This window comes from Streptomyces sp. NPDC047002, assembly GCF_040704505.1.
In the GTDB taxonomy this organism is placed as follows: domain Bacteria; phylum Actinomycetota; class Actinomycetes; order Streptomycetales; family Streptomycetaceae; genus Streptomyces.
This window is the reverse complement of record NZ_JBEYWC010000009.1, coordinates 57337-171071: the sequence shown is the minus strand read 5'-3', so window position 1 is coordinate 171071 and position 113735 is coordinate 57337. Positions and strand designations below refer to the sequence as shown.

Sequence of the window (113735 nt, the reverse complement as noted above, 5' to 3'; positions counted from 1 at the left end):
GCGCGACAGCTGCGCGCCGACGATCCGCTTGAACTTCCGCTGCTGCGGGCGCGTGCGGTCGAGGACCGCCACTTCGAGCCGCTCGGCGGGGATCTCCCGCTCGCCGCCGTTGGTGTCACGCGAGAGCGCCTGCACCGCGAGTCTCAGGGCCTCCGCGAGCGTCATGCCGTCGCGGTGGCGCTGGTCGAGGTAGGAGCTGATCTGCTCCGAGCTGCCGCCGACCGCGACCGAGCCGTGCTCGTCCACGATCGAGCCGTCGTGCGGGAGCCGGTAGATCTGGTCGCCGTCGGGCGTGGCGCCGACCTCGGCCACCACCAGCTCCACCTCGTACGGCTTCTCGCCTGCGCTGGAGAAGATCGTGCCAAGCGTCTGGGCGTAGACGTTGGCGAGGCCGCGCGCGGTCACGTCGTCGCGGTCGTAGGTGTAGCCGCGCAGGTCCGCGTAGCGCACACCGCCGATCCTGAGGTTCTCGTACTCGTTGTACTTGCCGGCGGCCGCGAAGCCGATCCGGTCGTAGATCTCGCTGAACTTGTGCAGGGCGCGGGACGGGTTCTCGCCGACGAAGACGATGCCGTCGGCGTACTGGAGCACGACCAGGCTGCGGCCGCGGGCGATGCCCTTGCGGGCGTACTCGGCCCGGTCGGCCATGGCCTGCTGGGGTGAGACATAGAACGGCGTCGACACCGGCTATCCGTCCCTTTCTGTCAGTGGCTGATTCACTCGCACGGCGGTGCCGTCACAGAAGCGCGGCGCGCGGCCCGTCGGGCTCGTCGAGCCGGCGCTCGACGACCGAGCGGGCGATGGCGGACGACTCGTCGTCGGTGAGCCTGCGGAAGCCGTCCTCCGTGATCACGGTGACGATCGGGTAGATGCGCCGAGCCATGTCGGGGCCGCCGGTCGCCGAGTCGTCGTCGGCGGCGTCGTACAGCGCCTGGACGACGACCGTGGTGGCCTGCTCCTCGGTCAGGTCGTCGCGGTAGAGCTTCTTCAGGGAGCCGCGCGCGAAGACGGAGCCCGAGCCGGTCGAGGAGTAGCCGGTCTCCTCGGAGCGCCCACCGGTGACGTCGTAGGAGAAGATGCGGCCCTTGCCGCGGTCGACGTCGTACCCCGCGAAGACCGGCACCACCGCGAGGCCCTGCATGGCCATGGCGAGGTTGGACCTGATCATCGTGGAGAGGCGGTTGGCCTTGCCTTCCAGCGACAGCTGGGCGCCCTCGACCTTCTCGAAGTGTTCGAGCTCAAGCTGGAACAGCTTGACCATCTCCACGGCGAGGCCCGCCGTACCGGCGATGCCCACCGCCGAGTACTCGTCCGCGGGGAAGACCTTCTCGATGTCCCGCTGGGCGATCATGTTGCCCATCGTCGCCCTGCGGTCGCCCGCGAGCACCACGCCGCCGGGGAAGGCCACGGCCACGATCGTCGTGCCGTGCGGCGCCTCGATGGCGCCCTGGAGCGGCGGCGTCGACCGGTTGCCCGGCAGCATCTCCGGCGCGTGGCCGGAGAGGAAGTCCATGAAGGAAGAGGATCCGGGTGTCAGGAAGGCAGCAGGTAGTCGCCCGGTGTCACGAGTATTGGCTTCCACGCGTTTCCCTCCAGATATGCGACGGCACAGCGCAAGGGGTCGGGAGCGTGTCCCAACTTGCCGGTGTCCGAATTGCAGTTGAAGCACAGTACGCCACGGACCCTACCCGCAGCGCGGCGGTGATCCACCTGCGCTTGTGGGAAGAGGCCGCCGGGGAAAGGGGCGCCCCCGAGGACGGGAGCACCCCTTCTCCCCCGTTCGGCCGTGTGGCTACTGGCCGCCCTTTTGCACGAAGCTCCGCACGAAGTCCTCGGCGTTCTCCTCGAGCACGTCGTCGATCTCGTCCAGGACGGAGTCCACGTCGTCCGAGAGCTTCTCCTGACGCTCCTTGAGGTCCTCGGAGCCCTGCGCGTCCTGCGCCTGCTCCTCGGTCTCCTCCGTGGTGCGTGCCGCCTTCTGCTGGCCGCCGCCGCTGTCCTTGGTCGCCATATCCCTCACCCCGCTCGGTTCGCCCCGCTCGATGTGGCCTTCGCTGCCGTGGCCTTCGGTGCTGTCAAGATCAGACCCTAACCTCAGGCTCCGACAAAGGCCCCGTTGTGATGCAACGTCGGGGGCCCACCTCCATGATTCCCTGCGGCGGGCCCTTTCAGCCTCTTCACTGCCCCGAGAGCACCCGGACCAGGTCCTCGGCCGTACGGCAGCGGTCGAGGAGCTCCTTCACGTGGTTGCGTGTACCACGCAGCGGTTCCAGGGTCGGCACCCGCTGGAGCGAGTCGCGCCCCGGCAGGTCGAAGATCACCGAGTCCCACGACGCCGCGGCGACGTCCTCCGCGTACTGGTCGAGGCAGCGGCCGCGGAAGTAGGCCCTGGTGTCCTCGGGCGGGTTCGTCCTGGCCCGCTCGACGTCGTCGTCGGTCAGCAGGCGCTTCATCCGGCCGCGGGCCGCCAGCCGGTTGTACAGCCCCTTGTCGGGCCGCACGTCCGCGTACTGGAGGTCCACGAGGTGCAGCCTCGCGGCGTCCCAGTCGAGGTCGTCGCGGCGCCGGTAGCCTTCGAGCAGCTCCCGCTTGGCCACCCAGTCCAGCTCGCCCGCGAGGCTCATCGGGTCGCGCTCCAGGCGGTTGAGCGTGTCCTCCCAGCGGCCCAGCACGTCCCTGGTCTGCTCGTCCGCGTCGTCGCCGTACTTCTCCTCGACGTACTTGCGCGCGAGCTCGAAGTACTCCATCTGGAGCTGCACCGCGGTGAGTGTGCGGCCGCTGCGCAGCGTGACCAGGTGCCCCAGCGTCGGGTCGTGGGAGACCTGGTGCAGGGTGCGCACGGGCTGGTCCACGGCGAGGTCGACGTTGATGAAGCCGTCCTCGATCATGGCGAGCACCAGCGACGTCGTGCCGAGCTTCAGGTACGTCGAGATCTCGGAGAGGTTCGCGTCGCCGATGATCACGTGGAGGCGGCGGTACTTCTCCGCGTCCGAGTGCGGCTCGTCGCGCGTGTTGATGATGGGCCGCTTGAGCGTGGTCTCCAGGCCCACCTCGACCTCGAAGTAGTCCGCGCGCTGGCTCAGCTGGAAGCCGTGGTCGCGGCCGTCCTGGCCGATGCCGACGCGGCCCGCGCCCGTGACGACCTGGCGGGAGACGAAGAACGGCGTCAGGTGGCGCACGATGTCCGAGAACGCCGTGGAGCGCCGCATCAGGTAGTTCTCGTGGGTGCCGTAGGAGGCGCCCTTGTTGTCGGTGTTGTTCTTGTACAGGTGGATGGGCTGCGCGCCGGGCAGCTGGGCCGCGCGCTCGGCGGCCTCGGCCATGATGCGCTCGCCCGCCTTGTCCCACAGCACGGCGTCGCGCGGATTGGTGATCTCCGGCGAGCTGTACTCCGGGTGCGCGTGGTCGACGTAGAGGCGGGCGCCGTTGGTCAGGATGACGTTGGCGAGGCCGATGTCCTCGTCCGTGAGCTGCGTGGAGTCCGCGGTCTCCCGTGCGAGGTCGAAGCCGCGGGCGTCCCGCAGCGGATTCTCCTCCTCGAAGTCCCACCGCGCGCGCCGCGCCCTGTGCATCGCCGCCGCGTAGGCGTTGACGATCTGGGACGAGGTGAGCATGGCATTGGCGTTCGGGTGACCGGGCACGGAGATCCCGTACTCCGTCTCGATGCCCATTACTCGCCGTACGGTCATGCGGCCCTCCTTGCCCGGCGGCGCCCTCGGGGACGCGGCGCGCTCCCTCTTCGAGCCTAGAACGCCGTGGCGCCCGCGGGGAGATCATTCAACACGTCGGCCTGCTGTGATGGTACGTCTGGGTAAAGCAACCGGCTGCGGACACCCCGGTGGGGGCGCCCGCAGCCGGTCCGCGGCTTACAGGTACTGACCGGTGTTCGCCACCGTGTCGATGGACCGCCCGGTGTCGGCACCCTGCTTCCCCGTGACGAGGGTGCGGATGTAGACGATCCGCTCGCCCTTCTTGCCGGAGATGCGGGCCCAGTCGTCCGGGTTGGTGGTGTTCGGCAGGTCCTCGTTCTCCTTGAACTCGTCCACGCACGCCTGGAGGAGGTGGGAGACGCGGATGCCCTTCTGGTCGTGGTCGAGGAAGTCCTTGATCGCCATCTTCTTGGCCCGGCCGACGATGTTCTCGATCATCGCGCCGGAGTTGAAGTCCTTGAAGTAGAGGACTTCCTTGTCGCCGTTGGCGTACGTCACCTCAAGGAAGCGGTTCTCCTCGGACTCGGCGTACATCTGCTCCACGACGGTCTGGATCATCGCGTGGACCGCCTGGTCGGGCGAGTCGCGGTGCTCCGAGAGGTCGTCGGCGTGCAGCGGCAGGGAGGCCGTGAGGTACTTGGCGAAGATGTCCTTGGCGGAGTCCGCGTCGGGACGCTCGATCTTGATCTTCACGTCGAGGCGGCCCGGGCGCAGGATCGCCGGGTCGATCATGTCCTCGCGGTTGGAGGCGCCGATGACGATGACGTTCTCCAGGCCCTCCACACCGTCGATCTCGGCGAGCAGCTGGGGGACGATGGTGTTCTCCACGTCCGAGCTGACACCGGAGCCGCGGGTGCGGAAGAGGGATTCCATCTCGTCGAAGAAGACGATGACGGGCGTGCCCTCGCTCGCCTTCTCCCTGGCACGCTGGAAGACCAGGCGGATGTGCCGCTCGGTCTCGCCGACGTACTTGTTGAGGAGCTCGGGGCCCTTGATGTTCAGGAAGTAGCTCTTGCCCGCCGGCCTGCCCGTCACCTCGCCGACCTTCTTGGCGAGCGAGTTGGCGACGGCCTTGGCGATGAGTGTCTTGCCGCATCCGGGCGGGCCGTAGAGCAGGATGCCCTTCGGCGGCCTGAGCTCGTGCTCCTTGAAGAGGTCCGGGTAGAGGTAGGGAAGCTCGACGGCGTCGCGGATCAGCTCGATCTGACCGCCGAGACCGCCGATCTTGGTGTAGTCGACGTCGGGGACCTCTTCGAGGACGAGCTCCTCGACCTCGCTCTTGGGCACGACCTCGTAGACGTATCCGGAGCGTGGTTCGAGCAGCAGGGCGTCGCCCGGCCTGATGGTGAGGTCCATCAGGGGCTCGGCGAGCCGCACCACCCGTTCCTCGTCGGTGTGCCCGATCACCAGGGCGCGCTCGCCGTCCTCAAGGACCTCCTTGAGGGTGACGATGTCGCCGGCGCGCTCGAACTCCATGGCCTCGACCACGTTGAGCGCCTCGTTGAGCATGACCTCCTGGCCGCGCCTCAGCTGGTCGAGCTCGATGCTGGGGCTCACGTTCACCCGGAGCTTGCGGCCGCCGGTGAAGATGTCGGCCGTCTCGTCCTCATTGGCCTGAAGGAAGACGCCGAAGCCGGCGGGCGGCTGCGCGAGCCGGTCGACTTCTTCCTTGAGTGCCACGATCTGGTCGCGCGCCTCACGCAGCGTGTTCGCGAGGCGTTCGTTCTGCGCGGACACGCCTGCCAGATTCGTCTGGAGCTCGACGATCCGCTCTTCGAGAATTCTCGTGTGCCGCGGAGAGTCGGCGAGCTTGCGGCGCAGGACGGCGATTTCCTGCTCAAGATAGGCGACCTGGCCCGCTGGGTCCTCGGACCCCCGTCCGGGCCGGATGCCGCGGTTGATGTCGTCGTCGTGGGCTGCCACGGTCCTCACCTCCTCCAAGGGGAGCTGGACGCTTCCTGACCCTACCTGGGTGGGTGATGATTGAAACCCCTAGATCACAAAGACGTAAGGGCTCCGTCCGATCTTCACCCTTGCGCTCTCCCTCCCGCCAGGCCAATACCCACCCAGCAACATCGGAAAGCGGCCGGTTGTATCGTCGAGTCGTTCAACACCCGTCATGGCTGGCCCGACTTGTTCCCCAGGGTCGCACGCAGGACCGGCCCGGCGCAGAAAACGGCAGGAGACATCACCGTGCAGCAGGACACCCCCGCCGACGGCCTCGCGGCCCATGGCCCGCTCGAGGTCTGGATCGATCAGGATCTGTGCACGGGGGACGGCATCTGCGCGCAGTACGCGCGCGAGGTCTTCGAGCTCGACATCGACGGCCTGGCCTATGTGAAGAGCGAGGACGACGAGCTGCTCCAGGAGCCGGGGGCCGCCACCCGGGTGCCCCTGCCGCTGCTGCGCGAGGTGGTGGACTCCGCCAAGGAGTGCCCGGGCGAGTGCATCCACGTGCGCCGGGTCTCGGACCGCACGGAGGTCGTGGGCCCGGACGCGGAGTGAGCCCCACGGCCGCCCCGCGGTGAGCAACGGCAGCCCCGCGGTGACCGGCGGGCGGCGGCCGTACGGGGGCGGCTCGCGCGCCCCGGGTGGCCGGAAATCGGCCCTGCGGGCGTGCGGGGGCTTTCAGACGCTCTTGTCGTCGCCCTGTTCGCTGCGGACGAACGCTCCGTTGCGCCAGGCCCAGGAGACCTTCTGCCGCACATCGGGGCAGCAGGTCGGCACGTTCTGGCTGGAGTAGCCGAGCAGCGTCGCGTAGACGGCGCCGTGCTGCACGGTGAAGCCCTTCCCCACCGTCTCCCGGGCGGCCACGCCCAGCAGGGTGGCGACCACGCGCGGCTTTCCCGAGCGGTCCCGGTTGAGCACGTAGACGGCGTTCGGCGGGGCCCCGGTGCCCGAGTCGCACCGGACGGCGGCGACCGTCTCCGGGTTGCCGTCGCCGTCGAGGTCCCCGCTCGCCTTCGCGGTGACGACGGAGCCGACGGAGCCGCACTCCAGCGGGAAGGGGAAGGTGGCGGCGTCGGGGGCGGGCAGGTGGGCCGCTCTCGGCGGGGCGGAGCTGCTGATCGAGGGCCCGGCCGCGGGCGACGCGGTGGCGCCGCCCGGCTGGAGCAGGCCCGCCAGCGCGACGACACCGGCCATCGCGGTCGCCGTCGCGACCCAGTGGAGGGGAGCCGGCCGGTTGTGCGCGAGGTCCGGAAGCTCGGAGAGCTGCACGCCGAGTGTCTCCTGTTGCGGTGGTGCTGGAGAAACCAACTGTGGGCGGGAGACAGCATCGTGCCACACGTCACACGCGGCCGGAACGGCGGGGGCGGCAGGAGGGCGCACCGCGGTCCGACACACGGGCGCCGCCGCTCCGTCGCGCGCGGGTGCGCGTGAACGGTGCGGCGGCGGCAGGTGGTTGGGTCGCGCGTCGGGCCGGTGGGCGGTGCGCGCTACGGGACGGGGTCAGCGGGAGCCGCTGCCTGGTCCTGCGTAGTCCTCGCCGTAGGCGCCCTTCGCGGGCCTGCGGCGGCGCAGCGGCGGCTCCACGCCGTCGGCGAGGCGGCGGGCGGTGACCAGGAAGCCGGTGTGGCCGATCATGCGGTGGTCGGGGCGTACGGCGAGGCCCTCGACGTGCCAGTTGCGGATCATGGACTCCCACGCGGCGGGCTCGTTGAACGTGCCGAACTCGCGGATGGTCTCCACGGTACGGGCGAGCTGCGTGGTGGTGGCCACGTACGCGATGAGGATGCCGCCGGGCACGAGCGCCTTGGAGACGGCCTCCACGCACTCCCAGGGCGCGAGCATGTCCAGGATGACCCGGTCGACGTCGGTGTCCGAGAGGTTGTCCTGGAGGTCGCCGACGGTCAGCTCCCAGGCCGGGTGCGGCCCGCCGAAGTAGCGCTCGACGTTGCCCCGCGCGATGTCGGCGAAGTCCTGCCTGCGCTCGTAGGAGTGCAGCATGCCCTCGTCGCCGATGACCCGCAGCAGGAAGCTGCTGAGGGAGCCGGACCCCACGCCCGCCTCGACGACGCGCGCGCCGGGGAAGATGTCGCCGAAGGCGAGGATCTGGCCCGCGTCCTTCGGGTAGACCACGGCGGCGCCGCGGGGCATGGACAGGACGTAGTCGGGGAGCAGGGGGCGCAGCGCGAGGTAGGCGACGTTTCCCGTGGTGCGGACAACACTGCCCTCGGGAGCACCGATCAGCTCGTCGTGCGGGAAGGACCCCTTGTGGGTGTGGAAGTTCTTCCCAGCTTCGAGCGTGAAGGTGTAGTGGCGTCCCTTGGGGTCGGTGAGCTGGACCTGGTCCCCGACCTTGAAGGGCCCGCGACGGCGGGCGGCACCGGTCGGTTCGGACATGGCCCCAGCCTATCCGGTCTCCGGGGCCCCTCGGCCCGGCGGTCGCCGGGCCCGCCTGCGCCCTAGTGGGGGCGGGCCATGGCCGCGACGAACGCCTTCTCGACGTCGGCCGTGGAGAGCACCCCGTAGATCGAGCCGGTCTCCTCGACTACCAGGTACTCGGTGGCCGGGTTGGCGCGCAGCCGTTCCAGCAGCACCTCGCCGCCGAGGTCCGCGGGCACGGTCATGCCCTCGGTGAGGTCCTGGGTGAGCGTGCTGACCGCGACCCAGGGGCGCCGGTGCTGCGGCACCCCGCCGATGGACGTCTCGCGGACGATGCCGGTGGGGTCGCCCTGGCCGTCCACCACGACGAGGGCGCGCGCGCCGACCTCGTTGGCCCGGCGCAGCGCCTCGGAGAGCGGGGTGTGGGACTCGACGGGCACGGCCCGCCGGGTCAGGGTGCGGGCCTGGAGCTGCGGCAGGTGCTCGCGCAGCCGGGCCATGCGCAGGCTGTTGCCCGCGCCCGTCCAGATGATCGCGGCGAGGACCGCGGCGATCAGCGCGTCGGTGACGGTCTCCACGCCGTCGATGCCGCCGTCGCCGCGCAGGCCGCCGCGGCCGAACAGCGGCAGGCCGATGAGGACGACGAGGACGGCGACGGCGAGGGCCCGCCCGACCCAGACGGCGGCGACGGTGCCGCTCATCGGCTTGCCGGTGATCTTCCAGACGACGGCGCGCAGCATGCGGCCGCCGTCGAGCGGCAGGCCGGGCAGGAAGTTGAAGACCGCGACGATCAGGTTGGAGACCATCAGGCCCGCGAGCAGCACCCCGGGGACGGAGCCGGCGTCGACGACGTACATCGCGGCGTAGAAGATCCCGGAGAGCACGAGCGAGAGGAGCGGCCCGACGAAGGCGAGGACGAACTCGCGGCCCGGCGTCTCGGACTCCTTCTCGATCTCGGAGACGCCGCCGAAGAACTGGAGCTGGATGCGGCGCACCGGCAGATTGAAGCGGAGCGCCGCGACGGTGTGCGCGAGCTCGTGCACGAAGACGGAGGCGTAGAAGGCGACAGCGAAGAACAGGGCCACCAGGTAGCGCGCGTTGCCGATGTCGGGGAGGATGCCGCCGAGCTGGCCGCCGAAGATCCAGGTGATGAGCGCGGCCACGAGGAACCAGCTGGGGCCCACGTAGACGGGCACACCGAAGGGGCGGCCGACCAGGATGCCGCCTCCCGGGTCGGCCGGGCGCACGGGTTTGCCTCCCGGGTGGGGGGTGCCGTCGCGGCCCCGCGCCCTGCCCGTGCCGCGCTCGCCCGACTCGTCGTCATTCACGGGTTTCACGGGTTCCGGGGTTCCTTCCTTCGTCGCCCTGTCGTCTGCTTGATCATGCAGTGCGAAAGGCCCTGTAGTCGATGGTATGCGGATCGCTGTCCTCGGCGGGCCTTAGGGTCTGCGTCATGACCACGAGCGTGCCCCCTGTCTCGCTGTCGCCCTCGCGGGCGAACGACTTCATGCAGTGCCCCCTGCTCTACCGGTTCCGGGTGATCGACAGACTGCCGGAGAAGCCGAGCGAGGCGGCCACCCGGGGCACGCTGGTGCACGCCGTGCTGGAGCGCCTCTTCGACGCCCCCGCCGTGGAGCGCACGGCGCCCCGGGCGAAGGCGATGGTGCCCCACCAGTGGGACAGGCTGCGCGCGGCGCGCCCCGAGCTGACGGAGCTGTTCGCCGACGACGCGGCGGGCGAGCGGCTCGCGCGCTGGCTCGGCGAGGCCGAGTCGCTGGTGGAGCGGTGGTTCGAGCTGGAGGACCCGACGCGGCTCGAACCCGCGGAGCGGGAGATGTTCGTCGAGACGGAGCTGGACTCGGGGCTGCGGCTGCGCGGGGTGATCGACCGGGTCGACGTGGCGCCGACGGGCGAGGTCAGGATCGTCGACTACAAGACGGGCAAGGCGCCGCGCCCCCAGTACGCGGAGAGCGCGCACTTCCAGATGGCGTTCTACGCGCTGGTGGTCTCGCGGCTCAAGGGCGTCGTGCCGCGCCGCCTCCAGCTGGTCTACCTGGGCAGCGGGGACGTGCTGACGTACGACCCGGTCCCCGCGGACCTGGAGCGGGTGGAGCGCAAGCTGCTCGCCCTGTGGGACGCGATCAGGCGGGCCGTGGAGACGGGCGATTTCCCGCCACGCCCCACAAAGCTCTGCGGCTGGTGCGACCACCAGGCGTTCTGCCCCGAATTCGGCGGCACTCCCCCGGTCTATCCACTGACGGCGGGCTAGCGGGCGGGCAGGGCAGAATGGCCGTGGTCCGTGGAGAGGGGTTCTTGTGAGTGTCGGCACCGTCCGGGTCCTGCTGGTCGACGACCAGCCGCTGCTGCGCACCGGTTTCCGGATGATCCTGGAGGCGGAGCAGGACGTCGCGGTGGTCGGGGAGGCCGGTGACGGGCTCCAGGCCATCGAGCAGGTGCGGGCGCTCCAGCCCGACGTGGTGCTGATGGACATCAGGATGCCCAGGATGGACGGCGTCGAGGCGACCCGGCAGATCACCGGGCCCGGCAGGGACGGCCCCGCCAAGGTGCTGGTGCTGACCACGTTCGACCTGGACGAGTACGTGGTGGAGGCGCTGCGCGCGGGCGCGAGCGGCTTCCTCCTGAAGGACGCGCCGGCCGTGGAGCTTGTGCAGGCGATCCGGGTGGTGGCCGCGGGCGAGGCGATGCTGGCGCCGAGCATCACCCGGCGGCTGCTCGACAAGTACGCGGACCATCTGCCGTCGGGCGAGGAGCCCGTGCCCGACATGCTGAACACGCTGACGGAGCGTGAGGTCGAGGTGCTGAAGCTGGTGGCGCGCGGCCTGTCGAACGCGGAGATCGCCGCCGACCTGTTCGTCAGCGAGACGACGGTGAAGACGCACGTGGGCCATGTGCTGACCAAGCTGGGCCTGCGGGACCGGGTGCAGGCCGCGGTCTACGCGTACGAGAGCGGGCTGGTGCGCCCCGGCGCGCAGTAGCGGTGCGGGCCTGCCGCGCGGGAGCCCCGGACCGGCGGTGCGGGTCCGGGGCTCCGGTGTGCGGCTCAGTCGTCCGACGTGCCCTTCGCGAGCTCCCAGAGGTAGTAGTTGGTCGACGCGTCGACCGCCCACTCCACTCCGGTGACGTCGGTATGGGCGGCGACGTACTGCTTGCCCTGCCACAGCGGGAGGATCGGCACGTCGCTCGCGACCTGGTTCTGGATCTCGCCGAAGGTGCCGGAGGCGGCCCCGCGGTTGGCCACCCGCCGCGAGTCCGGGATCAGCTGGTTGCGGATCAGCGGGTTGTCGTACGGGCTGTTGAGGAAGTTGTCCTTGTCGAGGAACGGCGCCGTGAAGTTGTCGGGGTCCGGGAAGTCGGGGAACCAGCCCATGCCGTAGATGGTGTAGTCGCCCTTGGTCTGGTCGGGCCTGAAGGTGTCCCAGGGGATGCCCTTGATGGTGACGTCGAACAGCTTGCTGTCGTTGAACTGGCTCTGGAGGACCTGGAACTCCTTGGCGGTGGCGGCGCCGTAGTGGTCCGTCGTGTAGTCCAGCGTCAGCTTGACCGGGGTGTGGATCCCGGCCCGCTGGAGCGTGTCCCTCGCCTCCTTCACCGACGGCTGCCCGCCGTACTGGTTGAAGAACGAGTTGGTGTGGCCTGTGATGCCGGACGGTATGAGCGAGTAGAGCGGCGTGGCCGTCGTCCCGTAGACCTTGCTGACCAGGGCGTCGCGGTCCACCACATAGGCCATGGCCTGCCGTACGGCCTTCTCCTTGACGACCGGGGCCGAGGTGTCGAAGCCGAGGTAGCGGATTTCGAGGCCCGGCATCTCGGTGAGGTTGACGTCCTTGGGCGTGTGGTCGGTCAGCGACTTGATCTGGTCGGGCGACATGCGCAGCATCACGTCGACGTCGTTCTTGTCGAACGCGGCGCCCATGGCGCTCGCGCTCGTGTAGTTGCGCATCTCGACCTTGTCGTTCTGGACCTTCAGATCCCCCTTGTACGTGGGGTTCTTGGTGAAGGTGGCCCCGACGAGGGTGTTGTCCTTGACCTTCGGCTTGAAGAGGTACGGGCCGGAGCCGTCGATCTCGAAGCCGTCGCGCAGCTTCTTCGGCGCGTACTGCTTGGGGTCCACGATGCCGGCGGCGGGGGTGGCGAGCTTGTACGGGAACGTGGCGTCGGACGACTTGAGGTGGAAGACCACGTCGTGGCCCTCGGTGTCGATCGAGCCGATGTTGGTCAGCAGGCCGTAGGCGCTGTTGGGGTCGTGGATGTTGACGACCCGCTGGATGGAGTACTTCACGTCGGCCGGCGTGACCGGGTCCCCGTTGGCGAACTTCAGGCCGGTGCGCAGCGTGCAGCGGTACGTGGTGCTCGCATGGTCGGTGAACAGGCAGCGGCTGGCGGCCTCGGGGACCGGCTCGCCGCCGCCGCGCGGCACGTGGGTCAGCGTCTGGATGGTCTGCCTGAGGATGTTCCAGGCCGCCGTGTCGTACGTGTACGCGGGGTCGAAGGGCGCGGGCGCCGTCTTCGTCGCGCCGAACTGGTCGGTGGTGCCCACGACGATCGCACTGCCGCCGTCGGAACCGCTGTCGGCGGCGCCGCAGCCTGCCATGACGGGTGCGAACATGCCGACGACCGCCGTCAGCACGAGGGTTGTGCGCTTCATCGTGGGCTAACTCCTTGTGGGGGAAACCTGGACGCGGCGGTCGGCAACGCGCCATGACGCCCTACGCGCGGCACCAGTTGCGGCGTCGGCGTACTGGCTCCGACATTAGCTCCCGCGCGACCGGGTCCCCGAACGGGCTTCCAGGAGCGGGTTTCCGCTCCGTGATGACCCTTAACGGCCTGTACATGGAGGCGTGTCGCATGTTTCGTACACCGCTTCACCAACTGGGACACATGGGCGTAACGAACCGGGCGCCCGGCGCCGCGCGGCCTCGGAGGACCGCGGACGCGGGCCCAACGGGGAGTGAGGAAAATCACCTGACCGCGCTGCGGCTTCGGCGGGGCGACGCGGCGCCGCGGCCGGCCAGGAGCCGGAGCAGGTGACGTCCTCGCAGGTCAGCGGCTGCGGGCGGGCAAGGCGCGCAGCAGGGCGAGGTCGACGTGTTCGAGGGAGGCGGCGACGTGCCGCCCGGGCGCGGGGGCGATGGGCGCGACGGACGGCACGGCGACGACGCGGCAGCCGGCCGCCTCGGCCGCGGCCACACCGGTCGCGGTGTCCTCGACGACGGCGCACCGCTCGGGCAGCGCGCCGAGGCCGCGCGCCGCGGCCAGATAGGGGTCGGGGTGCGGCTTGGTGCGGGCCACCTCGTCGCCCGCGACGGTGAGCGCGAAGTGCTCCGGGCCGAGGGAGCGCAGGACGTGGTCGATGATGCGCCGGTGGGAGGCGGAGACCAGCGCGGTGGGCACCCGGTGCGCCGTCAGCTCGGCGAGGAGCCGCGCGGCCCCGGGCATCAGGGGCACGCCCTGTCTGATGCGGTTCTCGAAGGCGTCGTTGAGCAGGACCACCACCTCGTCCATGGTGATGTCGGCGCCGGTCTCCTCGATGAGGAAGCCCGCGCTGCGCGTCATCGGCCCGCCGACGACGATCTCGCGCCAGCCCTCGTCGAGGACGTGGCCGAGTTCTTTGAAGACGTCGGTCTCGGCCTCCCACCAGATGCCCTCGCTGTCCACCAGGGTGCCGTCCATGTCGAGCAGCACGGCCTGCAGGGCTGGGCCCCCGGCCGTCGTGGGCAGGGACGCGGGGACCGTGCTGGTCATCCGGCACACCTCCATGAGGGACGAGAAGGCCGGCCGCCTGCCCGTACGGGTTCCCCCGCCAGGGCCGGCGGCCGGCCAACGCTGGACCGACCAGTGTACGTGCCGTCGGCGCGCGGTGCGTGCCGTCGGCGCACCGAGGGTGACGGCGCGGTCATCGCGCGTTGAAGTACTTCGCCTCCGGGTGGTGGATGACGATCGCGTCCGTGGACTGCTCCGGGTGGAGCTGGAACTCCTCGGAGAGCTGGACACCGATGCGCTCGGGTTCGAGCAGCGCGGCGATCTTCGCCCGGTCCTCCAGGTCGGGGCAGGCGCCGTAGCCGAGCGAGAAGCGGGCGCCGCGGTACTTCAGCGCGAACATGTCCTCGACCTCGGCCGGGTCCTCGCCCGCGAAGCCGAGCTCGGAGCGCACCCGGGCGTGCCAGTACTCGGCGAGTGCCTCGGCGAGCTGCACGGACAGGCCGTGCAGCTCCAGGTAGTCGCGGTAGGCGTTGTCCTGGAACAGCTCGGCGGTCCGCCCGCCGATCTTCGAGCCGATGGTGACGACCTGGAGGCCGACGACGTCCGTCTCGCCCGACTCCTCGGGCCTGAAGAAGTCCGCGAGGCACAGGTGCCGGCCGCGCCGCTGGCGGGGGAAGGTGAAGCGGGTGCGCTCCGAGCCGTCCTCGTGCAGCAGGATCAGGTCGTCGCCCTTGGAGACGCAGGGGAAGTAGCCGTAGACGACGGCCGCCTCCAGGAGGTTCTGGGTGTGCATCTGGTCGAGCCAGCCGCGCAGGTGGGGGCGGCCCTCCGTCTCGACGAGCTCCTGGTACGAGGGCCCTTCGCCCGCGCGGGCCTCCTTCAGCCCCCACTGGCCCTTGAAGAGGGCGCCCTCGTCGAGCCAGGACGCGTACTCGGCGAGCTGGATGCCCTTGACGACGCGGCTGCCCCAGAACGGCGGGGCGGGGACCGGGTTGTCGGTGGCGACGTCGGAGCGCGTGACGGGCTGCTCCGGCCGGTCGAGCACGGCGGCCGTGGCCGCGGACCTGACCCTGCGCTGCTTGAGCTCGGGCAGTTCCGCGCCGGGGACGCCGCGCTTGACGGCGATGAGGGCGTCCATCAGCCGCAGGCCCTCGAACGCGTCGCGCGCGTAGCGGACCTCGCCCTCGTAGATCTCGTGGAGGTCCTGCTCGACATAGGCGCGGGTGAGCGCGGCGCCGCCGAGGATGACCGGGTAGTCGGCGGCCATCCGGCGCTGGTTCAGCTCCTCCAGGTTCTCCTTCATGATCACCGTGGACTTGACGAGGAGCCCCGACATGCCGATGACGTCGGCCCTGTGCTCCTTGGCGGCGTCGAGGATCGCGGCGACGGGCTGCTTGATGCCGAGGTTGACGACGTTGTAGCCGTTGTTGGAGAGGATGATGTCGACGAGGTTCTTGCCGATGTCGTGGACGTCGCCGCGCACGGTCGCGAGCACGATGGTGCCCTTGCCCTCCTCGCCCTCGACCTTCTCCATGTGGGGTTCGAGATAGGCGACGGCGGCCTTCATCACCTCGGCGGACTGGAGGACGAACGGCAGCTGCATCTTGCCGGAGCCGAACAGCTCGCCGACGACCTTCATGCCGCCCAGCAGGGTCTCGTTGACGATCTCCAGGGCGGGCCGCTCGGCGAGCGCCGCGTCCAGGTCGGCTTCGAGGCCGTTCTTCTCGCCGTCGATGATGCGGCGCTCCAGGCGCTCGTTCAGCGGCAGGGCGAGGAGCTCCTCGGCCCTGCTGTCCTTCATCGACTTGGTGTTGACGCCCTCGAACAGCTCCATGAGGTGCTGGAGCGGGTCGTACCCCTCGCGCCTGCGGTCGTGGATGAGGTCGAGTGCGGCCTCGACCTGCTCCTCGTCGAGGCGGGCGATGGGCAGGATCTTGGAGGCGTGGACGATCGCCGAGTCGAGGCCCGCCCTGACGCACTCGTCGAGGAAGACGGAGTTGAGGACGACGCGCGCCGCCGGGTTGAGGCCGAAGGAGATGTTGGAGAGGCCGAGCGTGGTCTGCACCTCGGGGTGGCGGCGCTTGAGCTCGCGGATCGCCTCGATGGTGGCGATGCCGTCGCGCCGCGACTCCTCCTGGCCGGTGCAGATGGTGAAGGTGAGGCAGTCGACCAGGATGTCCGACTCGTGGATGCCCCAGTTGCCGGTGAGGTCCGCGATCAGCCGCTCGGCGATGGCGACCTTGTTCTCCGCGGTGCGGGCCTGCCCCTGCTCGTCGATGGTGAGCGCGATCAGGGCGGCGCCGTGCTCGGCCGCCAGCCCGGTGACCTTGTGGAAGCGGGACTCGGGGCCGTCGCCGTCCTCGTAGTTGACCGAGTTGATGACGGCGCGGCCGCCGAGCTTCTCCAGGCCGGCGCGCAGCACGTCGATCTCGGTGGAGTCGAGGACGATCGGGAGGGTGGAGGCGGTGGCGAACCGGCCGGCCAGCTCGGCCATGTCGGCGACGCCGTCGCGGCCGACGTAGTCGACGCACAGGTCGAGCATGTGGGCGCCCTCGCGGATCTGCCCGCGCGCCATCTCCACGCAGTCCTCCCACCGCCCGTCGAGCATGGCCTCGCGGAACTTCTTCGAGCCGTTGGCGTTGGTGCGCTCGCCGATGGCGAGATACGAGGTGTCCTGGCGGAACGGGACCGTCTGGTAGAGGGAGGCGGCGCCGGGCTCGGGCTGCGGGGTGCGCTCCGCGGGCCTGCTGCCGCGCACCCGCTCGACGACCTGGCGCAGGTGCTCGGGGGTGGTGCCGCAGCAGCCGCCGACCAGGGAGAGGCCGTACTCGCCGACGAAGGTCTCCTGCGCGTCGGCGAGTTCGCCGGGCTGCAGGGGGTAGTGGGCCCCGTCCTTGCCGAGGACGGGCAGGCCCGCGTTGGGCATGCAGGAGAGCGGGACCCTGGCGTGCTGGGCGAGGTAGCGGAGGTGCTCACTCATCTCGGAAGGCCCTGTGGCGCAGTTCAGGCCGATCATGTCGATGCCGAGCGGTTCGAGCGCCGTCAGCGCCGCGCCGATCTCGGAGCCGAGCAGCATGGTGCCGGTGGTCTCGACGGTGACGGAGCAGATGACCGGCAGGTCGGTGCCGGTGGCGGCGAGGGCGCGGCGGGCGCCGAGGATGGCGGCCTTCGTCTGCAGCAGGTCCTGGGTGGTCTCGACGAGGAGCGCGTCGGCGCCGCCCGCGATCATGCCCTCGGCGTTCTGCTGGTAGGCGTCGCGGAGCTTGACGTAGGGGGCGTGGCCGAGCGTCGGCAGCTTGGTGCCGGGGCCCATGGAGCCGAGGACCCAGCGCTGCTGCCCGGTGGACGCGGTGAACTCGTCGGCGACCTCGCGGGCGATGGCCGCGCCCGCCTGGGACAGCTCGAAGACGCGCTCGGGGATGTCGTACTCGCCGAGGGCGGCGAAGTTGGCGCCGAAGGTGTTGGTCTCGACGCAGTCGACGCCGACCGAGAAGTACTCCTGGTGCACGGAGCGGACGATGTCGGGGCGGGTGACGTTGAGGATCTCGTTGCAGCCTTCGAGGTCTTGGAAGTCCGCGAGGGTGGGCTCCTGTGCCTGGAGCATCGTGCCCATGGCGCCGTCCGCGACGACGACGCGGGTGGCGAACGCCTCGCGCAGGGCATCGACGCGGCTGCTGCTGTCGGTGGAGGGGGTCGGCGACGAGGCCATGGATTCACTCCCGTAGATGCGACGGCTGTCGGCTTTGCCCCCGGGCGGTGCGAGGGGCACCCGGCCAGGGTAGCCGGGAGGGGCGCCGGCGGTGGCGGTGCGTCCAGGGCGTGGTCACCACACCCTCACTTCGGCGGACGAATTCGGCATGGGCCGATAGTGTTCAGCATTGTCGAATAGGGAACGGAGTCCGCCATGGCGAAGAACATCCAGTCGCTGGAGCGGGCCGCGGCCGTGCTCCGCCTGCTGGCGGGCGGCGAGCGCCGGCTCGGCCTTTCCGACATCGCCTCCTCCCTCGGCCTGGCCAAGGGCACGGCCCACGGCATCCTGCGGACCCTCCAGGCGGAGGGGTTCGTGGAGCAGGAGGCGACGTCGGGGCGGTACCAGCTGGGCGCCGAGCTGCTGCGGCTCGGCAACAGCTACCTGGACGTCAACGAGCTGCGGGCGCGCGCCCTCGTCTGGACGGACGACCTGGCGCGTTCGAGCGGCGAGAGCGTGCACCTGGGCGTGCTCCACCTGGGGGGCGTGCTGATCGTGCACCACGTCTTCCGCCCCGACGACAGCCGCCAGGTGCTGGAGGTGGGCGCGCTGCAGCCGCTGCACTCCACCGCGCTGGGGAAGGTGCTGTGCGCCTTCGACCCGGTGGCACGCCAGGACGCGCTCGACGGCGAGCGCCGCACGCTCACGCCGCGCACGGTGGTGGAGCCCGGCGCCTTCGAGGCGGCGCTCGCCGCCGTACGGGAGCGAGGCTGGGCCACCGACGTGGAGGAGACCTGGGACGGCGTGGCCGCGGTGGCTGCGCCGATCCGTGACCGCCGCTCCATGGTGGTCGGCGCCGTCGCGGTGACGGGCGCCGCCGAGCGGCTGCGTCCCGCGGACGCGGCAGGCGCCGCGCCGGACGGGGGAAGGACCGCGGTGCGCGACGACCTGGTGGCCGCGGTGCGCGGATGCGCGAGATCGGTGTCCCGGGATATCGGCAACGGGCGGTTTTGACCCGTATAGCGGATGATCGGACGTGCGGGAGGTTCCGGTGGCGGAGCCCTTGACTGCACTTGAACTCGGCACGAGACTGCCGTATAGCGGTCGGCATTGCCGAACAGGTCTCTGGAGTCACAGAGGCCACACGGCAGGACGACCGGAAGCAAGTGCCCTGCAGGACGGCGCGGACCGCCGGCACCCCCGGAGATCCGCCTTCCCTGGACGAAGGAGTCTCGGGTGTCCAATCTCGACATATTCGTGGGCGAGACGTCCGGTACCGCCATGCTGATCCTGCTCGGGGGCGGCGTGGTGGCGGGCGTCGTGCTCAAACGCTCCAAGGCGTTCGGCGCCGGCTGGGTCGCCATCAGCTTCGGCTGGGGCTTCGCCGTCATGGTCGGCGCCTATCTCTCGGCGCCCAAGTCCGCCGCTTCGCTCAATCCCGCCCTGACGCTCGCGCTGGCGATCCAGGGCGGGATCAAGTGGGGCGACGTACCGCTGTACATCGGCTCCGAGCTGCTCGGCGCCATGATCGGCGCCTTCCTGGTGTGGGTCGCCTACATGGGCCAGTTCACGGCCTTCCTGCGGGACCCCGAGGTGCTCGCCGCGCAGCCCGCCGAGGAGGGCCTGGTCGACCAGCGGACCGCGCCCAAGGCCGGCCCGGTGCTCGGCATCTTCTCCACGGGCCCCGAGATCCGGCATACGGCGCAGAACCTGCTGACCGAGATCATCGGCACGTTCGTCCTGGTCATCGCGATCCTCACGCAAGGGCTCAACCAGAAGGGCGACGGCCTCGGACCGATCGGCATCCTGATCACGTCGTTCGTCGTGGTGGCCATCGGACTCTCCCTCGGCGGGCCGACCGGTTACGCCATCAACCCGGCGCGCGACCTCGGGCCGCGGATCGTGCACGCCCTGCTGCCGCTGCGCAACAAGGGCGGCTCCGACTGGGCGTACGCCTGGATCCCGGTGGTCGGCCCCTTCGCGGGCGCCGCGCTCGCGGCCGGCTTCTACGAGCTGGCGTTCGCATGACCGCAGCCCGGCGCACGCCCACCCCGACCGACTTCCTCCGACGGAGCAGGAGCTAGACCGTGAGTGACCACACGAGCGGGACCGCGTCCCACGGGACGGGCCCTTTCATCGCCGCCATCGACCAGGGCACGACATCGAGCCGCTGCATCGTCTTCGACCGGGACGGCCGCATCGTGGCCGTCGACCAGAAGGAGCACGAGCAGATATTCCCCAAGCCCGGCTGGGTGGAGCACGACGCGGCCGAGATCTGGACCAACGTCCAGGACGTCGTCGCGGGCGCGATCCGCAAGGCGGGCATCACCAAGGACGACGTCAAGGCGATCGGCATCACCAACCAGCGCGAGACGACGCTGCTGTGGGACAGGAACACCGGCCGCCCCGTGCACAACGCGATCGTCTGGCAGGACACCCGCACCGACGCGCTCACCCGCGAACTGGGCCGCAACGTGGGCGCCGACCGCTGGCGCCGGGAGACCGGCCTGCCGCTCTCGACGTACTTCGCCGGGCCCAAGGCGCGCTGGCTGCTCGACAACGTCGAGGGGCTGCGCGAGCGCGCCGAGCGCGGCGAGATCCTCTTCGGCACGATGGACACCTGGGTCATCTGGAACCTGACCGGCGGTGTGGACGGCGGCGCCCACGTCACCGACGTGACCAACGCGTCCCGCACGATGCTGATGAACCTGCACACCATGGAGTGGGACGAACGCATCTGCGAGTCCATGGGCGTGCCCTCCGTGATGCTGCCGGAGATCAAGTCCTCCGCCGAGGTGTACGGGACGGCCGCCGGCGGCGCCCTCGACGGGGTGCCCGTCGCCTCCGCGCTCGGCGACCAGCAGGCCGCGCTGTTCGGCCAGTGCTGCTTCACCGAGGGCGACGCCAAGTCCACGTACGGCACCGGCACCTTCATGCTGATGAACACGGCGGACAAGCCGGTCAACTCGTACAACGGGCTGCTCACCACGGTCGGTTACCGCATCGGCGACCAGCCGGCGGTCTACGCGCTCGAAGGCTCCATCGCCGTCACCGGCGCGCTGGTGCAGTGGATGCGCGACCAGATGGGCCTGATCAAAACGGCCCCGGAGATCGAGACGCTGGCCTCCACCGTGGAGGACAACGGCGGCGCGTACTTCGTACCCGCCTTCTCCGGCCTGTTCGCGCCGCACTGGAACCCCGACGCGCGCGGTGTGATCGCCGGGCTCACCGGCTATGTCACCAAGGCGCACATCGCCCGCGCGGTGCTTGAGGCCACGGCCTGGCAGACCCGCGAGATCAGCGACGCCATGACGAAGGACTCCGGCGTCGAGCTGACCACCCTCAAGGTCGACGGCGGCATGACCGCCAACAACCTGCTGATGCAGACGCTCGCCGACGTCCTCGACGCGCCGGTCGTCCGCCCGCTGGTCGCCGAGACCACGGCGCTCGGCGCGGCCTACGCGGCGGGGCTCGCGGTGGGCTTCTGGCCCGACACGGACGCCCTGCGCGCCAACTGGCGGCGGGCGGCCGAGTGGACCCCGCACATGGAAGCGGCGGTCCGCGACCGCGAGTACAAGAACTGGCTCAAGGCCGTGGAGCGCACCAAGGGCTGGCTGGCGGACTGACCGCCGGCCGGCAACCGGCCGCCGGGACCCGGCGGCCGGACCCGCACCGCAGACGACAGCCCACGACGGCTGACGAGGAGTACGTATGAACACCCCCCTGAGCGGCGCCCCTGCACTCGGGACGCACCTGGCCGGCGGCTCGCTGCCGAGCCGTGCCGAGATCCGCGAGCGGCTGGACAGCGCGGCCTTCGACCTGCTGGTGATCGGCGGCGGCATCCTGGGCATCTCCACCGCCTGGCACGCCTCGCAGTCGGGCCTCAGGGTGGCCCTGGTGGACAGCGGCGACTTCGCCGGCGCCACCTCGTCGGCCTCCTCGAAACTGCTGCACGGCGGGCTGCGCTACCTCCAGACCGGCGCGGTCAGGCTGGTGGCGGAGAACCACTTCGAGCGGCGGGCCGTCGCCCAGCAGGTCGCACCGCACCTGGCCAACCCGCTCACCTTCTACCTGCCGGTGTACCGGGGCGGCCCGCACGGCGCCGCCAAGCTCGGCGCCGGCGTGTTCGCCTACTCGGCGCTTTCCGCCTTCGGCGACGGCGTCGGGCACGTCATCAGCCCGGAGAAGGCCAGGCGCGCCGTGCCCGAGCTGCGCACGGAGAACCTGCGCGCGGTCGCCGTGTACGGGGACGACCAGATGAACGACTCCAGGATGGCGCTGATGACCGTGCGCGCCGCCGCCGAGTCGGGCGCCGCGGTGCTCAACTACGCGGAGGTCACCGGGCTGCGCTTCACCGCGGGCCGGGTGACGGGCGCCGACCTCAAGGACCGCACGGACGGGGCCGAGTTCGGCATCAACGCGCGCCTCGTGCTCAACGCGACGGGCCCCTGGGTGGACCACCTGCGGGCCATGGAGGACCCGAAGGCTGCCCCGTCGATCCGGCTGTCCAAGGGCGCGCACCTGGTGCTGCGCAGGACAGCGCCGTGGCGCGCCGCACTGGCCACGCCCATCGACAAGTACCGCATCACGTTCGCGCTGCCCTGGGAGGACATGCTCGTCCTCGGCACCACGGACGAGGAGTACGAGGGCGATCCCGCGGACGTCTCCGTCACCGAGAAGGACATCCGGCAGATCCTCGACGAGGCGTCGCTCTCGGTGCGCGACCAGCAGCTCTCCCGCGACCTGATCGCGTACTCGTACGCGGGCCTGCGGGTGCTGCCGGGCGGCCCGGGGGGCACGGCCACGGCGAAGCGGGAGACCGTGGTGACCGAGGGCCGCGGCGGGATGCTGTCCGTCGCCGGCGGCAAGTGGACCACCTTCCGGCACATCGGACGCACCGTGCTGAACAAGCTGGAGACCCTGCCGGGCCACCCGCTGGGCCGGGACGCCGAGCCGGTCTCCCAGCTGCCGAAGAAGATGCCGCTGCCGGGCATCGCCAACCCGCACGCCGTCGCGCACCGGCTGCTGATCGACCGGGGCACCCCGGAGAGCGGGATCGCGCCGGACACCGCACGGCACCTGGCCACCCACTACGGATCCCTCGCCTTCGACATCGCGCGCCTGACGTACGAGCGGCCCGAGCTGGGCGAGCGGATCCACCCGGACGCGCCGGAGATCTGGGCCCAGGTCGTGTACGCGCGGGACCGCGAGTGGGCGCAGACCGCCGAGGACGTGCTGCGGCGGCGCACCACGCTCACCATCCGCGGCCTGGACACGGACGAGGTCAAGGCGAAGGTCGAGGACGTGCTCGCGCGGCGCGACTGACGGCGGCACCGGCGCCGGCCGGGCCGAAGTCACCCGCGTATCCGTCCCCCGGGGCGCCGAGCCCGGCGCATAATGGGGGCCGATACATCGGATGTATGGAGGTCGCCCGTGGCTGTCACCGACGAGGCCATAGAGAAGATCAAGGGAATGATCGTCTCCGGCGCGCTGCGTCCGGGCGACCGCCTCCCCAAGGAGAGCGAACTGGCGGCCGGCCTCGGCCTGTCGAGGAACTCCCTGCGGGAGGCGGTGCGCGCGCTCGCGCTGATGCGCATCCTCGACGTGCGACAGGGCGACGGGACCTATGTCACGAGCCTGGACCCGCAGCTGCTGCTTGAGGCGCTGAGCTTCGTGGTGGACTTCCACCGCGACGACACGGTCCTCGAATTCCTCGCGGTGCGCCGCATCCTGGAGCCCGCGGCGACCGCGATGGCGAGCACGCGGATCACCGAGGACGGGCTCGCCGAGCTCGACGGGCAGCTCGACGCGCTGGGGCCCGATCCCTCGGTGGAGCAACTGGTCGCGTCCGACCTGGAGTTCCACCGGGGGATCGTGCAGCACTCCGGCAACTCGGTGCTGCTCTCCCTGCTCGACGGGCTCTCGGGGCCGACGACGCGGGCACGGATATGGCGCGGCCTGACGCAGGAGGACGCGGTGAGCCGCACCCTGCACGAGCACCGGGCGATCCTCGCGGCGCTGCGGGACCGGGACGCGGAGGCCGCGCGGTCCTGGGCCACGGTGCACATCGCCAGTGTGGAGATGTGGCTGCGCTCCACGCTGTGAGGCAGCGGCGTGGGCCCGCGGCCGGGCGGCTGCGGGCCCACGCGGCGCCGCTCAGTCCTGCTTCTCGCCGCTCGCGAAGCGGGAGACGATCAGCGCGACGATGATGATCGCGCCGTTGAGGAACTGGTCCCACTCGGGCGGCACCCCGGCCAGCGTCATCACATTGACCACGAGCTGGAGCGTGAGGACGCCGGTGAGCGCGCCGAAGATGGTGCCGCGGCCGCCCTTGAGGCTCACCCCGCCGATCACCGCGGCGGCGAACACGTTGAAGATCCAGCCGTTGCCCTGGTCGGCCGCGACCGAGCCGTAGTGGCCCGTGTAGAGGATGCCGGCGAAGGCGGCGAGCAGGCTCGCGACGCCCAGCACGATCCAGGTGACCCGGTCGACCCTGATGCCGGCCGCGCGGGCCGCCTCCGGGTTGCCGCCGATCGCGTACAGCGACCTGCCGTGCCGGAACCAGGCGAGTGCCGCCCCGCCGGCCGCGAACAGGACCAGGCAGAGCCACACCGCGGCCGGCAGGCCGATCCAGTCGGTCCTGCCCAGGTAGCGGAAGGACTCGGGCACGTCGGAGATGGACTTGCCGCCGGTGATGCCGATCTGGAGGCCGCGCAGCATGGTGAGCATGCCGAGGGTGGCGATGAAGCCGTTGACGCGCAGCCGCAGGATCAGGAAGGCGTTGAACGCGCCGATGGCGAGGCCGACCAGCAGGTCGAACGGGATCGCCGTCCAGGTGGGCAGGCCGAGTCCGGTGAACCTGCCGCCGTGGGTGGGCAGGACGAGCCACATGGCGATCGCGGGCGCGACGCCGATGGTGGATTCGAGCGAGAGGTCCATCCGGCCCGCGATCAGCACCAGCGCCTCGCCGAGGACCAGCAGGCTGAGTTCGGAGGCCGACTGGAGCACGCCGGTGAGGTTGTTGGCGGTCAGGAACGCGGGCGAGACGATGAAGCCGATCACCATCAGCACGACGATCACCGGCACGAGCGAGAAGTCGCTCCACCTGACGAGCCTGAGCCTGCCGCGCGGGCTCAGCCGCTCCGTACGGTCCGCCACCGGCGGACGCATGGTCTCGGTCATTCCCGCTCCCCCACACCTTCCATCGCGGCGACCAGCTCCCGGTCGCTCCAGCCGCTCCCGAACGCGGCCACCACGCGCCCGTGGAACAGGGCGAGTACGCGGTCGCACACCCGCAGATCGTCCAGCTCGTCCGAGATGATGACGGCGGCGCTGCCCTCGTCGGCCACCCGGCGCACCACACCGAGCAGCGAGTCCTTGGACTTGACGTCGACCCCGGCGGTGGGCCGTACGGCCACCAGGGCACGCGGGTCGCGCGCCAGGGCGCGCGCCACCACGACCTTCTGCTGGTTGCCGCCGGACAGGCCGGTGACCGGCTGCTCGGGCCCGGTGGTCTTGATGTCCAGCGCCTCGATCATCGACCGGGCGAACGCCCGTGTCCTGGACGGCAGTACGGTTCCCCACGGGCCGAGCTGGTCCGCCACGGTCAGCGTGGCGTTCTCCGCGACGCTGCGGGTGGCGACGAGGCCCTGGAGGTGCCGGTCCTCGGGGATGTAGCCGATGCCCGCGTCGAGCGCGTCGGGCACGCTGCCCGGCCGTACGGGCCGCCCGCTCACGGCGACGCCGCCCGCGGTCGGGGCCCGCATGCCGACGAGGATCTCGCCGAGCGCCACGGTGCCGCTCGCCGCCGCGCCCGCGACGCCGAGCACCTCGCCCGGCCGCACCTCCAGGTCGATCGGCTCGAACACCCCGTCGAGGGCGAGCCCTTCGGCCTTGAGCACCGGCTCGGTGCGGGCGAGCTCCGCGGAGTGCTCCCCCGCGTGCCAGGCGCCCACCGACCTGGCGGCGTCGCCGGTCATCGCGGCCACCAGGTCGTCCTTGGACAGGTCGGCCACCTGGGCGCTGAGCACGTGCCGGGCGTCGCGGTACACGGTGACCGCGGTGCACAGCTCGTACACCTCCTGGAGGTGGTGCGAGATGAAGAGGAACGCGACGCCCTGTGCCTGGAGTTCGCGCAGCTTCGTGAAGAGGCGCTGGATGCCGCGCGCGTCGAGCTGCGCGGTCGGCTCGTCCAGGACGATCAGCCGGGCGCCGAACGAGAGCGCCCGCGCTATCTCCACGAACTGCCGCTGTTCCACGGTCAGTTCCTTGGCACGCAGGGTCGGGTCGACGTCCACGCCGTACCCCGCGAGGAGTTCGGCGGCGCGCCGCCGCAGGCCGCCCCAGCGGATGAGGCGGCCCGAACCCGCGCCGCGGGCTTGGAAGTTGTTGAGGAAGAGGTTCTCCGCGACGGTCAGGTCGGGGACCACCATGGACTTCTGGTAGACGCACGCCACCCGGGACTGCCAGGCCGCGGTGTCCCCGTACGCGGGCGCGGGCTCGCCGCCGAACTCGACGGTGCCCCCGTCCGGCCTGTGCAGGCCGGTGACCACGCCGACGAGGGTGGACTTGCCCGCCCCGTTGCGCCCGACGAGGGCGTGGGACTCGCCGGGCCGCACCGTGAGCCGGACGCCGTCCAGCGCGAGGGTCTGGCCGAACCGCTTGACGACGCCCGCCGCGTGGAGGGCGGGCGGTGGCTGCTGCTTCGCCTTTTCCACGGCTGCTACTTATTGTCCAGCTGATTGGCCCACAGCTTCGGGTCGTCCACGTTCTCCTTGGTCACCAGGGGCGCGGGGAGCTGGTCCTCGTACCCGCCCGGGATCTTGACGATCTTCGAGTCGTGGTCGGTGGGCCCGACCTTCTGCTTCTTGCCCTCGACGGCCTCCTTGGCGTACTGGAGGGCGTACTTGGCGTAGAGGTCGGCGGGCTGCGAGATGGTCGCGTCGATCTGGCCCTTGCGGATCGCGTCGAACTCCTGCGGGATGCCGTCGTTGGAGATGATGGTGATGTGCCCCTTGGTACCGGCGGGCTTGAGCAGGTGCTTCTGCTGGAGCAGCGCGAGCGTGGGCGCGAGGAAGACGCCGCCCGCCTGCATGTAGAGGCCCCCCAGGTCGGGGTTGGCCGCCAGGGTGGACTGGAGCTTGGACGAGGCGACGTCGCCCTCCCAATTGGTGGCCAGCTCGATCACCTTGACGCCGGGGAAGTTCTTGGTCATGCAGGACCTGAACGCCTGGGAGCGGTCGCGGCCGTTGATGGAGGACAGGTCGCCCTCGAACTCGGCGACCTTGCCCTTACCCTTCAGCTGCTGCCCGAGGAACATGCACGCCTTGGTCCCGTACGCGACGTTGTCGGCGCGCACCACCATGTAGACCTTGCCCTTGTCGGGGCGGGTGTCGACGCTGACCACGGGTATCTTCTTGTCGCTCAGCGTCTGGAGGGTCTCGGCGACCGCGCCGGTGTCCTGCGGCGCCATCACGACGGCCTTGGCGCCCTGGTCGGTCAGCGCCTGGACGTTGGAGGCCAGCTTGCCGATGTCGTTCTGCGAGTTGGTCAGCGGCAGGGCGCTCACCGCGCCCGCCTTGATGTCCTTCTGGACGTAGCTCTGGTACGAGTTCCAGAAGTCGGTGTCGCTGCGCGGCAGGTCGATGCCGACCTTGCCGCCGTCGGCGGCGCTGTCGCCGCCCCGGTTGCAGCCCGCGAGGACCGCCACCGAGAGCAGCACGGCGCAGGCGGCGGCGCCCGTGGTCCGCAGCCTGCCGCGTGGGCTTCGCCCCATGGTGTCTCGGAGCATCGTTGATCCGTCCTTACTCGTCACTCGTCCGTACCGGCGGTTGGGTGTGCAGGCGCGCGAGGCGCGGGGCCGTCATGAGGCCGCGTCCTCGGTGCGGCGGGCCCGCCACACGGGCCCGTCGGGGAAGCTGTGGGCGGCGACCGACTCCGGCAGCATGCGGGCGGAGAAGCCCGGTGCCTCGGGTGCCGCGTAGGCGCCGGAGACGACGCGCACGGGGTCGGCGAAGTGCTCGTGCAGATGGTCGACGTACTCGATGACGCGGCCCTTCGTGCTGCCGGAGACCGCGACGTAGTCGAACATCGCGAGGTGCTGCACCAGTTCGCACAGGCCGACGCCGCCCGCGTGCGGGCAGACCGGCAGGCCGTACTTGGCGGCGAGCAGCAGGACGGCCACGTTCTCGTTGACCCCGGCGACGCGGGCCGCGTCGATCTGTACGAAGTCGACTGCCTCGGCCTGCATCAGCTGCTTGAACACCACGCGGTTGGCGACGTGTTCGCCGGTGGCGACCGGCACGGGCTGCCCGGCCCTGATCGCGGCGTGGCCGAGCACGTCGTCGGGGCTCGTCGGCTCCTCGATCCAGTGGGGCGCGTACGGCGCCAGCGCGGACATCCAGCGCACCGCGTCGGAGACGTCCCAGCGCTGGTTGGCGTCGACCGCGATCGCGACGCCCGGCCCCACGGCCTCGCGGGCGAGCCGCATCCTGCGCACGTCGTCCGCCAGGTCGCCGCCGACCTTCAGCTTGATCTGGCGGAACCCGTCGGCGACCGCCTGCCGGGCGAGGGCCACCAGCTTGCCGTCCGAGTAGCCGAGCCAGCCGGGCGAGGTGGTGTAGGCGGGGTAGCCGTCGGCCCGCAGCGCGGCGGCGCGCTCGGCCCTGCCCGGCTCGGCGGCCCGCAGGATCTTCAGCGCCTCCTCGGGGGTGAGCGCGTCCGTGAGGTAGCGGAAGTCGACCAGCGAGACGATCTCCTCGGGCGTCATCCGGGAGAGGAACTCCCAGACGGGCAACCCCGCCTGGCGGGCCGCCAGGTCCCAGGCGGCGTTGACGACGGCGCCCGCCGCCATGTGCATCACGCCCTTCTCCGGGCCGAGCCAGCGCAGCGGGGAGTCGTGCGTCAGGTCGCGGTGGAGCGCGGCGAGTCCTGCGGCCGTGAGCGGGGCGGGACGGCCGACGACATGGCCGCGCAGCGCCTCGATGGCCGCGGCCGCCACGTCGTTGCCGCGCCCGATGGTGAAGCAGAATCCGTGGCCCTCGGCCCCGTCGTCGGTGCGCAGGACGACGTAGGCTGCCGAGTAGTCGGGGTCCGGGTTCATCGCGTCAGAGCCGTCGAGCTGCTCCGAGGTGGGAAAGCGGATGTCGTGGACCTCGAACCCGGTGACGCCCTGACTCATGCACGCGCTCCCTCGTGTGAACGGAAGAACATCGGACCTCTGGGGTCGTCCGATGTATAGCGCCGAGAAGTGCGGAGCGTCCAGAGGTAGGACGCAATTCAAGGTCACAGATCGGATGACTACGCCGTCGACCGTGCCGCGCAAGGGAGTTCAAGGGCGCTGAGCCGCCCGGCGACCCGGCCGCGCCGCGTCCGGCCGCGAGGGCGCGCGGCGGGCCATGCGCGCCCTCTCCGGCGCCCGTGACCGGGCGGTCGCGCCGGGTGCGCCGGCGCGGCCCGGAGCGTACGCGGCACTGCGGCCGGGCAGCTTCGAAGCCGTAAGGTTGGTGCGTACGACAGAGAACTTCGGAAGGAGGCCTGGGTGATCGAGCTCGCGGGGGTTCCCGAGCTGATCGACCCGGTCATGGTGGCCGCGTTCGAGGGCTGGAACGACGCCGGCGACGCGGCGTCCACGGCGGTCGCCCATTTGGACCGGGAGTGGAAGGGGGAGGTGTTCGCGGCGCTCGACGCCGAGGACTACTACGACTTCCAGGTCAACAGGCCCACGGTCTTCATGGAGAACGGCGCACGCAAGGTCACGTGGCCCACCACCCGGCTCTCGGTGGTGCGGATCTCCGGTGAGAACCCGCGCGACCTGGTGCTGGTGCGGGGCATCGAGCCGTCGATGCGGTGGCGCTCCTTCTGCAACGAGCTCCTCGGCTTCGCCCACGAGCTCGGCGTGGAACTGGTGGTGATCCTGGGGGCGCTGCTCGGCGACACCCCGCACACCAGGCCCGTACCGGTCAGCGGTGTCACCTCGGACGCGGCGCTGGCCCGCACGATGGACCTGGAGGAGACGCGCTACGAGGGCCCGACCGGCATCGTCGGCATCCTCCAGGAGGCGTGCACGCACGCCGGTGTGCCCGCGGTGAGCCTGTGGGCGGCGGTGCCGCACTATGTGTCGCAGCCGCCGAACCCGAAGGCGACGCTCGCCCTGCTCAACCGGCTCGAAGACCTGATCGGGGTCCGCATCCCGCTGGGCGAGCTGTCGGAGGACGCCCGCGCCTGGCAGCTCGGGGTGGACCAACTCGCCTCCGAGGACAGCGAGGTCGCGGAGTACGTGCAGTCGCTCGAAGAGGCGCGGGACACCGCGGAACTGCCGGAGGCGTCGGGCGAGGCGATCGCCCGCGAGTTCGAGCGGTACCTCAGGCGGCGCGACGGCGAGCCGGGCCGCGGCGGCCAGGCGGCGGCCGGCGGGCGTGCGACCGAGGGCGGCCCCGGCAGGACGTGGCCCAAGCCCTCGCGCGGCACCCACGACCAGGACCGCGTCGCCGGGGACCGGGAAGCGGGCGGCGACCCGGAGGCCCCGCCCGCGCCGGAGGCGGCCGAGGACGCCGGCGCCGAGGACCGCGCAGGCAAGGCCGAGGGCTCCGAGGCTCTCGAAAACACCGAACCCACTGAACCCACCGAACCCACCGGAAAAACCGACAGCCCGGACACCTCCGGCAGCCCGGGCCAGGGTGGCAGGGACGACAGTGCCGACAACGGCGGCGATCCGTCCGAGGACTAGTCGGGCCGCCGGCGGACCGGACATACCGGAGGGGCCTTGGTCCCGCGCCCCACCGGGGTGCGGGACCAAGGCCCCTCTCCGTGTCCTGCGTGTCCCGCTGTGTCGCGCCGCCGCTACAGCGCCACGCCGAGCAGCGCGTCGACGGTGCGGGTGGCCAGGCCGGTCGCGCCCTCGTCGCTGCCGCCCCCGCTCTCCTGGAGCGCCACCCAGCGGTCCACGGCGGCCAGCGCTGCCGGGGCGTCGAGGTCGTCGGCGAGCGCCTCGCGCACCTCGTCCACCAGCGCGTCGGCGGGGTGGCCCACCGGGCGGGAGACCGCGGCACGCCAGCGGGCCAGCCTGGCCTGCGCGTCGGCGAGTACGCGGTCGGTCCACATCCAGTCCGACCGGTAGTGGTGCGCGTGCAGCGCGAGCCTGATGGCCGCCGGGTCCACACCCTGCTCGCGCAGCGCGGAGACGAAGACCAGGTTGCCCTTGGACTTGGACATCTTCTCGCCGTCGAGGCCGACCATGCCGGCGTGCACGTACGTCCTGGCGAAGGGATGCTCGCCGGTCAGCGCCTGCGCGTGCGAGGCGCCCATCTCGTGGTGCGGGAAGGCCAGGTCGCTGCCGCCGCCCTGCACGTCGAAGGCCATGCCGAGGTGGTCGAGCGCGATCGCCACGCACTCGATGTGCCAGCCGGGGCGGCCCGCGCCGAGGCTGCCGCCGTCCCAGCTCGGCTCGCCCGGCCGCGCCGCCATCCACAGCATCGGGTCGAGCGGGTTCTTCTTGCCCGGGCGGTCGGGGTCGCCGCCGCGCTCGGCCGACAGCAGCCGCATCGCCGCGGCGTCCAGCCGCGACACCTCGCCGAAGTGCGGGTCGGCGGCGACGGAGAAGTACGTGTCGCCCTCCAACTCGTAGGCGGCGCCCGCCTCCCGCAGCCGCTCCACCAGGGGCACGATGCCGGGTATGGCCTCGACCGCGCCGATGTAGTGCCTCGGCGGCAGCATCCGCAGCGCCGTCATGTCCTCGCGGAACAGGGTGGTCTCGCGCTCCGCGAGCCCCCGCCAGTCCTCACCGTCGCGCTCGGCGCGTTCGAGCAGCGGGTCGTCGACGTCCGTCACGTTCTGCACGTAGTGGACCTGCCGGCCGCTGTCCAGCCAGACCCGCTGCACCAGGTCGAAGGCGTTGTACGTCGCCGCGTGCCCCATATGGGTCGCGTCGTACGGCGTGATGCCGCAGACGTATATCCGGGCGACGGGTCCCGGGGTGAGGGTGACCCTGTCGTCCGTCGAGGTGTCGTGAATCCGGATGTCGCGGCCCGTGCCGGGCAGGGCGGGGACATCAGAGGCTGGCCAGGCATGCATGCCATGAGCGTAACCGGACGTGGTATCCGGATACGACCCGGACAGGGGGTCGGGGAGGTCAGACGGGCGGCCACGGGATGGCGGGCCACTGCCCCGAGGGCAGCGGGTGGCGTTCCGTGTGGCGCAGTTCACCCACGCGCGCCCGCACCGCGTCGACCTCGTCGGGGGTGATCAGCGGGGCGAGCCTGGCGGCGAGCGGCGCACCCTCGGCGAGGGCGTCGGCGAGGATCCCGAGGACGGTGAGCGCCTCTTCGGGCAGCGGCTCGCCCGCCCAGCCCCAGAGCAGGGTGCGGAGCTTGTCGTCCACGTGGAAGGTGACGCCGTGGTCGATGGCGTGCAGCCGCCCGTCCTGCGAGGTCAGCAGGTGGCCGCCCTTGCGGTCGCCGTTGTTGATGACCGCGTCGAGCACGGCGAGGCGGCGCAGCCGCTCGTCGTCGGCGTGCACGAGCAGCGCGGTCTGCCCCTCGCCGACCTCGGCGAGCCCGATCGCCTTCCAGCCGTCGACGGGCTCCTCGCCCGCCACCAGCCCGAGCAGCGGGGTCAGCAGGGTGAGGGCGCCGTCGCCCGCCTCCTCGGCAGAGGACTCCCCCGGGTGCTCGGCGTCGTCCGGGTCCCCGGCGCCGTCCTCCGCCGCCTCGGGGTCCTCCCCCGCCACGAGCTGCTCGCCGATCCAGAGCTGGCACATGCCCTCGCCGTACGGGCCCTCCCGCAGCACGGTCGGCGGGACCAGGCCCCAGCCGGTCGCCTCTGACACCTCGTAGGCGGCGACCTCGCGCTGCGCGAGCGTGCCGTCGGGGAAGTCCCACAGCGGGCGCTCCCCCGCGACCGGCTTGTACACGCAGGCCGCCTCTGCGCCCTGGTAGGAGACGGTGCAGTAGAGCACCCCGTTGGACGCCTCGCGTATCCGGCCGCGTACCGTCAGCTCGCCCTTGCGCAGCAGCTCGTCCACCGGGACCCGCGCACCCGCGGCAGCGCCGCCCACCCCCTGCTGTCCGCTCACGCGCCCCGCCGGTATCCGTTCTGGCGGGGGCACACGTGGCCCTCGGGGTCGAGCGGGAGGCTGCACAGCGGGCACGGCGGGCGGCCCGCGTTGACGACGTGCAGGGCGCGCTTGGCGAACGCCCTGGCCTGCGTGCCGCTGAGGCGCACGCGGAGCATCGGCGGACCGTTCTCCTCGTCCTGGAGCAGCCGCTCCTCGGCCTCCGCGAGATCTTCGTCGTTCTCGGCGTCGAGCTCGACCAGGGCCTGGGCCTCGACGATCACACGCTGCTCGTCGCCGTCCCAGGCGAGCGCCATGGTACCGACCCGGAACTCCTCCTCGATCGGTACGTCGAGCGGGGCCGAGTCGGCGACGTCGGAGGGCGCGACCGCGGGCACAGGGGCGTTGCCGCCGCTGCGCCTGACGACCTCGTCCAGCAGTTCGTCGATCCGCTCGGCGAGCGCGGCGACCTGGGTCTTCTCCAGGGCGACGCTCGTCACGCGCCCCGCGGCCGACGCCTGGAGGAAGAACGTACGGCGTCCAGGCAGCCCGACCGTGCCGGCCACGAAGCGGTCCGGCGGATCGTAGAGGAACACCTGACGGGACACGTCCTGTCTCCCTTGGGAAGTGGCGGAATCGGGAGCGGTGCCGCGTCATCGGCGGCCACCGACGGCGGCCGCTGACGCGTGCACGGCGCGTCCACCCTACTGCTCCCGGCGATCACGGCGCGCCCGCGCCGCCGCCCACCGTGCCCGGGCCGTCCCCCTCGGCCTCGCGCGGCGCGAGACCGCCCAGGTCCTCGGTGTCGCCGAGCTTCAGGAGGTAGGGGCGCAGCCGCGTGTAGGAGAGGGCGGTGACCGAGCAGGGGTCGACGTGCAGCCGCTGGAAGAGGTCGAGGTGGAGGCCGAGCGCGTCCGCGACGATGGCCTTGATGATGTCGCCGTGCGAGCACATCAGGAAGACGGCCTTCTCGCCGTGCTCACGCTCGATCCGCTCGTTCCACTCGCGCACGCAGGCGACGGCCCTGGCCTGCATGGCGCTCATCGTCTCGCCGCCGGGGAACGCGGCGCCCGAGGGGTGCTGCTGCACGACCTGCATCAGCGGCTCCTCGTTCAGCTCGGACAGCTTGCGCCCGGTCCACTCGCCGTAGTCGCACTCGGCGATGCGCTCGTCGGTGACGAGTTCGGTGCCCGGCCGGGCGTCGAGCAGCGGCGCGAGGGTCTGGCGGCAGCGTTCGAGGGGGCTGGAGACGACGGCGGCGAAGGGGATCCCGGCGAGGCGGGCGGGCAGCCCGGCCGCCTGTGCGGCCCCCCGCTCGTCGAGCGCCACCCCGGGCGTCCGGCCGGCCAGCAGGCCGGAGGTGTTGGCGGTGGAGCGCCCATGACGTACGAGGATCAGCGTGGCCATGCCGGCAAGCGTAACCACCCCGCAGGGCCCACAGGGCGCCGCGTGCGGGACGTGGGAGAGGTGGCGTGCGTCGGCGCCGAGCGGGAAGAATGCGGTGCGTGATCGTGGACTGTGCCATTTACCGTGACGGCCGCCGCACCGAAGGGCCCGAGGACTTCTCGGGCGCGCTGGAGAAGGCGCGTTCCGAAGGGGACGCCTTCCTGTGGATCGGGCTGCACGAGCCGAGCGAGGAGGAGTTCTCGCGCGTCACGAGCGAGTTCGGGCTGCACCCGCTCGCGGTGGAGGACGCCCTGACCGCGCACCAGCGGCCGAAGCTTGAGCTGTACGACGACTCGCTGTTCATGGTCCTCAAGCCGGCCACGTACGAGCCGCACAGCGACACGGTCACCACCGGTGAGCTGATGGTGTTCGTCGGCGACTCGTTCGTGGTGACCGTGCGGCACGGGGTGGGCGCCCCGCTGTCCGCCGTGCGGGACCGCCTCGAACACCAGCCCGACGTGATGAGGCACGGCCCGACCGCGGTGCTGTACGCGGTCTGCGACGCGGTGGTGGACCACTACATAGACGTGGCGGACGAGTTGCAGACCGACCTGGAGGAGGTCGAGGCGGCGGTCTTCGCCCCCACCTCGTCGAGCCGGGCGGCCGAGCGGTCGGCCGCCGCGCAGACCACGGCCGAGCGCATCTACAACTTCAAGCGCCAGGTGCAGGAGTTCCGGCGGGCGACCGGGCCGCTGGCCGGTCCGATGCAGAAGCTGACGGGCGCGGGCCTGCCGTTCGTGAACGCGCGCTCGCAGCCGTTCTTCCGCGACGTGAACGACCACCTCACACACGCGAACGAAATGGTGGAGGGGCTCGACCGGCTGCTGTCGGACATCCTCTCGGCGCACCTCGCGCAGATGGGCGTGCGGCAGAACGACGACATGCGCAAGATCTCTGCGTGGGCGGCGATGGCGGCCGTGCCGACGATGGTCGCCGGCGTCTACGGGATGAACTTCGAGCACATGCCCGAGCTGCACTGGATCTGGTCGTATCCGGCGGTGATCGCGCTGATGCTGGCGATCGTGCTGGTGCTGCACCGGCAGTTCAAGCGGCGCGGCTGGCTCTGAGGCCGCGGCGGTGCCCGCTTCCGTACTCGTGGATCGGGCGTCGCAGGGCCGCGGTCCCCGCGGCCCTGTCGGCGCCGGCCGCGCGGGTCGGGCACGGCCGGCGGGGTGCGGTGGCGGGCGGGCGGCCCGTCACACCGCGGGCACGGCCGCTGCTGCGGGCGCGGGGCCGCCGAGCGCGTCACGGATCTCCGGCGGGGCGAGCCGGGTCATCCGCCGCCAGCCGCCGAGCCGCTCGTACGCGTACATGGCGTTGATGCCGACGGCGAGCGCCGCGGCCTTCGGCGCGGGCCAGCCGAGGATGCGGCCCATGTGGTCCATCACGGCGAGGCTCACCTGCCGGTAGATCGACATCTCGACCTTGGCGCAGGAGACGAGCGTGTCCAGGATGAACCGGCCGTGGCCCTGCGCGGCGAGGCGGAGCAGCTCCTCGTGGCAGTAGGCGAGGTGGTTGTCCTCGTCGCTGCTGATCATCCGCACGGCCTTGCCGACCTGGGGGTCGTCGCCGAAGTGCTTCTTCAGCATGTCCATCTGGTCGCTGGCGCGCTGCTCGGTGACCCTGCTGTGCGCGAGGTACACGACGATGTCGCGCTCGGTGAGCGGCGCGTCCCCGCGCAGCTTCTCGTGCGCGAGGCCGATGCCGCGCTGTTCGAGCAGGACGGTGTAATCGGTTTCGAGCGGCACCTCGACGGGTTCGAGGCCGCGCTTCTTGAGCAGCGCGTGGAAGATCCGGCCGTGCTTGTCCTCGTCGGCGCCGTGCCGGGTGATCTTGGGGGCGAGGTCGCGCATGGTGTCGGGGACGAGGGCGGCGATCCTGCCGTTCTCCCAGCCGCCCTGGGCCTCGCCCGACGCGGCGATGGAGCAGAACAGCTGGAAAGCCCGGTCGTCGTCGACCATTTCCTGGAACAGGCTCTGGGCAGAGAGCATCTCTGGCTACCTCCATCTGGACAGACGTCCGCAGGAGACGAGTCAAGGGGGGCCGCGGGCACCCGGCAACAGGTGGGGCGCTCCACTGGGCCGAAAGAAGGACGGCGTACGGGCGTAACCCGGGCGCGCGCACGGCGTTGTCCTGGGAGACGGCGGCCGTGGCGGGGAGACCCCCGAGCCCCCACCACGGCCGCGCTTCCCCTTTCCTGCGGCCTCGCCGCGTGCCCGCGCGCTCCGTGCCTACTCGGCGAGGCCGGCCCGCTCGAGCGCCTCGGCGCCCGCCCGCAGCGACGCGACCCGCTCGTCGAGCGTCAGGCCCGCGGGGGCGAGGGTCAGGGTCGTCACGCCGACCGCCGCGTAGGCCTGCATCCGGTCGGCGACGCGCGCCACGGGGCCGAGCAGCGTCGTCGAGTCGATCAGGTCGTGCGGCACGGCGGCCGCCGCGCCCGCCTTGTCGCCCGCCAGGTACTTGTCCTGGATCTCGGCGGCCTCCTTCTCGTACCCCATGCGCCCGGCGAGGCGGTTGTAGAAGTTCTGCTTCCTGCTGCCCATGCCGCCCACGTACAGCGCGGTGTACGGGCGGAACTGGTCGGCGAGCGCGGGGACGTCGTCGCCGGTGGCGAGCGGCACGGTCGGGCAGACGTCGAAGCCGTCCATCGTCAGCCCCGCCTTCTCCCGGCCCGCGCGCAGGGGGGCGAGCGCGGTCTCCTCCAGGTGCTCGGCCGCGGGGAAGATCAGCAGCGCGCCGTCGGCGATCTCGCCGGTCTGCTCCAGGTTCTTCGGGCCGATCGCGGCGATGTAGAGCGGGATGTGCGGCCGCTGGGGGTGCACGGTGAGCTTGAGGGGCTTGCCGGGGCCGCCGGGCAGGGGGAGCGTCCAGTGCTCGCCCTCGTGCGAGACCCGCTCGCGGGACATCGCGGCGCGCACGATCTCGACGTACTCCCTGGTCCGTGCGAGGGGCTTGTCGAAGGCCACGCCGTACCAGCCCTCGGAGACCTGGGGGCCCGAGACGCCGAGGCCGAGGCGGAAGCGGCCGCCGGAGAGCGAGTCGAGCGTCGCCGCGGTCATCGCGGTCATGGTGGGCTGGCGGGCCGGGATCTGCATGATCGCGGAGCCGACGTCGATGCTCTCCGTCCTGGCCGCGACCCAGGACAGGACGGTCGGGGCGTCGGAGCCGTACGCCTCGGCCGCCCAGCAGACGTCGTAGCCGAGCCGGTCGGCCTCCTGTGCGACGGCGAGGTTGTCGCCGTCCATCCCCGCACCCCAGTACCCGAGGTTGATGCCGAGCCGCATTGCCGCACCCGCTCCCTTACTCGTCCTACTCACCGGTAATGTCCTGTCGCAGGGACTGTAGCGCGCGGGCGGCCACCCGTCAGCCGCCCCGGCGGCGGCTCGTGGGCCGGCCTCCGTGAGAGCCTGTTGTCCACAGCCCCCTCTGCCGGCCGCGCCGTGGCCAGTAACCTCAGCCCCCATGGAGCAGAGGCATCTCGGCAGTACGGGACTGCGCGTGTCCCGTATCGGGCTCGGCACCCTGACCTGGGGCAGGGACACCGGCGAGCACGACGCGGCGGATCAGTTGAAGGCCTTCTGGGAAGCGGGGGGCACGCTGATCGACACGGCGGACGTGTACAGCGGCGGGGACGCCGAGTATCTGCTCGGGCAGCTGGTGGAGCGGCTCGTGCCCCGCCAGGACCTGGTGATCGCCACGAAGGCGGGGAGCGTGCCGGACCCCGACCGCCGCTTCGACGGCTCGCGGGGCCACCTGCTCGCCGCGCTCGACGCCTCGCTCGAACGGCTCGGCACGGACTACGTGGACCTCTGGCAGGTGCACGCCTTCGACCCCGAGACACCGCTCGAAGAGACCCTGCACGCACTGGACATCGCGGTGACCAGCGGGCGCGCGCGGTACGCGGGGGTGTCCAACTTCTGCGGCTGGCAGCTGGCGAAGGCGGCGACGTGGCAGCTGGCCTCGCCGGGCATAAGGACCAGGCTCGCCAGCACGCAGATGGAGTACTCGCTGCTCCAGCGCGGCGTCGAGCGCGAGGTGCTGCCCGCAGCGCTCGACCTCGGCGTCGGGCTGCTGCCCTCGTCACCCCTCGGGCGGGGCGTCCTGACGGGCAAGTACCGGCACACGACGCCGCCGGACTCGCGCGGCGCGAGCGACATGGCGATGTTCGTGGAGCCGTACCTCGACGGTGCGGCGAGCCGCGTCGTGGACGCGGTCGCCACGGCCGCGGACGGCTTGGCGACCAGCCCGCTCGCGGTGGCGCTCGCCTGGGTGCGCGACCGGCCCGGGGTGGCCGCCCCGATCGTCGGCGCGCGCAACGCGCGCCAGCTCAGCGAGGTGTTGTCAGTGGAGGGCCTTAGTCTTCCTGACGAGATCTGCCGGGCGCTCGACGATGTGTCCGCCCCGGTGCACCGCTATCCCGACCAGGACTGGAGCACGCTGTGACGACGGACCGCGACGCGGCCGAGGCGACCGTCGACGCCCCGGAGCCCGCCGAGGCGCCCGCCGGGGCGGGCCCGGCTGCCGAGAAGGCCGACACCGAGGGTGAAGGGGGCACGGGGACGGCCGGACCGGACGGGACGGACGAGACGGCTGAGGCGGACGGGGCCGCCGAGGCGACCGGGACCGTCGGCGCGGCCGAGGGCGCCGCAGCGGGCGGGGGCGCCGAGGCCGCCGGGTCGGCGGACGCGGGCGCCGGTGGCGACGCGGGCGGGGTGAGTGAGGCGCAGGCCGAGCTGGCCGCGCAGCGGGAGCTGCGGGCGCGGATCGAGCGCCGCAAGGCGGAGAAGGCGGGCCCCGTCGAGGCGGGGAGCGGGCTCAGCGGCCGGGCCGCCGACCTGCTCGCGGCGGTCCGCGCCGTCGAGAGCGGGGGCACGCCCGACCCCGCCGCGGTACGGCCCGCACCGCAGCCGGCGCAGACGCGGCCCGCCGAGCCGCCCGCCCAGGCCCGTACGGCTCCGCAGTCCCCGGCGCGCCCCGACCCCGGGGCGGTCGGCGCCGCGGCCGCGGTGCTCCGCGAGGGCGGCGCGCCCGAGGCGCTGGCCGGCCCTGCGGTCGCGGCGCTCGGGGAGGGCGCGGCCGGGGTGCTGAGGCAGGACCCGTGGCAGCTCCTCGCGGTGCCCGGGGTGCGGCCCGAGCAAGCCGACGGATTCGCCAGGGCGCTGCTCGGCGCCGCGTGCGGCCCCGACGACGGGCGGCGGACCGTCGCGCTCGTGGTCTGGCTGCTCGAACGCGCCGCCGTCCAGGGGCACACGGCGCTCGAAGCGGCGTCCGTCAGGACCGGGCTCGGGCAGTACGGCGTGCCGGACCCCGAGGGCGCGGTGCGGAGCGCAGCCGCCGAGGGCGCGGTGCTGGTCTTCCGCGACGAGGGGGAACCGTACGAAGTGGAGGCCGAGGAGGCCGCGGAGGCCGGGGACCCGGAAGGCGAGGGGCACGGCGGCGCCGACACCCCCGAGGAGGCCGGGGCGGACGCCGCGCCCGTGCTGCTCGGCCTCGACCGCTACGCGCTCGCAGAGGAGAGCCTCGCCGACGGCCTCGCCCGGCTGGTGAAGACCGTCGGGGAGCTGCCCGCGGAGCCGTGGGCCGAGGCGGAGCGCGCGGCGCCGTCGCCGTCCGCCGCCGAGCTGCTGCGGGCCGTCGCCGGCCACGGGCTCGTGCTGCACACCGGCGGCGAGGCGGCCCGCGCCGAGCCGGTCGCCGTCGCTGCGGCGGCCCGCGCGCTCGGCCTGCGTACGGCCGTCGCGGCGCACAGCGACAACGGCAGGGACCGGCTGCGCGCCGGGGGCGCGGTGGACGCCGTCACCGTGCCGGAGCTGCTGTCGGGCGCCGCGGGCCCCGGGCGGGACGCGGACGGCGCGCTCGGCGTCGACCTGCTGGTGGTGCTCGACGCGCCGCAGCTGGACGTCGAGTCGGCCGCCGTGCTCGTCGAGTCCCTGCCGGACGGCGGCAGGCTGCTGCTCAGCGGGGACCCCGGCGTGCTGGGCTCGGCGGGCGCAGGACGGGTCTTCGCCGACCTGCTGGCCGCGCGGGTCTGCCCGCAGGTCGCGTCCCGCACGCCGGACCCCGGCCCGATCGGCGAGCTGGTCTCCGGCATCGGCGTGGGCGAGCTCGCCCAGGTGCCCGCGCCGGACAAGGAGATCGTGATCGTCCCGGTGCGTGACGCGGGCGAGGCGGTGCACAGGACGGTGCAGCTGGTCGCGGATTCGGTGCCGCGCGCCTTCGGGCTGGCGGCGGGGCAGGCGCAGGTGGTCACGGTGGGCCACGGCGGCTCGGCGGGCACGCGCGCGCTCAACGCGGCGCTGAAGCAGCGGCTCGCGCCGGGCCCCGGCCGCTTCGGCGGCTTCGACCCCGGCGACCGTGTGGCCTATGTGCCGGCGCCGGGCCGTACGGTGCAGGGCGTGGTGGACTCGGCGCAGGCCGAAGGGCTGCGGGTGCTGCTCGACGGTCCCGAGGGGCCCGGCACGCCGGGTCCTGCCGTGACGGTGGCCAAGGAGCGGGTCGACGCCGAGCTGCGGCACGGCTGGGCGCTCACGGCGCACCAGGCGGCGGGGATGCGGTGGCCCGCCGCGGTCGTGGTGCTGCCGGGCGACGCGGCGCAGGCCCTGACGCGCTCGTGGGTGTACACGGCGTTCGGGCGGGGCGAGCGGCACCTGTCCGTGGTGCACGGCGCGGACCAGGCCCTGCCGAAGGCCGTCGCGGAGGGCGAGGGCCCCGCAGCCGTGCGCACCACCCGGCTGCGCCCCCTGATCGAGGCGCTGCTCGCGCCCGAGCCCGCCCCGTAGGGCCGCGGTCGCGGCCTCGGGGTCGTGCCCGGCCTGTGCCGTCGGTGCGGTCTCCCCCATGGGGCCGCGTCCTGGCGGGCGCGCCGCCGCTGCCCGCCCCAGCGGTCGTGCCCCGGGGCGTACCGTCGCCGCGGCCCGGCGTGCCTGGGCCTGTGACCGTGCCGTAAGGGCGCCGGACGCACCGCGGCCGCCCCACCGCGGCGGGCGGGGCGGCCGTGGCGCGCCACCGGAAGGGGCCGGGGGTGCCCGGCCCGCCCGGGGCGCGGTGCCCGCCTAGACCTCCTGCTCCTCCAGGTCGTCGGAGTCGAGGTCGTCCTCGTCGAAGACCGCGCTGACGTCGAAGCGGCAGACGACCTGCTGCGGGTCGGCCTGCTCGAAGGGCGACGACAGCCACTCGCCGGGCTCCGGCAGCTCGTCCTGGGCGGAGACCCACAGGGTCGAGTCGCCCTCCTCGAGCCCGAACTCCTTGTGGCGGGAGGCGATCTCGTCGGGTTCGTACTCGCCGAACAGGACGCCGACGGCCGCGTGGACGCTGCCGCCGACGACCGCGGCGGCGCCGGCCGCCGAGAGCACGTCGTCGTCGGCGTCCGCGATGCGCTGTGCCTGTGCCAGCAGCCGCTCCGGTTCCGCCACCGCGTAGTCGCGGCGGATCAGGACGCTCAGGGCGTGCGGCTCCTCGGGGCCCGCGTAGGGCGGAAGGGAGTCGTCGGGTTCCGGGATCTCGAAGGGGGTCACCTCGTCGTACCGGTTGTAGAGCCGCTCGTCGTAGACCTCGGCGGCAGCCGCGAGCGCGTTGAACGCGTCCGAGACCGCCTGGTCGTCCTCACCCGTGCGGTTCTCGACGGCCGCGAGGTGCCGGTCGAGTGCGGCCTTGACCGCCTCGGCGGCGGCGCGTACGTCGGCAGCGGTGGGCTGCGCAGCATCAGACATGGAGCAGACGCTATCCGTATCCAGGGTCTGGTCGCACAATAGATGCGATGCCGGAATACGAATTTGTCGATGTGTACGTCCCCCGCGGGGTGTCCCGCAAGGAGACGACCCGTCTGCTGACGGATCACGCCGAGTACGGGCACTGGGAACTGGACCGACTGAGCCTGCACCGGGACGGCAGCCGCAGGGTGCGGTTGCGCCGGCGCATCATCCGACAGGTGCGCGCCACCTGGTGAGCCCGGCCCGTCCCGTGACAGCGGGACGGGCCCCGCCCGTGTGAGGGGTGCGGGGCCCGCCCGTGGCTTCGTGCGTACCCATCCTGCGGCCGTCGTTACGCGGCTGCGCGGGACCGGCGGTAGAGGATCGTGCCGGCGAGCAGCATGCCGGCGGCGGCGGGCACGGCGATGCCGAGGCCCGTGGAGCCGGTGTGCGCGAGCTGCGGCGTCGTCTCCGCCACCTGCTGCGTCTTCGGCGTCTCGGGCGCGGGCGGGGTGGTGCGGTGGACGACCGGGGCCGGCGGGGTGGCCGGGTGGTGCGGCGCGTGCGGGGCCGGGGGCGCGGGCGGCGTCTCCGTGTTCTCGCAGGACTCGCCGGTGACCGGGTTGCCGATGCCGAGCACATTGATCCCGAGGCCGCAGGCGTTCACGGGGATGTCGATCGGGATGCCGATGCCGTTGCCCGAGCCGACGCCGGGAGAGCCCGAGGTGTCGCCGCCCGCGTGCGCGCCGCCACCGGTGTGGGAGCCGCCCGCGTGGGAGCCCCCGCCGCTCTGGTGGCCGCCTCCCTGGTGGGAGCCCCCGCCGCTCTGGTGGCCGCCTCCCTGGTGGGAGCCGCCGCCGTCCTGGTGGCCGCCGCCCTGGTGGCCGCCGCCCTGGTGCGAGCCGCCGCCCTGGGATGTGTTGGCGCAGGTGTTGCCCATCGCCGGGTTGAGGAGCCCGACGACGTTGACGGTGTTGCCGCACACGTTCACCGGAACATGCACCGGTACCTGCACGTTGTTGCCCGACAGCACCCCCGGCGAACCGACGGCCGCGCCCTCGGCTCCCGCGTCGGCGTGTGCCACCCCGCCGCCCAGGGCGAGTACGCCGCCCGCGGCCGCGAAAGTGATCAGACCCTTGCGCGTGCCCTGTCTCATCTGTTGATCCCTGCCTTCTGCAAAGCGGAATGCCTCCGGCCGTACCGGCGGCGCGATACCCGCGCGGCCCCGGAGCGCATGGCGTGCACTCCGGGGCCACCGGGTTCAGGCCCTGTAGCGGGCCGACCTACAACGTCAGGCGTTGACGCAGGTGTTGCCGAAGGCGGGGTTCAGCAGCCCGATCACGTTGATCGTGTTGCCGCACACGTTCACCGGGATGTGCACCGGCACCTGGATCACGTTTCCGGAGATGACACCGGGAGACTGCACCGCGGCGCCCTGGGCGCCCGCGTCGGCGGAGGCCACACCGGCGCCCGCGAGCACCAGACCACCGGTGACTGCCGCGGCCGCGACGACCTTCTTGAGCATTGTTCCTCCTCGTTGGCAAAGCGCGGCCCCAGCTGCGGACCGCACACCTGTAACGAGGAGGGAGTAATGAGGCTACGAGCTTATGGTCGGATTCACCCTTCTCCGCGAGCGGCCGGACGCACGAGCGAATCGCGCGTCCGGCCGGTGCCGTACGGGCGCCCCCGACGCCCCGGCGCGGGGGCTCAGCAGTGGTCGATGAACCGGTCGAGCACCCGGGCGCCGAAGCGGAGGCCGTCCACCGGGACCCGCTCGTCCACGCTGTGGAACATCCCGGCGAAGTCCAGGTCGGGCGGCAGCTGGAGCGGTGCGAAGCCGAAGCCTCGGATGCCGAGGTCGTCGAAGGACTTCGCGTCCGTACCGCCGGAGAGCATGTAGGGGACGGCGCGCGCGATCGGGTCCTCGGCGCTGAGCGCCGTCTGCATCGCCTCGACCAGGTGTCCGTCGAACGTCGTCTCGACCGCCTTGTCCGCGTGCACGTCCTCGCGCCGCACGCGCGGGCCGAGCACCCGGTCGAGGTCGGCGAGGAACTCGTCCTCGAAGCCCGGCAGGAAGCGGCCGTCCACGTGGGCGGTCGCCTGGCCGGGGATCACGTTCACCTTGTAGCCGGCGCCGAGCATGGTCGGCGCCGCCGAGTTGCGCAGCGTCGTGCCGACCATCTTGGCGATGCCGCCGAGCTTGGTGAGCGTGGCCTCCATGTTCTCCGGGTCGAGCGGGGTGCCCAGCGCGTCGGACAGCTCGTCGAGGAAGGAGCGCACGGTCTTGGTGACGCGCACCGGCCACTGGTGGCGGCCGAGCCTCGCGACGGCCTCGCACAGCTCGGTGATGGCGTTGTCCGTGTTGGTCATGGAGCCGTGGCCCGCCGTGCCGTCCACGGTGAGCTTCATCCAGTGCATGCCCTTCTCCGCGGTCTGCACCAGGTAGAGCCTGAGGTCCTCGCGCGCCGTGAAGGAGAAGCCGCCGACCTCGCTGATGGCCTCGGTGACGCCCTCGAACAGCTCCGGGTGGTTGTCCACCAGATGGCGCGCCCCGTAGGTGCCGCCCGCCTCCTCGTCCGCGAGGAAGGCGAGGACGATGTCGCGCGGCGGCTTGCGGCCGCTGCGCATCCGCTCCCGCACGACCGCGAGCGTCATCGCGTCCATGTCCTTCATGTCGATCGCGCCGCGCCCCCACAGGCAGCCGTCGGCGATCTCGCCCGCGAACGGGTCGTACGTCCAGTCGTCGGCGTTGGCCGGGACGACGTCGGTGTGCCCGTGGATCAGCAGCGCGGGCCGCGACGGGTCCTCGCCCTCGATCCTGGCCACGGTGGAGGCCCGGCCCTTGTGCGACTCGAAGATCCTCGGTTCGAGGCCGACCTCGGCGAGCTTCTCCGCCACGTACTCGGCGGCCGCGCGCTCGCCCGGGCCCGAGTGGTCGCCGTAGTTGCTCGTGTCGATCCTGATCAGGTCGCGGCACAGGTCCACGACCTCGTCCTCGCCCGCGACGGCCCGCTCCGCGCTCGGCTCGCTCACGCTGCTCACTCCCACGATCGTTGCTGGTGATGCCCCCATGGTGCCCCGAGCACCGGGGTGATCGAAGGCCCCCCGAAGTTTGCTATGGTTTTCCACGTCGGAACGGCCACGGGCCGCCGGCAGACACCTTGTCCGGGTGGCGGAATGGCAGACGCGCTAGCTTGAGGTGCTAGTGCCCTTTATCGGGCGTGGGGGTTCAAGTCCCCCCTCGGACACTCTTGAAGACCCCGGCCCGCGGCCGGGGTCTTCTGCTGTGCGCGTCAGGTGCCGGCGGTTTTCGCGTCCCGGCCGCGGGCCTCCGCCCGGTGGGCGCCCGGCGGCGTGCCCAGTTCGCGCTTGAAGGCGAGGGCGAACGCCGCCTCCGACGGGCCTTCGGCGACGCGGGCAAGCCGGTCGGCCTCGTGTGCCACGGCCCCCAGCTCCTGGTGGGGGCGGGCCTCGCCGCGGGGCGGCGCCTGACGTCCTGGTACGAGGTGCGCGACGAGATCGAGGCGGCCGGCGGCACCTGGGGTGATGAGCCGGTCGTCCAGGACGGCCCGTTCCTCACCGCCCGCAAGCCGGGCGACCTGCCCGCCGAGCTGCACGCGGTCATGCGGCGCCTCGACGCGCGGCCGGCGCCGGCCGCCTGAGCGGAGGGGCGGCGCGGGCAGTGCGGGCGGTCAGCCCGTGCTGCCGAACAGCTGGGTCCAGTACGTGCCGAGCCTGCTGCCCGTGGCGTAGCCGACGCCGATGTGGGTGAAGTCGGGGCTGAGGATGTTGGCCCGGTGGCCCGGGCTGTTCATCCAGCCCTGGACCACCTCGGCGGCCGAGCGCTGGCCGCAGGCGATGTTCTCGCCGATCCCGCGGTGCGCGGCGCCGGCGGCGCGTGCCCGGTCCCAGGGCTGCCGCCCTTCCGGGTCGGTGTGGGCGTAGAAGTCCCTGGCGACCATGTCCGCGCTGTGCGCCTGGGCCGCGCGGGCGAGCAGCGGGTCGGCGGCGAGCGGGCCGAGTCCTGCGGCGGCCCGCTCGGCGCAGGTGAGGCGCACGACCTCGGCGGTGAGCCCGTCGAGGCCCGCCGGGGTCAGCGGCGAGGCCCACACGGCCGCCCAGAACACCTCGCCCGCTCCGCCTGCGGCGTGCCCGATGCCGAAGCGGGTGTAGGCGGGATCGGCGAACGGCGCCCTGCCGTGCGGCTGCGAGCGGCAGTACGCGACGAACCCGGCCGCGTCCCGCGGCCCGGAGACCAGGTGCTCCGTGAGGGCGAGGCAGGCGAAGCCGGCCAGGTCGACGCGCTGGTAGAGCGAGACGCCGTCCGGGGTCTCCACGGCGAGCGCGCCCGCGGCGGCCATGGCGGCGGCGTGCCCGGCGGCCGCCGCGCAGAGCCGCTCGTCGAGGGCGACGGGCGGGGCGCCCGCCGCGGCGCGCTCGGCGCCGACGAGCGCCGCGTACCCCTCGGGGTCGGCGGCGGGCGGCGGCACGCGCAGGTCGGTCAGTGTCGGGACGTACGCGGGCCGGCGCTGCGGCGGGGCCGGTATGCCGCCGTCCGTGCGCTCGGGCGTCCCCGCGCTGGCCCCTGCACCGCCTGCACCGCCTGCACCGCCTGCACCGTCTTCGTCTTCCTCGACGTCGACGCCGAAGTCGCGGGCGAGGCCCGCGAGCCCCTCCGCGTACCCCTGGCCGAGGGCGCGGATCTTCCAGCCGGTGCCGCGCCGGTAGACCTCGGCGAGCAGCAGGACCGTCTCGGTGGTCGCGGGCGGCGGGCGGAAGGTGGCGACGGTGGCCGGTGGCTCGCCGGGGCCGAGCACGGTGAGCACGGGCGCGGGCAGGCGGCCGAGCGGGACGCCGGGTTCGGCGGGGCTCAGCGCGACCGTGACGCGGCTCGCCCCCGGCCGCAGCCTGCGCGGCTCGACACGAACCGTGTGGGCGGCGCCGCCGGGTGAGACCTCGACGCCGGGCGCGGACGGCTGGTTGAAGAAGACGAAGTCGGCGTCACCGTCCACCGTGCGCTCGTCGCCCGTGACCAGCGCGGACATGTCGAAGGGTCCGGTGACGCGCAGGGTGAGCGCGCCATCCGGCAGCTGCTGGTTTCCTCCGGGTGTCAACTCGGCCATGGTCGCCCCTCGCTGTACGGCGCTCGCTGTGCGGCACACCAGGGAATACGTGCCGGAGGCGCGTGCGGTTCCGCCGGGTGCGCCAGGACCGGACGGGCTTTTCACGACGCGACCCGGGTAGGGTCGGCCGGTGGACAGTACACGGGGTGCGGGGGTGCGTTCGTTCGCGCGGCCGTGGCAGCCGCCGACGCGGATCGAGCGGGCGCTGCGGGCGACGCTCGGAGCGGACGACCGGGACGCGTACCTGCGCCTGCTCGCGGGGTGCGACCTCTTCCTCTATGTGCCGAAGGAGCAGGCGGACGCCGGGGGTTCGGTGCGCTGGGGCACGTGCAGGGACCGCAGAGGCGCGTGGTGCGTGGCCGTGCGCACGGCGGGCGCGCGGCTGCCGCGGCGGGCGCACGCCGTGGTGCAGCGCACGTCGCTGCGGGCGCTGGCCGAGCTGTGGCCCGACGGGCGGTTCGGGCTGTGCGTCAACCCGGGGACGCCTTCGGAGCGCACGTTCCCGGCCCGCCACCGCCACCGGCGGCACTGGCTGCGGGCCGCCGAGGGCGCGGGCGCCCGGAGGGCTGCCCTGCTGACGAAGTATGGCGGCCCGACGGCGGGGCTGCTCGCGCAGGCTCTGGCGTGCGGCGCGCCGCTCGCGGTGCGCGACGGCGTGCCGTGGAACGAGATCGGCGACGCGTACGACGACTACGCGCTGGACGCGCGGGTACTGCGCGCCTCGTGGGCCACCGCGACGCCCGCGCAGTGGCGCTCCCGGATGGACGCCCTGCTCACGACGCGCAGCGGTCCCGCGGGCCCGGAGTTCGCGCTGGGGGTGCGGCGGCGGCTCGCGGGCGCCGAGGGCGAGCGCGTACCGCTCGACGTGTGGCGCGACGCCTGCGCCGCGGTGCTCGGCGCCCGGGGCATGCCGGAGGCTTCGGGCCTCGCGGTGCAGGGGGCGGTCGGCAGGATCGCGCGGCACGAGGCGAGGTTCAGGGCCGACGGGCTGCTGCCGCCCGACGGGTGGGTGCGCAGCACGGCGGCGTACGACTTCGGGCGGGCTGTCGCGTTCGCGCGGCGCGGCCTCGGTGCGCGGCTGTGCGGCGGGCAGGAGGCGCGGGACGCGATCCTGCGGGCGGGCGCGCTCGCGGGGACGCGGCACACCTCGTGGGCGGACTTCTCCGCGGGGTACGCGCTGGGGCGGGTGCTCGGGGTCGGCGCCGACGAGTCCGGGCCCGCATACGCGGCCGTGCTGGAGCCGCACCGGGTGCTGACGGCCGATCAGGAGAGCCCGTGGCGGACGCTGCCCTGGGAGTGAGCCCGCGGCGCGCCGCGCCCCGGCCCCTCCCCCGCGCGTCCGTGCTCCCCGTCCCGCCCGGTGCGCGGCGGGCGGGACGGGGAGCGGGGCACGGGGCCGAGTGCTACTTGCTGGGGGAGGCGTGGACGGCCGCGGCGTCGAGCAGGGCGACACGGTGGTTGAACTGCACCGTGTAGAAGGTGCGGGCGCCGGTGACGACCGTGCCGCTGGTGGCGAAGTAGTCGTCCGTGCCGGTGGGCGGCCGGGTGGCGACGTACGCCTGGCCCTTGGGTGCGGTGTACTTGCCGAGCGGCGCCATGGTGGACGGTGAGAGGTCCGACGGGTACTCGTCCTTGTCCGGGTAGGCGGCGCCGTAGACGCCGGCGGCGCCGCTGCCCGAGGGGGTGACGACCAGCGCGCCGGGCGCGCGGCTCGTGTTGCGGGCGCCCGGGTTGTAAATCCAGCCCTTGCGGCCCGCGTACCAGATCGCCGTCCAGTCGCCCTTCGCGCCCGCGACCACGTACTGCTGGCCCGCGGAGACCGTGCCGCCCCAGTCGGCGATGCCCGTGGTGCCCGCGCCGTCGGTGTGCAGGTACGGGTCGGAGACGAGCGGCGCGTCGGTCTCGGGCGCGGTGCGCACATAGAGGAAGTTGGCAGGCGCGCTGCTGTCGTGGCACTTCTCGGTGGCGCCCGACGGGTCGTCGGCGGGGCAGATGGTGGAGGTCTGGACGTTGTCGGCGAAGGACGGCGTGATGGTGACCGCCGTGCCCGCGGGGCCCACGCCGTGCTTGCCGGGTACCGGGTGGCCGAGCAGGGCCATGAAGCGGTTCCAGTCCCAGTAGGGGCCCGGGTCCCAGTGCATGCCGGCGACGGTGCCGTCGCCCGGCGCGGGCACGTTGTCGTGGCCGACGACGTGCTCGCGGTCGAGGGGGATGCCGTACTTGGCCGCGAGGTAGGTGACGAGGTCGGCGGTCTCCTCGTACTGGGCCTGGGTGTACCAGGTGGCGCCCTGGGCGGCGAAGCCCTCGTGCTCGATGCCGATCGAGTGCATGTTGAACCAGTAGTTGCCCGCGTGGAAGGCGATGTCCTTCGTCGGGACCATCTGGGTGACGGAGCCGTCGGACGCCTTCATCACGTAGTGCGCCGAGTCGCCGCCCGCCTTCTGGAACAGGTCGACGGCGTCCTGGTACGAGGTCTCGGTGTCGTGGATGACGATGTACCTGATGGCCATGGAGTCGTCGGGGCGGTCGGCGACCTGGCCGTTGGAGGGCGCGGCGGCGATGAACCGGCAGGCGACCGTGTCGGGGCACTCGGTCGCCCGGGCCGCGGGCGCGCCCGGCGCCGGCGGCTTGGGGTAGGCCCTGGTGAGCTGGGAGGCCGCGGGCCGCAGCGCGGGCTGCCCTGCGAGGGCGATGCGCTGGCCGCCGTCGGCGGTGCGGCCCGCGCCGGTGCGCAGCGTGCCGTACACCCGGGCGGCGAAGGCGCCCGCGGTCGCGCGGTCGGACGCCTGGCTGTAGCGGGCGACCGCGCCGTACCACTGCGCGGGGTCCGCGGGGGTGCCGCCCGTCAGCGCCTTCTCGTACGAGGCGAGGAGCGCGGCGCCGCCACGGATGTTGGCGCCGCTGTCGGTGCGCAGCGCGGCGGCGGGGGCGCCGGTGAGGCGGGCGGCGGCGGTCAGCGTGTGCAGGGCGGGGTCCTTGGTGAACGTCCCGAGGTCGCCGCGGCCTGCGGCGCCCGCACCGCCCGCGCCCGCCATCGCGGGGGTGACGTCGGTGAGGTTCATCGGACCGTAGCCGCCGCCGGTGTTGAACTGCCCCTGGTGCGCGTCCCATTGGGATTCCTGGTACGCGACGGCGAGCAGGACGGAGGTGGGCACGTGGTACGCGGCGGCGGCAGCGGCGAACTCCGCCTGGCGGGTGCCGGCGTGTCCCGGGCCCGGCGCGGCGGCAGCGGCGGGCAGGAAGGTGAGACAACCCGCGGCGAGCACGCCGCTGGTGAGGGCCGCGCGTACGGACCCTCTCGGTCTGCGCTGGTGCATGTGGAGGACCTCTCGTGCACAGTCGGACAGGGTCTCGGGCGGGTGGCGGCGCCGTGCGCGGCCGTGGCCGAGGTCTGCCGCCGTCCGCCGCCTGGCACCCTACGCCGGGACCCCGCCGCGGGCCGCTCCCCTGCGCCGCGCGGCCGCGCACCGCCACACGGACAGCAGAGGGCCCGTCACCGCGCGCCCGGTGGAAAGGGGCTGACGCGGGGTCGGGGTACGGCGCGTCAGGTCGTCGTCGGGCCACCGTCGGCCCCCGCCTCCTCGGGCGCGCCGGACGGGTCTGCGGGTGCGTGCAGATAGCGCTCGTCGATCTCCTTGGGGCCGAAGGGCCAGGTGTGTTCTGCCCTCGCCCACACCAGGAAGGCGAGACAGCCGAGCGCCACCCAGCCGAGGGAGCCCTCGATGGGGTGCAGTCCCGGGTTGTTCCTGTCGGCGAACACATAGACCGTCAGCCAGCCGGCGAGCGCCACGACGGAGGGCAGCGGGTAGAGCCACATCCGGTAGGGCCGCCGCAGGCCCGGCTGCCGCCTGCGGAGCACGGTGACGGCGGCGATCTGCGCGAACGCCTGGACGATGACCATCGTGGTGGTGAGGAAGGTGATCAGCACGGTCAGCGGCGGGTGCGCCTGCGCGTCGCCCAGGTGCCGGCTGACCAGAAAGGCGGCCGCCGTGATCACCCCCATGGCGACCAGGCCGAGCACCGGGAAGCGGTGGCGCGGGTGGAGCCTGCCGAACTGCTTGAAGAAGACCTTGTCGCGGGCCGCGTCGTAGGGCACCCGGGAGCCGCCGAGCAGCCCGGCGAAGACGGAGGCGAAGGCGGTGATCAGGATGAGGACCGTGATCACGTCCGCGGTGGTCCTGCCCCACGCCTTCTCCAGGACGACGGCCGCGACCGAGCGGGACGCCGGGTCGGCGGGGTCGATCATGTCGTGCCAGTTCACCACGCCGAGCGTGCCGATCTGCATCAGCAGGTAGATGCACATGACGCCGACGATGGCGTAGACGATGGAGCGCGGCAGCACCCGGCCGGGGCGCTTGATCTCCGCGCCCATGTAGGCGGTCGTGTTGTAGCCGAGGTAGTCGTAGATCCCGATGGTCAGCCCGCCGGCGAAGCCGAGCCAGAACTTCGTGGAGCCGAGGTCGAAGGCGTGGGCCGGGTAGGTGAAGGCGTCCGCCGCGTGGAAGTGGGTGAAGGACGCGACGATCACGCAGGCGACGCTGACGATCATGATCGCCCAGAGCACCGAGGTGAGCCGCCCGACCGAGTCGATGCGCCGCCACAGCAGCAGCACGACGGCGAGGCACATCGCGAGCCCGACCAGGTCGCCCTGCCCGCCGGACATGGACGGCCAGAGGAAGGCCAGGTACTGCACGAAGCCGGCCACTCCCGTCGACATGATCAGCGGGATGAACAGCATGGCCGTCCAGGTGAAGAGGAACGGCACGAGCCGTCCCGTCCGGTACTGGAACGCCTCGCGCAGATAGATGTACGAGCCGCCCGCGCCCGGCATGGAGGCGCCGAGTTCGGCCCAGATCAGCCCGTCGGCGAGCGCGAGGACCGCGCCCGCGACCCAGCCGATGACGGCCTGCGGCCCGCCGAACGCGATGATCATCGCGGGGATCGTGATGAACGGCCCGATGCCGACCATCTGGCTCATGTTGATCGCGCTCGCCTGGAACTGGCCGATCCTGCGGACGAACCCCACGTCGTCCTGTGCTGCCGTACGGTCGGTGCCTGCCACCCGCTGCGCCTCCTCCGTCTGTCGGGACGTGCTGTCGCGTCGTGGGATGGGGAGCCGCGTGGGGGCGGGGAGGCCGCCGGAACGGGCCGCGTCGAGGACCATCGGGACGGCGCCGCAACCAAGTTAGGATGCTTAACAAAAGAACGTCAACGGCCGGGGAGGCACGATTCCGAGCGGCGGGCAGGACGGCAACCGCGGTCGCCAGGACGGCCGTCCGGGGGACGTGACGTGGCACAGGGGCGTGCTGCGCAGCCACAACGAGCGTGTGCTGCTGGACGCGCTGCGGGCGGCCGGGTCCACCTCGCGGGCCGAACTCGCCCGCACCACGGGCCTGTCGAAGCCGACCGTGTCCGCCGCGCTGGCCGCCCTGGAGTCCGCGGGCCTGGTGCGCCGCACCGGCGAGGTCAGCAGGGGGCAGGGCCGCGGCCGGGCCGCTGTGCTGTACGAGGCCGACGCGACGGCCGGGTACGTCGTCGGCGTGGACGTGGGCCGCGCGTGGCTGCGCGCGGCCGCGGCCGACCTGGACGGCACGGTGGTGGGCCGCAGCGACGCCCCCAACACCGCCCGTACGGCAGGGGCCATCGTGCGCGACGCGGCGCGCCTGGCGCGCTCGGTCGCCGCGGCCGCCGGGCTCGACTGGTCGCAGGTGGTGCACACCGTCGTCGGCAGCCCGGGCGTCACCGACCCGCAGACGCGCAGGGTGCGCTACGCGGTCAATCTGCCGGGCTGGGGCCGCAGCGGCCTCTTCGAGCGGCTGCGCGCCGAACTCGGCACCGGGCTCGACGTGTTGAACGACGCCAACCTCGCCGCGCTCGGTGAGTACGCCCTCGGCGCGGGCCGGGGCTCCCGGCTGTTCGCGTACCTGTGGGTGGGCACGGGCCTCGGCGCCGGCGTGGTGGCGGACGGCAGGCTGTTCAGGGGTGTCCACGGCGCGGCGGGCGAGATCGGCTATCTGCCGATGCGCCCGCTGCCCGCAGCGGGCGACCGGGAGCCCGGCGAACGGGGCGCGCGCGGCGGCCCGATGGAGGAGGCGGTCTCCGCTGACGCCGTGGTGGCGCTCGCCAGGTCGCTCGGCATGCCGGAGTCCTCGGCGCACACCGCGAAGGACGTGTTCGCCGCCGCGCGCGCCGGGGACGCGACAGCGCTGCGGGTGGTGGAGCGCGAGGGCGCGCGCCTCGCGCACGCCGTGGCGGCGCTCGCGGCCGTGCTCGACCCCGAACTCGTGGTGCTGGGCGGCGGGGTGGGCGGCAACGGCGATCTGCTGCTCCCGCCGCTGCGGGCCTGCCTGCGGGAGCTGACGCCGCTGCGCCCGCGCGTGGTCGGCTCGGCGCTCGGCGACGACGCGGTGCTGCTCGGCGCGGTGGCGCGGGCCGCGGAGGCGGCGCGTGAGCGGGTCTTCGACACGCGTGGTGTCCGGCGCACCGGAAGATGAACCCGCCCCCTGCGGTTGCACGTTGAACAAGTAAAGCCATCAAGTACACAAGTGGAAAGAAGTGGGCTGCACATGGCCACGACCACGACCACGACCGCACGCCGGGTGGTCATCATCGGCGGCGGCTACGCGGGCGTACGCCTGGCGCGCGACCTCGACCCGGACGCGGACGTCACGCTGATCGACCTGAAGGAGGCGTTCTTCCACCGGGTCGCGTCGCTGCGCGCGAGCTCCGACGACACCTGGACGTACGCGCCGTTCATACCGTACGACGGGCTGTTGGCGCGGGGGCGGGTGCTGCGCGACAAGGCCGTCGGCATCAGGACGGCGGAGCGGCAGGTGCTCCTCGCCTCCGGCGGCGTCGCCCCGTACGACGTGCTGGTGCTGGCGACAGGCGCCGACTACCAGGAGCCCGCGCGGTTCACCGGCGGCACCGTGGCCGAGGCGGCCTCCGCCTTCCACGGGCACCAGCGGCGGGCGGCGGGCGCCCGCTCGATGCTGGTGATCGGCGGCGGTCCCTCCGGGGTGGAGCTCAGCGCGGAGTTGCGCCGGGCCAACCCCGAGGCCACGGTCACGCTCGCGCACTCGGGGAGCCATCTGCTCTCGCGGCTCGGCACCGGGCGGATGGGGCGCAGGGCCCGCACCTGGCTCGAAGAGCACGACGTGCGCGTGCTGCTCAACACCGAGGTCTCCTCGGCGGGCGGGACCGGCAGCAGGCTGCGCGACCAGGCGGGCAGCCCGCTCGGCGCCGACGTGGTGTTCTGGACCACGGGCACCACCCCGAACACGCTGTGGCTGCGCCTCGCGGGCCACGGCTCCTGGCTCGACGCCACCGGCCACGTCCGGGTCGACCCGCACCTGAGAGTGCTCGGGCAGCGGGACGTCTTCGCGATCGGCGACGTCAACGACGTGTCGGAGGCAAAGCTCAGCCCGAGCGCGCTCGCGCAGGGCGAGGCGGCCGCCCACAACATCCGCAGCCAACTGCGGGGCGTGCGGCACAGCAGCGGCGCACGCCCCTACCGGCCCGCCCCGGTACGGGTGTTCTCGGTGCCGTTCGGGCCCGAGGGCGGCACCACACTGCTGCCGGTGCTCGGCAGGGACGCCCTGGTGCTCGGCAACCGCGCGACGGCCAGGGTCAAGAGCAGGACCCTGATGCTCCCGGCGGTCCAGGGGCTGCTCGGACACCCCACCGGGTGACCGGCGGGGTCCGGGCGAGGGCGGGCCCGCGCCCGCCGCGGCCGTCCGCGGGATGAGACGCGGCCCATCGCGGCAGTGGCGTCCGCCACATGACGCCCACTCCGCGCCGGTCACGGGAACGGTCACCACGTGCGGGTCGTCTCACTCGTAAGGGGCGAGCTGCATGCATGCGCCGGGCATTGATATAAAGCTCATATGACCGAGCACTTCCAGCTGGACCACCGCCGTCGCGGCGTGGTTCCGCGCGGGCTCGTCGTCCGGACGCTCTCCCCCGTGCACCCGCTCCCGGGCCGCACGAGCGCACCTCGGCTCCTGCCACGACCGGAGGGCCCCGCAGCGTGGGCTCCACGCCATGACAGCCGTCCGATCTGTTCCACGCGTCATCGGATGCCGCGATCCGCGCGGAGTGACTGACCCCCGTGGGCGCTCCCCCAGCGCTCGCGCCACTTCGCGATACGGTCGGTCCCGTGCCCGCGTCCATGCCCGCAGGCCGGCCGTCGTTCCCCGCGAGGACCGCACCGCGGTCCGACCGGCGATGTCGCATGCCCGCCCGCCCCAGCTTCCATAACGTGACCACTGCCGTCCCACGGACGGTTCCGTCACCGAGCCACGGCCTCAGCGGCCGGGGCCGCGTCCGTGGTGTCCAGGCGCCTTCGCGCCACGACGACGGCGCCGCCCCCGCCCCGCAGACCGCGGCCCGGTGTGCCCGCCAGGCCAGGGAGTAGCAAGCCCCCATGCACCTTCTCGTCAAAGGGATCAAGCACCCGCTCACCGGTGATGTCCTCGTCCCCAACTCCAAGTACCACGCGCACCGCGCGCTGATCCTCGCCTCGCTCGCCGACGGCGAGAGCCGTGTGCACGGGCTCTCCGACGCCCGGCACGTCGAGTACACCGTGCAACTGCTGCGCGGCCTCGGCGTGAAGATCACACGCGACGGCGACACCTTCGTCGTGCACGGCCTCGGCGGGCGCTACAAGCCGCGCCGCGCGGCCGTGTCCGCAGGCAGCTCAGGCACGACGCTGTACTTCATGATCGGACTCGCCTCGCTCTCCGACCGCGACGTGGCGGTCACCGGGCAGAAGTACTTCAGGCGCCGTCCGGTAGGACCGCTGCTGCGCGCCCTCGAACAGATGGGCGTGGGCGTGGAGTCGGCGGACGACTGCCCGCCGATCCAGGTGACGGGCCGCCGGCCGACCGGCGGCCACGTCACCATCGCGGGCACCCTCTCGCAGTGGATCTCGGGGCTCATCCTGCTCGCCCCCTTCGCCACCGGGCACACCACCATCGAGGTGCAGGGCGAGCTCAACGAGCGGACGTACCTGGAGCTGACGGTCGCGATGATGCGGCAGTTCGGCCTGCAGGTCACCGTCTCCGAGGACTGGCGCAGGTTCGACATCGAGCCGAACCAGGAGGCGCACCCGGTCGAGCTGACGCTGCCGCCGGACATCGGTTCCGCCGCCTTCGGCGTCGCCGCCGCCGCGCTGCACCCGTCCGACGTGCTGCTGCGCGGCATCACCTCGCTCGAGGGCGGCCCGGCCGACCACCCCGAGTTCCACTTCCTCGACATCGCGCGCGCCATGGGCGTGCCGATGGAGGTGGACGAGGCGGCGGGCGGCGTCCGCATCCAGCAGGACCGCCCGATGCTCAAGGGCGTCGACATCGACTGCCGCGACGTGCCGGACATGCTGCCGATCCTCTCCACGCTCGGCACCTTCGCGTACGGCGAGTCGGTGTTCCGCAACATCGCCCACACGCGGCTCAAGGAGTCGGACCGCGCCGCCGCGATGCTCCAGCTCAACTCCATGGGCGGCGAGCTCGAACTGACCAGCGACACACTGCGGGTGCGCGGCGTGGGCGGCCTCGTCGGCGCCAAGCTCTCGTCGTTCAACGACCACCGCGTGCTGATGTCGCTCGCCATCGCCTCCTCGCGGGCCGGCGGCCACTCCACGCTCACCTATCCGAACGCGTACCGGATCTCGTATCCGACCTTCCTCGACGCGATGAACACGCTCGGCGTGCCGATGTCGGTCGAGGAGGGCGCGGGCGCGATCGGCAAGGCGAAGCCGCGCCGCCTGGAGCGCGAGGTCGCCAAGCCGGACCTGGCGGCAGGGGTCACGCTGCCCGAGTGGCTGCGGCGGCGTGCCGAGGCCAGGCCCCACGACACCGCCGTGGTGGACGTCCGTTCCGACCACGACGAGATCGTCACCTGGGGCGAGCTGGCCGAGCGCGTGGAGCGCACGGCGGCGCTGCTGCTCGACCTCGGGGTGAGGCCGGGCGAGAACGTCGCCTACCAGCTGCCCAACCGGGTCGAGTTCGTGGTGCTCTCACTCGCCGCGCTGCGCGTCGGCGCGGTGTGCTGCCCGATCATCCCGTTCTTCCGCGAACGCGAGGTCGGCTTCGTCCTGCGCCGCTCGAAGGCCAGGGTCCTCGTCGTCACCGACGAGTACCGCGCCCGCCGCCCCGCCGACGAGGCCGTCGGGCTCTCCGAAGAAGACCGCGCCGCGCTGGAGCACGTGCTGGTGCTGTCCACCGCCGGGGGCCCCGCCGCGCTGCCCGACGCGGGCGCGACCGGCCTCGCCGTACGGGACTTCGACGCGGCGCTCGCCGCCACCGAGGTGGACAGGGCGGCGCTCGACGCGATCGTGCCCACCCCGGACATGACGGCGCAGCTGCTGTTCACCTCCGGTACCACGGGCGAGCCGAAGGGCGTCACCCAGCCCACCGGCAACCTGGTGCGCGCCGCCTCCATGGAGATCAAGCACCTCGGCCTCGGCGCGCGCGACGCGATCTGGGTGCCTTCGCCGCTCGCCCACCAGACCGGGTTCCTCTACGGCATGGTGCTCGCGACGGTGCTCGGCGTGCCGCAGATCGTGCAGTCGGACTGGGACGCCAAGCGCGCGCTCCAGTCGCTCAACCAGCACGGCGCGACCTTCGTGCAGGCGGCGACGCCGTTCCTCTCCGACCTGGTCAAGGCCGTCGAGGAGAGCGGCGAGACGCCCCGCAACCTGCGGATCTTCGTGGCCACGGGCGCCCAGGTGCCGCGCGGCCTCGCCGAGCGCGCCGGCCGGCTGCTCGGCGCCGACGTGTGCGGCGCCTTCGGCACCACGGAGACGTGCCTCGGCGCGCTCTCCGCGCCGGGCGACGAGCCGGGCGAGCGCTGGGGCTCCGACGGCCGCGCGCTCGACGGCATCGAGCTGCGCATCACCGACGACGCGGGACGGGTGCTGCCCGCGGGCGAGGAGGGCAACTTCGAGCTGCGCTCCCCGACCGTGTTCGGCGGCTACCTGGACCGGCCCGACCTGACGGCCGAGGTCTTCACCGAGGACGGCTGGTACCGCACGGGCGACCTGGCGACGATCGACGCCTCGGGCTTCCTGCGGATCACCGGCCGGGTCAAGGACGTCGTCAACCGCGGCGGCGAGAAGATCCCGGTCGCCGAGGTGGAGCAGCTGCTGTTCGGCCACCCCGCCGTCGAGGACGTGGCGATCGTGGCCATGCCCGACGAGCGGCTCGGCGAGCGCGCCTGCGCCTTCGCGGTGTTCAAGGACGGTGCGACCCTGGAGTTCGGGGAGATGCAGCGCTACCTCGACGAGCACCAGGTGGCCAAGCAGTACTGGCCCGAGCGCCTCGAACCGATCGACGCGCTGCCGCGCAACCCGATCGGCAAGGTGCAGAAGTTCGAGCTGCGTGCGAGGGCCCGCGGTCTGCGTCCGCACGACGCGCTGTAGACAATGCCCTCGGGCGCCGGGAGCGCGCCGCGTGCGGCGGCCGTGGGAGCACGGCCGCCGCACGGGCGGCTCCCGCGCGCGGGATGGGCACGGTGCCCGGCCGACGTCCGGCCTGGCACCCTCTCGGGAAAGACGGAAGGCAGATTCAGCAGATGACCGACGACCAGCGGTTCCACCAGCTCAAGACCCAGGTGGAGGAGTGGGTGGAGGGGCCCGGCGAGCGCTGGGCCGAGCGCATCGAGGAGACGGGGGAGGTCCCCGAGGAGCTGTGGGCCGAGCTGAACGAGCTCGGGTTCCTGCGCGTGGCCGCGCCGAAGGAGTACGGCGGCCAGGGCCTCGGCTTCGCGCGCTGGATGGAGCTGATGGAGATCTTCTCCCGCTCGCACGGCTCCGTACGCATGATCGTGCACGTGGTCAACGGCATCTGGCGGTCCATGGACGGCCACGCGAACGACGACCAGCGCAAGCGCTTCGTGATCCCGTCCGTCACGGGCGAGATCAAGATCGCGTTCACGCTCACCGAGCCGGGCAACGGCACCGGCGCCGACATCACCACCTCCGTGGTGCGCGAGGGCGACACGTACTACCTGTCGGGCCGCAAGCACCTGATCACGTTCGGCGTGCGGTGCGACTACTACCTGCTGGCCGCGCGCGTCGAGGGCAGCACGGGCCACGAGGGCACCGTCGCGCTGCTGGTGCCGCGCGAGGCCGCGGGCGTCACCGTCGAGGACACGTCCAACACGATGGGCGTCACCGGCACCGACCACGCGTCGCTGGTCTTCGACCGCACCCCGGTCCCCGTCGACCACCGGCTCGGCGCCGAGGGCGAGGGCCTGGAGGTCTTCCTCGGCGGCTTCCTCACCCCCTCGCGCATCTCCGTCGCGATGAGCTGCGTGGGGCTCGCCGAGCGCGCGCAGCAGCTGGCCGTCCAGTACGCGGCGGGCCGCGTGACGTTCGGCAAGTCGCTGACCCAGCGCCAGGCCATCCAGTTCATGCTCGCCGAGAACCAGGCCGACATCGAGGCCGCCAAGCAGCTGGTGCTGCACGCGGCCCGCCGCTTCGAGGAGGGCGCCGACGACGCGTCGATGCAGTCCTCGATGGCGAAGATGCACGCGGTGACGATGCTGACGAACGTCACCGACAAGGCCCTCCAGGTGCACGGCGGCCTCGGCTACTGGAAGTCGCAGAAGATCGAGCGCGTGTACCGGGACGCCCGGGCGCAGCGCTTCGAGGAGGGCACCAACGAGGTGCAGAAGGCGGTCGTCTTCCGCGAGCTGCTCCAGCGCGCGAAGGCTGCCGGTACGAGCGAGAAGGAGACCGCCCGATGAGCGGCACGCAGGACGCAGGGAAGACCGAGCGGGTCTCGCTGATCACGGGCGCCTCGCGGGGCATCGGCCGCGCCCTGGCGCTGACCCTGGCCCGTGAGGGCGGCACGATCGCCGTCAACTACAAGAAGAACGCGGACCTCGCGGAGAAGACGGTCGCCGACATCGAGGAGGCCGGGGGCCACGGCTTCGCCGTGCAGGCCGACGTCGAGACGACCGAGGGCGTGCAGGCGCTGTTCGACGAGGTGGCGCGGCGCTGCGGGCGCCTCGACCACTTCGTGTCGAACGCCGCGGCCAGCGCGTTCAAGAACATCGTGAACGTCGGACCGCACCACCTGGACCGGTCGTACGCGATGAACCTGCGGCCCTTCGTGCTGGGCGCGCAGGAGGCCGTGAAGCTGATGGACAAGGGCGGCAGGATCGTCGCGCTGTCCTCGTACGGCTCGATCCGCGCGTACCCGACGTACGCGACGCTCGGTGCGATGAAGGCCGCGATCGAGGCGTGGGTGCGGTACATGGCGGTGGAGTTCGCGCCGTACGGCATCAACGTGAACGCGGTCAACGGCGGTCTGATCGACTCGGACTCGCTGGAGTACTTCTACAACGTCAAGGGCATGCCGGACATGCAGAGCGTGCTCGACCGCATCCCCGCGCACCGCCCCGGCACGGTGCAGGAGGTCGCCGACACGATCAACTTCCTGCTGGGCGAGGGCTCCGGCTACATCACGGGCCAGACCCTGGTGGTCGACGGCGGTCTCAGCGTGGTCGCGCCGCCGTTCTTCGCCGACGCGGGCCCCGAGCTCCAGCTGCCGCCGCGCCCCACGCGGGAATCCTGACCCCGGGGACGCACTGAATTCGGAGAGGGACTGCACGTGTTCGACCATGTCTTCCGGTCAGGTGCCATCGGCGGCCTGACGCTGCCGCACCGCATCGTCATGGGTGCCATGCACCTCAATCTGGAGGCCCTGGAGGACGGCGGGGCCGCGCTCGCCGCGTTCTACGCCGAGCGTGCGGGCGGTGGCGCGGCACTGATCGTCACCGGCGGCACGGCGGTCTCCCCCGCGGGGGCCGGCGGTCCCGGGTACGGCATGGTCGGCGATCCCTCCCACCGCGCCGCGCTGCGCCGGGCCGCCGACGCGGTGCACGCGGCGGGCGGGCTGATCGCGCTGCAGCTGTTCCACGCCGGGCGGTACGCACTGCCCGGCGTGGCGGGCACGGACGGCGGCGCCCCGTTCGCGCCGTCGGCCGTGTACAGCAAGTTCTCCCGCACGACGCCGCGGGAGATGTCGGCCGCCGACATCGCAGGGACCGTCGCCGACTTCGCGCGGGGCGCCGAGGCGGCCCGTGAGCTCGGCTTCGACGCCGTCGAGGTGATGGGCTCAGAGGGCTATCTGATCAACCAGTTCACGGCTCCGCTGACCAACAGGCGCGACGACGCGTGGGGCGGGGACGCCGAGCGGCGGCGCCGCTTCCCCGTCGAGGTGATGCGGGCCGTGCGCGCCGCGGTGCCCGGCTTCCCCGTGCTGTTCCGGATGTCGGGCGCCGACCTGGTGGAGGACGGCACGCCGCCGCAGGACACGGCGGCGCTCGCCGTGGCGCTCGCCGAAGCGGGCGCCGACGCGCTCGCGGTGGGCGTCGGCTGGCACGAGTCGCCGGTCCCGACCGTGCAGGCGCAGGTGCCCGAGGGCACCTGGGCGGTGTTCGCGAAGGACGTGAAGCGCGCGCTGCGCGGCGCGGGCCGCGGCGCGGTGCCGGTGATCGCCTCCAACCGCTTCAACCGGCTCTCCCAGGCCGAGGAGGTGCTGGCCGGCGGAGACGTGGACTATGTGGCGATGGCGAGGCCGTTCCTCGCCGACCCGGCGATCGTGGCCAAGTCGCGCGCGGGCCGGGCCGCGGCGGTGGACCTGTGCATCGCCTGCAACGAGGCGTGCATCGACAGGTCGTTCGGCACCGAGCGGGTGTCCTGCCTGGTCAATCCGCGGGCCGGGTACGAGGCGGAGTTCACGGCTGCGGCCGCCTCCGGCGCCTCGGCGCGGCGCAGGTACGCGGTCGTCGGCGCGGGCATCGCGGGGCTCCAGGCGGCCCGCACCCTGCTGGCCCTCGGCCACGAGGTCGAGGTCTTCGAGGCGGCGGCCGAGCCCGGCGGCCAGTTCCGGCTCGCGGGGCAGGTGCCGGGCAAGGGCGACTTCGCCCGGACCGTGCGCCACCACGTGGCCGAACTCGCCGAGTACGGCGCCGCGTTGCACCTCAATCACCGCATCGGCCACAAGGACGCCGCGCTGCTCGCGGCCTTCGACGGGGTGGTGCTCACGTCCGGTGTGCTGCCGGTGCGGCCCGCGCTGCCGGGGCTCGCGCTGCCCCATGTGATCGACTACGCGCAGGCGTTCGCCGACCCGGACGCGCTGGGCGAGCGGGTCGCGGTGATCGGCGGTGGCGGAATCGCCGTGGACCTCGCGCACCTGCTGACGGCGGGCCGCGCGGCCGCGTCGACGCCCGAGGAGTTCCTCGCGGCGCACGCGGTGACGGGCGGCTCGCCCGCCGCGGCGCCCGCGCGGCCGGTCCGCGCGGTGACGGTGATGCGGCGCGGCGGCCGGGTCGGCGCCGGCATCGGCCCGAGCACCCGCTGGGTCGCCATGGCCGAGCTGCGCGCAGCGGGCGTGGAGACGCTGGTCGGCGTGGAGTACGAGGAGATCACCCGCGAGGGCGTGGTGGTCAGGGAGGCGGAGGGCGGGCGCCGGCTGGTGCGGGCCGACCATGTGGTGCTCGCCGCAGGCCAGGAGCCCGAGCGGGACGCCCGCTACGCGCTGCTGCGGGCCGGTGTGCCGTTCGAGGCGGCCGGCGGGGTGACGGGCGCCGACCGGCTGAACGCGGTGCGCGCCACCGCGCAGGGGCTGCGGGCCGCGCACCGGCTGGTGGCCAGGACGGCTTCGGACCCGCACGCGGCGCCCGCGGTGGCCGCGGCCTCCACAGCAGCCGCCGCCTCCGCCGGGCCCGGCGCCGTACCGGCGGGCCCCGACGGTACCGGTTCGGCAACGGCCGCCGCCGCCCCGACAGGCCAGAACAGGACAGATCCGACAAACGAGGCGCGTGCCAACGCGACAGCAGGGGCGTGTGGGACATAAGACGCGTATGAGGCGGGCATATCGCGCGGTGCCCGGAACTTTTATCGACAACGGCCGGAATGAGGTTCAAGGTTTGGCAGGCCCATGCCTGGCACTCCGGAGCCGAGCAGGAGGAGCGCAGTGAGCAATCAGCAAGTGGTGGTGACGGGCTTCGGCGCCCTCACCCCTGTCGGCAACGACCGGGAGAGCACCTGGCAGGCGCTTCTCGCGGGCAAGTCGGGTATCGGACCCATCACGCGGTTCAACGCGACGGGCATGCCGACGGGCATCGCGGGCGAGGTCACCGGCTTCGACCCGTCCGAGCTGCTCGACCGCAAGCGGGAGCGCCGCTCGGCACGCTTCTCCCAGCTGGCGATCGCCGCGGCGCGCGAGGCCGCGCAGGACGCCGGTCTCACCATCGGCGAGGACGGTGTCGCGCCCGGCCGCGTCGGTGTGGTCGTGAACAACGCGGTCGCCGGCATGGACGGTGTGGAGAACGCCGTGGACACCATGCACAGCGACCCGCGCAAGGTGAACCCGTACTTCGTCTCCTCCGTCATCCCCAACATGCCGGCCTGCGAGGTCGCCATCGACCTCGGCATCAAGGGCCCGGTCACGGCGAGCGCGCTGGCCTGCGCCTCCGGGGTGTACGCGCTGGTCGAGGCGCGCAGGCTGATCCTGTCGGGCGAGGCCGACGTGGTGATCGCCGGCGGCACGGACTCGGCGATCACCCCGGTGATGTTCAGCGGCCTGTCCACCATGGGGGCGCTGTCGCGCCGCAACGAAGACCCGACGCACGCGAGCCGCCCCTTCGACGCGGAGCGCGACGGCTTCGTCTTCGGCGAGGGCGCCGTGGTGTGCGTACTGGAGTCGGCCGAGCACGCCAGGGCGCGCGGCGCCCGCGCCTACGCGGAGGTCGCGGGCGGGGCCCTGACCTCGGACGCGTTCCACGTCTCCGCGCCCGACCCGAGCGGCGAGGGCGCCATGGAGGCCATGCGCGGCGCGCTGCGCGCCTCCGGCACGGACGCGGGCGACATCGACTACATCTGCGCCCACGGCACCAGCACCCGGATCAACGACCTCACCGAGACGCGGGCGATCCGCGAGGTGTACGGGTCGCATGCGTACGATCTGACCGTCAGCTCGCCCAAGTCCATGGTGGGCCACCTGATCGGGGCGGCGGGGGCGCTCTCCGCGATGGTGTGCGCGCTCGCGATCAGGGACGGCGTGGTGCCGCCCACGATCAACCTGGACACACCCGGCGAGGAGTGCGACCTCGACTACGTGCCGCACACCGCCCGCCAGACCGAGGTCCGCGCTGCGGCGGTCAACGCGTTCGGCTTCGGCGGCCAGAACTGCGTGGCCGTGCTGCGCGCGGTCTGACCGCCGCCGGGGCCGCAGAAGGCTCTCCGAGAGGAACAGCATCATGAACAACCCGGACCCCGCGGCGGCCCCCGGCTACGACCCGGCCGCCTACCGCGCCGTGTTCGAGAACCGGTTCACCTACTGGGCCGGCTTCGCCCGCAACACGCACCGGTACGCGCGCTCCACCGCGATGCACGACCCCGCGTCCGGCCGTACCTGGACGTACGCGGAGCTGGGCGCCGAGGTGGAGCGGCTGGCCGCCGGGCTCGCGGCGTCCGGGGTGCGCGCGGGCGACCTCGTCGCGTACCAGCTGTTCAACACACCGGAGTTCGCGCTGCTCTACCTGGCGACGCAGCGGCTCGGCGCGGTCGGCTCGCCGGTCAACTTCCGGCTCGCGCCGGGTGAGACCGCGCACGTGCTGACGACCGGCAGGCCGCGCGCCTTCGTGTACGACACGGCCGTCGCGGAGAACGCGGGCCGGGCGCTCGCCCTCGCCGGCCACAGGACCGGTCTTGTGGTGCACGTGGCGTCGGGGGACCCGGCCGACGCGCCCCTCGCGGACTCCGTGCCGTTCGGGGAGCTCCTGGCCAGGGGCGAGGGCCGCGCCCCGCTGCCCGAGCCGTCCGGCGGCATCTACGCGGAGACCACCCGCCTGTACACGTCGGGCACCACCGGCATGCCCAAGGGCGTGCCGCTGAACAACGCCACCGAGGTGCTCTCGGCGCACGACGTGATCATGCACTTCCCGCTGTCGCCCGAGGACCGCACGCTCAACATGACGCCGTGGTTCCACCGCGGCGGCCTGTACGCGGGCGGCCCCAACCCGGTGTTCTACACCGGAGGGGAAACGGTCCCGCTGCGCCACTTCGACGCCGGCACGGTGCTCGACCTGGTGCAGGAGCGCGGCATCACCTTCCTGATCGGCGCGCCGACCAACCTGGAGCGGCTCGCCGACGCGCAGGAGGCGAGGCCGCGCGACCTGGCGTCGCTGCGCGGCATCGTGACGATGGGGGCGCCGCTCGACCGGGCCGCGTGCCTGCGCTACCAGAGCGTCCTCACCGAGCGGATCTTCAACGGGTACGGCACGACGGAGGCGTTCTGGAACACCTTCCTGCGCCCCGCCGACCTGCCGGACCACGCGGGCAGCGCGGGCCGCGCCTCGACCGACGACGACGTGGCCGTGGTGCGGGTCCACGAGGACCGGCGGGCCGCCCCCGACGACCTGGCGGCCAAGGACGGCCAGGAGATCGGCGAGGTCATCGTCCGCTCCCCCAAGTCGGGCTACGGCTACACCGGAAGGCCGGACGAGGAGGCGGCGAACTTCCGCGACGGCTGGCTGTACATCGGCGACCTCGCCACCTGGGACGCGGACGAGTACGTGACGATCGTGGGCCGCAAGGACGACATGATCCTCTCCGGCGGCGAGAACGTGCACCCGGTGCAGGTCGAGGAGGTGCTCGCGGAGCACCCCGGCGTGGCGGACTCCGCCGTGGTGGGGCTGCCCGACCCGGAGTGGGGCCAGCTGGTCACCGCGTACGTGGTGCGCAAGGACCCCGCCCTGACGGTCGCCGACTGCGAGAAGCACTGCCGCGCGCACCCGATGCTGGCCGCGTACAAGCGGCCGCGCGCGTACCGGTTCGTGGACGCGCTGCCGACCACGGCGACCGGCAAGAAGATCCACTACCGGCTGCGCGAGCAGGTGGCCGCGGACGCGGCGGCGGGGCTGATCGAGCGCGTCACGCGCTGACGCCGGGGCGCGAGGGGGCCGGGGCGCGAGGGGGCCGGGGCGGCGTGCCGTCCCGGCCCCCGCCGCTACTGCACCCGCGGCTTCGGCGGGGTGCTGCCGCTCGCCAGCGGCGACCTGGCGAGTTCCATGCACCCCGCGGCGATCAGCCCGACGGCGATCAGCTGGGGCACCAGCCACCAGCCGGTGCGGATGGTCTCGCCGAACAGGGTCACCCCGTAGGTGATGCTGATCAGCGCGTCGCCCAGGGTCAGCATGGGCTGCGAGGCCACCAGCGAACCGGCCTGGAGCGCGTTCTGGAGCAGGAACAGCGCGCCCACACCCGCCACCGCGGTGCCGTACAGCTGCCAGGAGGCGAACAGCTTCACGATGCCGTCGCCCTCCTCCAGACGCGCCATGGCGTCCTTCATGAGCGCCGCGGTCAGCGCGTAGCTGCACGCGGCGGCCAGGCCGAACAGCGCGGCCCTGGTGTTGCCGCGGGTGCGCTGCGCAAAGCCGATCAGCACCGCCTCGAAGAGGACCGTGCCGATCAGCGCGGGGACCCAGGACAGGCCGTGGACGGTCTCGGAGCCGCCGCCCGGCGCCGCGCAGGCCATGCCGAGCGCGAGGCCGCAGGTGACGGCGGCCACGCCGTACCAGGCGGTGCCGGGGAGCCGGGAGCGGAAGACGTACCCAGCGATGAGCAGTGTCGACGGCAGCTCGATCACGAAGATCGGCTGCACAACGGCGATCGGGCCCGTGGCCAGCGCGACCGCCTGGCAGACGGCCGCCACGATCACCATGCAGATGCCCGCGAGCCACACCTTCTTCCTGAGCAGCTGCCGGATGAGGGAGAGGTGCAGCGCGTCGCTGTCGGGGACCGTGGCGGCGGCGCGGCGCTGGAGCACCGAGGCCGAGCCGTTGCTGATGGCCGTCAGCACGGCGAAGAGAACACTGATCACCTGACCATTTTGCGTGTACATGGGGCGAAGCTCGAACGCAGGGGTCCGCGGGAACGCGCGGGACCGCCCCGGGCCCGGTGGGCGCCGCCGGGCGGCGGCGCGGCGCCGTAGGCTTCCGGTGTGGCGCGCAGAAACCGGACCCCGGCCTCACCGCTTCCGCAGCGCGACGGCGTCGACGCGGTGCGGGTGCGGCTGCCCGCCGACCCCGGGGGCCGCTACGGGACGGTCGGCGAGCACCTGGCGGCGCGCTACGGCCCGGCCGCCGGGGCGCACCGGATCGGGGAGATGGTCCTGGAGGGCCGCTTCGTGACGGCTGAGGGGCGCGCGATCACCGCGGCCACGCCGTACACGCCCGGTCTGCACGTGTGGTTCCACCGGGACGTGCCGCCCGAGCCCCCTGTGCCCTTCCCGGTCGGCGTGGTCCACCGCGACGAGCGGATCGTGGTCGCCGACAAGCCCCACTTCCTCGCCACCACCCCGCGCGGCGGGCATGTGCGCGAGACGGCGCTCGCGCGGCTGCGGCGCGACCTCGGGCTGCCGTCGCTCCAGCCGGCGCACCGCCTCGACCGGCTGACGGCGGGGCTCGTGCTGTTCGTGGTGCGCCCGGCGGACCGCGGCGCGTACCAGCGGCTGTTCGCCGAGCGCCGGGTGCGCAAGGAGTACGAGGCGGTGGCCGCGTACGATCCGGCGCTACGGCTGCCGCGCACGGTGCGCAGCCGGATCGAGAAGGAGCGCGGCGTGCTGCGGGCGTACGAGGTGCCCGGCGCGCCGCCCAACAGCGAGACGCTCGTCGAGCTCGCGGCGCGCGGCGGCGGCCTGGCGGGCTACCGCCTCGTCCCCGCGACCGGCCGCACCCATCAGCTGCGCGTCCACATGAGCGCGCTCGGCCTGCCGCTGCTGTACGACCCGCTGTACGGGCGCGATGCCTGCGCCGGCGGAAGTGCGCCTGGCGAGGCCGGCGACGACTACCACAGTCCGCTCCAACTCCTGGCCAAGCGGCTGGAGTTCACCGACCCGCTGACGGGCGAGGAGCACCGGTTCACCAGCGGGCTGCGGCTCGCCCACCGGCCCGGGCGCTGAGGCCGGGGCCGGCGGGCGCACCGCGCACGTCGGACGGCGGCAGCGGCTCAGTGGCCGCGGGCGATCCACTCCTCCAGCTGGGGCGCCTCCTCGCCGATGGTGGTCGACTCGCCGTGGCCGGTCCTGACGACGGTGGCGGGCGGCAGGGCCAGCAGGCGCTCCCTGATGGACGCGACGATCGTCGGGAAGTCCGAGAAGGAGCGTCCCGTGGCGCCTGGGCCGCCCTTGAAGAGGGTGTCCCCGGTGAAGACCGTGCCGAGGTCGGGCGCGTAGAGGCAGACCGCGCCCGGCGCGTGGCCCGGTGTGTGCAGCACGGTGAGGTCCGTGCCCGCGACGGTGATGACCTGGCCGTCGGCCAGCTGCCCGTCCGGCGCCTCGCCGGGGTGGGTGAGCTTCCACAGCGGCAGGTCGTCCGGGTGCAGCAGGACCGGGGCGCCGGTGGCGGCGGAGAGCGCGGGGGCGGCGTCGACGTGGTCGCTGTGCGCGTGGGTGCACACCACGGCCTTCAGCGTCCGCCTGCCGACCGCCGCCTTGATCGCCGCCGCGTCGTGGGCCGCGTCGATCACGATGGCCTCGGTGTCGTCGCCGACGATCCACACGTTGTTGTCGACGTCCCAGGTGCCGCCGTCGAGCGAGAACGTCCCCGAGGTGACGAGGTGGTCGATGCGGGCCCCCATCACAGCTCCACCACGGAGCGCAGGACGTCGCCCTCGTGCATGCGGGCGAACGCGGCCTCCACGTCGCCGAGTCCGATGGTCTCGGTGACGAACGCGCCCAGGTCGATGCGGCCCTGCCGGTGCAGGTCGATCAGCATCGGGAAGTCGCGGGACGGCAGGCAGTCCCCGTACCAGGAGGACTTCAGCGAGCCGCCGCGCCCGAAGACGTCGAGCAGCGGCAGCTCGATCTTCATCTCCGGCGTGGGCACGCCGACCAGGACGACGGTGCCGGCCAAATCGCGTGCGTAGAAGGCCTGTTCGTAGGTCTCGGGGCGGCCGACCGCCTCGATCACCACATCGGCCCCGAAGCCGCCGGTGAGCTCGCGGATCGCCTCCACGGCGTCCTTCGAGCGGGAGTTGACGATGTGGGTGGCGCCGATCTCCTGTGCCTTGGCGAGCTTGCGGTCGTCGATGTCGACCGCGATGACCTTGGCGGCGCCCGCGAGGCGCGCGCCGAGCACGGCCGCGTCGCCCACGCCGCCGCAGCCGATGACGGCGACCGAGTCGCCCCGGCCCACGGCGCCGGTGTTGATGGCCGCGCCGATCCCGGCCATCACCCCGCAGCCGAGGAGGCCCGCGACCGCGGGCGACACCTCGGGGTCGACCTTGGTGCACTGGCCGGCCGCCACCAGCGTCTTCTCGGCGAACGCGCCGATGCCGAGGGCGGGCGTCAGCTCGGCGCCGTCCGCCAGCGTCATCTTCTGCCGGGCGTTGTGGGTGTCGAAGCAGTACCAGGGGCGGCCGCGCAGGCACGCGCGGCACTGGCCGCACACCGCACGCCAGTTGAGCACCACGAAGTCGCCGGGCCGCACCTCGGTGACGCCCTCGCCGACCGACTCCACGACGCCCGCGGCCTCGTGGCCGAGCAGGAACGGGTAGTCGTCGTTGATGCCGCCCTGCTTGTAGTGCAGGTCGGTGTGGCACACCCCGCACGCCTGGACCTTCACCACCGCCTCCCCCGGGCCCGGGTCGGGCACCACGATGGTCTCGATCCGCACCGGCTCGTTCTTCCCCGGTGCCACCACACCCCGCACGCGCTGCGCCATGCCAGACCCGCCTCTCCTCACCGCTGCCGCCACCCCTGGCGGCACGGAACGATCTCGTCCACAGGTGAGTATGGCGCGCCTGCGCCGCTCAGGGCGCCAGGACGTCGAGTTCCTCGAGGGCGCCCACGGCGATCTGCCGGGTCAGCTCCTCGGCGCGGTCGGCACGGCCCTCCCGCACCGCCTCGGCGACCTGGACGTGCAGGGTGACGGCGGCCGGGTCGGGGTCCTCGAACATCACCTGGTGGTGGGTGCGGCCCGCGAGGATCTCGGCGACGACGTCGCCGAGGCGGGCGAACATCTCGTTGCCCGAGGCCGTCAGCACGATGCGGTGGAAGGCGATGTCGTGGACGAGGTACTCCTCGAGGCGGCGGCCCCGCGAGGTGGCGACCATGCCGAGGGCGCGCTCGGTGAGTCCGGCGCACTGCTCGGGGGTGGCGTGGCGGGCGGCGAGCCCCGCGGCGACCGGTTCGACGGCGGAGCGCAGCACCGTCAGGGAGCGCAGCTGGCGCGGGCGGTCGGCGCCGGCGAGGCGCCAGCGGATGACGCGGGGGTCGTAGACGTTCCACTCGTCGGCGGGGCGCACGGTCACACCGACGCGGCGCCGCGAGACGACCAGGTGCATGGACTCCAGGACGCGGACGACCTCGCGGACGACGGTGCGCGACACGTCGAAGTCCCTGGCGACCTCGTCGGTGCGTACGACACCGCCTTGCGGGTATTCGCCGGCGGTGATGGCGAGGCCGAGGGCGTCCAGGACGCGGCTGTGCTGACCTCGGCCTTCTTCGCTCATGGCCCCAGCTTACGGTGCGTACGCCGCATCTCACGCAAAAAATAAGTACTACGTTTCCATCACACTCTCTTGATTACGTCATACCTGATGGGGTTCAGTGGCGCGACACGACGTTGCCGACGAAGACAGCGAGGCAGGCATGCACGGCCCCCACGTAGTGGTGGTGATGGGCGTAGCGGGCACCGGGAAGACCACGATCGGCCCCCTGGTCGCCGAGGCGCTCGGCGTCCCGTACGCGGAGGGCGACGCGTTCCACCCGCCGCACAACATCGCCAAGATGACTGCGGGGCGGCCCCTGGACGACGAGGACCGCTGGCCGTGGCTCGACGCCATCGGCCGCTGGGCGCACGAACGGGCGGGCTGCGGGGGCGTCGTGAGCTCCTCCGCCCTCAAGCGCGCCTACCGCGACCGGCTGCGGGCCGCGGCGCCCGGCGTGGTCTTCCTGCACCTCACGGGCGACCGTGAGCTGATCGGGAAGCGCATGGCGGAGCGTAAGGGGCACTTCATGCCGTCCACGCTGCTCGACTCGCAGTTCGCCACTCTCCAGCCGCTGGCCGGGGACGAGCGGGGCGTCGCAGTCGACGTGTCCGGTACCCCCCACGAAATAGCCGAAAGGGCGGTAGCCGCGCTGCGCGCGCTGCCCGGGATGTAGAAGGAAGCACCCATGACCGGTCTCAATGTCGAGATGCTGGCTGCCGCCGACCCCCCGCTGATCTCCTCGGCGGGGAACGCGCAACTGGGGATCGCCGTCCTCGTCGGGATCGCCGTTCTCGTCGTCCTCATCACCGTCTTCAAGCTCCACGCGTTCCTCGCGCTGACCCTGGGCTCGCTGGCCCTCGGCGCCACGGCGTCCGCGCCGCTCGACAAGGTGATCACCAGCTTCTCCACCGGGCTCGGGGCGACGGTGGCGAGCGTGGGCGTGCTGATCGCGCTCGGTTCCATGCTGGGCAAGCTGCTCGCCGACTCCGGCGGCGCCGACCAGATCGTCGACACCATCCTCGCCAAGGCGGGACGCAGGTCGATGCCGTGGGCGATGGTCCTGATCGCGGCGATCGTGGCCCTGCCGCTGTTCTTCGAGATCGGCCTCGTGCTGCTGATCCCGGTCGTGCTGCTGGTCGCCAAGCGCGGCAACTTCTCCGCGATCCGGATCGGCATCCCGGCGCTCGCCGGCCTGTCGGCGATGCACGGCCTGGTCCCGCCGCACCCCGGCCCGCTCGCCGCGATCAGCTCGATCCACGCGGACCTGGGCATCACGCTGGTGCTCGGCCTCGTGGTGGCCGTCCCCACGGTGATCATCGGCGGTCCGCTGTTCTCCAAGTACGCGGCGCGCTGGGTGGACGTCACCCCGCCGGAGAGCATGATCCCCGAGCGGCCCTCCGACTCCCTCGACAAGCGCCCCGCGTTCCCCGCGACCGTGTGCACCATGCTGCTCCCGGTCGCGCTGATGCTCGTGAAGGCTCTGGTGGACATCGTCGTCGACGACCCGGCCAACACCGGCCAGCGGGTCGCCGACGTGATCGGCAACCCGCTGATCGCGCTGCTGATCGCGGTCATCGTCGGACTGTTCACGCTGGGCCGCGCGGCCGGGTTCGGCCGGCAGAAGCTCTCGGTGCTGCTAGAGGAGTCGCTCGCCCCGATCGCCGGCGTCATGCTGATCGTGGCCGCGGGCGGCGGCTTCAAGCAGGTGCTGGTCGACGCGGGCGTGGGCCAGATGATCCTGGACGTCACCAAGGACTGGTCGATCCCCTCGCTGCTGCTCGCCTGGCTGATCGCGGTCGCCATCCGCATCGCGACCGGCTCAGCCACCGTGGCGACGATCTCCGCAGCCGGTCTCGTGGGCCCGCTCTCGCAGGGCATGTCCACCACCCATGTGTCCCTGATGGTGCTGGCGGTCGGCGCGGGCTCGCTGTTCTTCAGTCATGTCAACGACGCCGGGTTCTGGCTGGTGAAGGGGTACTTCGGGATGGACGTCGGCCAGACGGTCAAGACCTGGTCGGTGATGGAGGGCATCCTGTCGGTGGTCGGCCTCGGCTGCGTCCTGCTGCTCTCCCTGGTCGTCTAGCCGGGAGCCTCCCCGGCCCGCGGTGCGGTGCGGCCGGTCCGCGTACGGGAAGCCGTGCGCGGACCGGCCGCCGCCGCGTGGACGGCCGGGTGGCCGCCCGGTGGATCAGCGGCCCGCCTCCCGTGCCTCCGCCGCGCGCTCCGCGGCCCGCTCGTCCTCCCACTCGGAGTGCTCGCGCCGCGCCCAGGCCCGGCCCACCGAGCCGGTCCGCATGCCGCGGCGCGCCTCCGGGTCCTTGAAGGCCATGCCGATGTGCCCGAACAGCACGATGCCGACGGCGAGCGCGAGCCAGTCGTGGATGAAGGTGGCACTCGTGCGCGAGACGAGCGGGAAGAGGCCGGTGAACCACATCAGCAGCCCGGTGAAGACCATCAGGACGGTGGCACCGGCGAGCCACGACGCGTAGATCTTCTGCCCGGCGTTGAACTTGCCCGCGGGCCGCGCGCCCGCCCAGTTCCACCGCCTGCGCACCGCGCGCAGCCACTCCCTGTCGTACGGCGCGAAGCGGTTGATGCGCTCCAGGTCGCGGCGCAGGGCGCGCGAGGCGAGGCCGGCGAGGAACGGCACGGGCAGCAGGATCCCGGACCACTCGTGGACCGTCACCACCAGGTGGCGCCGGCCGATCAGCTCCGCGAGCTGCGGTACGTAGAGGAAGGCCGCGGAGCCCACGCACAGGAGCATCAGCCAGCTCGTGGTGCGGTGCACGAGGCGCTCCGCGCGGCTGAAGCGCCTGATGTCCCCGGCGGCGGCCGCGTCAGACGGTCGGCTCGTCGTCGCGGCCGTTCGACCTGCCGACCCATCCGTCGACGTCATAGCCGTACTCCTCCCAGTAACCGGGCTCCACCTTGTCGGTGACCGATATGCCGGAGAGCCACTTCGCCGACTTGTAGAAATACATCGGGGCCACGTACAGCCTGACCGGGCCGCCGTGGTCCTTGGTGATGGGCCTGCCCTGCATCCGCAGCGCGACGAGCACGTCGTTCCTGCGCGCCTGCGAGAGCGTCAGGGACTCGCTGTACGTCCCGTCGAAGCAGGTGAAGCGGAGGGCGCGGCCCTCGGCCCTGACCCCGGCCGCGTCCAGCAGGTCGGAGACCCGCACGCCCTCGAACGGCACCTTCGGCACCCGCCAGCCGGTGACGCACTGCACGTCGAGGTCGGTGCGCACCTGCGGCAGCGCCGTCAGTTCCGCGAGGGTGTACGAGCGGGGGCGCTCGACGAGGCCCCCGACGGTCAGCCGGTAGGTGGCCGCGGTCTTCGTGGGGACCGAGGCCGCCACGTTGTAGAAGCGGAAGCCACCGCCGTTGGGCAGCAGGTTGCTGATCCCGGTGGGGTCGACCTGGGAGGCGGCGCCGAGGAACTTCTCCAGGCCGCTCTGGAGGTACGGGGCGGCGGCGAGGCCGCCCGCGCCGAGCGCCAGCGTCCCCAGCAGCACCCGCCGCCCCACGGCAGGCCCCTTGCGGCCCGTGGCCGCCCCCTCGTCCTCGCCGGGTCCGCTGCCCGGCCGGCCGTCGCCGTACGCGTCGTTCACTCCGCCGATTCAACACCCGCCGGGGCCCCGCAGGCCGCCCGTGGCCGGGGACGTCAGACTTCCGTAAACAATTGGCGCGCCGGGCCCGCGGCGCCTCAGGCCGTGGCCCTGGCCGCGGCCCGGCCCGCGGCCCTGCCGGAGAAGAGGCAGCCGCCGAGGAAGGTCCCTTCGAGCGAGCGGTAGCCGTGTACGCCGCCGCCGCCGAAGCCCGCCGCCTCGCCCGCCGCGTACAGGCCGGGCAGCGGGTCGCCCGCCGCGGTCAGCACGCGGGACGACAGGTCGGTCTCCAGGCCGCCGAGCGACTTGCGGGTGAGGATGTGCAGCCGCACGGCGACGAGCGGTCCTGCGGCGGGGTCGAGGATGCGGTGCGGCGGCGCGGTGCGGATCAGCCGGTCGCCCCAGAACCTGCGGGCCCCGCGCAGCGCGGTGATCTGGAGGTCCTTGGTGTAGGGGTTGGTGACCTCGCGGTCGCGTGCGACGATCTCGCGGCGCAGCTCGGCGGCGTCGATCAGCGGCTCATCCGTGAGGTTGTTCATGCCCTTGACCAGGGCCGCCAGGTCCCGCGACACGACGAAGTCGGGGCCCTTGTCCATGAACGCGCGCACCGGCCCCGGCACCTCGGCGCGTGCACGGTCGAGGACGCCGCGCACGGACCGGCCTGTGAGGTCGGGGTTCTGCTCGGAGCCGGAGAGCACGAACTCCTTGCCGACGATGCGGCGGTCGAGCACGAACCACGTGTACTCGTACCCGCTGCGCGCGATGTGTTCGAGGGTCCCGAGCGTGTCGAAGCCGGGGAACAGCGGTACGGGCAGCCGCCGGCCTTGCGCGTCGAGCCACAGCGACGAGGGCCCCGGCAGGATGCGGATGCCGTGGCCCGGCCAGATCGGGTTCCAGTTCTGGATGCCCTCGGTGTAGTGCCACATGCGGTCGCGGTTGATGTGGTGGGCGCCCGCCTCCTCCGCGATGCCGAGCATCAGTCCGTCCACGTGCGCGGGCACGCCGGTGACCATGTGCTTCGGCGGGGTGCCGAGCCGCTGGGGCCACTGCCTGCGCACCAGGTCGTGGTTGCCGCCGATGCCGCCGCTCGTGACGACGACGGCCTGGGCGCGCAGTGCGAACGCCCCGGCCGCGGTGCGGCTGCTCGGCGTGCCGCGCGGCGCCGAGCTGGGTGCGAGCACCTCGCCCGTGACGGTGTCGAGGTGGCCGCCGGTGGCGGAGAGAGCGGTGACCCGGTGGCGGAAGCGCAGCGTCACCAGGCCCTTGGCGACGCCCTCACGCACCCGCCGCTCGAAGGGCCTGACGACGCCGGGGCCCGTGCCCCAGGTGATGTGGAAGCGCGGCACGGAGTTGCCGTGCCCCGTGGCGTCGTAGCCGCCGCGCTCGGCCCAGTTGACGAGCGGGAAGAAGCGGACGCCGCGGCGGTGCAGCCAGGCGCGCTTCTCGCCGGCCGCGAAGTCGACGTACGCCTCGGCCCAGCGGCGCGGCCAGCGGTCCTCGGGGCGGTCGAAGCCCGCGGTGCCCAGCCAGTCCTGGAGGGCGAGGTCCCTGCTGTCCCTGATGCCCATGCGGCGCTGCTCCGGGGAGTCCACGAGGAAGAGGCCGCCGAACGACCAGTGCGCCTGGCCGCCGAGCGACTGCTCGGGCTCCTGGTCGAGCAGGATCACACGGCGTCCCGCCTCGACGAGTTCCGCGGTCGCCACGAGGCCCGCGAGACCGGCCCCGATCACGATGACATCTGCGTCGTACGCCATGCTTCCCCGTCCTCGGAGTCCACACTGCCCGGTCGTCCGATCTTCGGTACGCGCCGGTAACAAGTCAACCTCGCGGCGGCGCGGGGCCGGGAACCCGGCCGCGCGGGCGTTTGATTGGATGGGGCCATGGCTCCTGAGGACGAGATGGTGGACGTCGTCGACGCGGACGACCGGGTCGTCGGGCAGGCGACGCGGGGCGAGGTGTACGCGCGCGGCCTGCGCCACCGCACCGCCTTCGTGCTGGTGCGCGACGAGCGCGACCGGCTGTTCGTGCACCGCAGGACGGCGGTGAAGCTGGCTTTCCCCTCGCTCTACGACGTGTTCGTCGGCGGCGTTCTCGGCGTCGGCGAGAGCTACGACGACGGGGCGCTGCGCGAGGCCGAGGAGGAGCTCGGGGTCGCGGGGCTGCCCCGCCCCACCCCGCTGTTCCGCTTCCTGTACGAGGCGCAGGACGGGCCGGGCTCGTGGTGGGCCGCGGTCTACGAGGTCCGCTGCACGCTGCCGGTGCGCCCGCAGGCCGAGGAGGTCGCCTGGCACGCCTTCCTGCCGCACGCGGAGGTCGCGGCGCGGCTGCGCGGCGAGGTCCCGCCGGGCGGCGCGGGCCCCGCGGAGCCCTGGGAGTTCGTGCCGGACGGGCGCGCCGCCTACGAGCGGTACGAGCGCTTCGTGCGCGAGCGCGGCTGAGGCCTCCCGCCGGGCGCGTGGGACGGGCGGCTCTGGCCACCTGCCCCGTCGACCTGGCAAGCTGCGCAGCGGGCGGCGCCTTTTCTGTCCGGCCGCCGCGCGCCTTTCCCACCGCCCGGCGGCGCGGCCGGGCGGTCCGCCGTCCCCGACACCGCCGTACCGAAGGACCAGCGATGCCCGCAATGGAGCCCTATCTCGTCCGTGTCGCGCCGCAGGCGCACGCGTACGTCCAGCCGGACGGCGGCTGGTGCCTCAACAACGCCGGTGTGGTGAGCGACGGGCACACCACGCTGCTCGTCGACACCGCGGTCACCGAGCGGCGGGCGCGGCGGCTGCGCGACGCGCTGCTCGCCGAGGGACTGCCGCTGCCCGGCACCCTGGTCAACACCCACCACCACGGCGACCACACCTACGGCAACAGCGTGTTCGCGCCCGAGGCGACGGTGGTCGCGCACGAGACGTGCCGCAGCGAGCAGATAGCGGCCGGCCACCAGCTCCATCTCGTGTGGCCCGAGACGGAGTTCGGCGAGGTGCCGCTGGTCGCACCGTCGGTCACGTACAGCGAGCGGATGTCCCTGTACGCGGGGGACGTCGAGGTGCGGGTGGTGCACCCGGGCGCTGCGCACACCACGGGGGACTCGATCGTCCACCTGCCGTCGCAGGGCGTGGTGTTCACCGGCGACCTGGTCTTCAACGGCGGCACGCCGTTCATCTTCAACGGCTCGCTCGCGGGGTCGCTGCGGGCGCTCGACGTGCTGCGCTCGCTGGACGCCGAGGTGGTGGTGCCGGGGCACGGGCCGGTCACCGACCCGTCCGTGTACGACGCGACGGAGCGCTATCTGCGGTTCGTCGGCGAGGTGGCGCGCGCCGGGCACGCGAAGGGGCTCACCCCACTCGAACTCGCGCACGCCACGGACCTGGGGGAGTTCGCCGCGCTGCCCGAGCGTGAGCGGCTGGTGGCGAACCTGCACCGCGCGTACGCGGAGCTCGACGGCCTGCCCGAGGGCGCCGAGCTCGACCCGCTTGTGGTGTTCGGCGACATGGTGACGGCGAACGGCGGCCGGCCGGTCGCCTGCCACGCCTGAGGCGCGTCAGGGGCGGGCCGTCGCCCGGCCCCCGACGTACGGTGCGGCGCTCACCAGCGGGGCAGGGCGGGGCGCTGCCAGTCGGGGTGCGCCGTGCGCATGGCCGCCGCGTCGTCGCGCTCGCGCATGGTCCCGTCGTCCTCGGCCCAGCGGCGGTGCAGTGCGGCGAGCGCCTCCCGGTCGAGCTCCACGCCGAGGCCGGGCGCGTCGGAGACGGTGAGCGCGCCGCCCTCGAAGGTGTGGCGTGCGGTGATCACGTCCTCGGTCTGCCAGGGGTAGTGGCTGTCGCAGGCGTAGTCCAGGTTGGGCACGGTCGCGGCGACGTGGGTCATCGCGGCGAGGCTGATGCCGAGGTGGGTGTTGGAGTGCATGGACAGGCCGACGCCGAACGCCCGGCAGACAGCGGCGAGTTCCTGGGTGCGGCGCAGCCCGCCCCAGTAGTGGTGGTCGGAGAGCACGACCTGCACGGCGTCCCGCCGGAACGCCTCGGCGACCTCAGGCACCGCGGTCACGCACATGTTGGTGGCGAGCGGCACGGAGGTGCCGGCGGCGACCTGCGCCATCAGGCCGGTGCCGGTCGCCGGGTCCTCCAGGTATTCGAGGACGTCCCCCAGCTGCTCGGCGACGTGCAGCGAGGTCGGGACGGACCAGGCGCCGTTGGGGTCGAGGCGCAGCGGCTGGCCGGGGAACTCCTCGGCGAGCGCGCGGATCGCGGCGATCTCCTCGTCGGGCGGGAAGACGCCGCCCTTGAGCTTGAAGGAGCGGAAGCCGTACGTGTCGGCGAAGCGGCGCGCCTGGGCGACGACGCCCGCCGGGTCGACGGCCTCGCCCCAGCCGTCGTCCGCGGTCGCCTCCCGGTGGGCGCCCGCGGGGTGGGCGGCCCAGCGGTAGAAGAGGTAGGCGCTGTAGTCGACGGTGTCGCGCACCTTGCCGCCGAGGAGTTCGTGCACCGGTTCGCCGCGGTGCCTGCCGAGCGCGTCGAGGAAGGCGACCTCGAAGGCCGAGACCACGGAGAGCCTGAGCTTGTCGAGGGTCTGGGCGCCGCGCAGGCCGCCCGCGTCGACGCCGGTGTCCGTATGGTGTGACGCGCCGCACACCTGGTCGGCGAGGGCGAAGAGGCCGTTCACGTCCGTGATCCGGTGGCCGGGGAGCGCGGCGGCGAGGGGCCGCGCGAGTTCGAGGTACTTCCCGTCGCCGTACGTCTCCCCGAGGCCGACGACGCCACCGGCGGTGATCACCTCGACGATCAGCCGGGGCGTGTAGGGCTGGTGCACGCCCTGGGTGTTGAGGAGCGGAGGGTCGGCGATGAGGATCGGGGTGAGCCGGACCTGGTCGACGGTGAGCGCTGAATCCATACGTGAACTCTATTCATGTGGAGGATCCGGCCGCCAGAGCCCCCGGACTGGACGGCATACCGACCGGTCGGCATCATGAGGGACGACCGTGCCGTGCCGCGCCGGCACGCGACCACGCGAAGGAGCGGACTGTGAACGACGTCCCCCCGCCGGGGCTCGACCTCGGCCGGCTGCGCGCCCATCTGGACCGCGAGCTGCCCGGCCTGGTCCGCGGCCCCCTGGAGGCCCGCATGTGCGAGGGGGGCCGCTCGAACCTCACGTACGCGGTCACCGACGCGGGGGCGCCGCCGGGAGCCGGGCGCTGGGTGGTCCGCAGGCCGCCCCTCGGCCATGTCCTCGCCACCGCGCACGACATGCGGCGCGAGTACCGCGTGATCAGCGCCCTGCACCCCACGCCCGTGCCGGTGCCGAGGACGCTGCTGCTGTGCGAGGACGAGTCGGTGACGGGCGCGCCGTTCTACGTCATGGAGTTCGTCGAGGGGACCCCGTACCGCACGGCGGAGCAGCTGGTGCCGCTCGGGCCCGAGCGGACCAGGGCCGCGGTGCTCGGCCTCGTGGACACGCTGGTCGACCTGCACGCGGTGGCCCCCGACGCCGCCGGCCTCGGGGACTTCGGCAGGCCCGACGGCTTCCTCGACCGGCAGCTGCGCCGCTTCGGCAAGCAGCTCGACGCGTCCCGCAGCCGCGACCTGCCCGGCATCGACGAGCTGCACGCCGCGCTCGGCGCCGCGCTGCCCCGCTCCCCCGCGCCCACGGTGGTCCACGGCGACTACCGGCTCGACAACGTCCTGCTCGACGGCGACGACCGGATCAGGGCGGTGCTCGACTGGGAGATGTCCACGCTCGGCGACCCGCTCACCGACCTCGGCCTGCTGGTCATGTACAGCGTCAGGATCGACCTGCCCGACTCCCCCGTCAGCACCGCCGCCGGCGCCCCCGGCCACCCGGACCCCGCGGAGCTGGTCGAGCGCTACGCCCGCCGCTCGGGCCGGGACACCTCGGCGATCTCCTGGTACACGGCGTTCGCCTGGTTCAAGCTCGCCGTGATCCTGGAGGGCATCCACTACCGCTACACCCTGGGCAGGACCGTGGGCCGCGGCTTCGACCGCATCGGCGACCTGGTCCCCCTCTTCATCAGGCACGGCCTCACCACCCTCCAGGAAGGCTGACTCACCATGGACTTCGCCTACGACGCCCGTACCGAGGAGCTGCGGGAGCGGCTGCTCGCCTTCATGGACACGCACGTGTACCCGGCGGAGCCCGTGCTGCGCGAGCAGACCGCGGCGGCCGCCGACCCCTGGGCGGTCCCGCCCGTGGTGCGCGAGCTCCGGGCGGCCGCGCGCGGCCAGGGCCTGTGGAACCTCTTCCTGCCGGGCACGGAGTACGGCGCGGGCCTGACGAACCTCCAGTACGCGCCGCTCGCCGAGATCACCGGCCGCTCTCCGCTGCTGGCCCCCGCGGCGCTGAACTGCGCGGCGCCCGACACCGGGAACATGGAGCTGCTCGCGCAGTTCGGCGACGCGGCGCAGCGCAAGCAGTGGCTCGAACCGCTGCTCGCGGCCGAGATCCGCTCGGCGTTCGCGATGACCGAGCCCGAGGTGGCGTCGTCCGACGCGACGAACATCGAGACGCGCATCGAGAGGGACGGCGACGGGTACGTCGTCACGGGCCGCAAGTGGTACATCTCCGGGGCGATGAACCCCGGCTGCGCGGTCTTCATCGTGATGGGCAAGACCGACCCCGAAGGGCCCGACGTGCGCCGCCAGCAGTCGATGGTGCTGGTGCCGCGCGACACCCCGGGGGTCGAGGTCCGCCGCGGGATGCGCGTGTTCGGCTACGACGACGGGCACCACGGCGGCCACGCCGAGATCGTCTTCGACCACGCGCGGGTGCCGGCGGCCAACCTGGTGGGCGAGGAGGGCGGCGGCTTCGCGATCGCGCAGGCACGGCTCGGCCCCGGGCGCATCCACCACTGCATGCGGCTGATCGGGATGGCGGAGCGCGCCATCGCCCTGATGTGCGAGCGCGCGGTGTCGCGCACGGCCTTCGGCAGGCCGATCGCGGCCCAGGGCGTGGTGCGGAACTGGATCGCGGACGCCCGGGTCACCGTGGAGCAGCTGCGGCTGCTGGTGCTGAAGACGGCCTGGCTGATGGACACGGTGGGCAACAGGGGCGCGCACACCGAGATCCAGGCCATCAAGATCGCCACGCCCCGCGCCGTGCTGGAGATCCTCGACCGGGCGATCCAGCTGCACGGGGCCGGCGGTGTGAGCCAGGACTACCCGCTGGCGGAGCTGTGGGCCCACGCCCGCACGCTGCGCCTCGCCGACGGCCCCGACGAGGTGCACCAGCGGTCGCTCGCCCGCCGCGAGCTGGCCCGGTACGCGTAGCGGAAGGACCGGCGGCGTGGCTGGCGCGCCGCCGGGCGCCCGGGCCCCGGTGCGGGCTCAGGCGTAGGCGGGGAAGGCGGTGTGGGCGAAGGTGGCGTAGCCCTCGGTGTAGTGCCTGCGGTGCCTGCCCTGCTGCGCGTCGTCACCGTGCGGGACGTGCGGGGGCTCGGGGACCGCCTCGTACTCCGCGCCGAGCCTGCCCTCCTGCGCGAGGGTCTGCGTGCGCAGCAGCAGCGTCCGCAGGTCGAGGCCGAGTTCGGCGGCGACGGTGTGCAGGTCGAGGTTGGATCTCCAGCTCCACACCAGCACGGAGTCCATGCTCGGCGACCACTGCACGGCGCCTTCTGCGTCCGGCTCCTGGAGGGGCTGGGGGTCCTGGGGCGGCGCTGCGAGGCTCTCCCTGCGCTGGTGCGGCAGCACGGCCGTGGGCACGGGCTCCGTCACGGCCTGCGGTTCCTGGGGCGGGGCGTGGACGGACTGCGCGAGCGCGGGCGGCTCGGCCTGCTCGGGCGCCTGGAGCGCCGCGGGCCTGGGCGCCTCGCCGAGCTCCCGGTGGATCGCCTGGGGCGTGCGGGCGAGGAGTTCCTGCGCCACTTCGCGGGCGTCGGTCTTGCCGACCGTGCGCCGGGCGAGGCGCACCTCGCGCTCGCCGAGGCCCATCAGGTTCGCGACCGTGCCGTCGTCGCCGACGGTGACGGCGAAGGCCGCGAGGGTGCGGCTGCGCTCCACCTGGCGTTCGTCCAGCAGCGCCTGTGCTTCCCGTACCTTTTCGTCGCAGGCGCAGAAGGCCTCGGCCAGGGCCGAGTTCCGGTCCCAGTACTCACGTGGTTCCATGCGGGCGTTAACTCGCCCGAGAGCCCTCGTAACGCCCCCGGGGCCGGGAAAATACCCGAAGAGACCAATAAGGCGTATGCCTGATGATAGGCAGCGGGCCCGCCCCGCGTGCGCCGCGGCGCACGGCGCCGGGCGTGCGGTCAGGGGCGCAGGGCGCGCAGCAGCAGGTCGGCGAGGTGGTCGGCGACCTCGCGCGGTCCGAGCTGGCCGTCGGGGCGGTACCAGGTGGACAGGTGGTGCACGGAGCCGAAGTGGTAGTCGACCACGAGGTCCGAGGGGGTCGCCGTGGAGAACACCCCGGTGCGCTGGCCCTCCTCGACCAGGGCGCGGAAGCGCTCGTGGTAGCGGCGGCGCTCCATGCGCACCTGCTTGTTCTTCTCGGGGCTGAGGTGGTGCATGGAGCGGAAGAAGATCGACGCGTCGTCGAGGTTCTCGATGGTGGTCACGACGACGTCGGCCGCCGCCTCCCGCAGCCGCCGCTCGACGGGCGCGTCGGCGTCGGCGAAGGCGTCGAGGCGCTCCTGCTGGAGCCGCAGCACCCGGGCGTACACCTCCTGGAGGAGGTCCTCCTTGGAGCCGAAGTAGTGGTAGAGCGCGCCCTTGGTGACCCCGGCCGCCTCCACGATCTCCTGGACCGACGTGCGGTCGTAGCCCCGCTCGGCGAAGAGGCGGGTGGCGGCGGCCAGCAGCCGCTGGGGCACCGGCGAAGCGCCGTCGCCCCCGGTCGTCCTGGCCATGTTCCGCCACCGCCCTTTCCCGCCGCGCCGCTAGTCGTCCCTGGGGGAACGCAACTCCCTCCTGAGGATCTTCCCACTCGTCGTCTTGGGCAGCTCGGGCAGGACCACGACGGTCCTCGGGTACTTGTAGGCGGCGAGCCGCTCCTTGCAGTACGCGCCGAGCTCGTCGCCGTCCGCCGCGGCCCCGGGACGCAGGCTGACGTAGGCCTTCACCGTCTCGCCCCGGTACGCGTCGGGCACGCCGACCACCGCGGCCTCGCGCACCGCGGGGTGCGTGTACAGCACGTCCTCGACCTCGCGCGGCCACACCTTGAAGCCGGAGGCGTTGATCATGTCCTTCTTGCGGTCGACCACGTACAGCCAGCCGTCGGCGTCCATGAAGCCGATGTCGCCCGTGCGCAGTTCGCCGCCGGGGAACGCCTCGTCCGTCGCGCCGGGCAGCCGCCAGTAGCCGGGGACGACCTGGGGCCCGCGCACGGCGATCTCGCCCTGCTCGCCGAAGGGCACGTCGGCGCCCGTCTCGTCCAGGACGCGCACCACGGTGTCGGGCCCAGGCACGCCGACCGCGAGCGTCCCCGAGACCGGGTCGACGGGCGCCTCGACGCCCGGCGGCACCGAGGCGCAGGGGGCGGTGCACTCGGTGAGCCCGTAGCCGTTGTGCAGGTAGAGGCCGAGCGCGGCGCGGAACTTCTCCACCAGCGCGGGCGGCAGCGGCGCACCGCCCGAGCTGAGCTGCCGGAAGGAGGAGAAGTGCCCCGGGGTCGCGTCGGGGTGCGCGGCGAGCGCCATGTAGGCGGTGGAGGGGCCGACCGTGTAGGCGGGCCGGTGCTCGGCGAAGGCGTCGAGGACCACGCCGGGCTCGAAGCGGTAGGTGAGGGCGAGGGTGCCCCCGTTGGTGAAGCAGGCGGCCAGCTCGCAGACCATGCCGGTGATGTGGAAGAGGGGCGCGAGCGCGAAGTAGACGGAGCCCGGCGCGACGCGCTGGCCCGTCACCTGCCGCGCGGCGTTGTACATGATGTTGCCGTGGGTGTTCATGGCGCCCTTGGGGCGGCCGCTGGTGCCCGAGGTGTAGCTGATGAGCGCGGTGTCCGCGGGGCCCGCGTCCCGGCCCTCGGGCGCGGGCAGGCCCCGGCGGGCGACGGCGAGCAGGTCGTCGGCGTCCTCGGCGCGCGGCGGCCGCTCGAAGCCGAGGACGCGCGGGTCGTCGCGGGTCTGGAGGTCGCGCTCGCAGGCGGTCACGGCGATCCGTACGGACGCGGCCGCCGCGCACGCGCGCAGATACGCCTCCCAGGCGCGGTCGGAGCAGATCAGCGCGGAGACCCCGGCGTCGGCGAGGGCGTGGCCGACCTCCGCCGACTTGTACATGGGGTTGAGGGGGACGACGACAGCGCCCGCCTTCCACGCGCCGAGCAGGGCGAGGACGAACTGCGGGCTGTTCTGGAGCATGATCGCGACGCGGTCGCCGCGTGCCAGGCCGCGGGCGGCGAGGTGGCCGGCGACGGAGTCGCTGAGCTCGTCGGCCTCGCGGTAGCCGAGCCGCCCGTCGAAGTAGGCGACGGCCGGGTGGTCGGGGGTGCGCGCGGCGGACGCGCGGAAGGCGTGCACCACACTGGCAGCGGGGTGGACGGGCGCGCGCTGGGCCTCGTCGAGGACGGCGAGCCAGGGCTTGGCCTCGTAGATCGACCCGGTCACCGCGTGCTCCCCCCGCGTGTCTCCAGCTCCTGCTGGTAGTGGTTCATGGTGGCGAGCCAGCGGTCGGGGTCGGCGGCGCGGGCCTGCGCGTAGCGCCCGGCCTCCGGGTGCGGCAGGACGAGGAAGCGGTCCTCCGCCATCGCGGCGAACAGCGCGTCGGCGACGGCCTCGGGCTCGATCGCGTCGGGTGCGAGCATCAGCCTGCCCGCCTCGCCTGAGGCGGCGAGCATGTCGGTGCGCACGCCCTGCGGGCAGATGGCGTGGACGCGCACGCCGCGGTGGCGGTAGGTGAGCGAGAGCCACTCGGCGAAGGCGAGCGCGCCGTGCTTGGTGACGCTGTAGGGGGCGGCGCCCAGCATGGTCAGCAGCCCGGCGGCCGAGACGGTGGGCACGAAGCGGCCCGCCCCGCGCTCCAGCCACTCGGGCAGCAGGGCGCGGCAGGCCCGTACGTGCGCCATGACGTTGACGTCCCACGCGGTCTGCCAGGCGGCGTCGTCGGTCATCGGGTCGCCGCCTGTGCCGACGCCCGCGTTGGCGCAGTAGACGTCGACCCGGCCGCCGAGCGCGGCCCGCGCGTCCTCGACGGTGGCCGAGGCGTCGCCCGGCACGGCGATGCCGTCGATCTCGGCGGCGACGGCGGCGGCCTTGGCGGCGTCCAGGTCGTTGACGGCGACGCGGGCGCCCTCCGCGGCGAATCTGCGGGCGAGCGCGGCCCCGATGCCGCCGCCCCCTCCGGTCACCACGACCCGCGCGCCCTCGACGGTTTCCATCGGCACCTGCCTCTCGGCTGCTCGTCCGCTGCGTGTCGACCGCACTGCCGACCCCGGCAGACTAACCAGTCGGTATGTGATCGGGGAAGGGCCGCGTCCCCTCCGCCGGGACTGCCTCGTTCCGTCCGGCCGCGGCGCGGGCTACGGTGCGTGGGCATGACACCAGTGATCGTTCCAGGCGGCGCGGAGGTGGCGGCATGAACCTGTCCCGACGAGGTCTGCTCGCGGCGGGCGGCGCCCTGGGCGCCGCGGCGGCGGGCACGGGCGCCGCGGCGGCGGCGCCCGTGCCCGTGCGGCACCGGCCGGGCGCCGCCCGGGTCATGACGGGCTTCGACCGGCTGAGCGCCGACGGGTACCGGCTGCTCGCCGGCCAGAAGGTGGGCGTCGTCACCAACCCGACGGGCGTCACCTCCGACGTGCGGCACATCGTGGACGTGATGCACGCCGACGACCGGGTGGAGCTGACCGCGGCGTTCGGGCCCGAGCACGGCTTCCGCGGCACCGCGCAGGCGGGCGGCGGCGAGGGCACGGCGAAGGACCCGGCCACCGGGCTCCCGGTGTACGACACCTACCAGGTCAGCGGGCAGCCGCTGGCGGACGTCTTCACCAGGTCGGGCGTGGACACGGTCGTCTTCGACATCCAGGACGCGGGCGCCCGCTTCTACACCTACATCTGGACGCTCTACGACTGCATGGAGGCCGCGGCGCTCGCCGGCAAGCGGTTCGTGGTGCTCGACCGGCCCAACCCGATCACCGGGCGGGAGGCGACGGGCCCCGTGCTGCACGAGGAGTTCGCCTCCTTCGTGGGCCGCAAGCCGATCTCGCAGCAGCACGGGATGACGGTCGCGGAGCTCGCCGCGCTCTACAACGGCGAGTTCCTCGCGAAGAAGGCGGAGCTGACGGCCGTCACGATGACGGGCTGGCAGCGCTCGATGCACTTCGACGAGACGGGGCTGCCCTGGGTGCTGCCGAGCCCCAACATGCCGACGCCCGACACCGCGCTGGTCTACCCGGGCACCTGCATGTTCGAGGCGACCAACGTGTCGGAGGGCCGCGGCACGGCCCGCCCCTTCGAACTGCTGGGCGCCGAGGGGCTCGACGCGGCGTGGGCGCGGGCTGCGGGCGCCGAGGGCCTGCCGGGCGTGCACTTCCGCGAGGCGTACTTCGCGCCGACCTTCTCGAAGTTCAGCGGCCGGACGGTGGGCGGCGTGCAGCTGCACGTCCACGACAGGGACGCCTTCGACGCGGTACGCACCGGCATCGCCCTGCTGATCACCGCGAAGCGGCTGTACAAGGACTTCGCCTGGCGGGCGGACAACGACATCGCCACGCTCACCGGCTCCGACCGGGTGGGCACCATGATCGACGCGGGGGCGGGCACGGACCAGGTGGTCGCCGCCTGGCAGCGGGAGCTTGCCGCCTTCCGCGCCGTACGGCGCCGCTACCTCGTCTACCGCTGACCGCCCAGAAGAAGGCGCCCGGCAGCCCCGCGCGCGGCGGGCAGCCGGGCGGCCTCGGCGCACGGAAGCCGTGAACGAAGGGGGGAGTTTTCGCACGCCAGTCGTCATGCGCCTGTAAAGCCGCAGCTCATGGGCGTAATCCCCGGGTAAAAACGTCGGCCGTCGGATATCCGCTGCGCCCATCCTCTTTTTGATGGAGCCGAATGGGGCAGGCGTACGTCCATTCCACAACGCCGGAGTTCCGGGATCCACTGACGGAGGTGGCATGTGATGGCCGGATTCAGAAGCCTCGCGAGACAAGTCCGCGATCCGCACTGCGATCTGGCCTTGCGGCGGTATTCACTGCGCAAGTGCCTTGAGCGTTTCGCCCCTTACGGCCACCGGGCGACCTGGGACCACCTGTGCGCGCGGCACGGCATAGAACCCGAGGACCGCTCGCCCGAGCCCGCGCGGCTGGTCGCGGCGCTCGACGAACTCGAAGAGGCGCGGGCGGTCTGGCTCCAGTACGAGGTCGACTTCGCCGAGCGCCGCAAGCGCGAGAAGCACGACGGGCTGCGCAGGCCCGGCAGCTTCGACGACTGGCACCGGCTCACCTGGGGCGGCAACGGCGTGGCCCGCTGCGACGACCCCCGGGTGCACCCCTCCGACTCGCTCGCCGAGGTACTGCGCAGGCTGATCGCGGGCCTGGAGTCCGGCCCCGGCGAGACCTGCCCCGTCTGCGGCGCGACCCGCGAGATCGTCTGGCGCCCCGACCTGTCCAACGAGCCGTGGTCGGGACCCGTCTGCACGGGCTGCGGCATCGTCGTGCCGCAGCCGGTGCTCACCTCGGAGGCGCTGGCGCAGGCCAAGCACGCCAGGGGCAGGACGCTGACCGCCGCGTGACCCGCGGGTCCCCGCGCGCGGAGCGCGGGTACGCGTAAGGCCCCCCCCTACGCCCGTACGTACCGAACGGCGCGACGGTGCCGCCCCGCACCACGGCGGCACCCGCGCGGCAGCGCGCCCCCGCGCCGGGGGCGCGGCACCCCGTACCGGCTCGGCGCCGGGCGCTCGTTGACAGGCGCGGCCGGGCCCGATCATCCTGAGCAAGCGCTTGGGCAGCGCGTGCGCGGCCGCGGCGGCCGGTGGCGCGCGCCCGGCACATACCGATCGGTACGACACCAGGGAGCCGGGGCATGACCGAGCCGAAGACCTTCACCTCCGCCGACGAGCTGCGCGCAGGGACCGGCGAACAGCTCGGGTACAGCGCGTGGGTGGAGGTCGACCAGCAGCGCATCGACCTGTTCGCCGACGCCACGGGCGACCACCAGTGGATCCATGTGGACCCGGAGAAGGCGGCGGCCGGCCCCTTCGGCACGACCATCGCGCACGGCTACCTCACCCTGTCGCTGCTGCCGTCCCTCGTGCCGCAGGTGCTGCGGGTGGAGAACGTGCGGATGGCCGTCAACTACGGCGTGAACAAGGTGCGCTTCCCCGCCCCCGTGCCGGTGGGCTCACGGCTCCGGGCGACCGCCGTGCTGACGGACGTGGCGGCGGCGGGCGACGGCGCCGTGCAGGTGACCGCGCGCGTCACGGTCGAGCGCGAGGGCGGCGAGAAGCCGGTCTGCGTGGCCGACTCGGTCTCCCGCTACTACTTCTAGGGCCCCGCTTCCAGGAGCACGGCCGCCGCTACGACGGCCGCGGGACGGGGCGCGCGGGCTGCCGCGCCCCGGCCACGCCGGTCATCCGGCGGGCGCGGGCAGCCGCGCGAGACGGCGGCGCTCCAGCGTCTCGATCCACTCCCGCTGGTCCTCGGTGATCACGTCGCACACCCAGTCCCAGTGCAGCGCCACCAGGGCGCCCTGCGCGGGCGGCGGGATGAGCGACCTGCCGCCGATCGACCACCGCACCGTCTCGCACAGCGCGGGCCCCGCGGTGACCGCCGCCCGGTCCCGGTCCCAGACCAGCGGGCGGGAGCGGACGACGGCGCTCTCCCCCTCGACCGCACGGACCTCGCCCGTCCTGACGCGGCACCGGTCGAGCACGTTCAGCGCGGTCGGGTTGCCCGCGGGCCCCAGCAGGCCTGCCCACGGGTAGACGTCGAAGACCTGGAAGCTGTGGTGGGCGCGCGCCGCGTCCCCCGCCGCCCGCCAGGTGCCGCCCGACTGGCCGCGGAACCGGTCCCGCATCCGCTCGACGAGCGCGGCCGGGTCGGCGCGCTCCAGCAGCGCGTTGCCGATCCAGTACGCCTCGACGACATACGGGTCGAGCGGGTCGGCGACGCCCGCGGTCTCGGCGAGGAACTCCAGGTAGCACCAGGCGCCCTCGAACTCCCTCGCCCTGCGCGCGATGCCGCCGGGCACGTCGGCCCGCAGCAGCGCGGAGGCGTCGGGCGGCCCGCAGTAGCCGAGTTCGTTGGGCGGGTAGGCGTACCGCGCGAACAGCAGGGCTCCCTCGTCGCTCATCTCAGCAGATCCTGGGCAGCTGCTCGCCGATCGGCAGGCCCACGACCCGGGTCCCGCCGAGGCCGGTCAGTGCGACGACCGTGCCCGGGTGCTCCGCCGTGCAGGTGCCGATCCTGCGGGCGCCTGCGCCGAGGGGGTGCACCCGCATCGCCGCGAGGACCTCGTCGGCCGCCTGCCCCGGCACGACGGCCACGAGCTTGCCCTCGTTGGCGACCTGGAGGGGGTCGAGGCCGAGCACGCTGCACGCGTCGCGCACCGTCTCGGGCACCGGCAGGTCGCGCTCCACCAGCTCCACGCCGACGCCGGATGCGCGCGCGATCTCGTTGAGCGAGGCGGAGACGCCGCCGCGGGTGGGGTCACGGAGCACGTGCAGGTCGGCGCCGGTCGCGACCATGTCGGCGACCAGGCCGTGCAGGGCCGCGGTGTCGCTCTCGACGGTCGTGCCGAACTCCAGGCCCTCACGGCAGCTGAGCACGGCCACGCCGTGCACCCCGATGTCCCCGCTCACGAGGACGGCGTCGCCCGGCCGGGCGCGGCGGGGGCCGATGTCCACGCCTTCGGGGACCACCCCGATGCCGGAGGTGTTGACGTAGACGCCGTCGCCGCCCGCGCTGTCGACGACCTTGGTGTCGCCGGTGACGAGCCGCACCCCGGCGGCGCGCGCCGCCGCGCCGACCGCCTGGGCGATCCCGTCGAGCGCGGCGAGCGAGGTGCCCTCCTGGAGGATGTAGGCGGTCGAGAGGAACAGCGGTACGGCCCCCGACATCGCGAGGTCGTTGACGGTGCCGTTGACCGCGAGGTCGCCGATGCAGCCGCCGGGGAAGAACATCGGCTTCACCACGAACGAGTCGGTGGAGAAGGCGAGCCGACCGCCTGCCGGGACGTCGAGGACGGCGGAGTCGCCCAGTTCGGCTGCCGCGGCAGCGCCGTAGGCGGGCAGGAAGAGGTGGTCGACCAGCTCGCCGGACATGGCACCCCCGCCGCCGTGCCCCATCACGACGTTCGGGGTGTCGCGCAGCGGCGCCGGGCAGGTCCAGCTCTCGAAGTCGAGGCCCGCCGCGGGCGTCGGCGCCGCGCCCGGCGCGGGGACGGCTGCGGGGACGAGGGGCGTGGTGTCGGTCACTTGGCGTCCACGAGGTCGAGTCGGCGGTAGGCGTGGTAGGCGGCGCAGGCGCCCTCGGAGGAGACCATCGTCGCGCCGAGCGGATTGCGCGGCGTGCACTCCTTGCCGAAGGCCGGGCACTCGTGGGGCTTGATGAGCCCCTGGAGCACGTCGCCCGAGCGGCACAGGGCGGACTCCGCGGTGCGGATGCCCGTCACGTCGAAGCGCCGCTCGGCATCGAACTCCGCGTACTTGTCGGCGAGTTCCCAGCCGCTGCGCGGGATGGGGCCGATGCCGCGCCAGGTTCTGTCGGTCACCTGGAACACGTCGCGCAGCATCGCCATGGCCGGGGCGTTGCCCTCGTCGCGCACGGCGCGCGGGTAGGCGTTCTCCACCTCGTGGCGGCCCTGTTCGAGCTGGAGTACGGTGCGCCGCACGCCTTCCAGGATGTCGAGCGGCTCGAAGCCGGTCACGACGATCGGCACCCGGTGGCGCCGCGCGAGCGCCGGGTACTCGCCCGTGCCCATCACGCTGCACACGTGGCCCGCGGCGAGGAAGCCCTGCACCCGGCAGGTGGCGGACTCCATGATGGCGGCGATCGCCGGGGGCACGAGGACGTGCGAGACCAGCAGCGAGAAGTTGCGCAGGCCGAGCCGCGCCGCCTGGTGCACGGCCATCGCGTTGGCGGGCGCGGTGGTCTCGAAGCCGATCCCGAAGAACACGACCTCGCGGTCCGGGTGCTCTCTCGCCAGCCGCAGCGCGTCCAGCGGGGAGTACACGACCCGCACGTCGCCGCCCGCGCTCTTGACGGAGAACAGGTCGCGGCCGCTGCCCGGCACCCGCAGCATGTCGCCGAACGAACAGAAGATCACGCCGGGCCTTGCGGCGATCGCGAGGGCCCTGTCGATGGTCTCCAGCGGTGTCACACACACCGGGCAGCCCGGACCATGGATCATCTCCACGCCCTCGGGCAGGAGTTGGTCGATGCCGTGCCGGATGATCGAGTGGGTCTGGCCGCCGCAGACCTCCATCAGCGCCCAGGGGCGGGTGACGGTGGCGTGGATCTGGTCGAGCAGTTTGCGCGCCAGGGCGGGGTCGCTGAACTCGTCGAGGTACTTCATCGGACGGCCTCCCCCGGGGTCTGCGCCGGCGGCGCGTCGCCCGCCGGCGGGGCGCCCGCCTGGAGCGCGGCGCGCTCGAAGCCGTCGCCGAACTCCTCCTCCAGCATGCCGAGCCGGTCGAAGTGGGCGAGGGTGTCGAGCGCAGAACGCTCGTCGAGGCGCTGGATCGCGAAGCCGACGTGCACGATGACGTACTCGCCGACCGCGGCGTCGGGGATGTACTGGAGGCACACCTCCTTGCGCACCCCGCCGAAGTCCACATCGGCCATCACGGTGCCGTCCCTCTCGGCGGTGCTGAGCACCCGCCCCGGAACTGCCAGACACATGGGCGTCATTCCTTTTCTGTGACACTGCGACTTCTGCGACACTGCGGGTCTTCGGGGCGCCCCCGGGGGCTACGGGCGCGGTTGCGGGCGGTGGGTACGCGCGGGTCCTCCTCAGCCGGACGCCGCGGCGATCAGCAGCTGGCCGAAGGCGAGGCCCCCGTCGCCCGGCGGCAGCGCGCGCGGCCGCAGCACGGTGAACCCCCGCTCCTCAAGGCCCCGTTGGGCCGCTTCCAGCAGGACGGCGTTGCCGAACACACCGCCGCCGAGCGCGACAGTGCCGAGCCCGGTCGATGCACGGAAGCGCTCGGCGAGGCCCACGACGAGCGCGGCGACGGCGGCGTGGAAGCGTGCGGCGACCGCCCGGGCCGGCTCCCCGGCCCGTACGTCCGCCGCGACGGCGCGGATCACCGGCGCCGGGTCGGCGGCGAGCGGCCCCCCGTCCGGCGCCGGCCCGAGGCCGAACGCGTAGGCCGATCCGTCCTCCCGGCCGCCTCCGCGGGCCAGCCCTTCCAGGGCGATCGCCGCCTCCGCCTCGTACGCGGCCTCCTGGCGCACCCCGGCGAGCGCGGCGACCGCGTCGAACAGCCGGCCCATCGAGGAGGTGGGCACGCAGCCGAAGCCGGTGGTCAACTGCCGCAGCAGCACGGAGCGTTCGCCCGGCGGGCAGGCGGCGACCGGCGGCAGCTCCGGATCCCATCCGACCCCGGCGGCGTGCAGGTGGGCGAGCGCCATCCGGTACGGCCGTGCCACGCTCGCGTCGCCGCCCACGAGGGGGACGTACCCGAGGTGGGCCAGCCGCAGCGCCGACCCGTAGCCGCAGCGCAGCACCTCACCGCCCCACACGGCGCCGTCCGTGCCGTGGCCCGTGCCGTCGAAGGCGAAGCCGATGACCTCGGCGTCCCGGCCGAGGCCGTGCTCCCCCATCACCGAGGCGATGTGGGCGTGGTGGTGCTGCGCGGCGGCGACGGGGCGCGCACCGGCGCGCTCGCGTGCCCAGCCGCCCGACCGGTAGCCGGGGTGCGGGTCGACCGCAAGCCGCTCTGGGGCGACCCCGGTGAGGAGTTCGAGGTGCGCCTCGGTGCGGGTGAGGGCGCCGAGGGTGGCCAGGTCGTCCAGGTCGCCGAGGTGCTGGCTCACCCACGCCCTGCGGCCGTCGCCGAGCGCGCAGGTGTTCTTCAGGTCGCCGCCCGCGGCGAGCACCGGGGGCACGTCGAACGGCAGCGCGAGTGGCAGCGGCACCTGCCCGCGTGCCCTGCGGAGCGGGAGTTCGGTGCCCGCGACGATCCGGCTCACCGAGTCGTCGCACGGCAGGTGGATCGGCCGGTCGTGGCGCAGCCAGGCGTCGGCGAGCGGCGCGAGCGCGGTCAGCGCCCCGGCGTCGTCGGTGACGATCGGCTCTCCCGAGAGGTTGCCAGAGGTCATGACAAGCACGTCGGGCCCCTCGGGGTCGCCTTCGAGCCCGAACAGCAGGACGTGCAGGGGCGTGTAGGGCAGCAGCACCCCGAGGTCGGGGGCGCCGGGGGCGACGGCGTCCGGCAGGGTGTCGCCGCCGCGCGGCAGCAGCACGATCGGCCGGGCGGCGCCGGTGAGCAGCCGCTCGTCCGCCGCGCCCACGGGTGCGAGCCGCCGTGCCGTGGCGAGGTCCTTCGCCATCACCGCGAACGGCTTGCCGCCGCGCCGCTTGCGCCGCCGCAGCGCGGCGACCGCCTCGGCGTTGTACGCGTCGCAGGCGAGGTGGTAGCCGCCGAGTCCCTTGACCGCGACGACCGCGCCTGCGGCGATCAGCTCGCGCGCGGCCCGCAGCGCGTCGCCGTCGCGCGGGGCCGGGGCGCCGTCCTGCCGTCCCGGCAGGACGAGTTCGAGCCGGGGCCCGCAGGCGTGGCAGGCGATGGGCTGGGCGTGGAAGCGCCGGTCGCGCGGGTCCTCGTACTCGGCGCGGCAGTCGGCGCACATCGCGAAGCCGGACATCGTGGTGGTGGCACGGTCGTAGGGCAGTCCTGTGACGACGGTGTACCGGGGCCCGCAGTGGGTGCACGAGACGAAGGGGTGCCGGTATCTGCGGTTGCCGGGGTCGGCGAGGTCGGCGAGGCACTCCGCGCAGGTCGCGGTGTCCGGGGGGACGAGCGTACGGGCCCGGCCCGCCGGGTTGGACGCGCCGATGGTGAAGCCGCTGCCGCCGCGCGGCGCGTGGTCACGCTCCTCGACGCTCTCCACCACCGCGAGGGGCGGCGCCCCGGTGCGCAGCCTGCGCCCGAACTCGGCCACCGCACCCACCGGGCCCTCCACGTCGGCGACCACTCCCGCGCCGGTGTTCACCACCGTTCCCGCCAGGGCGAGTTCGCCCGCGGCGGTGTGGACGAACGGCCGGAAGCCCACACCCTGGACCACCCCGCGCACCTCGAAGCTGCGCCGGACCCGCGGCGCGCCCTCGGCGCCCGGTGCCCCGGCGGCCGGCCGCACGGCCTCGGCAGCGCCCCGGGGCGGGGCGGCTTCGAGCAGTGCCGCACTGCCGGGCGCGCGGCCCGGTCCGGGAGCGGCCGCCTGTCCGGGCGCGGACCCGGCGGGCGCGGACCCCGGGGGCAACGGGTGCGTGGTGTACGGCGGTTCGGCCGGCCGGGTGCCGGGCGCCGCTCCCACGGGCGCGGACGGGGGCCCGACGCCGTCCGGGTCGTCCTCGTCCCGGCCGCGCCCCATCAGCTCCAGGCCGGAGAGCGCCTGCGCCGCCCCGGCCTCGTCGATGAGCTCGACCGCGAACCCCATGTGCAGCAACACCCAGTCGCCGGGGGCGGGCGGCGCTTCGAGCATGCCGACGTTGACGCGGCGCCGTGCGCCCTCCACGTCCACCAGGGCGAGCTGACCCGCGTAGCCGTCGACGAGCTCCACCACTCGGCCGGGGATGCCAAGACACACGATTCAGGCCCTCCGGGGCTCGCTGGCCGCACTCCGCGCAGCGGGTGCGGAAGGGGGCGGACAGACGCGCCCGGCGCCCGGCGGGGCGTCTCCCTGCCGGATGCGGCCGAGCAGCGCGCGCACCGCTTCGGCGGCCTCGGGGACCGCGGCGGCGACCGCGGCGCTGAGGCCGATGCCCTCGCCGAGGTCAGCGGGGACGCAGCCGACGACGAAGGCGGGGGGAAGCGTACCGCCCAGTTGGCCCAGGTTTGCCAGGACTGCGACGGGATTCATCCCGTGTGCGTCGAATTCACCCTCGCCGAGGTCGTCGGGCCCGACTTCGAGCACGGTGACGGTGCCGGGCGGCCCCTCGCCGGGACAGGCGTCGACCAGCACCAGCGCCGCGTACCCGGCGAGCAGGTCGTAGGCGAGGTGCATGCCGCGGATGCCGTAGTCGACGACGCGGGCCTCAGGTGGCAGTCCTGGCGGGTCCGCGAGCCGCCGCACCACCTCGGGGCCGAAGCCGTCGTCGCGGAGGAAGAGGTTGCCGATGCCCGCGACGAGCACCAGGCCGCCCGGGTCGCCGGGTGCCGGGCCTTGGCCGCGCGCGGGCGCGTGCGGTGTGGCCTCGTCGGCGCCGGTGTTCACATCGAGCGCATCCTGAGGTACCTGCGGATGTCGGGGATCGACTGCACTCCGGCGGCCACGGCGACCGCTGCGAGCGCGGCGGCGAACCCCGCGGTGATCATGCCCAGGGTCTTCACGATCGGCTCTCCTCAGTGTGTTCGGGGATGTCCGCGCCCGCGGGCAGGGGTTCGAGCTCGTCGGGGGCGAAGTAGAAGTAGCGGCCGTACCAGTCGTGCAGGTCGGCCGCGGGGTCGTCCACGAGGACCAGCGCCACGTGCACACCGCCGTCGACGTCGGAGAGCACGGCCGTGACGCGCGCGACGCGCCCGGCGAAGAACAGGTCCTGCGCGTCGGCGCGGCGTGCCGGGTGGACCCGCACGAGGCTGCCCTTGGCGACGCTGACGCCGTCGATGACGACGGCGTCGGCCGCGGGCCGCACCGCCGCGTCGGCCGCCGGGTCCCACCAGGGGGCGCCGCCGGTGTCGAACGGCGTGTCCGGCAGGTTCCGCACATCCGCGGCGTCGGGAGCGTACGGGTCGGCGCCGGGGGCGTACGGCCCGCCGCCCGGCACGTACGGGTCCATGGCGGGAACCGTCCCCCGCGCGCCGGGGCCGGGGCCCGCAGGGGCGTGCGGGTCGCGCACCACGCCGTGCAGGCGCTGGAGTTGGGCAGGGGACAGGGCGTCGCAGCGGTCGATGACCTCACGGGCCCGCGGGTCGGTGGCCCGCGCCTCGGCCTTCTCCTCCTCCGTCATGGTCATCACGCGCAGGGTGAGGATCTCGTCGATCTCGGTGGAGTCGAAAAGCGCGCCGGGGCTCTGCTCGGCGATCTCCGGGTGGTCGTAGAGGATGATCGGCGCGCACAGGACGGTGTCCTTGCTCCCCTTCGGTCCCGCGAGCACCGGCCAGCTGCGGTGCCCGCGGCACGCGGCCGCGGCGCTCGCGGCCTCGGGCGGCGGGTCGACCAGGGACACGAAGTCCGCACCCTCGGCCCGCAGCAGCAGATGGGTCCCGACGAGGGAGGCGCGGATCGCGGCGTCCTTGTCCGCGGCGCGCGCGGGGTGCTCGTTGGCCACCTCGGCCGTGAGCCGGGTCAGCGGCCCCTCCGCGCCGTCCGCGTGCTCCCTGCGCATCCGCACCCGGACGGTCAGCGGTGTCCTGCGCCGGACGATCCGCCCGACCGGTGTGCCGGCCGCGTCGGTGAGAGGTTCCGTCGTCTCGCCGCCCGGGATCTCGAGTACCTCGTCGACCCGCCCCGTCACACCGAGTGGCGGCAGGGCGAGTTCGTGTTCGACGGCCTCGTCCCAGCTGAGCACGGGGCCGCCGTCGACGGTGAGCGCGTCGACCGGCGTGTGTCCGCCGTCAGGGTCCCTGCGCTGCACCTCGCGCACCTGGAGCTGGAGGAAGCGCAGGCGGGCGTCGACGGCCGGTGCGCCCTGTCCGTGCGGGTCGAGCAGGACCTGCACGGACATCCGGGGGTCCTCGGCGAAGCTCGCGGGGTCGGCGCCGGGCGGCCCGAGGACGCCGAACTGGAAGCGTGAGCGGTTCTTGTGGGAGCCGGCCCGGTAGGGGTACAGCAGATAGCCCTCGTAGAGCACCGCGTCGGCGATCGCGCGTACGGGGTCGAGCCCCGTGCCGCCGGTCACGGTGCCACCTGGCCGATCTCGTCCAGCATCGTCTCCACCGTCTCGTCCCAGCCGATGTGCCCCCGCCGGGCGCGGACGTCGGCGAGCCGGGCGAGTGTGTCCCGGTCGAGCCTGATCCAGCCGCTGTGCGGGAAGTGCGCGTCGATCAGCTGTCGCCACACGGCGACGGGCATCGCGTACCGCGCCTCGCAGTCCCACGGCACCTGCCGCACCGCGAAGTCCCTGCCGTCGGCTCCCCTGGTGAACACCGTCCCGGAGAACAGCAGGTTGAGCGGTACGGAGCCGGAGCCGAGCGCGTGCAGGTAGCGGGAGCCGACGACGTCGAAGTCGTAGGTGCAGGGCAGCGCGAGGTCGGCCTCCGTGCTGCCGGTGAAGCCCTGCACGGTGGTGTCGCACTGCATCCACAGGAACGGGCGCAGGGTGTCGCTCCACCGGTCGCCCGTGCCGAACAGGCCGATCAGGCCGTCGCGTTCGGCTTGGTCGTACGGGCGGCGCTGCGGCTCGATCCTTACCTGGCAGCGCAGCACGACCGCGTGGACGCGCTCGCCGCCGCTGTCCTCGATGCGCAGCCGCGCGGTGAGCCGGGGCGCGGCGCTGTACGGGTCGGCGGCGATGTCGAGGACGGTGAAGGCCATGCGGGCGGCCGCGGGTTCCGTCATGGCGCACCGTCCCCGGTGTACGGCCTGCTGCGGTCCGCGACCCGCGCGAAGAACGCGTCCATCGCGGCGTGCGCCTCGCGCCCGCCGTCGAAGCCGCGCCACACCGACCGCAGGGTGCCGACGAGTTGGTAGCAGGCGTCGATGGGCACCAGGTGGCAGGAGTACGCGCCGTCGTCGGTGCGGTGGACGAGCAGGGCCTCCACGTCGGGCCGGACGACGGTGAGCTCCGGATGCCGTTCGGTGGCGGACTGCCATGCCTCCAGCGGGAGTTCGGACTCCGTGGCGCCCGCGGGCCCCGGGTAGAAGGCGACGGTGCGCCCCAGCGCGGAGTTGTGGAACAGGAAGGCGAGGCCGACCGGGATCTGGAGCTCGTCCCAGGTGCGCGCGTCGAGGACCGCTCCCCCGAAGCTCAGGCAGCGCTCGGGCACGGCGCGGAAGCGCTGGTCGGCGTCCTCGTCGGTGAACAGCAGGAAGCAGGGGCGGCAGCTGCACATCAGGCCCCGGCTCTCCAGGTCCACCACGTGCGGGTGCTCGTCGCCGAGGGGCGCGGCGCACAGGTCGCAGCGCTCCTGCGCGGGAGTCTGCGGCCGGGTGCGGGAGAGCCTGCGCAGCGCCGCCGCGGGGGACGCCGTACGTCCTGGCAGGGTCATGTCGCCGCTCCCGCGGGCACCGCGAGACAGACGGCCGCGCCCTCGGTGAGCACCGGCAGCGGGTCCAGGTGGACGCCGTCCTCGTCGAGGCAGGCGCCGGCCCGCCGCACGTCGTAGTGGGCGCCGCAGGCGGGGCAGCGCAGCACGCCCTCGCCCGGTGCGCCGCCGAGCCGCCTGGCGAGCGTGGCGCCGCGCAGCGGGGCGGCGCACCGGCCGCAGGCGTCGCGGAAGGCGTACACGTCGGAGCCGATCCGGCAGGCGAGCACCGGGGTGCCGGCGACGGTGAGGTCCGTGACGGCACCGGCTTCGAGCGCGGTCAGTTCGGGCACGGCCGTCCAGGAGCCGCCGGCCCGCTCCGCCTCGTGCACCCGGGAGAACAGGGCGTCGACGGGCACGACCGCGGCGGCGGGGCCGTCCGCAGCGGGGGCCTGCACCTCGATGGCGGTGACCTCGGGTGCGGCCGCCTCGACGGCGCCGCGCACGGCGAGTTCGAGCGTGGCCGCCGAGGACGGGCAGCCGTCGCAGCTGCCGAGGAGACGCAGCCGTACGGTGCCCTCGGCGGTGACGCCGAGGAGCTGGACGTCGCCGCCGTGGCTGCCGAGGTAGGGGCGCACGCCGTCGAGCGCGCGCTCGACGCGGGTCTCGACGCCGTACGGGTGCAGGCCGTGTACGAGCAGCAGGCTGGCGACCAGGTCGTCGCCCGCGAGGGCGGCGGCGAGGCGGTCGTCGAGCGCGCCGTGGTCGTGCACGATGCCGAGGAGCCGTTCGAGTCCCGCGCCGTAGAAGTCGGTGATCAGGCGCACGAGTTCCTCGCTGCGCTCCCTGGCCGGTGTCCCGTGCACGGCGCTCGCGGCGATCAGCGCCTCGACGCGCTCGCCGGTGTCGCGCCAGTCCTGCGGGTCACCGGTGCCCCGGTCCGCGGGGTGCGGTGCGGTGTGCTGGGTCACGTCACTCACTGCCCGCCGACTGGGTCGGGGAGTGCAGCAGTTCGAGCTTCTTGCCGCCGCCGAGGTACATGTGCACACCGCACGGGAGGCAGGGGTCGAAGCTGCGCACGGTGCGCATGATGTCGATGCCCTTGAAGTTCTCCCGGTCGTTCTCCTCGAAGATCGGCTGGCCCTGCACCGCGTCCTCGTAGGGCCCCGGCGTGCCGAAGGTGTCGCGGGGGCTCGCGTTCCACGGAGTCGGCGGGTACGGGTGGTAGTTGGCGATCTTGCCGTCCCTGATCACCATGTGGTGCGAGAGCACACCGCGCACGGCCTCGGTGAAGCCGCAGCCGACGCCCTCCTCGGGGACCTCGAACTTCTCCCAGGTCTTGGTGCGTCCCGCGCGGATCTCGGTGAGCGCCTTCTCGGCGAAGTGCAGGGCGCAGGCCGCCGCGTACGCCTGGAAGTAGGTACGGGCCCGGTTGCGCTCCAGGGTGTTGCTCCACTTCGGGACGTGCCACTCCAGCTCGACGGGGCCCTTGAGCGCCGTCTTCGGGAGGTTGATCTTCACGCTGTGCCCCGTGGCCTGCACGTAGCCGATGTCGACGAGCCCGGCGAGCGCGGTGGTCCACAGCCGGGCGAGCGGGCCGCCGCCGGTGTCGAGCGCGAGGTAGTCCTTGCCGTCGAACCAGCGGGGCGACATCACCCAGCTGTACTTGTCCTCCAGGTCGCGCTTCTGCGGCCGGGGGTTGGTGTGCTGGTTCCAGGGGTGCCTGCGGTCGACCGGGTTGCCCAGCGGGTCGTGGGTGACGAACATCTCCTGGTCCTCCCAGTCGCCGTAGTACGACGAGCCGAGGAGGATGCGGATGCCGAGGTTGATCTTCACCAGGTCGGTGGTGACGAGCTTCCCGTCCACGACCACACCGGGGGTGACGTACATCTTCCGTCCCCAGTCGGTCATGTCCTTGTACTGGAAGTTGCAGTGCTCCGGGTCCTGGAAGGAGCCCCAGCAGCCCAGCAGGATGCGGCGGTTGCCGACCTGCTCGTAGCCGGGCAGCGCCTCGTAGAAGAAGTCGAAGAGGTCGTCGTGCATGGGCACGACCTTCTTCATGAACTCGACGTAGCGCTGGAGTCGGGTGATGTAGTCCGTCATCAGCTGGACCGTGGCGACCGTGCCGACGCCGCCCGGGTAGAGCGTGGACGGGTGCACGTGCCTGCCCTCCATCAGGCAGAACATCTCCCGGGTCATGCGGCTGACCTGGAGTGCCTCGCGGTAGAACTCGCCGGTGAAGGGGTTCAGCGAGCGCATGATGTCGCCGATGGTCTTGTAGCCGTGGGCCTCGGCGTGCGGCGACTCGGTGCGGTTGGCGCGCTCCAGCACACCGGGGTTGGTCTCGGAGACCATCTTCTCGCAGTAGTCGACCCCGACCAGGTTCTCCTGGAAGATGTTGTGGTCGAACATGTACTCCGCGGCCTCGCCGAGGTTGACGATCCACTCGCCGAGGTGGGGCGGCTTCACCCCGTACGCCATGTTCTGCGCGTAGCAGGAGCAGGTGGCGTGGTTGTCGCCGCAGATGCCGCAGATACGGCTGGTGATGAAGTGGGCGTCCCTGGGGTCCTTGCCCTTCATGAAGACCGAGTAGCCGCGGAAGATCGAGCTGGTGCTGTGGCACTCGGCGACGGTCTTCTGCTTGAAGTCGATCTTCGTGTAGATCCCCAGGCTGCCCACGATGCGGGTGATGGGGTCCCACGCCATCTCCACCAGTTCGCTCTTGCCCTGGCTCGTCGCCGTCATTGCGCCGCCTCATCTGTCTCGGTGTGGGTCGGGAAGGGTTCACCGGCAGGACAGCGCCGGCCGACGAGTGGGGGTGCGGGTGCAGCGGTACGGGCCCGGCGCCGCCGGGGGCCCCGGGCCCGCGGGTCACCAGGTGCGGCTCGCGCCCGTGGTGAGTTCGGTGCTCGGCCTGCGCCAGCGGGGCTCGCGGTCGAGCGTGTGGGTGGTCATCCTGCGCAGGCGCCGCATGGTCGCGCCGTAGAGGCCCTCGCTGGTGGTGGAGAGCTTCGCGCCGGGGGGTTCGTCCATGAACGGCATGAACTTGTCCGGGAAGCCCGGCATGGTGCAGCCGATGCAGATGCCGCCGACGTTGGGGCAGCCGCCGATGCCGTTCATCCAGCCGCGCTTGGGCACGTTGCACTTGACCGTGGGGCCCCAACAGCCGAGCTTGACGATGCACTTGGGCGAGCCGTACTCGGTCGCGAAGTCGGCCTGCTCGTAGTAGCCGGCCCGGTCGCAGCCCTCGTGCACGGTCTGCCCGAACAGCCAGGTGGGGCGCAGCGCGTCGTCGAGGGGGATCATCGGCGCCTGGTCGGTGGCCATGTAGAGCAGGTACGTCAGCGTCTCGGAGAGGTTGTCCGGCTGGATCGGGCAGCCCGGCACGCACACGATGGGGATGTCGGCCTTGGACTTCCAGTCCCAGCCCAGGTAGTCGGGCACGCCCATGGCGCCGGTCGGGTTGCCCGCCATGGCGTGGATGCCGCCGTAGGTCGCGCAGGTGCCGACCGCGACGACCGCGGTGGCCTTCGGGGCGAGCCGGTCGATCCACTCGCTCGTGGTCATCGGCTGGTCGGTGCCCGGCTTGTTGCCGAAGCCCGACCAGTAACCCTCGCCGTGCAGGCGCTCGTTGGGGATCGAGCCCTCCACGACGAGGACGAACGGCTCCAGTTCGCCGCGGTCCGCCTTGAAGAACCATTCGAGGAAGTCGTCGGCGCCGCCGTTCGGGCCGCACTCGTAGTCGATGAGCGGCCAGTGCACGGCCACCTGGGGCAGGCCGGGGAGGGCGCCGAGGGCGATCTCCTCGATGCTCGGCTGCGTGGCGGCCGTCAGCGCCACGGAGTCGCCGTCGCAGCTGAGACCTGCGTTGATCCACAGGACATGGATCAGCGTTTCTTCCGCTTTGACCGCGGCTTCTGTCGGCATGGCTCTGCCGCCTTCCGAGGAGGGGCTGTGTGGCTGTGTCCGGAGCGTCACGGGTGCACGAGGTCACGCCACACGTGTGGCGCCGGTCACATTGCTACCATCTGACGGCCTCGGGAACGGTCCGGCAACGCAGGGCGACACCGGAAGGCACCAAGGCCGCACCGCTCCCCCGGTGCCCGCAAAGCGCCTCCGAACAGCGTCTATGCCGTCGTGGACGCCGCCGCCCGCCGACTGCTCCGTCCGGGTGATTCCGGCGGGTCCGCTGCCGACGCTCCGCTGCGGTGCGTGGCGCGAGGCCGCCCCCGCCGGATAGATGCGCCCTACGGCGACGGGCGAAGGGACCGGAGGCACGGGATGCACGAGCTCGCCATCACGCAGGGTGTCGTGGACGCGGTCTGCGAGCGGGCCCAGGGCCGCAGGGTCGAGACGGTGACCGTGCGCGTCGGCGTGCTCACCGCCGTGGTGCCCGACGCCATGCGATTCTGCTTCGACCTCGTCACCGCGGGCACGGCGGCGGAGGGCGCGCGGCTGGAGATCGACCAGCCTGCGGGTGCGGGCCGCTGCCGCGCGTGCGCCGCCGCCTTCCCGCTCGACGGCCCGGTGCTGCTGTGTCCCTGCGGCAGCGCCGACGTGCAGGTCGTCTCCGGGCGGGAACTCCAGATCGTCTCGATGAAGGTGGGCTGAACCGGATGTGCGGAACCTGCGGTTGCGGTGACGGAGCGGACGGCGGGCAGGGGGTGCGCATCGGCGTGCCGGGCGGCGCGGGGGCGCACGGCCACCCGCACGGCCGTTCGGACCACGGGCACGACGGCCCCGGGCACGGCGGTCAGGGACACGGCGGGCTCGACGGTCACGGGCACGGCGGGCACGCGCACGGCCATGCGGGCGACGGCGGCAACCGCGCTCCCGGGACCGGCCCAGGGCCCGAGCACGGCAGGGCCGGGGACGACGGTGAGACCGTGACGCTTGAGCAGCGGGTCCTCGCCAAGAACGATCTGCTGGCCGAGGAGAACAGGTCCTGGCTGGCCGCGCGGGACGTCGTCGCCGTCAATCTGATGAGCTCGCCGGGTGCGGGCAAGACGACCCTGCTGGAGCGGACCGTGCGGGACCTCGCGGGCCTGCGGGAGGTCGCCGTCGTGGAGGGCGACCAGGAGACGATGCTCGACGCCGACCGCATCCAGCGCGCGGGGTGCGCGGTGGTGCAGGTCAACACGGGCGCAGGCTGCCATCTCGACGCGGGCATGATGCGCGACGCCCTCGCCGAACTCGCCCCCATTGAGGGCTCGTTGGTCCTGGTCGAGAATGTGGGGAACCTCGTCTGCCCGGCCCTGTTCGACCTGGGCGAGCGCAGCAGGGTGGTGATCATCTCGGTCACCGAGGGCACGGACAAGCCGCTCAAGTACCCGTACATGTTCGCCGCGGCCGACCTGGTGCTGGTCAACAAGGTGGACCTGCTGCCGTATGTCGACTTCGACCTCGACCGGTGCGCGGAGCACGCGCGGTCGGTCAGCCCGGGCGTGCGGGTGCTGCCGGTCTCCGCGACGACGGGCGAGGGGATGGCGGAGTGGTACGGCTGGGTGGCGCGGCAGTACGGCCCCGACGCCGCGGTCTCCCCCGCCGCGGCGCACTGAGGCCCGTCAGGCCCCGGCCCGCACCATCCGCAGGACCAGGCCCGCGTACAGGTCGCCGACCTCGTCGGGCGACCTGCTACCCTCCTCGCTGAACCAGCGGGCCACGTCGATGCAGAGCGAGAGCACGGCGAGGGTGGTGCCCCCGATGTCGGACACGTCGAACTCGCCGTCCCTGACGCCGTCCTCCAGGATCCTGCGGACCACCGCGTCGCTCTGCCGGCGCAACGCGACGATCTCGGCGCGGTGTTCGGGTGCCAGCGAGTCGAGTTCGTACTGGACTACCCGTGCGGTGGTGTGCTGTTCCGCGTGCCAGTGCACGAACGCCCTGACGACCTCGGCCAGCCGCTCGGCCGAGGTGCCGCCGCCGGACTCGGCGCGCAGCAGGATGTCGAGCGCGCGGTCGTGGCCGAGCCTGCTGATCCGGTGGAGCAGTTCTTCCTTGGTCTTGTAGTGGATGTAGAGGGCGGCGGGGCTCATGCCGGCGCGGCCCGCGATGTCCCGGGTGGTGGTGGCGTGGTAACCGCGTTCGGCGAACGCGTCGACGGCCGCCACCAGCAGCCGCCGCGCGGCCTCGGGGGCGACGCCGGCCCATGCCGCGCCGCTTCCGCCGTCGCCGACCGATTCGGCCGTAGCCATGGATGCGCCCCTTCCGTCCGGGTGGTGGGCTGCCGCAGGGCAGGACGAACACCATACCTCCGAAGGTGAGCAAGCGCTTAGGAAGCCCGGCGGGAGGCCTCCCGGGTTACCGCCGGGCACACCCGCGGCGACCTCGGACGGCACCGCATTTCGAACGCAGGATTCGAAGGTGCAACGAATGACTCCTGGCTCCTTGACCGCTTCATGACACGGGGCCAAGATGATGATCCTTCACCCGGAGCGCAGTGCCGACCACGGACCGTTCCGACTTCCCCACCCCCGCGGCCGGCACACCCTGGCGGGGGCTCCGCCGCCGCCCGGGACGCGCCGGTGACCGTCAGGCGCATCTCGCGGAGAGGATCCACCCGTGGCAACAGCAGAACCGACCAGCCCGGCGCCCATCGAACCCACCGCCTCACCCACCGCGAGCATCGCCGATCCGGGCGCCCTCGGGCTCGCCGGGTTCGCGATGACCACCTTCGTCCTGAGCACCTTCAACACCGGGCTGCTCAGCGACACCCTGGAGACCGTGGTGCTCCCGCTCGCCCTGTTCTACGGCGGGCTCGCCCAGCTCCTGGCCGGAATGTGGGAGTTTCGCAGGGCCAACACCTTCGCCGCCACGGCGTTCAGCTCGTACGGCGCCTTCTGGCTCGCCTTCGCCTACTACATCTCGCACGTCGCGCCGAAGCTCCCGCCGGCCCACGCCTACCAGGCGACCGGGCTGTTCCTGCTCGCCTGGGCGGTCTTCACCACCTACATGATCATCCCCGCGCTGCGCACCACCGGGGCCGTCCTCGCGGTGATCGTGCTGCTGTCCATCACCTTCATCCTGCTGACCATCGGGGCGTTCGCGCAGTCGACGGGCATCGACAAGGTCGGCGGCTGGACGGGGTACGTGACCGCGGCGGTCGCCTGGTACGCGTCGTGCGCGGCGGCCGCCAACAGCACCTGGAAGAGGGTCGTCCTGCCGGTGTGGCCGCTGGCCTGAGCGCGCCGCCCGCCCCTCGCACCACGGGTGCCCCGCCCGCGCGGCGGGGCACCCTGCTGCGCGGGCGGGGTGCGTCAGAAGGCCGAGACCCCGGTCAGGGCACGGCCGATGAGGAGTTTCTGGATCTGGCTCGTGCCCTCGTACAGGGTCATCACCCGGGCGTCGCGCAGGAGTTTGCCGACGGGGTACTCGTCGATGTAGCCGTAGCCGCCGAACACCTGGATCGCGTTGTTGGCGGCACGTACCGCTGCCTCCGAGGCGAACAGCTTGGCCTTGGCCGCTGCGGTGGCGAACTCCTCGCCGCGGTCGACGAGATCGGCCACCCGCCAGGTCAGCAGCCGGGCCGCATCCACGTCCACGGCCATGTCGCTGATCAGCTCCTGCACCAGCTGGTGGTGGGCGATGGTGGTGCCGAACTGCTCGCGCTCGCCCGCGTACCGGACGGCGGCGTCGAGCGCGGCCTGCGCGATGCCGACACTGCCCGCCGCGACCGCCATCCGCCCCTTGGCGAGCGCGGACATGGCGACGGAGAAGCCCTTGCCCTCGGGGCCGAGCAGCGCGCCCGCGGGCACCCGCACCCCGTCGAAGGTGAGTTCGGCGGTGGCCTGGCCGCGCAGCCCCAGCTTGCCGTGGAGGGTGCGGCGGGTCAGGCCCGGCGTGTCGGCGGGCACCAGGAAGGCGGAGACGCCCCGGTGCCCCGGCGCGCCGCCGGTGCGGGCGAACAGCAGGACCACGTCGGCCCAGGTGCCGTTGGTGATGAACATCTTGGAGCCGTCGACAATCCACTCGTCCCCGTCCCGCACCGCGCGGGTCGCGAGGCTGCCCGCGTCGGACCCGGTGCCCGGCTCGGTGAGACCGAAGCAGCCGATGGCCGCGCCCGAGGTGAGCCGGGGCAGCCAGGCCCGCTTCTGCTCCTCGTCGCCCCAGGCCAGGATCGTCTTGGCGACGAGCCCGAGGGAGACCGAGACGATGCCGCGCACGGCGGAGTCACCGCGCCCCAGCTCCTCGGTGACCAGGCAGTACGTCAGGTGGTCGCCGCCCGAGCCGCCGTACTCCTCCGGCACGGTCATGCCGAGCAGCCCGAGCGCGCCGAGCCGCCCCACCACCGCGCGGTCGACGCTCTCCGCGCGGTCCCACTCGGCCGCGTGCGGGGCGATCTCCCGGGTCACGAAGTCGCGTGCGAGGTCGCGGGCCGCGGACTGCTCGTCGCTCAGCTCCAGGTTCACGGGCGCGGCTCCTTCGGCGCGGGGGCTCCGGTGGCGCGGGCAATAAACTAGCACTGCTAGTTTAAGTCGGTCGGGCCCTACTATGGGCGCCATGGCCCGACCGCGCAAGCCCCTGCTGAGCACAGAGCGCATCGTCGCCGCGGCGGGCGCGCTGATCGACGCCGAGGGCCTTGACGCGCTCTCCACCCGGCGCCTCGCGGCGGAGCTCGGGGTGAGCGGCCCCTCGCTCTACCACCACTTCCGCACCAAGGACGAGCTGCTCGACGCCGTCGCCGACGCGGTGAGCGCCCAGGTCGACCTGTCGATGTTCGCCGAGGACGACGGCAGGGACTGGCGCACCGCACTGCACGACTGGGCCGTCTCCTACCGGGCGGCGCTCGCCGACCACCCGCACCTGGTACCCGTGCTCGCCCGCGGCCCCGGCCGCCGCCCCGCGGGGCTGCGCGTGGCGGACGCCGTCTTCGGCGCGATGGTCAGGGCGGGCTGGCCGCCCGCGCAGGCGACCAGGATCGGCGCGCTGATGCGCTACTTCGTCACGGGCTCCGCGCTGTCGTCCTTCGCCCGCGGGTTCGTGGACGACCGCGAGGCGTACGACCCGGCCGACTACCCGCACCTGGGCCAGGCGCATCTGCTCGCCGAGCACCGGCAGCAGGTCGACGAGGGGGCCTTCGAGACGGGCCTGCGCGCCCTGCTCGAAGGGCTCGGCCTGGAGTACGGCCGCCGCGGCCTCGGCGAGACGGCGCGCGGCGGCCCTGCTCACAGGTCCTGACGGCACGTCAGCACGCGTGTCGCCCCCGGGTATCCAGGGGGTCAGAGCTGGAGCGACTTGGTCTGCAGATACTCCCGCAGGCCGTAGGTTCCCATCTCCCGGCCCACCCCCGACTGCTTGTAACCACCGAAGGGCGCAAGGGTGTTGAAGGCGGCGCCGTTGATGTCGACCCGGCCGGTGTCCATCCGGCGCGCGAAGGCGACCGCCTCCTCCGCGGTGGCCGCCCACACCCCGCCGTGCAGGCCGTACACGGTGTCGTTGGCGATGCGCACGGCGTCCTCCTCGTCCTCGTACCGCAGAATGCCGAGCACCGGGCCGAAGATCTCCTCCTGCGCGATGGTCATGTCCGTGGTGACGTCGGCGAAGAGGGTCGGCTCCACGAAGTAGCCGGTGGTGCGCGGCGCTTCGGTGCCGCCGGCGACCAGCCGCGCGCCCTCGGCGACGCCCTGGGCGATATAGCTCCGCACGCGCTCGCGCTGCTTGGCGCTGACGACGGGCCCGACCCGGGTGGCGTCGGCGGCCGGATCGCCGACGACGTACTCGCAGAGCGCCTCGCGCGCGAGGCCGACGGCCTCCTCGTACTGGTCCTCATGGACCAGCATGCGCGTCCACGCGTAGCAGGTCTGGCCGGAGTTGGCCATCACATGCCCGACGCCGGCGGCGACCGCGCGGGGCAGGTCGGCGCCCGGCAGGATCACGTTGGCCGACTTGCCGCCGAGTTCGAGGGAGACGCTCTTGACCGCGCCCCCTGCGAGGGCGCCGACCCTGCGGCCCACCTCGGTCGAGCCGGTGAAGGAGACATGGTCGACGCCGGGGTGCGCGGCGAGCGCCCGGCCTGCGGCGTGCCCGTACCCCGTCACGACGTTGAGGACACCCGCGGGCAGCCCGGCGGCGTCCGCGCACTCCGCGAACAGCTGCGCGGTCAGCGGGGTGTCCTCGGCGGGCTTGAGCACGAGGGTGCAGCCGGCCGCGAGGGCCGGCGCCGCCTTGCTGACGATCATCGAGAGCGGGTAGTTCCAGGGGGTGATGGCGGCGACCACGCCGACCGGTTCGAGGAGCACCGTCGAGTTGGCGATCCGCTCCTCGAACGGGTGGGTGCCGGCCAGCTCCGCGTACGTTTCGAGGGCGGCGATGGGGGCGGCCGTCTGCACCGCGGCGGCGAACCGCGCGGGCGCGCCGAGCTCCGCGACGAGAGTCCCGGTGATCTCCTCTTTGCGCGCGGCCAGTTCGTCGTGGAGCGCGCGCAGCGACCGGCCGCGTGCCGCGGGCGGGGTCGCGGCCCAGCCGGGGAGCGCGGCGCGGGCGGCCCGTACGGCCGCGTCGACGTCCTCCGCCACGCCCGCGGGGACCTCGGCGATGATCCGCTCGTCCGCCGGGTTGACCACGGCGATGGTCTCCGCAGCGGCGGCGGGGCGCCACTGCCCCCCGATGTACATACCGTCGTGTGCCTTCATCGACATCCTCTCCAGGACAGCCGGTGCGGCTTGACGACGCGCGGACGCGCGTCGTCCGCACACATCGTGTCTGGACAAACTAGCGACGGTGATTTGCCGCGCCAAGCATCAAGTCGGCGCAAAAGGGAGCGTTTTCGAACCCCTTTCAGGGATTTCCGGCCCGTTTGCGGCCCCCTTCGCACGCCAGGCCGGACGGGCGCCCTGCCTCTCGCCCCCGTTGACGGGCGCATTCCTTTGGTCGAGCATAGGATTGAAGGTGCGGGAGCGGAGATCCTCACGAGGGAGCGGCGATGAGCGGCAGCGGCAGGACGACCAGCACCGGCGCGGACGGCCCCGACGGCGCGCGCACCGCCGTCGACCGGGCGAGGAAGGCCGCGGCGGGCCTCACCGAGCTGCACGGCTTCGGCAACGAGCACAGTTCTGAGGCGGTCCCCGGCACCCTGCCGGAAGGGCGCAACTCGCCCCAGCGTGCGCCGCTCGGGCTCTACGCGGAGCAGCTCAGCGGCACCGCGTTCACCGAGCCGCGCGCCCGCAACCGCCGCTCCTGGCTCTACCGCGTCCGCCCGTCGGCCGCGCACCCCGCGTACACCAGGATCGACAACGGGAGCCTGCGCGGCGCCCCGTTCACCGAGACGGTGCCCGACCCCAACAGGCTGCGCTGGGACCCGCTGCCCGACCCGGCACCCGGCACGGACTTCCTGGCCGGGCTGTGGACGCTCGGCGGCAACGGCGACGCGGCGCAGCGGGTCGGCATGGCGATTCATCTCTACGCAGCCGACGCGCCCATGGCCGACCGGGTGTTCGGCGACGCGGACGGCGAGCTGCTGATCGTGCCGCAGCGGGGCGGGCTGCTGCTGCGCACCGAGTTCGGGCTGCTCGCGGCGGCCCCCGGCGAGGTGGCGCTGATCCCGCGCGGGGTGCGCTTCCGGGTCGAGCCACTGGACGCGGTGGTGAAGGGATACGTCTGCGAGAACTACGGACGCCCCTTCGAGCTGCCGGAGTTGGGGCCGATCGGCGCCAACGGACTGGCGAACGCACGGGACTTCAGGGCACCGGTCGCGTCGTTCGAGGAGACGGCGGGCCCGGTGACGCTGGTGCACAAGTTCTGCGGCAACCTCTGGGCCGCCGAGCTCGGCCACTCGCCGCTGGACGTCGTCGCCTGGCACGGCAACCACCTGCCGTACGTCTACGACCTGCGGCGCTTCAACGCCATCGGGTCGATCAGCTACGACCACCCGGATCCGTCGATCTTCACCGTGCTCACCTCGCCGTCCGACACGCCGGGGCTCGCGGGCGTCGACTTCGTGGCGTTCGTGCCGCGCTGGCTGGTCGGCGAGGACACGTTCCGCCCGCCGTACTTCCACCGCAATGTGATGAGCGAGTACATGGGCCTCGTGGAGGGCGCGTACGACGCGAAGCGCGCGGGCGAGGGCGGCTTCGTGCCGGGCGGCGGCTCGCTGCACAACATGATGTCGGCGCACGGCCCGGACCGCGCCACCTACGAGCGGGCGAGCACCGGCGAGCTGCGGCCGCAGAAGATCGACGACGGCCTCGCCTTCATGTTCGAGACCCGGTGGCCCGTCACGGCGACCGCGCAGGCGGCGGGCGCCGGCCACCTCCAGCGGGACTACGACCGCGTGTGGCAGGGCCTCGAACGCCACTTCCCGGCATGAGCGGCGCCCCCGGGGCCGCGGACGGCGCCGGGGCCGGGCGGGCCCCGGCCTTCGCGCCCGCACCGCTGGTCCGCCACCGCTGGCTGCCACTGTGGTACCAGGTCTCTCAGTCGCTGCGCGCCTCCGTACTGGGCCGCCACCCCGGCGACCCGCTGCGCCTGCCGACCGAGGAGGACCTGGCCGCGCACTACGGCGTCGGCGTCCTGACGATGCGCAGGGCGCTGAAGGAGCTGGCGGACGAGGGGCTGATCAGCAGGCGCAGGCGGCACGGCACGTTCATTGAGCCGGGGGCGGGGCGTGGCGCCCCGCGGCGGCTGCTCGGCTCGGTGGACGCCGTGGTGGCGCAGCAGTCGGGGGACCTGACGGCGGTACTCGGCCACGGGCCCGCGGAAGTCACCGCCGAGTTGGCCGAATACTTTCCCGATCTGGCCGAGATCGTCTCGTACACCCGGCTCCGCAGCGACCGGGAGAGCGGGGAGCCGGTCAGCTGGGCGGAGAACGCCGTGCGCCCCGAGGTCGCGGCGCGCATCGACCCCGGGGCGCTCGAAGGGGCGCCGATGACGAAGCTGCTGCGGGACACGGCGGGGGTCGCGATCGGGCGGATCACCGACACCGTGCGGGCCACGTTGGCCGACCCGGCCACGGCGGAGCTGCTCGGGGTGCCGCTGCTCAGCCCGGTGCTGCACTACACGGGCGTGACGTACGACGCGCGGGGCAGGGTCGTGGACGTGGCGCGCATCCGCTACCGCGGCGACCGGTTCGCCTTCTCGGTCTCCGTGGAGGCGTGAGGAACGCGACGCGGCCCGGGTCGTTACGCTTTTCGGGGGACGCTTCGGGGTCGCGAGGACGTCACCGCCCGGGGAAGCTACCGACGACGAGGGGGTGCGGGGTGGCCGAGACGACCGCGGCACCCGCCGGGACTCCGCTGCTCGCCGACCTGATGCCGTGGTCGGTGGCGCCGCTGCGGCTGGGCAGGGAGTGGGTTCTCGCACCGGAGGCGGCCTCGCTCACGGCGCGCTGGGACCGGCTCGTACAAGCCGAAGGCGCCGAGCGCGACGCCCTGTTCACGCCGACCAGGGCCCGTACCCAGCACACGGCGGTGGCCGCGCTGCCCGGCGGCGCCTGCGGCACCGCGCGCTTCGCCCGGGAGCACGGGCCCTGCCCCGAGCCGCGGCGGGTGGCGCACGGCCCGTTCGACGAGCAGTGGCTCATCCCCGACCACCGGCTGATCGACGCGGCACGCCCCGAGCTGTGGCGGGTCGCAGACGCCGCACAGGTCTTCGCGGTCGAGCAGGGGCATGCGCCGGGCGCGGCGGGCCCCGCGCTGCTCGTCTGCGCGCCGCTGCCCGACGGCCACTCCCCCGCGGGCCGCCCGGGGCGCGTGCGGCCGCTGTACCGCAGGCCGGGCGGCACCGAGCCGAACCTCGCCCCCGGGCTCACAGAGCTGCTTGCCGCGCGCTACGGGCAGGAGGTCGGCCCCGACGAGGTGCTGGCCTGGGCCGCGGCGGCCGCGGTGGGCGGCAGGGGCGGCTGCGCCGTGCCGCTGCCCGCGGACCCCGCGCTGTGGGCGGAGGGCGTGGCGCTCGGCGGTGAACTGGTGCGGATCCAGCTGCGCGGCGCGCGCGGCGGCGAGCGGCCGCGACTGCCCGGCGGCCGCCGGCCCTACGTACGCGCCGCGCTGCCCGCGCGCCCCGGCACGATCGCCTACACGGCGCAGGACGAGACGCTGCACCTGGGCGAGGCGGGCCGGATCGCGCCGGTGCCGGAGGGGGCGTGGGAGTACCGGGTCGGCGGGGTGCGGATGCTGGAGCTGTGGTTCGAGCGGCGGGCCGTGCACGCGGAGGACGGGACACTCGCGGCGATCGGGCCCGCGGTGTGGCCCAGGGCCTGGACGTCGGAACTGCTCGAACTGGTCACCGTGCTGGGGCTGCTCGCCGCGCTGGCGCCCCGCCAGGAGGCGCTGGCCGCCGCGTGCGCGCGGGCCGCGGCCGCGGGCCGGACGGTCGACCGCGAGGCGCTGCGCGCGGCGGGCGTGCTGCCCGCCCCGGCGACCGCGCGGCGGCCCGCTTCGGTGCTCGACCACCACGAGGAGGGCCCCGAGGGGCAGTTCGCCCTCCTGTGACGCCCCGTGCCGACGACGGGACCGAACCGGGCGCCCGGGGGCCCGGGTTGCCGTCCACGGCCCGCGCGCGCGACGAGGGGACGCGCCAGGAGGCCGGGCTGGGCGCAGTACGACGCCCCGCGGCCCGCGCGCCCGGAGAGGCGGGCTCGGCGTCGCCGTGCGCGAGCGCGTGCGGGGCGGGGAGCACGGGCTCGGGCACGGCACGGGACCGTACGGGGAGCGGGCGGGACATCGCCGGACGCGGCTACGGGCGCCGCACGGGTGGGCGCGGCGGCCGCCCGGCCACGCGGGGACGCGGCACGGACGCCGAGGCCCGGAGGGACTCGCCCGGCCGGCCGCTCCGGGGCGACGGGCCAGGACGGGCGGGAACGCTCAGTCGCGGTTGCCGAACAGGGAGCGCCGCAGCCGGCGCAGCGGAGCGAACAGCGAGACCCTGGCACTCCTGCGCTGAGGGGTGCGCGTGTGGTCGCGCGTGGTGAGCTCCCGCATCAGCAGCGTCGCCTCCGCCGCCTCCCCCGCGGACACGACGGGACCGCCGAGCACCGCGAGGTGGCGGTCGAGACGCGAACTGGTCGCGCTCGTCCCGCATGTGATCGCAGGGACTCGCGCCCTGCTGTGCGCCGTTATCTGCTTCATCTCACTCCCCACCCGTACGACTGGGCCCGGCCCCGGGCAGATTAACCCTATCGCTACGCCATGACACCCGTGTATCCCCGTCCCCGGGATCAACCACACCCGTAAGTGTTGCGCTGTTCCGAATATTTCAGGGCGAGTTGGACACTTTGCCCGCCAACTCCCTTGCCAGATGTCCGGTTCATTCCGTTACGCGCGAGAACCGCCCCTCCTATCTTCCCCGGGAACAGTCTCCGTCACGCCTGTCCGGACGCGGCCGGAGCGCCCGCCCGGGGCCGTGCGGCCGCCGGGCGGGGGCGGATTCAGGACGCCGCGGCGGTGAAGACCGGCAGGTAGCCGCCGGACTGGCCGGCCGCCGTGGGGTGGTACGACTCCTCGATGTCCAGGACGTTCACGCTGTGCAGCCAGACGGTCCCGCTGGAGCAGATCTCGTGGCCGGTGAACGCCTGGGTGACGTCGGCGAAGGTGAAGCCGTGGTCGGCGGCGCGCTTGGCGGTGACGGAGTTGATGTGGTCGGCGGCGTTGTTGATCGCGGAGCGCTTCGCCTCGCTGAGGCCCACGACGCAGGAGCCGTCGAGCTCGTAGAAGCGCGGGTAGCCGAGGACGACGACGTG

The 113735-nt window shown here is 73.2% G+C and carries 99 protein-coding genes and 1 tRNA gene (2 of these 100 only partly in view); 41 read left to right on the top strand and 59 right to left on the bottom strand.

Features of this window, described 5'->3' with window-relative positions:
• The 6 genes from prcA to arc all read right to left on the bottom strand — a co-directional run.
• Positions 1 to 684 carry the 5' portion of a proteasome subunit alpha gene (prcA, locus tag AB0910_RS12070; protein WP_366744433.1) on the bottom strand. Its footprint begins 102 nt before the window's first position, so 684 of the gene's 786 nt are visible here — the first part of the coding sequence; its start codon is at positions 682 to 684; the stop codon falls past the left edge of the window.
• 52 nt (positions 685 to 736) lie between these two features.
• A complete protein-coding gene (gene prcB, locus AB0910_RS12065; protein ID WP_366744432.1) occupies positions 737 to 1582 on the bottom strand; it encodes a proteasome subunit beta in 846 nt (281 codons plus the stop codon).
• Entirely contained in the window at positions 1534 to 1710 is a 177-nt protein-coding gene (locus tag AB0910_RS12060) for an endonuclease domain-containing protein (RefSeq protein WP_366744431.1), read from the bottom strand. Before AB0910_RS12060 ends, prcB begins: the two co-directional genes overlap by 49 nt.
• A gap of 82 nt (positions 1711 to 1792) precedes the next feature.
• Positions 1793 to 2011, bottom strand: coding sequence for a ubiquitin-like protein Pup (locus AB0910_RS12055; protein WP_366744430.1), 219 nt, complete (start codon positions 2009 to 2011; stop codon positions 1793 to 1795).
• Between the two features lie 166 nt (positions 2012 to 2177).
• A complete protein-coding gene (gene dop, locus AB0910_RS12050; RefSeq protein ID WP_366744429.1) occupies positions 2178 to 3689 on the bottom strand; it encodes a depupylase/deamidase Dop in 1512 nt (503 codons plus the stop codon).
• Between the two features lie 177 nt (positions 3690 to 3866).
• Positions 3867 to 5633, bottom strand: a complete 1767-nt coding sequence (gene arc / locus AB0910_RS12045; RefSeq protein WP_366744428.1) for a proteasome ATPase — start codon at positions 5631 to 5633, stop codon at positions 3867 to 3869.
• A gap of 264 nt (positions 5634 to 5897) precedes the next feature.
• Here arc and AB0910_RS12040 point away from each other — a divergent pair, with 264 nt between their 5' ends.
• Entirely contained in the window at positions 5898 to 6215 is a 318-nt protein-coding gene (locus tag AB0910_RS12040) for a ferredoxin (protein WP_366744490.1), read from the top strand.
• 123 nt (positions 6216 to 6338) lie between these two features.
• Here AB0910_RS12040 and AB0910_RS12035 read toward each other — a convergent pair whose 3' ends face one another.
• The 3 genes from AB0910_RS12035 to AB0910_RS12025 form a co-directional block, all read right to left on the bottom strand.
• The gene (locus AB0910_RS12035; protein ID WP_366744427.1) at positions 6339 to 6929 is read right to left on the bottom strand and encodes a hypothetical protein; all 591 of its coding nucleotides are present in this window, start codon (positions 6927 to 6929) and stop codon (positions 6339 to 6341) included.
• A gap of 231 nt (positions 6930 to 7160) precedes the next feature.
• Positions 7161 to 8054, bottom strand: a complete 894-nt coding sequence (locus AB0910_RS12030) for a tRNA (adenine-N1)-methyltransferase (protein WP_366744426.1) — start codon at positions 8052 to 8054, stop codon at positions 7161 to 7163.
• A 62-nt stretch (positions 8055 to 8116) separates the two neighbouring features.
• The gene (locus tag AB0910_RS12025) at positions 8117 to 9364 is read right to left on the bottom strand and encodes a site-2 protease family protein (RefSeq protein WP_366744489.1); all 1248 of its coding nucleotides are present in this window, start codon (positions 9362 to 9364) and stop codon (positions 8117 to 8119) included.
• A gap of 80 nt (positions 9365 to 9444) precedes the next feature.
• Between AB0910_RS12025 and AB0910_RS12020 the strand changes: the two genes are divergently transcribed.
• Both AB0910_RS12020 and AB0910_RS12015 read left to right on the top strand, forming a co-directional pair.
• The gene (locus tag AB0910_RS12020) at positions 9445 to 10305 is read left to right on the top strand and encodes a RecB family exonuclease (protein ID WP_366744425.1); all 861 of its coding nucleotides are present in this window, start codon (positions 9445 to 9447) and stop codon (positions 10303 to 10305) included.
• A gap of 46 nt (positions 10306 to 10351) precedes the next feature.
• Entirely contained in the window at positions 10352 to 11032 is a 681-nt protein-coding gene (locus AB0910_RS12015; protein ID WP_345646080.1) for a response regulator transcription factor, read from the top strand.
• A 65-nt stretch (positions 11033 to 11097) separates the two neighbouring features.
• On the opposite strand, the gene AB0910_RS12010 is transcribed toward AB0910_RS12015, so the two are convergent.
• From AB0910_RS12010 to metH, 3 genes are all read right to left on the bottom strand, one after another.
• Entirely contained in the window at positions 11098 to 12702 is a 1605-nt protein-coding gene (locus tag AB0910_RS12010; protein WP_366744424.1) for an ABC transporter substrate-binding protein, read from the bottom strand.
• Positions 12703 to 13097: 395 nt separating this feature from the next.
• Complete coding sequence (locus AB0910_RS12005) at positions 13098 to 13799, bottom strand: HAD family phosphatase (RefSeq protein ID WP_366744423.1); 702 nt, start codon at positions 13797 to 13799, stop codon at positions 13098 to 13100.
• A 151-nt stretch (positions 13800 to 13950) separates the two neighbouring features.
• Complete coding sequence (gene metH / locus AB0910_RS12000) at positions 13951 to 17466, bottom strand: methionine synthase (protein ID WP_366744422.1); 3516 nt, start codon at positions 17464 to 17466, stop codon at positions 13951 to 13953.
• Positions 17467 to 17661: 195 nt separating this feature from the next.
• Here metH and AB0910_RS11995 point away from each other — a divergent pair, with 195 nt between their 5' ends.
• The 5 genes from AB0910_RS11995 (at position 17662) to AB0910_RS11975 (ending at position 23550) form a co-directional block, all read left to right on the top strand.
• Positions 17662 to 18459, top strand: coding sequence for an IclR family transcriptional regulator (locus tag AB0910_RS11995; RefSeq protein ID WP_366744421.1), 798 nt, complete (start codon positions 17662 to 17664; stop codon positions 18457 to 18459).
• 222 nt (positions 18460 to 18681) lie between these two features.
• Entirely contained in the window at positions 18682 to 19473 is a 792-nt protein-coding gene (locus AB0910_RS11990) for an MIP/aquaporin family protein (protein WP_366744420.1), read from the top strand.
• 59 nt (positions 19474 to 19532) lie between these two features.
• Positions 19533 to 21071, top strand: a complete 1539-nt coding sequence (gene glpK, locus AB0910_RS11985; protein WP_366744419.1) for a glycerol kinase GlpK — start codon at positions 19533 to 19535, stop codon at positions 21069 to 21071.
• An 85-nt stretch (positions 21072 to 21156) separates the two neighbouring features.
• Positions 21157 to 22770 (top strand): glycerol-3-phosphate dehydrogenase/oxidase, encoded by a 1614-nt coding sequence (locus tag AB0910_RS11980; protein WP_366744418.1) that lies wholly within the window; start codon positions 21157 to 21159, stop codon positions 22768 to 22770.
• Between the two features lie 108 nt (positions 22771 to 22878).
• Complete coding sequence (locus AB0910_RS11975) at positions 22879 to 23550, top strand: FadR/GntR family transcriptional regulator (RefSeq protein WP_366744417.1); 672 nt, start codon at positions 22879 to 22881, stop codon at positions 23548 to 23550.
• Positions 23551 to 23601: 51 nt separating this feature from the next.
• Here AB0910_RS11975 and AB0910_RS11970 read toward each other — a convergent pair whose 3' ends face one another.
• From AB0910_RS11970 to AB0910_RS11955, 4 genes are all read right to left on the bottom strand, one after another.
• The gene (locus tag AB0910_RS11970) at positions 23602 to 24627 is read right to left on the bottom strand and encodes an ABC transporter permease (RefSeq protein WP_366744416.1); all 1026 of its coding nucleotides are present in this window, start codon (positions 24625 to 24627) and stop codon (positions 23602 to 23604) included.
• Positions 24624 to 26162, bottom strand: a complete 1539-nt coding sequence (locus AB0910_RS11965; protein ID WP_366744415.1) for a sugar ABC transporter ATP-binding protein — start codon at positions 26160 to 26162, stop codon at positions 24624 to 24626. The genes AB0910_RS11970 and AB0910_RS11965 overlap by 4 nt, the downstream gene beginning before the upstream one ends.
• Positions 26163 to 26167: 5 nt before the next feature.
• A complete protein-coding gene (locus AB0910_RS11960; protein WP_366744414.1) occupies positions 26168 to 27220 on the bottom strand; it encodes a sugar ABC transporter substrate-binding protein in 1053 nt (350 codons plus the stop codon).
• An 87-nt stretch (positions 27221 to 27307) separates the two neighbouring features.
• On the bottom strand, positions 27308 to 28624 hold the full coding sequence (locus AB0910_RS11955; protein ID WP_366744413.1) for an enolase C-terminal domain-like protein: 1317 nt from the start codon (positions 28622 to 28624) through the stop codon (positions 27308 to 27310).
• Between the two features lie 360 nt (positions 28625 to 28984).
• On the opposite strand from AB0910_RS11955, the gene AB0910_RS11950 reads away from it, so the two are divergent.
• The gene (locus AB0910_RS11950; protein WP_366744412.1) at positions 28985 to 30172 is read left to right on the top strand and encodes a PAC2 family protein; all 1188 of its coding nucleotides are present in this window, start codon (positions 28985 to 28987) and stop codon (positions 30170 to 30172) included.
• A 113-nt stretch (positions 30173 to 30285) separates the two neighbouring features.
• Here the strand turns inward: AB0910_RS11950 and mshC are convergent, their stop codons facing one another.
• The 4 genes from mshC to AB0910_RS11930 form a co-directional block, all read right to left on the bottom strand.
• Positions 30286 to 31515: a cysteine--1-D-myo-inosityl 2-amino-2-deoxy-alpha-D-glucopyranoside ligase gene (gene mshC, locus AB0910_RS11945; protein WP_366744411.1), complete on the bottom strand. Its 1230-nt coding sequence runs from the start codon at positions 31513 to 31515 to the stop codon at positions 30286 to 30288.
• Between the two features lie 58 nt (positions 31516 to 31573).
• Positions 31574 to 32515 (bottom strand): SCO1664 family protein, encoded by a 942-nt coding sequence (locus AB0910_RS11940; RefSeq protein WP_366744410.1) that lies wholly within the window; start codon positions 32513 to 32515, stop codon positions 31574 to 31576.
• Positions 32512 to 33102: a DUF3090 domain-containing protein gene (locus AB0910_RS11935; RefSeq protein ID WP_366744409.1), complete on the bottom strand. Its 591-nt coding sequence runs from the start codon at positions 33100 to 33102 to the stop codon at positions 32512 to 32514. The genes AB0910_RS11940 and AB0910_RS11935 overlap by 4 nt, the downstream gene beginning before the upstream one ends.
• A 112-nt stretch (positions 33103 to 33214) precedes the next feature.
• Entirely contained in the window at positions 33215 to 33901 is a 687-nt protein-coding gene (locus AB0910_RS11930) for a histidine phosphatase family protein (protein WP_366744408.1), read from the bottom strand.
• 89 nt (positions 33902 to 33990) lie between these two features.
• On the opposite strand from AB0910_RS11930, the gene AB0910_RS11925 reads away from it, so the two are divergent.
• Positions 33991 to 35007 (top strand): magnesium and cobalt transport protein CorA, encoded by a 1017-nt coding sequence (locus tag AB0910_RS11925; protein WP_366744488.1) that lies wholly within the window; start codon positions 33991 to 33993, stop codon positions 35005 to 35007.
• 129 nt (positions 35008 to 35136) lie between these two features.
• Here the strand turns inward: AB0910_RS11925 and AB0910_RS11920 are convergent, their stop codons facing one another.
• Positions 35137 to 35931, bottom strand: coding sequence for a ferritin-like domain-containing protein (locus AB0910_RS11920; protein ID WP_366744407.1), 795 nt, complete (start codon positions 35929 to 35931; stop codon positions 35137 to 35139).
• A 240-nt stretch (positions 35932 to 36171) separates the two neighbouring features.
• On the bottom strand, positions 36172 to 37224 hold the full coding sequence (locus tag AB0910_RS11915; protein WP_366744487.1) for an LLM class F420-dependent oxidoreductase: 1053 nt from the start codon (positions 37222 to 37224) through the stop codon (positions 36172 to 36174).
• 178 nt (positions 37225 to 37402) lie between these two features.
• Between AB0910_RS11915 and AB0910_RS11910 the strand changes: the two genes are divergently transcribed.
• The gene (locus AB0910_RS11910; protein WP_366744406.1) at positions 37403 to 38383 is read left to right on the top strand and encodes an aldo/keto reductase; all 981 of its coding nucleotides are present in this window, start codon (positions 37403 to 37405) and stop codon (positions 38381 to 38383) included.
• The gene (locus tag AB0910_RS11905) at positions 38380 to 40719 is read left to right on the top strand and encodes a helix-hairpin-helix domain-containing protein (protein WP_366744405.1); all 2340 of its coding nucleotides are present in this window, start codon (positions 38380 to 38382) and stop codon (positions 40717 to 40719) included. Before AB0910_RS11910 ends, AB0910_RS11905 begins: the two co-directional genes overlap by 4 nt.
• 273 nt (positions 40720 to 40992) lie before the next feature.
• Here AB0910_RS11905 and AB0910_RS11900 read toward each other — a convergent pair whose 3' ends face one another.
• Complete coding sequence (locus AB0910_RS11900) at positions 40993 to 41649, bottom strand: hypothetical protein (protein WP_366744404.1); 657 nt, start codon at positions 41647 to 41649, stop codon at positions 40993 to 40995.
• Between the two features lie 47 nt (positions 41650 to 41696).
• Here AB0910_RS11900 and AB0910_RS11895 point away from each other — a divergent pair, with 47 nt between their 5' ends.
• Entirely contained in the window at positions 41697 to 41885 is a 189-nt protein-coding gene (locus AB0910_RS11895) for a DUF5703 family protein (protein ID WP_345655674.1), read from the top strand.
• Positions 41886 to 41980: 95 nt separating this feature from the next.
• Here AB0910_RS11895 and AB0910_RS11890 read toward each other — a convergent pair whose 3' ends face one another.
• The 3 genes from AB0910_RS11890 to AB0910_RS11880 all read right to left on the bottom strand — a co-directional run bounded on the left by AB0910_RS11890 (position 41981) and on the right by AB0910_RS11880 (position 44661).
• A complete protein-coding gene (locus AB0910_RS11890) occupies positions 41981 to 42784 on the bottom strand; it encodes a chaplin (RefSeq protein WP_366744403.1) in 804 nt (267 codons plus the stop codon).
• Positions 42785 to 42919: 135 nt separating this feature from the next.
• Positions 42920 to 43153 (bottom strand): chaplin ChpH, encoded by a 234-nt coding sequence (gene chpH / locus AB0910_RS11885; RefSeq protein ID WP_345655678.1) that lies wholly within the window; start codon positions 43151 to 43153, stop codon positions 42920 to 42922.
• A 182-nt stretch (positions 43154 to 43335) separates the two neighbouring features.
• Positions 43336 to 44661 carry a M20/M25/M40 family metallo-hydrolase gene (locus tag AB0910_RS11880; protein WP_366744486.1) on the bottom strand — a complete coding sequence of 442 codons (1326 nt, stop codon included), beginning with the start codon at positions 44659 to 44661 and terminating at the stop codon, positions 43336 to 43338.
• A gap of 130 nt (positions 44662 to 44791) precedes the next feature.
• Between AB0910_RS11880 and AB0910_RS11875 the strand changes: the two genes are divergently transcribed.
• Positions 44792 to 44876: transfer RNA gene (locus AB0910_RS11875), tRNA-Leu, on the top strand.
• A 45-nt stretch (positions 44877 to 44921) separates the two neighbouring features.
• Here the strand turns inward: AB0910_RS11875 and AB0910_RS11870 are convergent.
• Positions 44922 to 45071 (bottom strand): hypothetical protein, encoded by a 150-nt coding sequence (locus AB0910_RS11870; protein WP_366744402.1) that lies wholly within the window; start codon positions 45069 to 45071, stop codon positions 44922 to 44924.
• Between AB0910_RS11870 and AB0910_RS11865 the strand changes: the two genes are divergently transcribed.
• Complete coding sequence (locus AB0910_RS11865) at positions 45063 to 45290, top strand: DJ-1/PfpI family protein (protein WP_366744401.1); 228 nt, start codon at positions 45063 to 45065, stop codon at positions 45288 to 45290. The genes AB0910_RS11870 and AB0910_RS11865 overlap by 9 nt on opposite strands.
• 30 nt (positions 45291 to 45320) lie before the next feature.
• On the opposite strand, the gene AB0910_RS11860 is transcribed toward AB0910_RS11865, so the two are convergent.
• Complete coding sequence (locus AB0910_RS11860; protein ID WP_366744400.1) at positions 45321 to 46751, bottom strand: CAP domain-containing protein; 1431 nt, start codon at positions 46749 to 46751, stop codon at positions 45321 to 45323.
• A 130-nt stretch (positions 46752 to 46881) separates the two neighbouring features.
• On the opposite strand from AB0910_RS11860, the gene AB0910_RS11855 reads away from it, so the two are divergent.
• Positions 46882 to 48051, top strand: a complete 1170-nt coding sequence (locus AB0910_RS11855) for a DUF1266 domain-containing protein (RefSeq protein WP_366744399.1) — start codon at positions 46882 to 46884, stop codon at positions 48049 to 48051.
• 103 nt (positions 48052 to 48154) lie between these two features.
• Here the strand turns inward: AB0910_RS11855 and AB0910_RS11850 are convergent, their stop codons facing one another.
• The gene (locus AB0910_RS11850) at positions 48155 to 50068 is read right to left on the bottom strand and encodes a peptidoglycan recognition family protein (RefSeq protein ID WP_366744398.1); all 1914 of its coding nucleotides are present in this window, start codon (positions 50066 to 50068) and stop codon (positions 48155 to 48157) included.
• A gap of 227 nt (positions 50069 to 50295) precedes the next feature.
• Positions 50296 to 51813 carry an APC family permease gene (locus tag AB0910_RS11845; protein ID WP_366744397.1) on the bottom strand — a complete coding sequence of 506 codons (1518 nt, stop codon included), beginning with the start codon at positions 51811 to 51813 and terminating at the stop codon, positions 50296 to 50298.
• Between the two features lie 223 nt (positions 51814 to 52036).
• Here AB0910_RS11845 and AB0910_RS11840 point away from each other — a divergent pair, with 223 nt between their 5' ends.
• The 8 genes from AB0910_RS11840 to AB0910_RS11805 all read left to right on the top strand — a co-directional run bounded on the left by AB0910_RS11840 (position 52037) and on the right by AB0910_RS11805 (position 65708).
• A complete protein-coding gene (locus AB0910_RS11840; RefSeq protein WP_366744396.1) occupies positions 52037 to 53245 on the top strand; it encodes an ROK family protein in 1209 nt (402 codons plus the stop codon).
• A 72-nt stretch (positions 53246 to 53317) separates the two neighbouring features.
• A complete protein-coding gene (locus AB0910_RS11835) occupies positions 53318 to 54442 on the top strand; it encodes an FAD-dependent oxidoreductase (protein WP_366744395.1) in 1125 nt (374 codons plus the stop codon).
• Positions 54443 to 55176: 734 nt separating this feature from the next.
• A complete protein-coding gene (gene aroA / locus AB0910_RS11830) occupies positions 55177 to 58170 on the top strand; it encodes a 3-phosphoshikimate 1-carboxyvinyltransferase (RefSeq protein ID WP_366744394.1) in 2994 nt (997 codons plus the stop codon).
• 152 nt (positions 58171 to 58322) lie between these two features.
• The gene (locus AB0910_RS11825; RefSeq protein WP_366744393.1) at positions 58323 to 59498 is read left to right on the top strand and encodes an acyl-CoA dehydrogenase family protein; all 1176 of its coding nucleotides are present in this window, start codon (positions 58323 to 58325) and stop codon (positions 59496 to 59498) included.
• Entirely contained in the window at positions 59495 to 60331 is an 837-nt protein-coding gene (locus tag AB0910_RS11820) for an SDR family oxidoreductase (protein ID WP_366744392.1), read from the top strand. Before AB0910_RS11825 ends, AB0910_RS11820 begins: the two co-directional genes overlap by 4 nt.
• 36 nt (positions 60332 to 60367) lie before the next feature.
• Entirely contained in the window at positions 60368 to 62617 is a 2250-nt protein-coding gene (locus AB0910_RS11815; protein WP_366744391.1) for an FAD-dependent oxidoreductase, read from the top strand.
• Between the two features lie 84 nt (positions 62618 to 62701).
• Positions 62702 to 63979, top strand: coding sequence for a beta-ketoacyl-ACP synthase II (fabF, locus tag AB0910_RS11810; RefSeq protein WP_366744390.1), 1278 nt, complete (start codon positions 62702 to 62704; stop codon positions 63977 to 63979).
• Between the two features lie 43 nt (positions 63980 to 64022).
• Complete coding sequence (locus AB0910_RS11805; RefSeq protein WP_366744389.1) at positions 64023 to 65708, top strand: AMP-binding protein; 1686 nt, start codon at positions 64023 to 64025, stop codon at positions 65706 to 65708.
• Positions 65709 to 65773: 65 nt separating this feature from the next.
• Here the strand turns inward: AB0910_RS11805 and AB0910_RS11800 are convergent, their stop codons facing one another.
• Positions 65774 to 66646: a DMT family transporter gene (locus AB0910_RS11800; RefSeq protein WP_366744388.1), complete on the bottom strand. Its 873-nt coding sequence runs from the start codon at positions 66644 to 66646 to the stop codon at positions 65774 to 65776.
• Between the two features lie 120 nt (positions 66647 to 66766).
• Between AB0910_RS11800 and AB0910_RS11795 the strand changes: the two genes are divergently transcribed.
• Positions 66767 to 67726, top strand: coding sequence for a pseudouridine synthase (locus AB0910_RS11795; protein ID WP_366744387.1), 960 nt, complete (start codon positions 66767 to 66769; stop codon positions 67724 to 67726).
• Between the two features lie 47 nt (positions 67727 to 67773).
• Here AB0910_RS11795 and AB0910_RS11790 read toward each other — a convergent pair whose 3' ends face one another.
• From AB0910_RS11790 to AB0910_RS11780, 3 genes are all read right to left on the bottom strand, one after another.
• Complete coding sequence (locus tag AB0910_RS11790) at positions 67774 to 68403, bottom strand: MBL fold metallo-hydrolase (RefSeq protein WP_366744386.1); 630 nt, start codon at positions 68401 to 68403, stop codon at positions 67774 to 67776.
• On the bottom strand, positions 68403 to 69488 hold the full coding sequence (locus tag AB0910_RS11785; RefSeq protein WP_366744385.1) for an S-(hydroxymethyl)mycothiol dehydrogenase: 1086 nt from the start codon (positions 69486 to 69488) through the stop codon (positions 68403 to 68405). The genes AB0910_RS11790 and AB0910_RS11785 overlap by 1 nt, the downstream gene beginning before the upstream one ends.
• Positions 69489 to 69576: 88 nt before the next feature.
• Positions 69577 to 70278, bottom strand: coding sequence for an FCD domain-containing protein (locus AB0910_RS11780; RefSeq protein WP_366744384.1), 702 nt, complete (start codon positions 70276 to 70278; stop codon positions 69577 to 69579).
• Between the two features lie 139 nt (positions 70279 to 70417).
• Between AB0910_RS11780 and AB0910_RS11775 the strand changes: the two genes are divergently transcribed.
• Positions 70418 to 70930, top strand: a complete 513-nt coding sequence (locus AB0910_RS11775; RefSeq protein WP_366744383.1) for a gluconokinase — start codon at positions 70418 to 70420, stop codon at positions 70928 to 70930.
• Positions 70931 to 70942: 12 nt separating this feature from the next.
• Positions 70943 to 72340, top strand: coding sequence for a gluconate:H+ symporter (locus tag AB0910_RS11770; RefSeq protein WP_366744382.1), 1398 nt, complete (start codon positions 70943 to 70945; stop codon positions 72338 to 72340).
• Positions 72341 to 72445: 105 nt separating this feature from the next.
• Here the strand turns inward: AB0910_RS11770 and AB0910_RS11765 are convergent, their stop codons facing one another.
• The 3 genes from AB0910_RS11765 to AB0910_RS11755 form a co-directional block, all read right to left on the bottom strand.
• Entirely contained in the window at positions 72446 to 73153 is a 708-nt protein-coding gene (locus AB0910_RS11765; RefSeq protein WP_366744381.1) for a cytochrome b/b6 domain-containing protein, read from the bottom strand.
• Positions 73095 to 73784, bottom strand: a complete 690-nt coding sequence (locus tag AB0910_RS11760; RefSeq protein WP_366744485.1) for a molybdopterin-dependent oxidoreductase — start codon at positions 73782 to 73784, stop codon at positions 73095 to 73097. Before AB0910_RS11760 ends, AB0910_RS11765 begins: the two co-directional genes overlap by 59 nt.
• Positions 73785 to 73963: 179 nt before the next feature.
• Positions 73964 to 75619 (bottom strand): FAD-binding dehydrogenase, encoded by a 1656-nt coding sequence (locus tag AB0910_RS11755; protein WP_366744380.1) that lies wholly within the window; start codon positions 75617 to 75619, stop codon positions 73964 to 73966.
• 126 nt (positions 75620 to 75745) lie between these two features.
• Between AB0910_RS11755 and AB0910_RS11750 the strand changes: the two genes are divergently transcribed.
• On the top strand, positions 75746 to 76303 hold the full coding sequence (locus AB0910_RS11750; RefSeq protein WP_366744379.1) for an NUDIX domain-containing protein: 558 nt from the start codon (positions 75746 to 75748) through the stop codon (positions 76301 to 76303).
• A 173-nt stretch (positions 76304 to 76476) separates the two neighbouring features.
• Entirely contained in the window at positions 76477 to 77388 is a 912-nt protein-coding gene (locus AB0910_RS11745) for an MBL fold metallo-hydrolase (RefSeq protein ID WP_366744378.1), read from the top strand.
• 50 nt (positions 77389 to 77438) lie between these two features.
• Here the strand turns inward: AB0910_RS11745 and AB0910_RS11740 are convergent, their stop codons facing one another.
• Positions 77439 to 78743, bottom strand: coding sequence for a glucarate dehydratase family protein (locus AB0910_RS11740; RefSeq protein ID WP_366744377.1), 1305 nt, complete (start codon positions 78741 to 78743; stop codon positions 77439 to 77441).
• A 131-nt stretch (positions 78744 to 78874) separates the two neighbouring features.
• Between AB0910_RS11740 and AB0910_RS11735 the strand changes: the two genes are divergently transcribed.
• Both AB0910_RS11735 and AB0910_RS11730 read left to right on the top strand, forming a co-directional pair.
• Positions 78875 to 79912 (top strand): phosphotransferase family protein, encoded by a 1038-nt coding sequence (locus AB0910_RS11735; protein ID WP_366744376.1) that lies wholly within the window; start codon positions 78875 to 78877, stop codon positions 79910 to 79912.
• A gap of 6 nt (positions 79913 to 79918) precedes the next feature.
• Positions 79919 to 81133, top strand: a complete 1215-nt coding sequence (locus AB0910_RS11730; protein WP_366744375.1) for an acyl-CoA dehydrogenase family protein — start codon at positions 79919 to 79921, stop codon at positions 81131 to 81133.
• 57 nt (positions 81134 to 81190) lie between these two features.
• Here the strand turns inward: AB0910_RS11730 and AB0910_RS11725 are convergent, their stop codons facing one another.
• From AB0910_RS11725 to AB0910_RS11710, 4 genes are all read right to left on the bottom strand, one after another.
• A complete protein-coding gene (locus tag AB0910_RS11725; protein ID WP_366744374.1) occupies positions 81191 to 81967 on the bottom strand; it encodes a hypothetical protein in 777 nt (258 codons plus the stop codon).
• Between the two features lie 140 nt (positions 81968 to 82107).
• The gene (locus AB0910_RS11720) at positions 82108 to 82704 is read right to left on the bottom strand and encodes a TetR/AcrR family transcriptional regulator (protein WP_366744373.1); all 597 of its coding nucleotides are present in this window, start codon (positions 82702 to 82704) and stop codon (positions 82108 to 82110) included.
• 30 nt (positions 82705 to 82734) lie between these two features.
• A complete protein-coding gene (locus tag AB0910_RS11715) occupies positions 82735 to 84396 on the bottom strand; it encodes an AMP-binding protein (RefSeq protein WP_366744372.1) in 1662 nt (553 codons plus the stop codon).
• Entirely contained in the window at positions 84393 to 85166 is a 774-nt protein-coding gene (locus AB0910_RS11710) for an SDR family oxidoreductase (RefSeq protein ID WP_366744371.1), read from the bottom strand. The genes AB0910_RS11715 and AB0910_RS11710 overlap by 4 nt, the downstream gene beginning before the upstream one ends.
• A 197-nt stretch (positions 85167 to 85363) precedes the next feature.
• On the opposite strand from AB0910_RS11710, the gene AB0910_RS11705 reads away from it, so the two are divergent.
• The 3 genes from AB0910_RS11705 (at position 85364) to AB0910_RS11695 (ending at position 88263) form a co-directional block, all read left to right on the top strand.
• Positions 85364 to 86626, top strand: a complete 1263-nt coding sequence (locus AB0910_RS11705; protein WP_366744370.1) for a DUF1343 domain-containing protein — start codon at positions 85364 to 85366, stop codon at positions 86624 to 86626.
• A 270-nt stretch (positions 86627 to 86896) separates the two neighbouring features.
• On the top strand, positions 86897 to 87508 hold the full coding sequence (locus AB0910_RS11700) for a hypothetical protein (RefSeq protein ID WP_366744369.1): 612 nt from the start codon (positions 86897 to 86899) through the stop codon (positions 87506 to 87508).
• Positions 87509 to 87798: 290 nt separating this feature from the next.
• Entirely contained in the window at positions 87799 to 88263 is a 465-nt protein-coding gene (locus tag AB0910_RS11695; RefSeq protein WP_366744368.1) for a MaoC family dehydratase, read from the top strand.
• 81 nt (positions 88264 to 88344) lie between these two features.
• On the opposite strand, the gene AB0910_RS11690 is transcribed toward AB0910_RS11695, so the two are convergent.
• From AB0910_RS11690 to AB0910_RS11635, 12 genes are all read right to left on the bottom strand, one after another.
• Complete coding sequence (locus tag AB0910_RS11690) at positions 88345 to 89067, bottom strand: DUF6390 family protein (protein ID WP_366744367.1); 723 nt, start codon at positions 89065 to 89067, stop codon at positions 88345 to 88347.
• 1 nt (position 89068) lies between these two features.
• The gene (gene hypE, locus AB0910_RS11685; protein ID WP_366744484.1) at positions 89069 to 90061 is read right to left on the bottom strand and encodes a hydrogenase expression/formation protein HypE; all 993 of its coding nucleotides are present in this window, start codon (positions 90059 to 90061) and stop codon (positions 89069 to 89071) included.
• A 125-nt stretch (positions 90062 to 90186) separates the two neighbouring features.
• Positions 90187 to 91290 (bottom strand): hydrogenase formation protein HypD, encoded by a 1104-nt coding sequence (gene hypD / locus AB0910_RS11680; protein ID WP_366744366.1) that lies wholly within the window; start codon positions 91288 to 91290, stop codon positions 90187 to 90189.
• Positions 91287 to 91616 (bottom strand): HypC/HybG/HupF family hydrogenase formation chaperone, encoded by a 330-nt coding sequence (locus tag AB0910_RS11675; protein WP_366744365.1) that lies wholly within the window; start codon positions 91614 to 91616, stop codon positions 91287 to 91289. Before AB0910_RS11675 ends, hypD begins: the two co-directional genes overlap by 4 nt.
• A 111-nt stretch (positions 91617 to 91727) precedes the next feature.
• The gene (gene hypF, locus AB0910_RS11670; RefSeq protein ID WP_366744364.1) at positions 91728 to 94526 is read right to left on the bottom strand and encodes a carbamoyltransferase HypF; all 2799 of its coding nucleotides are present in this window, start codon (positions 94524 to 94526) and stop codon (positions 91728 to 91730) included.
• A 3-nt stretch (positions 94527 to 94529) separates the two neighbouring features.
• Positions 94530 to 95153, bottom strand: coding sequence for a hydrogenase maturation protease (locus tag AB0910_RS11665; RefSeq protein ID WP_366744363.1), 624 nt, complete (start codon positions 95151 to 95153; stop codon positions 94530 to 94532).
• 112 nt (positions 95154 to 95265) lie between these two features.
• The gene (locus AB0910_RS11660; RefSeq protein WP_366744362.1) at positions 95266 to 96777 is read right to left on the bottom strand and encodes a hypothetical protein; all 1512 of its coding nucleotides are present in this window, start codon (positions 96775 to 96777) and stop codon (positions 95266 to 95268) included.
• Positions 96774 to 97436 (bottom strand): DUF6084 family protein, encoded by a 663-nt coding sequence (locus tag AB0910_RS11655; protein ID WP_366744361.1) that lies wholly within the window; start codon positions 97434 to 97436, stop codon positions 96774 to 96776. The genes AB0910_RS11660 and AB0910_RS11655 overlap by 4 nt, the downstream gene beginning before the upstream one ends.
• Positions 97433 to 98086, bottom strand: coding sequence for a DUF5947 family protein (locus AB0910_RS11650; RefSeq protein ID WP_366744360.1), 654 nt, complete (start codon positions 98084 to 98086; stop codon positions 97433 to 97435). The genes AB0910_RS11655 and AB0910_RS11650 overlap by 4 nt, the downstream gene beginning before the upstream one ends.
• Positions 98083 to 99033, bottom strand: a complete 951-nt coding sequence (locus tag AB0910_RS11645) for a NifU family protein (protein WP_366744359.1) — start codon at positions 99031 to 99033, stop codon at positions 98083 to 98085. Before AB0910_RS11645 ends, AB0910_RS11650 begins: the two co-directional genes overlap by 4 nt.
• Position 99034: 1 nt before the next feature.
• On the bottom strand, positions 99035 to 100807 hold the full coding sequence (locus AB0910_RS11640) for a nickel-dependent hydrogenase large subunit (RefSeq protein ID WP_366744358.1): 1773 nt from the start codon (positions 100805 to 100807) through the stop codon (positions 99035 to 99037).
• A 126-nt stretch (positions 100808 to 100933) separates the two neighbouring features.
• The gene (locus tag AB0910_RS11635; RefSeq protein ID WP_366744357.1) at positions 100934 to 101989 is read right to left on the bottom strand and encodes a hydrogenase expression protein HypE; all 1056 of its coding nucleotides are present in this window, start codon (positions 101987 to 101989) and stop codon (positions 100934 to 100936) included.
• A 354-nt stretch (positions 101990 to 102343) separates the two neighbouring features.
• On the opposite strand from AB0910_RS11635, the gene AB0910_RS11630 reads away from it, so the two are divergent.
• A complete protein-coding gene (locus AB0910_RS11630; protein ID WP_366744356.1) occupies positions 102344 to 102673 on the top strand; it encodes a hydrogenase maturation nickel metallochaperone HypA in 330 nt (109 codons plus the stop codon).
• A 5-nt stretch (positions 102674 to 102678) separates the two neighbouring features.
• On the top strand, positions 102679 to 103620 hold the full coding sequence (hypB, locus tag AB0910_RS11625) for a hydrogenase nickel incorporation protein HypB (protein WP_366744355.1): 942 nt from the start codon (positions 102679 to 102681) through the stop codon (positions 103618 to 103620).
• 6 nt (positions 103621 to 103626) lie between these two features.
• Here the strand turns inward: hypB and AB0910_RS11620 are convergent, their stop codons facing one another.
• A complete protein-coding gene (locus AB0910_RS11620) occupies positions 103627 to 104256 on the bottom strand; it encodes a TetR/AcrR family transcriptional regulator (protein WP_366744354.1) in 630 nt (209 codons plus the stop codon).
• A gap of 367 nt (positions 104257 to 104623) precedes the next feature.
• On the opposite strand from AB0910_RS11620, the gene AB0910_RS11615 reads away from it, so the two are divergent.
• Entirely contained in the window at positions 104624 to 105244 is a 621-nt protein-coding gene (locus AB0910_RS11615) for an acetate uptake transporter (protein ID WP_366744353.1), read from the top strand.
• A gap of 74 nt (positions 105245 to 105318) precedes the next feature.
• Here AB0910_RS11615 and AB0910_RS11610 read toward each other — a convergent pair whose 3' ends face one another.
• Positions 105319 to 106470, bottom strand: coding sequence for an acyl-CoA dehydrogenase family protein (locus AB0910_RS11610; protein WP_366744352.1), 1152 nt, complete (start codon positions 106468 to 106470; stop codon positions 105319 to 105321).
• 91 nt (positions 106471 to 106561) lie between these two features.
• Here AB0910_RS11610 and AB0910_RS11605 point away from each other — a divergent pair, with 91 nt between their 5' ends.
• Positions 106562 to 107239, top strand: coding sequence for a TetR/AcrR family transcriptional regulator (locus tag AB0910_RS11605; protein WP_366744351.1), 678 nt, complete (start codon positions 106562 to 106564; stop codon positions 107237 to 107239).
• Between the two features lie 41 nt (positions 107240 to 107280).
• Here AB0910_RS11605 and AB0910_RS11600 read toward each other — a convergent pair whose 3' ends face one another.
• The gene (locus tag AB0910_RS11600; RefSeq protein WP_366744483.1) at positions 107281 to 108693 is read right to left on the bottom strand and encodes an aldehyde dehydrogenase family protein; all 1413 of its coding nucleotides are present in this window, start codon (positions 108691 to 108693) and stop codon (positions 107281 to 107283) included.
• A gap of 290 nt (positions 108694 to 108983) precedes the next feature.
• Here AB0910_RS11600 and hmgA point away from each other — a divergent pair, with 290 nt between their 5' ends.
• The 3 genes from hmgA to AB0910_RS11585 all read left to right on the top strand — a co-directional run bounded on the left by hmgA (position 108984) and on the right by AB0910_RS11585 (position 112488).
• Complete coding sequence (hmgA, locus tag AB0910_RS11595; RefSeq protein WP_366744350.1) at positions 108984 to 110366, top strand: homogentisate 1,2-dioxygenase; 1383 nt, start codon at positions 108984 to 108986, stop codon at positions 110364 to 110366.
• The gene (locus AB0910_RS11590) at positions 110363 to 111154 is read left to right on the top strand and encodes a GntR family transcriptional regulator (RefSeq protein ID WP_366744349.1); all 792 of its coding nucleotides are present in this window, start codon (positions 110363 to 110365) and stop codon (positions 111152 to 111154) included. The genes hmgA and AB0910_RS11590 overlap by 4 nt, the downstream gene beginning before the upstream one ends.
• 152 nt (positions 111155 to 111306) lie before the next feature.
• Positions 111307 to 112488 (top strand): type ISP restriction/modification enzyme, encoded by a 1182-nt coding sequence (locus AB0910_RS11585; protein WP_366744482.1) that lies wholly within the window; start codon positions 111307 to 111309, stop codon positions 112486 to 112488.
• A 372-nt stretch (positions 112489 to 112860) separates the two neighbouring features.
• Here the strand turns inward: AB0910_RS11585 and AB0910_RS11580 are convergent, their stop codons facing one another.
• Positions 112861 to 113124 (bottom strand): hypothetical protein, encoded by a 264-nt coding sequence (locus AB0910_RS11580; RefSeq protein WP_366744348.1) that lies wholly within the window; start codon positions 113122 to 113124, stop codon positions 112861 to 112863.
• A gap of 299 nt (positions 113125 to 113423) precedes the next feature.
• Positions 113424 to 113735, bottom strand: the end of a protein-coding gene (locus AB0910_RS11575) for an SGNH/GDSL hydrolase family protein (protein WP_366744347.1). It continues 573 nt past the right edge of the window; the window shows 312 of its 885 coding nt (coding positions 574–885); its start codon lies beyond the right edge, outside the window; it ends in the stop codon at positions 113424 to 113426.

Bases quoted from the DNA above. Each gene is read 5' to 3' on its own strand.
- AB0910_RS11585 (WP_366744482.1), top strand. From the start codon at position 111,307: ATGCCGTGGTCGGTGGCGCCGCTGCGGCTGGGCAGGGAGTGGGTTCTC.
- AB0910_RS12030 (WP_366744426.1), bottom strand. From the start codon at position 8,054: ATGTCCGAACCGACCGGTGCCGCCCGCCGTCGCGGGCCCTTCAAGGTC.
- AB0910_RS11755 (WP_366744380.1), bottom strand. From the start codon at position 75,619: ATGGCGTACGACGCAGATGTCATCGTGATCGGGGCCGGTCTCGCGGGC.
- AB0910_RS11915 (WP_366744487.1), bottom strand. From the start codon at position 37,224: ATGCGGCTCGGCATCAACCTCGGGTACTGGGGTGCGGGGATGGACGGC.
- AB0910_RS12020 (WP_366744425.1), top strand. From the start codon at position 9,445: ATGGTATGCGGATCGCTGTCCTCGGCGGGCCTTAGGGTCTGCGTCATG.
- AB0910_RS11850 (WP_366744398.1), bottom strand. From the start codon at position 50,068: ATGCACCAGCGCAGACCGAGAGGGTCCGTACGCGCGGCCCTCACCAGC.
- AB0910_RS11590 (WP_366744349.1), top strand. From the start codon at position 110,363: ATGAGCGGCGCCCCCGGGGCCGCGGACGGCGCCGGGGCCGGGCGGGCC.
- AB0910_RS11695 (WP_366744368.1), top strand. From the start codon at position 87,799: ATGACCGAGCCGAAGACCTTCACCTCCGCCGACGAGCTGCGCGCAGGG.
- AB0910_RS11675 (WP_366744365.1), bottom strand. From the start codon at position 91,616: ATGTGTCTGGCAGTTCCGGGGCGGGTGCTCAGCACCGCCGAGAGGGAC.
- hypB (WP_366744355.1), top strand. From the start codon at position 102,679: ATGTGCGGAACCTGCGGTTGCGGTGACGGAGCGGACGGCGGGCAGGGG.
- AB0910_RS12010 (WP_366744424.1), bottom strand. From the start codon at position 12,702: ATGAAGCGCACAACCCTCGTGCTGACGGCGGTCGTCGGCATGTTCGCA.
- AB0910_RS11600 (WP_366744483.1), bottom strand. From the start codon at position 108,693: ATGAAGGCACACGACGGTATGTACATCGGGGGGCAGTGGCGCCCCGCC.
- AB0910_RS11655 (WP_366744361.1), bottom strand. From the start codon at position 97,436: ATGACGGAACCCGCGGCCGCCCGCATGGCCTTCACCGTCCTCGACATC.
- AB0910_RS11930 (WP_366744408.1), bottom strand. From the start codon at position 33,901: ATGGCCACGCTGATCCTCGTACGTCATGGGCGCTCCACCGCCAACACC.
- AB0910_RS11960 (WP_366744414.1), bottom strand. From the start codon at position 27,220: ATGGGGCGAAGCCCACGCGGCAGGCTGCGGACCACGGGCGCCGCCGCC.
- AB0910_RS11740 (WP_366744377.1), bottom strand. From the start codon at position 78,743: ATGGATTCAGCGCTCACCGTCGACCAGGTCCGGCTCACCCCGATCCTC.
- AB0910_RS11900 (WP_366744404.1), bottom strand. From the start codon at position 41,649: ATGTCTGATGCTGCGCAGCCCACCGCTGCCGACGTACGCGCCGCCGCC.
- AB0910_RS11805 (WP_366744389.1), top strand. From the start codon at position 64,023: ATGAACAACCCGGACCCCGCGGCGGCCCCCGGCTACGACCCGGCCGCC.
- AB0910_RS11790 (WP_366744386.1), bottom strand. From the start codon at position 68,403: ATGGGGGCCCGCATCGACCACCTCGTCACCTCGGGGACGTTCTCGCTC.
- AB0910_RS11605 (WP_366744351.1), top strand. From the start codon at position 106,562: ATGGCCCGACCGCGCAAGCCCCTGCTGAGCACAGAGCGCATCGTCGCC.
- AB0910_RS11745 (WP_366744378.1), top strand. From the start codon at position 76,477: ATGCCCGCAATGGAGCCCTATCTCGTCCGTGTCGCGCCGCAGGCGCAC.
- AB0910_RS11630 (WP_366744356.1), top strand. From the start codon at position 102,344: ATGCACGAGCTCGCCATCACGCAGGGTGTCGTGGACGCGGTCTGCGAG.
- AB0910_RS11765 (WP_366744381.1), bottom strand. From the start codon at position 73,153: ATGACGTCGACGGATGGGTCGGCAGGTCGAACGGCCGCGACGACGAGC.
- hypE (WP_366744484.1), bottom strand. From the start codon at position 90,061: ATGGGGCACGGCGGCGGGGGTGCCATGTCCGGCGAGCTGGTCGACCAC.
- AB0910_RS11580 (WP_366744348.1), bottom strand. From the start codon at position 113,124: ATGAAGCAGATAACGGCGCACAGCAGGGCGCGAGTCCCTGCGATCACA.
- AB0910_RS11820 (WP_366744392.1), top strand. From the start codon at position 59,495: ATGAGCGGCACGCAGGACGCAGGGAAGACCGAGCGGGTCTCGCTGATC.
- AB0910_RS11705 (WP_366744370.1), top strand. From the start codon at position 85,364: ATGAACCTGTCCCGACGAGGTCTGCTCGCGGCGGGCGGCGCCCTGGGC.
- AB0910_RS11725 (WP_366744374.1), bottom strand. From the start codon at position 81,967: ATGGAACCACGTGAGTACTGGGACCGGAACTCGGCCCTGGCCGAGGCC.
- AB0910_RS11860 (WP_366744400.1), bottom strand. From the start codon at position 46,751: ATGGCCGAGTTGACACCCGGAGGAAACCAGCAGCTGCCGGATGGCGCG.
- AB0910_RS11925 (WP_366744488.1), top strand. From the start codon at position 33,991: ATGCGGTGCGTGATCGTGGACTGTGCCATTTACCGTGACGGCCGCCGC.
- AB0910_RS11720 (WP_366744373.1), bottom strand. From the start codon at position 82,704: ATGGCCAGGACGACCGGGGGCGACGGCGCTTCGCCGGTGCCCCAGCGG.
- AB0910_RS11980 (WP_366744418.1), top strand. From the start codon at position 21,157: ATGAACACCCCCCTGAGCGGCGCCCCTGCACTCGGGACGCACCTGGCC.
- mshC (WP_366744411.1), bottom strand. From the start codon at position 31,515: ATGCATGCCTGGCCAGCCTCTGATGTCCCCGCCCTGCCCGGCACGGGC.
- AB0910_RS11890 (WP_366744403.1), bottom strand. From the start codon at position 42,784: ATGAGACAGGGCACGCGCAAGGGTCTGATCACTTTCGCGGCCGCGGGC.
- chpH (WP_345655678.1), bottom strand. From the start codon at position 43,153: ATGCTCAAGAAGGTCGTCGCGGCCGCGGCAGTCACCGGTGGTCTGGTG.
- AB0910_RS11920 (WP_366744407.1), bottom strand. From the start codon at position 35,931: ATGCTCTCTGCCCAGAGCCTGTTCCAGGAAATGGTCGACGACGACCGG.
- AB0910_RS11835 (WP_366744395.1), top strand. From the start codon at position 53,318: ATGGCCACGACCACGACCACGACCGCACGCCGGGTGGTCATCATCGGC.
- AB0910_RS12005 (WP_366744423.1), bottom strand. From the start codon at position 13,799: ATGACCAGCACGGTCCCCGCGTCCCTGCCCACGACGGCCGGGGGCCCA.
- AB0910_RS12055 (WP_366744430.1), bottom strand. From the start codon at position 2,011: ATGGCGACCAAGGACAGCGGCGGCGGCCAGCAGAAGGCGGCACGCACC.
- AB0910_RS11620 (WP_366744354.1), bottom strand. From the start codon at position 104,256: ATGGCTACGGCCGAATCGGTCGGCGACGGCGGAAGCGGCGCGGCATGG.
- hypD (WP_366744366.1), bottom strand. From the start codon at position 91,290: ATGAAGTACCTCGACGAGTTCAGCGACCCCGCCCTGGCGCGCAAACTG.
- AB0910_RS11895 (WP_345655674.1), top strand. From the start codon at position 41,697: ATGCCGGAATACGAATTTGTCGATGTGTACGTCCCCCGCGGGGTGTCC.
- AB0910_RS11635 (WP_366744357.1), bottom strand. From the start codon at position 101,989: ATGCCGACAGAAGCCGCGGTCAAAGCGGAAGAAACGCTGATCCATGTC.
- hmgA (WP_366744350.1), top strand. From the start codon at position 108,984: ATGAGCGGCAGCGGCAGGACGACCAGCACCGGCGCGGACGGCCCCGAC.
- AB0910_RS11825 (WP_366744393.1), top strand. From the start codon at position 58,323: ATGACCGACGACCAGCGGTTCCACCAGCTCAAGACCCAGGTGGAGGAG.
- metH (WP_366744422.1), bottom strand. From the start codon at position 17,466: ATGGCCTCGTCGCCGACCCCCTCCACCGACAGCAGCAGCCGCGTCGAT.
- dop (WP_366744429.1), bottom strand. From the start codon at position 3,689: ATGACCGTACGGCGAGTAATGGGCATCGAGACGGAGTACGGGATCTCC.
- fabF (WP_366744390.1), top strand. From the start codon at position 62,702: ATGCCTGGCACTCCGGAGCCGAGCAGGAGGAGCGCAGTGAGCAATCAG.
- AB0910_RS11750 (WP_366744379.1), top strand. From the start codon at position 75,746: ATGGCTCCTGAGGACGAGATGGTGGACGTCGTCGACGCGGACGACCGG.
- AB0910_RS11785 (WP_366744385.1), bottom strand. From the start codon at position 69,488: ATGGCGCAGCGCGTGCGGGGTGTGGTGGCACCGGGGAAGAACGAGCCG.
- AB0910_RS11700 (WP_366744369.1), top strand. From the start codon at position 86,897: ATGGCCGGATTCAGAAGCCTCGCGAGACAAGTCCGCGATCCGCACTGC.
- AB0910_RS11970 (WP_366744416.1), bottom strand. From the start codon at position 24,627: ATGACCGAGACCATGCGTCCGCCGGTGGCGGACCGTACGGAGCGGCTG.
- AB0910_RS11910 (WP_366744406.1), top strand. From the start codon at position 37,403: ATGGAGCAGAGGCATCTCGGCAGTACGGGACTGCGCGTGTCCCGTATC.
- AB0910_RS11955 (WP_366744413.1), bottom strand. From the start codon at position 28,624: ATGAGTCAGGGCGTCACCGGGTTCGAGGTCCACGACATCCGCTTTCCC.
- aroA (WP_366744394.1), top strand. From the start codon at position 55,177: ATGCACCTTCTCGTCAAAGGGATCAAGCACCCGCTCACCGGTGATGTC.
- AB0910_RS11730 (WP_366744375.1), top strand. From the start codon at position 79,919: ATGGACTTCGCCTACGACGCCCGTACCGAGGAGCTGCGGGAGCGGCTG.
- AB0910_RS11995 (WP_366744421.1), top strand. From the start codon at position 17,662: ATGGCGAAGAACATCCAGTCGCTGGAGCGGGCCGCGGCCGTGCTCCGC.
- AB0910_RS11690 (WP_366744367.1), bottom strand. From the start codon at position 89,067: ATGAGCGACGAGGGAGCCCTGCTGTTCGCGCGGTACGCCTACCCGCCC.
- AB0910_RS11640 (WP_366744358.1), bottom strand. From the start codon at position 100,807: ATGACGGCGACGAGCCAGGGCAAGAGCGAACTGGTGGAGATGGCGTGG.
- AB0910_RS11770 (WP_366744382.1), top strand. From the start codon at position 70,943: ATGACCGGTCTCAATGTCGAGATGCTGGCTGCCGCCGACCCCCCGCTG.
- AB0910_RS11775 (WP_366744383.1), top strand. From the start codon at position 70,418: ATGCACGGCCCCCACGTAGTGGTGGTGATGGGCGTAGCGGGCACCGGG.
- AB0910_RS11650 (WP_366744360.1), bottom strand. From the start codon at position 98,086: ATGACCCTGCCAGGACGTACGGCGTCCCCCGCGGCGGCGCTGCGCAGG.
- AB0910_RS11710 (WP_366744371.1), bottom strand. From the start codon at position 85,166: ATGGAAACCGTCGAGGGCGCGCGGGTCGTGGTGACCGGAGGGGGCGGC.
- AB0910_RS11780 (WP_366744384.1), bottom strand. From the start codon at position 70,278: ATGAGCGAAGAAGGCCGAGGTCAGCACAGCCGCGTCCTGGACGCCCTC.